At 35.2% G+C, this 115343-nt stretch carries 110 protein-coding genes (1 of these 110 running past the window's edge); 27 read left to right on the forward strand and 83 right to left on the reverse strand.

The window, feature by feature from the left end:
- Positions 1 to 30: 30 nt before the first annotated feature.
- The 17 genes from GYA49_05110 to GYA49_05190 all read left to right on the forward strand — a co-directional run bounded on the left by GYA49_05110 (position 31) and on the right by GYA49_05190 (position 16669).
- The gene (locus GYA49_05110; GenBank protein NMC36392.1) at positions 31 to 1149 is read left to right on the forward strand and encodes a DegT/DnrJ/EryC1/StrS family aminotransferase; all 1119 of its coding nucleotides are present in this window, start codon (positions 31 to 33) and stop codon (positions 1147 to 1149) included.
- Positions 1150 to 1160: 11 nt separating this feature from the next.
- Positions 1161 to 1907: a class I SAM-dependent methyltransferase gene (locus tag GYA49_05115; GenBank protein NMC36393.1), complete on the forward strand. Its 747-nt coding sequence runs from the start codon at positions 1161 to 1163 to the stop codon at positions 1905 to 1907.
- Positions 1908 to 1981: 74 nt separating this feature from the next.
- Complete coding sequence (locus tag GYA49_05120; protein ID NMC36394.1) at positions 1982 to 3529, forward strand: hypothetical protein; 1548 nt, start codon at positions 1982 to 1984, stop codon at positions 3527 to 3529.
- Positions 3526 to 4491 (forward strand): glycosyltransferase family 2 protein, encoded by a 966-nt coding sequence (locus GYA49_05125; GenBank protein NMC36395.1) that lies wholly within the window; start codon positions 3526 to 3528, stop codon positions 4489 to 4491. The genes GYA49_05120 and GYA49_05125 overlap by 4 nt, the downstream gene beginning before the upstream one ends.
- Positions 4492 to 4493: 2 nt before the next feature.
- The gene (locus GYA49_05130; protein ID NMC36396.1) at positions 4494 to 5180 is read left to right on the forward strand and encodes a methyltransferase domain-containing protein; all 687 of its coding nucleotides are present in this window, start codon (positions 4494 to 4496) and stop codon (positions 5178 to 5180) included.
- A gap of 125 nt (positions 5181 to 5305) precedes the next feature.
- Entirely contained in the window at positions 5306 to 6295 is a 990-nt protein-coding gene (locus tag GYA49_05135) for a hypothetical protein (protein ID NMC36397.1), read from the forward strand.
- A gap of 193 nt (positions 6296 to 6488) precedes the next feature.
- On the forward strand, positions 6489 to 7220 hold the full coding sequence (locus GYA49_05140) for a class I SAM-dependent methyltransferase (protein NMC36398.1): 732 nt from the start codon (positions 6489 to 6491) through the stop codon (positions 7218 to 7220).
- A gap of 21 nt (positions 7221 to 7241) precedes the next feature.
- Positions 7242 to 8228 carry a glycosyltransferase gene (locus tag GYA49_05145; GenBank protein ID NMC36399.1) on the forward strand — a complete coding sequence of 329 codons (987 nt, stop codon included), beginning with the start codon at positions 7242 to 7244 and terminating at the stop codon, positions 8226 to 8228.
- A gap of 12 nt (positions 8229 to 8240) precedes the next feature.
- A complete protein-coding gene (locus GYA49_05150; GenBank protein NMC36400.1) occupies positions 8241 to 8990 on the forward strand; it encodes a class I SAM-dependent methyltransferase in 750 nt (249 codons plus the stop codon).
- Positions 8987 to 9988: a glycosyltransferase family 2 protein gene (locus GYA49_05155; protein ID NMC36401.1), complete on the forward strand. Its 1002-nt coding sequence runs from the start codon at positions 8987 to 8989 to the stop codon at positions 9986 to 9988. The genes GYA49_05150 and GYA49_05155 overlap by 4 nt, the downstream gene beginning before the upstream one ends.
- 4 nt (positions 9989 to 9992) lie before the next feature.
- Positions 9993 to 11096 carry an acyltransferase gene (locus GYA49_05160; GenBank protein ID NMC36402.1) on the forward strand — a complete coding sequence of 368 codons (1104 nt, stop codon included), beginning with the start codon at positions 9993 to 9995 and terminating at the stop codon, positions 11094 to 11096.
- Between the two features lie 9 nt (positions 11097 to 11105).
- On the forward strand, positions 11106 to 12281 hold the full coding sequence (locus tag GYA49_05165; GenBank protein ID NMC36403.1) for a glycosyltransferase family 4 protein: 1176 nt from the start codon (positions 11106 to 11108) through the stop codon (positions 12279 to 12281).
- Positions 12278 to 13114 carry an alpha-1,2-fucosyltransferase gene (locus GYA49_05170; protein NMC36404.1) on the forward strand — a complete coding sequence of 279 codons (837 nt, stop codon included), beginning with the start codon at positions 12278 to 12280 and terminating at the stop codon, positions 13112 to 13114. Before GYA49_05165 ends, GYA49_05170 begins: the two co-directional genes overlap by 4 nt.
- A gap of 2 nt (positions 13115 to 13116) precedes the next feature.
- Positions 13117 to 13989: a hypothetical protein gene (locus GYA49_05175; GenBank protein ID NMC36405.1), complete on the forward strand. Its 873-nt coding sequence runs from the start codon at positions 13117 to 13119 to the stop codon at positions 13987 to 13989.
- Entirely contained in the window at positions 13986 to 14783 is a 798-nt protein-coding gene (locus GYA49_05180) for a class I SAM-dependent methyltransferase (GenBank protein NMC36406.1), read from the forward strand. The genes GYA49_05175 and GYA49_05180 overlap by 4 nt, the downstream gene beginning before the upstream one ends.
- Positions 14784 to 14785: 2 nt before the next feature.
- Positions 14786 to 15709, forward strand: coding sequence for a hypothetical protein (locus tag GYA49_05185; GenBank protein NMC36407.1), 924 nt, complete (start codon positions 14786 to 14788; stop codon positions 15707 to 15709).
- A 3-nt stretch (positions 15710 to 15712) separates the two neighbouring features.
- Positions 15713 to 16669 (forward strand): glycosyltransferase, encoded by a 957-nt coding sequence (locus GYA49_05190; GenBank protein NMC36408.1) that lies wholly within the window; start codon positions 15713 to 15715, stop codon positions 16667 to 16669.
- Here GYA49_05190 and GYA49_05195 read toward each other — a convergent pair.
- From GYA49_05195 to GYA49_05270, 16 genes are all read right to left on the reverse strand, one after another.
- Positions 16658 to 17851: a glycosyltransferase family 4 protein gene (locus GYA49_05195; protein NMC36409.1), complete on the reverse strand. Its 1194-nt coding sequence runs from the start codon at positions 17849 to 17851 to the stop codon at positions 16658 to 16660. The two genes, GYA49_05190 and GYA49_05195, sit on opposite strands and share 12 nt — an antisense overlap.
- 1 nt (position 17852) lies before the next feature.
- Positions 17853 to 18917 carry a glycosyltransferase family 4 protein gene (locus GYA49_05200; GenBank protein NMC36410.1) on the reverse strand — a complete coding sequence of 355 codons (1065 nt, stop codon included), beginning with the start codon at positions 18915 to 18917 and terminating at the stop codon, positions 17853 to 17855.
- Positions 18899 to 20038, reverse strand: coding sequence for a glycosyltransferase family 4 protein (locus GYA49_05205; protein NMC36411.1), 1140 nt, complete (start codon positions 20036 to 20038; stop codon positions 18899 to 18901). The genes GYA49_05200 and GYA49_05205 overlap by 19 nt, the downstream gene beginning before the upstream one ends.
- Entirely contained in the window at positions 20035 to 20970 is a 936-nt protein-coding gene (locus tag GYA49_05210; protein ID NMC36412.1) for an NAD-dependent epimerase/dehydratase family protein, read from the reverse strand. The genes GYA49_05205 and GYA49_05210 overlap by 4 nt, the downstream gene beginning before the upstream one ends.
- Position 20971: 1 nt before the next feature.
- Positions 20972 to 21616, reverse strand: coding sequence for a class I SAM-dependent methyltransferase (locus tag GYA49_05215; protein NMC36413.1), 645 nt, complete (start codon positions 21614 to 21616; stop codon positions 20972 to 20974).
- Between the two features lie 134 nt (positions 21617 to 21750).
- Positions 21751 to 22848, reverse strand: coding sequence for a glycosyltransferase (locus GYA49_05220; GenBank protein NMC36414.1), 1098 nt, complete (start codon positions 22846 to 22848; stop codon positions 21751 to 21753).
- Positions 22845 to 23966, reverse strand: a complete 1122-nt coding sequence (locus tag GYA49_05225) for a glycosyltransferase family 4 protein (protein NMC36415.1) — start codon at positions 23964 to 23966, stop codon at positions 22845 to 22847. The genes GYA49_05220 and GYA49_05225 overlap by 4 nt, the downstream gene beginning before the upstream one ends.
- Positions 23963 to 25003 (reverse strand): glycosyltransferase family 4 protein, encoded by a 1041-nt coding sequence (locus GYA49_05230; GenBank protein NMC36416.1) that lies wholly within the window; start codon positions 25001 to 25003, stop codon positions 23963 to 23965. Before GYA49_05230 ends, GYA49_05225 begins: the two co-directional genes overlap by 4 nt.
- Positions 24988 to 26133, reverse strand: coding sequence for a glycosyltransferase family 4 protein (locus GYA49_05235; GenBank protein ID NMC36417.1), 1146 nt, complete (start codon positions 26131 to 26133; stop codon positions 24988 to 24990). The genes GYA49_05230 and GYA49_05235 overlap by 16 nt, the downstream gene beginning before the upstream one ends.
- A gap of 55 nt (positions 26134 to 26188) precedes the next feature.
- A complete protein-coding gene (locus GYA49_05240; GenBank protein ID NMC36418.1) occupies positions 26189 to 26788 on the reverse strand; it encodes a uracil-DNA glycosylase in 600 nt (199 codons plus the stop codon).
- A gap of 4 nt (positions 26789 to 26792) precedes the next feature.
- On the reverse strand, positions 26793 to 27155 hold the full coding sequence (locus GYA49_05245) for an MGMT family protein (GenBank protein ID NMC36419.1): 363 nt from the start codon (positions 27153 to 27155) through the stop codon (positions 26793 to 26795).
- A gap of 3 nt (positions 27156 to 27158) precedes the next feature.
- Positions 27159 to 27446, reverse strand: coding sequence for an acylphosphatase (locus GYA49_05250; protein NMC36420.1), 288 nt, complete (start codon positions 27444 to 27446; stop codon positions 27159 to 27161).
- Positions 27447 to 27554: 108 nt separating this feature from the next.
- Positions 27555 to 27899, reverse strand: a complete 345-nt coding sequence (locus GYA49_05255; GenBank protein NMC36421.1) for a DUF2304 domain-containing protein — start codon at positions 27897 to 27899, stop codon at positions 27555 to 27557.
- A 43-nt stretch (positions 27900 to 27942) separates the two neighbouring features.
- On the reverse strand, positions 27943 to 28638 hold the full coding sequence (locus tag GYA49_05260; GenBank protein NMC36422.1) for a glycosyltransferase family 2 protein: 696 nt from the start codon (positions 28636 to 28638) through the stop codon (positions 27943 to 27945).
- Positions 28635 to 29540 carry an NAD-dependent epimerase/dehydratase family protein gene (locus GYA49_05265; GenBank protein ID NMC36423.1) on the reverse strand — a complete coding sequence of 302 codons (906 nt, stop codon included), beginning with the start codon at positions 29538 to 29540 and terminating at the stop codon, positions 28635 to 28637. The genes GYA49_05260 and GYA49_05265 overlap by 4 nt, the downstream gene beginning before the upstream one ends.
- 17 nt (positions 29541 to 29557) lie before the next feature.
- On the reverse strand, positions 29558 to 30688 hold the full coding sequence (locus GYA49_05270) for a hypothetical protein (protein NMC36424.1): 1131 nt from the start codon (positions 30686 to 30688) through the stop codon (positions 29558 to 29560).
- A 126-nt stretch (positions 30689 to 30814) separates the two neighbouring features.
- Here GYA49_05270 and GYA49_05275 point away from each other — a divergent pair, with 126 nt between their 5' ends.
- Positions 30815 to 31324, forward strand: coding sequence for a hypothetical protein (locus GYA49_05275; protein ID NMC36425.1), 510 nt, complete (start codon positions 30815 to 30817; stop codon positions 31322 to 31324).
- A 23-nt stretch (positions 31325 to 31347) separates the two neighbouring features.
- Complete coding sequence (locus GYA49_05280; GenBank protein ID NMC36426.1) at positions 31348 to 32391, forward strand: hypothetical protein; 1044 nt, start codon at positions 31348 to 31350, stop codon at positions 32389 to 32391.
- 8 nt (positions 32392 to 32399) lie between these two features.
- Here the strand turns inward: GYA49_05280 and GYA49_05285 are convergent, their stop codons facing one another.
- From GYA49_05285 to GYA49_05310, 6 genes are all read right to left on the reverse strand, one after another.
- Complete coding sequence (locus GYA49_05285) at positions 32400 to 34067, reverse strand: hypothetical protein (protein NMC36427.1); 1668 nt, start codon at positions 34065 to 34067, stop codon at positions 32400 to 32402.
- An 18-nt stretch (positions 34068 to 34085) separates the two neighbouring features.
- On the reverse strand, positions 34086 to 35126 hold the full coding sequence (locus GYA49_05290) for a glycosyltransferase family 4 protein (protein NMC36428.1): 1041 nt from the start codon (positions 35124 to 35126) through the stop codon (positions 34086 to 34088).
- 1 nt (position 35127) lies between these two features.
- On the reverse strand, positions 35128 to 35967 hold the full coding sequence (locus GYA49_05295; GenBank protein ID NMC36429.1) for a radical SAM protein: 840 nt from the start codon (positions 35965 to 35967) through the stop codon (positions 35128 to 35130).
- The gene (locus tag GYA49_05300) at positions 35948 to 36748 is read right to left on the reverse strand and encodes a glycosyltransferase family 2 protein (protein NMC36430.1); all 801 of its coding nucleotides are present in this window, start codon (positions 36746 to 36748) and stop codon (positions 35948 to 35950) included. Before GYA49_05300 ends, GYA49_05295 begins: the two co-directional genes overlap by 20 nt.
- A 180-nt stretch (positions 36749 to 36928) precedes the next feature.
- A complete protein-coding gene (locus GYA49_05305; protein ID NMC36431.1) occupies positions 36929 to 38563 on the reverse strand; it encodes a hypothetical protein in 1635 nt (544 codons plus the stop codon).
- 5 nt (positions 38564 to 38568) lie between these two features.
- Positions 38569 to 40170: a hypothetical protein gene (locus tag GYA49_05310; GenBank protein NMC36432.1), complete on the reverse strand. Its 1602-nt coding sequence runs from the start codon at positions 40168 to 40170 to the stop codon at positions 38569 to 38571.
- 34 nt (positions 40171 to 40204) lie between these two features.
- Between GYA49_05310 and GYA49_05315 the strand changes: the two genes are divergently transcribed.
- Positions 40205 to 42001 carry a hypothetical protein gene (locus GYA49_05315; GenBank protein ID NMC36433.1) on the forward strand — a complete coding sequence of 599 codons (1797 nt, stop codon included), beginning with the start codon at positions 40205 to 40207 and terminating at the stop codon, positions 41999 to 42001.
- Here GYA49_05315 and GYA49_05320 read toward each other — a convergent pair.
- From GYA49_05320 to GYA49_05350, 7 genes are all read right to left on the reverse strand, one after another.
- The gene (locus GYA49_05320) at positions 41996 to 43735 is read right to left on the reverse strand and encodes a hypothetical protein (GenBank protein NMC36434.1); all 1740 of its coding nucleotides are present in this window, start codon (positions 43733 to 43735) and stop codon (positions 41996 to 41998) included. The genes GYA49_05315 and GYA49_05320 overlap by 6 nt on opposite strands.
- Before the next feature lie 182 nt (positions 43736 to 43917).
- Positions 43918 to 45525, reverse strand: coding sequence for a phospholipid carrier-dependent glycosyltransferase (locus tag GYA49_05325; GenBank protein NMC36435.1), 1608 nt, complete (start codon positions 45523 to 45525; stop codon positions 43918 to 43920).
- Complete coding sequence (locus GYA49_05330) at positions 45515 to 46807, reverse strand: hypothetical protein (GenBank protein ID NMC36436.1); 1293 nt, start codon at positions 46805 to 46807, stop codon at positions 45515 to 45517. The genes GYA49_05325 and GYA49_05330 overlap by 11 nt, the downstream gene beginning before the upstream one ends.
- Positions 46808 to 46965: 158 nt before the next feature.
- Entirely contained in the window at positions 46966 to 48546 is a 1581-nt protein-coding gene (locus tag GYA49_05335) for a hypothetical protein (GenBank protein NMC36437.1), read from the reverse strand.
- An 8-nt stretch (positions 48547 to 48554) separates the two neighbouring features.
- The gene (locus GYA49_05340; protein ID NMC36438.1) at positions 48555 to 50585 is read right to left on the reverse strand and encodes a phospholipid carrier-dependent glycosyltransferase; all 2031 of its coding nucleotides are present in this window, start codon (positions 50583 to 50585) and stop codon (positions 48555 to 48557) included.
- A gap of 3 nt (positions 50586 to 50588) precedes the next feature.
- The gene (locus GYA49_05345) at positions 50589 to 51428 is read right to left on the reverse strand and encodes a glycosyltransferase family 2 protein (protein ID NMC36439.1); all 840 of its coding nucleotides are present in this window, start codon (positions 51426 to 51428) and stop codon (positions 50589 to 50591) included.
- Between the two features lie 2 nt (positions 51429 to 51430).
- Complete coding sequence (locus GYA49_05350) at positions 51431 to 52507, reverse strand: glycosyltransferase family 4 protein (GenBank protein NMC36440.1); 1077 nt, start codon at positions 52505 to 52507, stop codon at positions 51431 to 51433.
- A gap of 393 nt (positions 52508 to 52900) precedes the next feature.
- Here GYA49_05350 and GYA49_05355 point away from each other — a divergent pair, with 393 nt between their 5' ends.
- Positions 52901 to 54526, forward strand: coding sequence for a DUF4173 domain-containing protein (locus tag GYA49_05355; protein ID NMC36441.1), 1626 nt, complete (start codon positions 52901 to 52903; stop codon positions 54524 to 54526).
- Here GYA49_05355 and GYA49_05360 read toward each other — a convergent pair.
- From GYA49_05360 to GYA49_05370, 3 genes are read right to left on the reverse strand one after another with little or no spacing between them, the layout of a single operon-like run.
- Positions 54520 to 55305, reverse strand: a complete 786-nt coding sequence (locus tag GYA49_05360; protein NMC36442.1) for a glycosyltransferase family 2 protein — start codon at positions 55303 to 55305, stop codon at positions 54520 to 54522. The genes GYA49_05355 and GYA49_05360 overlap by 7 nt on opposite strands.
- A 1-nt stretch (position 55306) precedes the next feature.
- Positions 55307 to 56221, reverse strand: a complete 915-nt coding sequence (locus tag GYA49_05365; GenBank protein ID NMC36443.1) for a glycosyltransferase family 2 protein — start codon at positions 56219 to 56221, stop codon at positions 55307 to 55309.
- Positions 56193 to 57416 (reverse strand): hypothetical protein, encoded by a 1224-nt coding sequence (locus GYA49_05370; protein ID NMC36444.1) that lies wholly within the window; start codon positions 57414 to 57416, stop codon positions 56193 to 56195. The genes GYA49_05365 and GYA49_05370 overlap by 29 nt, the downstream gene beginning before the upstream one ends.
- Before the next feature lie 184 nt (positions 57417 to 57600).
- On the opposite strand from GYA49_05370, the gene GYA49_05375 reads away from it, so the two are divergent.
- Positions 57601 to 59043 carry an oligosaccharide flippase family protein gene (locus tag GYA49_05375; GenBank protein NMC36445.1) on the forward strand — a complete coding sequence of 481 codons (1443 nt, stop codon included), beginning with the start codon at positions 57601 to 57603 and terminating at the stop codon, positions 59041 to 59043.
- Complete coding sequence (locus GYA49_05380) at positions 59030 to 59944, forward strand: glycosyltransferase family 2 protein (GenBank protein NMC36446.1); 915 nt, start codon at positions 59030 to 59032, stop codon at positions 59942 to 59944. Before GYA49_05375 ends, GYA49_05380 begins: the two co-directional genes overlap by 14 nt.
- 406 nt (positions 59945 to 60350) lie before the next feature.
- Here GYA49_05380 and GYA49_05385 read toward each other — a convergent pair whose 3' ends face one another.
- On the reverse strand, positions 60351 to 60614 hold the full coding sequence (locus GYA49_05385) for a hypothetical protein (protein ID NMC36447.1): 264 nt from the start codon (positions 60612 to 60614) through the stop codon (positions 60351 to 60353).
- A 145-nt stretch (positions 60615 to 60759) separates the two neighbouring features.
- Here GYA49_05385 and GYA49_05390 point away from each other — a divergent pair, with 145 nt between their 5' ends.
- Positions 60760 to 61752 (forward strand): methyltransferase domain-containing protein, encoded by a 993-nt coding sequence (locus tag GYA49_05390; GenBank protein ID NMC36448.1) that lies wholly within the window; start codon positions 60760 to 60762, stop codon positions 61750 to 61752.
- Here the strand turns inward: GYA49_05390 and GYA49_05395 are convergent.
- The 10 genes from GYA49_05395 to mscL all read right to left on the reverse strand — a co-directional run bounded on the left by GYA49_05395 (position 61737) and on the right by mscL (position 73305).
- Complete coding sequence (locus tag GYA49_05395) at positions 61737 to 63476, reverse strand: hypothetical protein (protein NMC36449.1); 1740 nt, start codon at positions 63474 to 63476, stop codon at positions 61737 to 61739. The two genes, GYA49_05390 and GYA49_05395, sit on opposite strands and share 16 nt — an antisense overlap.
- Positions 63439 to 64908 (reverse strand): hypothetical protein, encoded by a 1470-nt coding sequence (locus GYA49_05400; GenBank protein ID NMC36450.1) that lies wholly within the window; start codon positions 64906 to 64908, stop codon positions 63439 to 63441. The genes GYA49_05395 and GYA49_05400 overlap by 38 nt, the downstream gene beginning before the upstream one ends.
- Positions 64905 to 66059 (reverse strand): hypothetical protein, encoded by a 1155-nt coding sequence (locus GYA49_05405; GenBank protein NMC36451.1) that lies wholly within the window; start codon positions 66057 to 66059, stop codon positions 64905 to 64907. Before GYA49_05405 ends, GYA49_05400 begins: the two co-directional genes overlap by 4 nt.
- Before the next feature lie 38 nt (positions 66060 to 66097).
- Positions 66098 to 66850 carry a glycosyltransferase family 2 protein gene (locus GYA49_05410; GenBank protein ID NMC36452.1) on the reverse strand — a complete coding sequence of 251 codons (753 nt, stop codon included), beginning with the start codon at positions 66848 to 66850 and terminating at the stop codon, positions 66098 to 66100.
- Positions 66847 to 68352 (reverse strand): hypothetical protein, encoded by a 1506-nt coding sequence (locus tag GYA49_05415; protein ID NMC36453.1) that lies wholly within the window; start codon positions 68350 to 68352, stop codon positions 66847 to 66849. Before GYA49_05415 ends, GYA49_05410 begins: the two co-directional genes overlap by 4 nt.
- A gap of 3 nt (positions 68353 to 68355) precedes the next feature.
- Positions 68356 to 69477, reverse strand: coding sequence for a glycosyltransferase family 2 protein (locus tag GYA49_05420; protein ID NMC36454.1), 1122 nt, complete (start codon positions 69475 to 69477; stop codon positions 68356 to 68358).
- Positions 69474 to 70442, reverse strand: coding sequence for a GDP-mannose 4,6-dehydratase (gene gmd / locus GYA49_05425; GenBank protein NMC36455.1), 969 nt, complete (start codon positions 70440 to 70442; stop codon positions 69474 to 69476). The genes GYA49_05420 and gmd overlap by 4 nt, the downstream gene beginning before the upstream one ends.
- A gap of 12 nt (positions 70443 to 70454) precedes the next feature.
- Positions 70455 to 71417: a GDP-mannose 4,6-dehydratase gene (locus GYA49_05430; GenBank protein NMC36456.1), complete on the reverse strand. Its 963-nt coding sequence runs from the start codon at positions 71415 to 71417 to the stop codon at positions 70455 to 70457.
- Positions 71418 to 71510: 93 nt separating this feature from the next.
- Positions 71511 to 72800 (reverse strand): UDP-glucose/GDP-mannose dehydrogenase family protein, encoded by a 1290-nt coding sequence (locus tag GYA49_05435; GenBank protein NMC36457.1) that lies wholly within the window; start codon positions 72798 to 72800, stop codon positions 71511 to 71513.
- A gap of 55 nt (positions 72801 to 72855) precedes the next feature.
- On the reverse strand, positions 72856 to 73305 hold the full coding sequence (gene mscL / locus GYA49_05440) for a large-conductance mechanosensitive channel protein MscL (protein ID NMC36458.1): 450 nt from the start codon (positions 73303 to 73305) through the stop codon (positions 72856 to 72858).
- 57 nt (positions 73306 to 73362) lie between these two features.
- Here mscL and trmD point away from each other — a divergent pair, with 57 nt between their 5' ends.
- A complete protein-coding gene (gene trmD / locus GYA49_05445) occupies positions 73363 to 74034 on the forward strand; it encodes a tRNA (guanosine(37)-N1)-methyltransferase TrmD (protein NMC36459.1) in 672 nt (223 codons plus the stop codon).
- Here trmD and GYA49_05450 read toward each other — a convergent pair.
- The 4 genes from GYA49_05450 to GYA49_05465 form a co-directional block, all read right to left on the reverse strand.
- Positions 74024 to 74920, reverse strand: a complete 897-nt coding sequence (locus GYA49_05450; protein ID NMC36460.1) for a sugar nucleotide-binding protein — start codon at positions 74918 to 74920, stop codon at positions 74024 to 74026. The two genes, trmD and GYA49_05450, sit on opposite strands and share 11 nt — an antisense overlap.
- Before the next feature lie 5 nt (positions 74921 to 74925).
- Positions 74926 to 75447, reverse strand: coding sequence for a dTDP-4-dehydrorhamnose 3,5-epimerase (locus GYA49_05455; GenBank protein ID NMC36461.1), 522 nt, complete (start codon positions 75445 to 75447; stop codon positions 74926 to 74928).
- Positions 75448 to 75496: 49 nt separating this feature from the next.
- Entirely contained in the window at positions 75497 to 76510 is a 1014-nt protein-coding gene (gene rfbB, locus GYA49_05460; GenBank protein NMC36462.1) for a dTDP-glucose 4,6-dehydratase, read from the reverse strand.
- Positions 76511 to 76586: 76 nt separating this feature from the next.
- Positions 76587 to 77147, reverse strand: coding sequence for an NUDIX hydrolase (locus GYA49_05465; GenBank protein ID NMC36463.1), 561 nt, complete (start codon positions 77145 to 77147; stop codon positions 76587 to 76589).
- A 106-nt stretch (positions 77148 to 77253) separates the two neighbouring features.
- Here GYA49_05465 and GYA49_05470 point away from each other — a divergent pair, with 106 nt between their 5' ends.
- Positions 77254 to 77733, forward strand: coding sequence for a hypothetical protein (locus GYA49_05470; protein ID NMC36464.1), 480 nt, complete (start codon positions 77254 to 77256; stop codon positions 77731 to 77733).
- On the opposite strand, the gene GYA49_05475 is transcribed toward GYA49_05470, so the two are convergent.
- From GYA49_05475 to GYA49_05515, 9 genes are all read right to left on the reverse strand, one after another.
- The gene (locus GYA49_05475) at positions 77723 to 78028 is read right to left on the reverse strand and encodes a hypothetical protein (GenBank protein ID NMC36465.1); all 306 of its coding nucleotides are present in this window, start codon (positions 78026 to 78028) and stop codon (positions 77723 to 77725) included. The genes GYA49_05470 and GYA49_05475 overlap by 11 nt on opposite strands.
- Before the next feature lie 59 nt (positions 78029 to 78087).
- Positions 78088 to 78297 carry a hypothetical protein gene (locus GYA49_05480; protein ID NMC36466.1) on the reverse strand — a complete coding sequence of 70 codons (210 nt, stop codon included), beginning with the start codon at positions 78295 to 78297 and terminating at the stop codon, positions 78088 to 78090.
- 76 nt (positions 78298 to 78373) lie between these two features.
- Complete coding sequence (locus tag GYA49_05485; GenBank protein NMC36467.1) at positions 78374 to 79570, reverse strand: replication-associated recombination protein A; 1197 nt, start codon at positions 79568 to 79570, stop codon at positions 78374 to 78376.
- Between the two features lie 34 nt (positions 79571 to 79604).
- Positions 79605 to 80006, reverse strand: coding sequence for a hypothetical protein (locus GYA49_05490; protein ID NMC36468.1), 402 nt, complete (start codon positions 80004 to 80006; stop codon positions 79605 to 79607).
- A gap of 1 nt (position 80007) precedes the next feature.
- Complete coding sequence (locus tag GYA49_05495; protein ID NMC36469.1) at positions 80008 to 80880, reverse strand: hypothetical protein; 873 nt, start codon at positions 80878 to 80880, stop codon at positions 80008 to 80010.
- A gap of 1 nt (position 80881) precedes the next feature.
- A complete protein-coding gene (locus GYA49_05500; protein NMC36470.1) occupies positions 80882 to 81619 on the reverse strand; it encodes an NTP transferase domain-containing protein in 738 nt (245 codons plus the stop codon).
- A gap of 22 nt (positions 81620 to 81641) precedes the next feature.
- Positions 81642 to 81920, reverse strand: a complete 279-nt coding sequence (locus tag GYA49_05505) for a hypothetical protein (protein ID NMC36471.1) — start codon at positions 81918 to 81920, stop codon at positions 81642 to 81644.
- Between the two features lie 16 nt (positions 81921 to 81936).
- Positions 81937 to 82926: a hypothetical protein gene (locus GYA49_05510; protein ID NMC36472.1), complete on the reverse strand. Its 990-nt coding sequence runs from the start codon at positions 82924 to 82926 to the stop codon at positions 81937 to 81939.
- A gap of 473 nt (positions 82927 to 83399) precedes the next feature.
- Entirely contained in the window at positions 83400 to 83561 is a 162-nt protein-coding gene (locus GYA49_05515) for a hypothetical protein (GenBank protein ID NMC36473.1), read from the reverse strand.
- 1146 nt (positions 83562 to 84707) lie between these two features.
- Here GYA49_05515 and GYA49_05520 point away from each other — a divergent pair.
- Positions 84708 to 85340 (forward strand): hypothetical protein, encoded by a 633-nt coding sequence (locus GYA49_05520; GenBank protein NMC36474.1) that lies wholly within the window; start codon positions 84708 to 84710, stop codon positions 85338 to 85340.
- A 16-nt stretch (positions 85341 to 85356) separates the two neighbouring features.
- On the opposite strand, the gene GYA49_05525 is transcribed toward GYA49_05520, so the two are convergent.
- From GYA49_05525 to GYA49_05655, 27 genes are all read right to left on the reverse strand, one after another.
- Positions 85357 to 85911, reverse strand: a complete 555-nt coding sequence (locus tag GYA49_05525) for a hypothetical protein (GenBank protein NMC36475.1) — start codon at positions 85909 to 85911, stop codon at positions 85357 to 85359.
- Positions 85912 to 86028: 117 nt separating this feature from the next.
- Entirely contained in the window at positions 86029 to 88146 is a 2118-nt protein-coding gene (locus GYA49_05530) for a lamin tail domain-containing protein (protein NMC36476.1), read from the reverse strand.
- A gap of 84 nt (positions 88147 to 88230) precedes the next feature.
- Positions 88231 to 88692, reverse strand: a complete 462-nt coding sequence (locus GYA49_05535) for a hypothetical protein (GenBank protein ID NMC36477.1) — start codon at positions 88690 to 88692, stop codon at positions 88231 to 88233.
- A gap of 52 nt (positions 88693 to 88744) precedes the next feature.
- Positions 88745 to 89308, reverse strand: coding sequence for a signal peptidase I (locus GYA49_05540; GenBank protein ID NMC36478.1), 564 nt, complete (start codon positions 89306 to 89308; stop codon positions 88745 to 88747).
- 122 nt (positions 89309 to 89430) lie between these two features.
- Positions 89431 to 90297 carry a hypothetical protein gene (locus tag GYA49_05545; protein ID NMC36479.1) on the reverse strand — a complete coding sequence of 289 codons (867 nt, stop codon included), beginning with the start codon at positions 90295 to 90297 and terminating at the stop codon, positions 89431 to 89433.
- A gap of 67 nt (positions 90298 to 90364) precedes the next feature.
- Positions 90365 to 91678: a hypothetical protein gene (locus GYA49_05550; GenBank protein NMC36480.1), complete on the reverse strand. Its 1314-nt coding sequence runs from the start codon at positions 91676 to 91678 to the stop codon at positions 90365 to 90367.
- A 296-nt stretch (positions 91679 to 91974) separates the two neighbouring features.
- Positions 91975 to 92532, reverse strand: a complete 558-nt coding sequence (locus GYA49_05555) for a sortase (GenBank protein ID NMC36481.1) — start codon at positions 92530 to 92532, stop codon at positions 91975 to 91977.
- 10 nt (positions 92533 to 92542) lie between these two features.
- On the reverse strand, positions 92543 to 93439 hold the full coding sequence (locus tag GYA49_05560) for a hypothetical protein (GenBank protein NMC36482.1): 897 nt from the start codon (positions 93437 to 93439) through the stop codon (positions 92543 to 92545).
- Positions 93440 to 93545: 106 nt separating this feature from the next.
- Complete coding sequence (locus GYA49_05565; protein ID NMC36483.1) at positions 93546 to 94799, reverse strand: carboxypeptidase regulatory-like domain-containing protein; 1254 nt, start codon at positions 94797 to 94799, stop codon at positions 93546 to 93548.
- A gap of 4 nt (positions 94800 to 94803) precedes the next feature.
- Entirely contained in the window at positions 94804 to 96435 is a 1632-nt protein-coding gene (locus GYA49_05570) for a hypothetical protein (GenBank protein NMC36484.1), read from the reverse strand.
- The gene (locus GYA49_05575; GenBank protein NMC36485.1) at positions 96422 to 97981 is read right to left on the reverse strand and encodes a hypothetical protein; all 1560 of its coding nucleotides are present in this window, start codon (positions 97979 to 97981) and stop codon (positions 96422 to 96424) included. Before GYA49_05575 ends, GYA49_05570 begins: the two co-directional genes overlap by 14 nt.
- Before the next feature lie 26 nt (positions 97982 to 98007).
- Entirely contained in the window at positions 98008 to 98787 is a 780-nt protein-coding gene (locus tag GYA49_05580; GenBank protein NMC36486.1) for a hypothetical protein, read from the reverse strand.
- Positions 98780 to 99889 (reverse strand): glycosyltransferase family 4 protein, encoded by a 1110-nt coding sequence (locus tag GYA49_05585; GenBank protein NMC36487.1) that lies wholly within the window; start codon positions 99887 to 99889, stop codon positions 98780 to 98782. Before GYA49_05585 ends, GYA49_05580 begins: the two co-directional genes overlap by 8 nt.
- A complete protein-coding gene (locus GYA49_05590; GenBank protein ID NMC36488.1) occupies positions 99886 to 100794 on the reverse strand; it encodes a glycosyltransferase family 2 protein in 909 nt (302 codons plus the stop codon). The genes GYA49_05585 and GYA49_05590 overlap by 4 nt, the downstream gene beginning before the upstream one ends.
- Positions 100791 to 101723: a phosphotransferase gene (locus tag GYA49_05595; GenBank protein ID NMC36489.1), complete on the reverse strand. Its 933-nt coding sequence runs from the start codon at positions 101721 to 101723 to the stop codon at positions 100791 to 100793. The genes GYA49_05590 and GYA49_05595 overlap by 4 nt, the downstream gene beginning before the upstream one ends.
- 9 nt (positions 101724 to 101732) lie before the next feature.
- Positions 101733 to 102299, reverse strand: coding sequence for a hypothetical protein (locus GYA49_05600; protein ID NMC36490.1), 567 nt, complete (start codon positions 102297 to 102299; stop codon positions 101733 to 101735).
- Between the two features lie 3 nt (positions 102300 to 102302).
- Positions 102303 to 106913 carry a glycosyltransferase gene (locus GYA49_05605; GenBank protein ID NMC36491.1) on the reverse strand — a complete coding sequence of 1537 codons (4611 nt, stop codon included), beginning with the start codon at positions 106911 to 106913 and terminating at the stop codon, positions 102303 to 102305.
- Between the two features lie 197 nt (positions 106914 to 107110).
- A complete protein-coding gene (gene galE / locus GYA49_05610) occupies positions 107111 to 108073 on the reverse strand; it encodes a UDP-glucose 4-epimerase GalE (protein NMC36492.1) in 963 nt (320 codons plus the stop codon).
- A 1-nt stretch (position 108074) separates the two neighbouring features.
- Positions 108075 to 108533 (reverse strand): VanZ family protein, encoded by a 459-nt coding sequence (gene vanZ, locus GYA49_05615; GenBank protein ID NMC36493.1) that lies wholly within the window; start codon positions 108531 to 108533, stop codon positions 108075 to 108077.
- Between the two features lie 50 nt (positions 108534 to 108583).
- On the reverse strand, positions 108584 to 109819 hold the full coding sequence (locus GYA49_05620; GenBank protein NMC36494.1) for a lamin tail domain-containing protein: 1236 nt from the start codon (positions 109817 to 109819) through the stop codon (positions 108584 to 108586).
- Between the two features lie 27 nt (positions 109820 to 109846).
- Positions 109847 to 110290: a hypothetical protein gene (locus GYA49_05625; protein NMC36495.1), complete on the reverse strand. Its 444-nt coding sequence runs from the start codon at positions 110288 to 110290 to the stop codon at positions 109847 to 109849.
- A gap of 106 nt (positions 110291 to 110396) precedes the next feature.
- Positions 110397 to 111611 carry a hypothetical protein gene (locus GYA49_05630; protein NMC36496.1) on the reverse strand — a complete coding sequence of 405 codons (1215 nt, stop codon included), beginning with the start codon at positions 111609 to 111611 and terminating at the stop codon, positions 110397 to 110399.
- A 37-nt stretch (positions 111612 to 111648) separates the two neighbouring features.
- Positions 111649 to 112527: an FtsX-like permease family protein gene (locus tag GYA49_05635; GenBank protein ID NMC36497.1), complete on the reverse strand. Its 879-nt coding sequence runs from the start codon at positions 112525 to 112527 to the stop codon at positions 111649 to 111651.
- Positions 112528 to 112535: 8 nt separating this feature from the next.
- Positions 112536 to 113234, reverse strand: a complete 699-nt coding sequence (locus GYA49_05640) for an ATP-binding cassette domain-containing protein (GenBank protein ID NMC36498.1) — start codon at positions 113232 to 113234, stop codon at positions 112536 to 112538.
- A gap of 44 nt (positions 113235 to 113278) precedes the next feature.
- Positions 113279 to 113869: a hypothetical protein gene (locus GYA49_05645; protein NMC36499.1), complete on the reverse strand. Its 591-nt coding sequence runs from the start codon at positions 113867 to 113869 to the stop codon at positions 113279 to 113281.
- A 98-nt stretch (positions 113870 to 113967) separates the two neighbouring features.
- Positions 113968 to 115053: a peptide chain release factor 2 gene (locus tag GYA49_05650; protein ID NMC36500.1), complete on the reverse strand. Its 1086-nt coding sequence runs from the start codon at positions 115051 to 115053 to the stop codon at positions 113968 to 113970.
- Between the two features lie 34 nt (positions 115054 to 115087).
- Positions 115088 to 115343: the 3' portion of a hypothetical protein gene (locus tag GYA49_05655; GenBank protein ID NMC36501.1), read on the reverse strand. Its footprint extends 185 nt past the window's final position; only the last 256 of its 441 coding nucleotides appear in the window; its start codon lies beyond the right edge, outside the window; its stop codon occupies positions 115088 to 115090.

The raw sequence follows: 115343 nt of genomic DNA on the forward strand, positions 1-115343 counted from the left end.
AAGTTAAATTTAAAAAAGATAAATAATATCATGACAGATTTTATTCCAGTCAATACTCCCCTTCTTGATGGTAATGAAAAAAAGTATCTCAATGAATGTATTGATACTGGTTGGATCTCTTCTGAAGGACCATTTGTCAAATGCTTCGAAGACGAGTTTGCTCGAAAAGTTGCTTGCAAGTATGGCATAGCAGTCTGTAATGGTAGCGCCGCACTAGATGCTGCCTTAGCCTCGCTGGAACTTAGAAAGGGAGATGAAGTGATTATGCCAAGCTTTACTATCATCTCTTGTGCTACTGCCATTTTGCGGGCAGGAGCAAAGCCTGTGTTGATAGACAGCGATCCCAATACTTGGAATATGGATGTCGCTCAAATTGAAAGCAAAATTAGTAAAAAAACTAAAGCCATTATGGTAGTTCATATTTATGGCCTGCCAGTTGATATGGATCCGATCCTAGTACTAGCAAAAAAATACAAGCTCAAAGTTATTGAAGATGCTGCCGAAGCTCATGGCCAAACATATAAAGGCAAACCATGTGGCAGTTTTGGTGATATAGCTATTTTTAGCTTTTACCCAAACAAACTAATTACCACTGGTGAAGGGGGCATGATTGTAACTAATAACCAGAAACTGGCAGAAAAATGTAGCTCGCTGCGTAATTTGTGTTTTATACCAGAAAAACGCTTTGTCCATGAAAATTTAGGTTGGAATTTCCGTATGACTAACCTTCAAGCTGCTCTTGGTGTAGCTCAACTAGAACAATGGGATAAGGCTATTGCTAAAAAAAGACATATTGGTCAGTTTTATCAAAAACTGCTAAAAAACTTAGAAACCGCGCAACTTCCTTTAGAAAAAACCAGTTATGCCCAAAACATATATTGGGTTTTTGGTTTAGTTTTAAAACCAAAACTTAAATTTGATGCCCAAGAAACTATGCAAAAACTACAAGCTGAAGGAATCGGAACTAGACCATTTTTTTATCCAATGCACCAGCAGCCCATCTTTAAAAAGATGGGGCTTTTCAAAAATGAGAGATATCCTGTTGCTGAAAACTTATACCAACAGGGTTTCTATATTCCTAGTGGTCTAGGTATTACTGATCAAGAGATGGAAACAGTAGCTCAAAAGGTTATCAAAGTTTTATCATAAAAAGGAGTTTTATGTCTGTATTTGGCGCCTATTCAACCTACTATAACTTACTATATCAAGATAAAAACTATCCAGAAGAAGCTAATTACATTAGTGGGCTCATTAAAAAATACCACCCTCAAAGTAAAAGTGTTTTGGATCTAGGTTGCGGTACAGGCAAACACGTTGCTGAGCTAGCAAAACTTGGCTATAAAGTGACCGGACTTGATAGATCTGAAGAAATGCTTAAAGAAGCTAATTCCCAATATCCAAAAATTGATTTTACTTTAGGAGACATTCGAACATTTAATATAGGGCAAAGTTTTGACGTAGTTACCTCATTATTTCATGTTATTTCCTATCTACCTAAAAATAGTGATCAGGAAAACACTTTCAAGTCTATAGCCAAACATGTTAAGAAAGGTGGCTTATTTATTTTTGATGCCTGGTATGGACCAGCCGTACTCAACCTCAAACCAACCGTCAGAATTAAATTATTGGAAGATGAAAAAAATAAAGTAATTCGCACCGTTGAGTCAGAACTAGATAGTATGCGCAATCTTGTAAAAGTAAATTACAAGATTTTAGTTATAGATAAAAAAACCAAAAAAACTCAAGAGTTGCAGGAAACCCATATCATGCGTTATGTATTCACTCCTGAGGTTGAACGACTACTTAACCTATATGGTTTCAAACTCTTAGATAGCCATGAATGGTTGACTCAAAAAAAACCTTCTTTAGAGACATGGGGAGTAACCTTCATAGCTCAGAAATCATGAAATTAAGTAAGTTGCTGTTCTTCCTATCAAGTTCCCCTTTATTTTTATCTTTTATTCTCATGATCATTGTTTTTATGACAATGGTACAAATTCTCCTAAAACCAGAATTTGCTCTGACCGATAATGGAATAGCTTATGTTGGCTCTTCAAAATTACTTCGAACATATAAAACACCACTTAATTCTGCTTACAAAGCTATTATCGGAGAAATCAAAGAGGGAAATGGTAGATATAGGCCATTGTATTATCTTGAAATAACAACTCAAAGATTATTTTTTGATACAAATCCTTTAGGATACTGGCTTTGGCTTTATGTAAAAATTTCAATACTAATAGTCTCTATTTTCCTGTGTTTATTTTTAATTACCAATAAGGCCTTTTTTAGTTTTATTAATTCGTTAATACTGCTAACTTTCCCTTCTTATATAGCTAATGTTAACCGTTATGAAACTCAAGAAACTTTCCAAGCAGCTATTTTTTTTGCTTGGTTGTCTCTTATTCTCTACTGGTTATATAAAAAGAAGAAAAGTCAAACAAGTACTGAGTTATTTTTTAGCCTTATTAGTATCATGCTTTTGTTTTGCCTCTTTTTTTACAAAGAGACAACTCTTGCTTTCTTGCCATTTTTTATCACTATAGGAATTTATTTGGCTTTAATATCCAAAAAAAAATTACTTGGCTCTTCAATTATTGTTTCAAGTATTTTTTATACGCTTTTAATTTTAATCATAAAACCAACTCCTAGTATCAGAAAGGATGATCTATATGTGGCTGGTTTTGGATTTAGTAATTATTTTGGCAATTTGCTTCACAAAATATCTCAATTATTTACTGACAATTTTCTTGTATATAGCTTATTTTGTTTTCTAATTATCATTTTAAGTTGTAACGTATTTTACATAATTAAATATCGAAAATTTAACAAATTTAGAAGTTTGGAATTTTTTTTACCAATTGCATTGGTTTTGGCAATTTTTCCAAACATTGCTTTTCTGGGGTTATGGAAGGCTAACGCTCAACCTAAATATGACCTTATTTTTGAAGCTTTAATGATTTTGTTTTTTAGTTTCTCAGCTTTAGCTTATTTCAAAAATACTCACTTTCACTATCATAAACTAGAAATTTCCAATATTTTCTTTCTACCTTTTTTCAAAAAGAATCAAAGCTATGCTGTGCTCACTTTTTTTTCTGTTTTTTTAATCTTTATTCATCAAGGTTGGCGAAATGGAACAAAGTTGTGGCAAGATTATGTTAATATTCACTTTGATCGAGATATGATTACTTTTCTTAGCACTTCAGCACCCCATAATTCTTCAATTTATCAAAATTTTGCTTCTTGGGAACATAATGTAGAAATGGAAATTCAGATTAAAGAATTCTACAATCGTAAAGATTTGAGCTTTGCAACTTTTATGGGAAAAGATTGGTATCCCTATGGTGGAGCAAGTTATCAAAACGAGGTCAAACTAAACCCACAAAATCCAAAGTTCACATACATTCTTATTGATACTAAGAATAGATTTTCTCGATCCATTGACAATCGGGTTAGCCTATCACCATACTATGAACTGGTATTTCAAAACCCTAATTGGGAAGTCTATAAAGTTAAACAAGGCTTATGAATAAAACCAGTCGAGAACAACCGAGTCTAGCCATTATTATTCCAGTTTACAATGAAGACAAATTGCTAAACGAAACTATTAATAGTCTCCATAATCTTTTATATCAATTGATTAAAGGTGATGTGATTAAAAAAAACAGCTTTCTCTATTTCGTTGATGATGGTAGCGTGGACAACTCTTGGGAATTAATAATAAAAGCTCATAAGAAAAATAGCAATATAAAAGGTCTTAAACTCTCTCGAAATTTTGGACACCAAAATGCTTTATTGGCAGGATTACTAAATTGTAAAGAAAAAGCAGACTGCTTTATTACCATTGATGCTGATTTACAGCAAGATATCAAAACCATACCAAAATTTATTGACAAATATAAACAAGGCGCTGATATTGTTTACGGAGTTCGTCAAAACCGCAGCTCAGACTCTTTTTTAAAAAAATATACAGCTCTTTTTTTCTATCATTTTATGCACTCAATGGGTACTAGGGTCATTAAAAATCATGCTGATTATAGACTTATATCTCAAAAAGCTTTGCTAGCCTTAGCTGAGTTTAGAGAGGTAAATTTATTTTTGCGAGGTTTAGTTACCGAACTCGGTTTTCGGATTGCAACTGTCAGTTTTGTTGTACGCCCTCGTAAGACCGGCCAAACAAAATATTCGTGGAACAAAATGCTCTCTTTCTCTTGGAATGGCATTACCTCTTTTAGCACCACTCCGTTAAGATTAGTTACTATTATTGGTTTTTTAGTTTTTCTTTCTAGCTTAGCTATGACAACCTATATCGTATATCAAACATTAATCATAGGAAAAACAGTAACTGGCTGGCCATCAATAGTATTGCCTATTTACGTGCTTGGTGGTTTGCAAATTATGAGCATTGGTTTAATAGGCGAATATCTTGCCAAAGTTTATCAAGAGGTCAAAGCCAGACCGCGTTTTATTATTGAAACAGAAATATTTTAACTATGAAAGATAAGCAAAAATTTTACAATCAAATTGCTGGTGATTTTGACTCTATTATGAATATGTATGATACCAACAGGAGAATTGAGGTAATTTTTAAAGACTTTCTAGGAAAAACAAATCTAGCTCAAAAAAAATTACTTGATGCTGGATGTGGTACCGGTCTTTTTACTAAAGAAGCTTTAGCTAGAAAAGCCAAAGTAACTTCCATTGACATTGCCAGCAAATTAGTCAAACTCACTAAAAATAAAAACCCAAAAACCACAGCCCTAACAGCTTCTTTGCTAAAATTACCTTTTGAAAATAATCACTTTGATATTGTGATTTGTTCTGATGTTATTGAACATACTAAAGATCCATATCGAGCCACTAAAGAACTGATTCGGGTTTTAAAACCAGGTGGCTATTTAGCTTTGACTGTTCCCAACCGATCTTTCTGGTATTTTTCAGTTATTCTGGCTAATTTACTAGGAATACGTAAATACTCTGGTTATGAAAACTGGGTCTATTACAAACAATACCAAAATTTTTTAATAAAAAATAAGCTCAACATCAATTATTACAAAGGTGTTCATTTATTTCCTTTTGTTTTAGGAAAATATAATTATCTAATTAAAAAACTTGATCAAAAATTTGAAAAAGTTTTAAGTCCATGCATGGTTAATATTGCAGTTTTGGCTCAGAAATAATTTTTATGACCAATTTTCCAAGTAAAAAAATTGCGATTATCGCCTATCGTTACGCTGTAGAAGTATCTCCTTTTGTCAAAAATATATGCACTTTTTTTGGAGAAAAAAAAGATTTTAGCGTTGATTTGTTTATCGAAAAAACTTATCGACAAGATACGCTAGATTTAGCAAACACTACTACATTTAATTTAAGTCACAACAGAACGATTTTTGATTATTTAAAAAAAACAAGCTTTCCGATATCAGACAACAAAATCTTTACAACAAAACTTAAAAAGCATATTGCTAAATATGATTATTTTATAGCTATTGATTTCCTAGCTTTGGACATACTTTCCAAGCTACATATTCAGCCCAAAAAAATCATTTATATTTCCCTGGAAGGCATTGATTACCTGGAAAAGTTTGACAAGCAATATGCCCTACTTCTACTCAAAAAAACAAAAGTCAATATTATTCAAAACAAAGAAAGGGCTATAGATATTTGCAATTATTTGGATGCAAAAATCAACTTCAAGTATATTCCCGTTTCATTAAGACCAACTAACATTAAAAAGAAAATGAATAAGAAAACCAATAAAGTAAAACTTATTTATTCAGGTTATTTTGCTCCTTGGGCATTATTGGGAGAGTTTTTATGTGCATACAAAAAATCAAAAATTGATCAAGACTGTATTTTAAAACTCCAGGGACACGCTTTGGGAACCAGTTCGTATTTGAATAAACTAAAACAGCAAATTAGCGCTTTATCCAGCACAACTATCGACACCTCATATTATAACGATCAAGCTCACATGAATTTGATTTCACAATATGATATCGGCATTGCATTATATGATGAAAATGAAGGCAGTAATTTTAAAAATTTATTAAATTCTTCTGGAAAAATTGCTTCTTATTTGTGGAACGGCCTAGCTGTTATGACAAATATCAAACATGAAATGACTTTAAAACCACCATTTTTATACGTTGAAGATTTAGACAGTTGTAATATATCTACTCTTATTAAGAAATATCAAAATAGTAAGGAGCGTTATATTAGTGCTGCTTATGCGCTGGCTAAAAAATCATATAACTTTGATCATTACTTAAAAACAATCATAAAATATTTTTAATATGGATCATCACATTTGCCTTGCCTGCAAACACTCTCTTGATACAAAGCATAATAATAGTTATGTTTTTTGTAAAAATTGTTTAAGCGCCAATTATATTTCTTCCAAGAGTGCGCTTTATGACAATAAAAAATATTTTAATCAGGTATATCAAAAATATAGTCAAAAGAAATTAATTAAATCTAGAGTTTTTTTGTTTAACATTTTTAATAAAATTGATATTTTTTTAAATAAACAAGCTCTCAGAGAATTTAATAATATTTTGCAATATAGCCAACAACTAATCATAAACTCTTCAAAAGTCACAGAAATTGGTTTTGGGAGTGGCGCAGAACTAATTAGATATTTGAAACAAGGAGTAAACATGTTTGGGATCGATATCTCTAATCAGGCTGTACACAATTTTAAAAAACAATACCCTAAATATAAAAATAAAGTTGTTTGCACAGATACTTTACAAACAAAAACAGAAGCTATTTATGCCAATGCTTTATTTGAGCATTTAGATAATCCGGATAGTTTTTTAAAAAATAGCAAACAATTTTTATACGGTAAATCATACCTTATTTTGCGTATACCACTATTAACAAGCAAATATCAATATAGCTTAAATAATAATTTTTCTGATATTAATTTTTGGAAGCCTTGTCATCGTATGCTTTACACTCAAAAAGGTATGAAAATTTTACTGGAAAAACATGGTTTTAAAATAGTCAAAAAAGCTTCTTTGCCATATTTTGGTTACAAAGTTATGAATACTATGCTCAAACACGGTTGTGAGGACATAATGGAACTTAGAAATCCAATGTATGAAATCAAAGGTGTTAATTCTATGTATCACTATATTCTAATTCTTTTTCAAAGCCTATTTGTTAACCTTGATTGTAGTGATACCATAGTCATAGCCCAGAAAAAACGACTTTAAAAATCTACGAACAAAAATCCTATATCTTCACCACTAGTTAGTGTTATTTTACCTGCGTACAACGGCGAGCAATATCTCAAATCTTCAATAGACAGTATTTTGGATCAAACATTCAAGGATTTTGAATTTATTATCATTAATGATAAACCGCAATCTAAAAATGAAACAATTATAAAATCATTTCATGATTCTAGAATCAGATATGTTCGCAACAAGCATAACTTAGGACTTGCCAAAACCCTTAATAAGGGTATTCGGCTCTCTAGAGGAACATATGTTGCTAGACAAGACGATGATGATTTTGCCTTACCAGCTAGAATCAAACGTCAATTTGATTTTTTAGAAAAATATAAAACCATAGATATGGTTGGTACTTGGACAGAAATATATAGCAATAAACAAAGCAAAGGGAAATTTCATAAACATCCTAGTCAAAATTACATACTTCAATTTGATTTATTATTTAACAATCCTTTTGTCCATAGCTCAATGATGTTAAGAAAAAAAATTTTTAATGAAGTGGGTTTATATACTACAAACCCCAAACGGCAACCACCTGAAGATTATGAGCTTTGGTCAAGAATCGCTAAGTCACATAAGATCGCCAATATTCCTGAAATACTGCAAATTTACCGGGAAATTGAAGGTAGCATGTCTAGAAAAAATAAGAATCCGTTTGTAGAAAATGTAAGTCTTTTTAGTAAGGAAAATATTTGTTCACTCTTAAATCTTGATCACAAAAATCGAGTGGTTCATAATCTGGTTTGTCTAGCCAATCAGCAATATAATACAATGAACAAACATCTTAATTTTAATGAAATAAGAGAACTTTTATTAGAAATTGTCAGTGTAATTAGTCAAAAAGAAGGTTTAACTAGATACAAAAAACAAAAACTTGAAGAAAGAGCTATGTTTTTCTTCAGAAAAATATATCAAAATTATATGATCACTAAACGACCCTATACACCCTTACGTTTATGGAAAAGGATTCAGCAGTGTTTTTACTAAATTTTACTCATTATGTTTTTTATTAAAAGAATAAGAAATTTTTTAAAACAAAAAGAACAGGATTTGTTAAAAATACCTGATGAATATGTTAACGTAGCCTATTCCTATCGAAAAGACTGGGTTGAAAAAAAAGCTAAAACCCTAAAAAGAGGAGCTAACATCCTTGATGTAGGTGCTGGCCCTTGCCAATACAAGCCACTCTTCAAACATTGTCATTACACTTCACAAGACTTTATGCAATATAGGGGAAATAAAAAAGGATTGCTTGCTGACAAATGGAATTACGGCAAAATCGATATTATCAGCGATATCGCCAAAATTCCGGTTAAAGATAAAAGTTATGATGCTATTTTATGCACCGAAGTGCTAGAGCATGTCCCTTATCCGATTGAGGCAATTAAAGAGATGGCTAGAATTTTAAAACCTGGGGGTAAGCTTTGGATTACTGCTCCGTTTGCGTCGGGACTACATCAAGAACCATATCATTTCTATGGAGGATATTCGCCATATTTTTATAAACTTTTCTCCCAAAAATTTGATTTAAAAATAAAGGAGATACAGCCTACGGGTGGGTTTTTTAAGCATCTAGCTCAAGAGCTTTGGCGAGCCGGCGATATTTTAGAAAAAAGAAAAAAAATACACATAGTTAGTAAAATATTATTTAAGAAAACTTTACCACTTTTTTTTGCTAAATTAGATAAAACTATATATATTAAAGAGTTCACTATAGGTTACTTAATTGAAGCTGAAAAATTAAAATGAGTAGTCGCCAGCCGTTAGTCAGCGTTGTACTTCCTGTTTACAACTGTGAGACTTATCTTTACCAATCTATTACCAGCATTTTAGAGCAAAGCTATCATAACTTTGAACTAATTATAATTAATGATCAGTCTGAAGATAAAAGTAAAAATATAATCAAATCTTTTAAAGACAAAAGAATTAAGTATATTGAGAATAAGAAAAACCTGGGCATTGCAAAAAGTCTTAATATTGGCATCAAACAAGCTAAAGGCATGTATATTGCCAGACACGATGGAGATGATTGGTCAAAGAGGACTCTTTTTAAAAAACAGGTTGACTTTTTAGAAAAAAATCAAGAGTACGGGCTTCTTGGTACCTGGGCTGAAATTTGGGCTGAAAATACAAAAACAGATAGATTTCATAAACATCCTTTAAACAGCTTAGCTCTTAAAACAGCTCTTCTTTTTGATAACCCTTTTGTGCACAGTAGTGTCATGATCAGAAAGAAAATTTTAGATGTAGTTGGTTTATACGATGAATCTTTGAGCTGCGCACAAGATTATGAACTTTGGTCTCGAATTGCTCGAGTATCTCAAATAGCCAACTTACCCGAAATACTCCAAATTTACCGGGAAATCTCTACAGGTGTCTCTCAAACCAAAAAAGATGAAGTTGCTAAAAACGTTATTAAGCAAAATATTGTCAATATAGATTATTTCTATCGAGCTCAAAATCATAAACAAGCAATCAGGACTTTTGCCAATTTTTTACATAATAACTGTAAAACAGTTAAATCACCCCTAGATTTTAATACGTATAAAAAAATTATAAATACTAGTATTTCCAATATCATAAGTCAAAATCCTGGCATTCAATTTGAACAGAAAGAAATACAAAATATTGTTAAACAAAATTTTAAGCAAGCAAAATATTATTATTTTAGACACAAATATTATTACTTAGCCCGATGTTATGAAATAGTAATTCGTGATAGTTTTTTATCAAAAATGTTTAATTAACAAAATGCAAGAAAGCCATAAACTTAAATATATTGATGGTTTGAAAGGAATTGCTATCTTGGGAGTTATGGCTGTCCATAATGCCCAGCTTAATCTTGAAGATCTACCTGATTGGTTTGTAAAAATTGTCGCCAAAGGAGCTCATGGAGTTCAGCTTTTTTATATTATTACCGGGATATTAATTTTTTTGTCTTTACAATCAAGACTTGGAAAAACGTATAAAAAAGAATCTGTTTTTAAATTTTACAAAGATCGAATTATCCGAATTGCTCCACTCTATTATTTAGCTATAGTTTATTATTTAGCTCAAAAAGGGTTGGGACCAAGATATTGGCTGGGTGATGCTGAGTCGATCACTACGTTTAATATTTTAAGTAATATTTTATTTATTAATAATCTTTTTCCCTATTTCATAAATAGTATTGTTTCCGGAGGTTCATTTGTCTCCACAGTTATGATTTTTTATGTTGTCTCGCCTATTTTATTTAAAAAAATTAAGAACTTGCAAGCTGCTGTACTACTAGCCTTATATAGCTCGCTCATTATGTTACTTATTTTTCCAGGTCTTTTTCATTTTATTCTCATACCTTCGGCCTATTTATGGATAGAGTATGTCAATATATTTTTTCCTGCTCAATTCCCGTTTATGACATTTGGGATAGTTTTATACTTTTTGATTTTTAAACATAAACCTTTATATAAAAAAGAGGCTCAGCTTCATTTCCTATTTTTATCAATTTTATTTATTCTTGCTACATTTTATTTTAGTAAAAACAATCTTTATCTACCTGGCGTAGCACTAGCTATGTTTGTTTATGTAATATCTCAAAATCCATATCAATTTTTTATCAATAAACTTACCGTATTTCTAGGAAAACATAGCTATCCTATCTTTTTATTTCATTATGGAGTACTTTATTGGTTGCATAAATATAGTTTTATAAAATACATTCCTAGTTCAATTCCTTTTTTTGGTATTTTTGACTATTTGCTTAGATATACTATTTTAGTGGTAATCATATCAGCAATTGCAGTTATACTAACTAAGATTCAAGATAAAGCTTTAGGCAAAATAAAGCTTTTATTTGCAAAAAATCCGATCAAATAACTATTGATTATGAACATATTATTAAGCTGTCAGTATTACTATCCTTCTATCGGAGGTGCTCAGGAAGCAATCAAGCAGATTGGGGAAGGCTTGGTAAACTTAGGTCATAGCGTAACTATTGCCACTTCCTTTGATCCACAAAGAAAAACTAAAACAGTCAATGGAGTCCAAATTAAAGATTTTGCTATTTCTGGGAGTGAAGTTAAAGGATGTACCGGAGATACTAAAGCATACCAAGATTTTTTGATACATAGCGATTTTGATATTATGCTTAATTATGCTGCCCAACAATGGTCAACTGACCTAGTTTTTCCTATTATTGACAAAATCAAAGCCAAAAAAGTTTTAGTACCTTGTGGATATTCTGGTCTGCATAATAATAATTATAAAGCTTATTTTCAAAAACTTCCTGAGATTTTGAAAAAATATGACGCTACAGTTTATTTATCAAATACTTACCAAGATATTATTTTTGCCAGAATTCACAAACTAAAAAATATACACTTAATTCCCAATGGTGCGTCAAAAACAGAATTTTTAAATCATAAAAAGTTATTCATTAGAAAAAAACTTAAAATTCCCAGCAACCATTTTTTGATATGCCATATTGGTTCCCATACTCGCCTAAAGGGACATAATGAGCTTTTAACAATTTTCAATAAAGCAAAGCTTAAAAATACAACTTTACTTGTGATTGGTAATACGGTGTTAAATGGTTGCCAAAACAGTTGCTATTTTAGAAAAACAATAAGCAACATTACTCCTCAAAATATCATCAATAAAAAAAGAGTTGTCATGGCTTCTTTAAGCAGAGAAGAAACAATTTCAGTCTTGGAAGAATCAGATCTTTTCCTATTTCCTTCAAATGTAGAGTGTTCGCCAATAGTGCTTTTTGAGTGCTTGGCTGCTAAGGTACCTTTTTTAGCAACTGATGTTGGCAACATCAAAGAAATTATTGCTTGGAGTGGCTCTGGTGATCTTCTTCCCACAAAATCACGACAAGATACATACAAAGAAGCCAAGATAATACCTTCTGCAAAATTATTGGAAAAACTACATAATAATAAAAAACTTAGAAATAAGATGGTTAAAAGTGGGTACGATGCTTGGCTTAAGAAATTTACCTGGGAGAAAATAGCTAAGCAATATGAAAAATTATTTTTATCTCTTGGGCAGAAAATATGATTATTACTAAATTAACCGGCGGACTAGGCAATCAAATGTTTCAATATGCAGCTGGAAAAGCTTTGGCCGAAAGACTTCAAAGCCCCTTCAAACTAGATATTGAACAATACAGCCTTAGCTTGCCAGATACAGCTAGACAATATGAATTAGAGGCTTTTGAACTCAACGCTGAATTTGCTACTAGTACAGACTTATTGTTATTTAAAATGCTCAGCAAACTATCAAGTAAGTACAACTATTTTAAGGATAAAAATAATGATTTTAATAAGGATTTTTTAAAACTTAAAAATCATGTTTTTTTGATTGGCCACTGGCAAAGTTATAAATATTTTGAGCATATTGCTGCTAAGCTAAGATCTGATTTTACTCTTAAAAAAGAGTTGGAAAATCAGCTTTTTAAGAAAACAAAGCGTAAAATTGAAAATAATCAATCTGTATCAATTCATGTTCGTCGCACTGATTATCTTACCTATGGAGTAGCTTTTCATACCCATGGCCTATGCGGAATGGATTACTACCAAAAAGCTATACGTAAAATTATCAAAAAAGTAAAAAAACCTTATTTTTTCATATTCTCAGACGATCTAGCTTGGTGTAAAAAAAACTTTCAATTACCGTTTCCAACTGAATTTGTTCAGGGGCAAAATCCTGCTCAAGACATGTCTTTAATGAGTTATTGTAAACATAATATTATAGCCAATAGTACTTTTAGCTGGTGGGCCGCTTGGTTAAATATCTATCAAAATAAGCAAGTCATTGCCCCCAAACAATGGTTTAAAACTTTGCAGTACAATGTTAGCGATCGCTTCCCAAACAATTGGACTTTAATCTAGTTATGTTTTATCCCTTTGCTAAAACTATTTATGAAATTAGAAAACTATCTGATTTTGATCAATATATCAACTATTTAGCAAATGATTATAATTACGCTAAAAGAAGGTTTAAAAAAACATTTGGCTATGATTTAAACCTCAGAAAACCAAAAACTTTCAATGAAAAAATTCAATATCTAAAACTACATTACCGAAAACCGATCTTAACAAGGTTGGCAGATAAATATACAGTTAGAAGTTTCGTCAAAAAAAGAATCGGAGCAAAGTACCTTAATACTTGTCTTGGAGTTTATAGTAGTGTTTTAGAAATCAATCCCAGCACATTACCAAGCCAGTTTGTATTAAAAGCCACACATGGCTCTAGTTGGAATATAATTTGCTCAAATAAAGATCAACTCGATTGGGGGGAAACTATCAAAACACTCAAGTCCTGGTTAAAACAAAATTACTTTAAACTTGGCCGGGAATGGTGCTATAAAAATATTCCACCCCAAATTATATGCGAGAAATATTTGGGGCCAAATTTACCAGATTATAAATTTTTCTGCTTTCATGGTAAGCCTTATTATATTCAGGTTGATCTTGACCGATTTGGCTCTCACAAAAGAAACTTCTATAATTTAAGATGGGAAAAACTAACAATCAGGCTAATATATCCAAACAGCAATAAAGACATTAAAAAGCCTAAAAAACTAACTGAGATGATTACAGTTGCTCAAAAGTTATCAAAAGATTTTCCATTTGTACGCATAGATCTGTACGAACATGAAAACAGTATCATATTTGGAGAAATGACTTTTTATCCAGAAAATGGCTTTGGCACATTTAGGCCTCAAAAGTATGATTATCAATTTGGAACTTTATTAAAACTATGAACAAAGATTTTAAATTTATAGAATTTGTTTCATCTACTCTTTATAAGACTAGAACAGATTTGCCCATGCATCTTCGAAAGATATGCAGTGCTCCAAGCTATGGTGAAATTGGTTTCTTTTCTAAAAATGATTTTTATTCTCGCAAATATCAAGCTGCTAACTGGGGCAGCCGAAAATGGGAATATTATTATGCAGAATATTTACTCAACAAACTTGGTGTTAAAAATAAAAAAATCATTGACATTGGCCTAGGGCTTCTATCTCAGTATAGTTTTTACAAATTCTATCTTAAATCAGGTTGTTTTTTAACAGCTTATGATCCTGACCCTAGATTAAAATCGATTACTGCCTTATCAAACCGCTGTAAACTTGTTTGCCAATCAGCCGAAAAGTTGGACCACAAAGATAATAGTATTGATATTGTCGTTGCAATTTCAGCCTTAGAACACTTTCCGATTGCAGCTTTTAAAAAAACTGTCAAGGAAACTGCTCGGGTTTTAAAATCGAATGGACATTTTGTTGTAACTTTAGACATAACATATGATCATCTAAAATCAGCTCCTTGGGCTATTCTGGAAAAAACAATCAATAAACTACCAGCTGGTGAAAATAATCTAAAACTTAAAAAGGCAAGTACATTTTTGACACCTCAGCATTTTATAAAATTATTATCTCCTTATTTTTATGCAAAAAATTATGATATAAAAAATTCTGATTTACCTGTAGACAAACTTGTGTATTCCCCAAAGTGGAATAGTTATATTGCCTATTTCCATTTTTATAAAAAAAACTGAGTATGTTAAAGCAAATTCAAACCTTACAAAAAGCTTTAAAGCCATATCGAAAAGTTATTATTTGGGGATTGAGAAACAAAAAATCAAATCACCGCTATATTCATGAACATTTTTACACTACCTTGCAAAAATGTTATATCCCCTCACTTTGGCTTGAAGACGAACAAAAAAATCAATCAATTGTAAAAAGTAATGATCTAGTGATTTCCGTTGGCTTTGCCGCCAAAAACTTGCCAATTGTAAACAATGCCTATTATTGTTTACATAATTTTGAAGAAAATTTTCATAAAAAAATTAATGCTAAAAACCAAATTTGCTTACAAGTTTATATTCAAGGAGTTGAGCAAGTTGCTAAGAAATGGAATGAGGTAACTTATTTTAATAATAAAACTAGAACTTTATACCAACCCTGGGCAACTAATCTCCTTCCTCAAGAATTTGTAAATCCAGTTTCTGTTTCGAGCTTACATAAATTAGTTTTTTGGATTGGTTCGGTTTGGAACAATAAGCAAAATCAAGGTAATTTAAAAGAGATCGCTATACTAAAAAAAGTATTGCAAAAAAATGGCTTACTATTTTTACCAATCAAAGGTGTTTCTAATAATTTAAATACTTTGCTGATTAGAATTTCCAGATTAGCACCAGCTATTTCTGGAGCTTGGCAAGTTGAACATAACTACTTAAATTGCCGGATGTGGAAAAATATTTCCTATGGCCAAATGGGTTTTTCTAATGTTAAAAAATATCAGGAAATTTTTAAAGGTAGTCATGTCGAAGGGAAAAATATTGAAGAACTGGTAGAAAATGCTCTAAGTCTATCTAAATCAAAATACCAAGAAATTATAAAAAGACAACAAGAAATTGTAAAAACTAAACACACTTATCTTAACCGTTTATTAACGATTGCTCAAGCTATGCAAAGCTAAAATATGACTCCTATTGTCTCAGTCATCATGCCAGCCTTTAATGCACAAGATTATATTAAAGAAGCTATTGAAAGTATTTTGTCACAAACTTTTACCAATTTTGAATTTATTATTATTGATGATTGTTCAAATGATAAAACTTCCCAAATAATTAAATCATTTCATGATTCTCGAATTATATATTTGAAAAATCCTTCACAACTTGGTTTAGCTAAATCATTAAATAAAGGGCTTCACCTAGCTAAAGGTATCTACATCGCCCGCATGGATGCAGATGATATTTCTGACTCTAAAAGATTTGAACTGCAAGTAAAAAAAATGGAAGAAGATAAACAACTGGCACTTCTCGGCACCTGGTTTAAAATGATTGATCATTCCGGAAAAACAATAACAATTTGCCAAACTCCAACAGACTACAAGCAAATTGTAACTAGTCTAAAAACTAGCAATCAATTTGCTCATGGTTCAGTCATGATAAGAAAAAAATGTCTGAAAAAAGTTGGTTTTTATCAAACTAATCTTTTAGCTGAAGATTACGAGCTTTGGTTGAGAATAAGCAAGGCCTATAAAGTAGCTAATCTTCCAAAAACTCTTTATTCTTGGAGACTTATTCCTTCCCTTGAATTTGTTCAAAAACAATATAAACGCAAGCTTGATGTTAGACGTAGTTTTTTAAAACAACAATCAAGTGACAAAAAGGCTGAAATAAAAAGACTTGACGATAAAATCAAGGCTAAGATTACTCGCCAAGATTTTACAAAGGAGCTAAATATCCTGTTATTTGATCTCTTAGTTTATAGTTCTTATAAGCACGCTCTTGACCTGGGATTTAAGGGAATAAAAAAAAGTAAAGCCAATACTAAAACTTTTTTTCTAACTTTTTTAGCTGCTATATTAGTTGTAACACCTCGTTTTATTACTAAATCTCTTTTGAAAATCAAAAGACAACTAGTTTTCTAAAATTATTTTTTGACGCTTCTCCCAGGTAAAATTTTGCACCTGTTTTCTGGCTTTTTTAGCTTTTTCAATCGCCTGATTATAATGCTGATATATTTTCAAAATCATTGCTTCAAGTTTTTTTTGATCTCCTGGTTTGACTAAATAAGCTAATTCTGATGATAAAATTTGTCTAATAGATGGCAAATCACTTGCTAAAATTGGCCGATCCATCGCCATGTATTCAATAGCTTTTTGAGGCGACATTTTATCTCTAAAATGATGCGTATCGGGATAAAGCATGCAGGCTATGTCAAAAGTAGCAATGTAAATAGGTACTTCACTGGGTTTTACACTTGATCGGATAATAGCCTCATCTTTGTTTAACTTAAGTTTTTTAGCTAAATTTTGGTAATATTTTTTATATTTTTCCGGCCCACCGATTAAAAAGACTGAAATAGGGATTTGGTGTTTTAAGATTGATACGACTCTAATCATCTCTTCTAAACCTTTTTCGCAACCTAATATCTCAAAACGACCAATAAAGCCAATTATAAAACGATGTGAAGGGATACTTAGTTTTTGTCTTACTTTTTGCTTTGGTATGGGTTTAAAGATATTAGGATCAAACCCCATGGGAAGATAAGTAAATTTCTTATCTTTTTTAACTTTATTATGGTAATAATTTTTGTAAAAATTAGTATTAACTACAAAACTATCGACTCTTGGCAACATAAGATAATCAAGCAATTTTTCATACCAAACCCTTGGCTCCACATGAACATCATAAATTACTGTTGGCTGATATGATTTACTAAAACGAAGCAAGAAAATAAGTTCTCTACTGACAGTTTGTATAACTTCAATCTGCTCTTTTTTTAATATTTTTATAGCTTTTATTACAAAACTCCAGGTTCGAACTTGCCATTGCAGTCTTTTAGTAATAAAGCTAAAAATTTGAGGGATATTTTCCAGCTGATAAACCGATAACTTAATCTGTTTGAAATAATTGCTTTTGATTTGATAATAATCCCATAAATTGGTATACAAAAATTCTTTATGAGGTTTGATGTCGGGATGAATCAAAAAGGTTTGATAGCCATTTCGGGTAGCAGCTTCACAACTCTTAACTACATAAATCCCAAATGCAAATTCATTGGGCATTCGTTGATTATGGACAAAAGCAAAGCTTGTTTTTTTAGACATCTTAATCTTTAAATATGTTTACAAAATTTTTCACAGCTAGTTTTAGAGAGTATTGTTTTGATTGCTTTTTCAATATTGGTTCAAGTTTTTGAGTCTCTTTTTTTTGATTATCAAGAAAATTTATTATTTTTTGATAAAAAAGTTTTATATTTTTGTTGTCAATAATATATTTGCTTTCAGCCATCGGACTAATTTCGGCAACACAACCCACATCAAAAGCTACATAAGGTAAGCCGAAAGATTGGGCTTCTAAAATAACTCTCGGAAATCCTTCAGAAAGTGACGGCATAATCAGTAAATCTGCTTTTTCAAATTCATGGTTAACCTGAGATCTAGGTAAGTTGCCTTTTATGATAACTTGGCCATTTTCAATATATGGAGCTAATTTTTGCTTGAGCCAAGCTTTGTCTGGACCATCACCAACTATAGTAAATTTAGTTTTTTTACTTTGAGCCAAAACTTTATTAATAATTTCCGGGAGTAATCTCGAACCTTTTCTGGGACTTAGATGATGCACAAAAAGAATGTTTCTTAGTTTATTAGTTTGTAGTTTTTTAGTCTCTGGTTTTTCTTCCACCCAATTTGGAACTATTTTTATATCTTTATTTTTTAGCTCAAGAATTTTCCTGTATTGTTTGGCAATTTTTTCATGACCAGTAACCAAGCTATCGCAGGTTTTGATAGCCCAAATTAGAAATACGTTACTTGGTTTCTGGCTGTAATACTCACAATCCCAAAGATAAACTTTGCCGCCCAAAATCCAAGTTACAAGCCTAGCTAATAAAAACCCAAATAAAGAATAGTGCACATAAAAAACTTTATAACCTTGTAAGCGCAAAGAAACTAGGTAATACAATCGTTCTAATAAATTGATTGGTTTATTTTGCCAATTTTGAATTTTAGATTTGGCATTGGCAATTTTGGCTTGTTTTTTTCCAGATTCAAATAAAATAAACAGGTCCAATTTTTTGCTAGCGAGGGCAAATACTTTATACCAGTATGGAAAATGAGTATGACCGTCTGGATTATATTCTGGAAAAATAATAGCTATTTTAGGTTTTGCCATGATGAAATTATTGTATTTACAGTTTTTTCAAAGTCTAATTTTTTAAGTGTTTCTTTTTTAGCTGCTTGCCCTAATTTTAAAGCTAATTTTTGATCTTGTAATATTTTTATAATAGCTTTGGCTAATTGATCTTTATTTCTTTTTTCAACAATTAAAGCGCTTTTTTGATGGTCAAAAAGATCATAAGCTCCGGGAATATCGGTTGTTACGATAGGTAGACTGGAAAGTCCCGCATACATCAAAACTCTTGGCAACCCCTCTTTATATGAAGATAAAACAAAAAGATCAACATTGGCAAAAAGCTCAAGTAATTTGCTATGTGATAATGATCCCAATAGTTGAATATTTTGTTTTAAATTAAGTTTTTTAATTTCAATTTCTAACTGTTTTTTTAAAGGACCATCACCAACAAGAAGCAACTTGGTTTTAGGAATTTTTCCTATAACTTGAGCAAGGGCTAAAAGTAGTAGGGAAAAATCCTTTTCCGGCACTAGTCGGCCAACCGCTAAGACCAAAAACTCTTTTCCTTGCAATAAATTTTTTCTGAATTTTTGATTGCTTTTTTGGCTAATTAAAGTATGCATAGTTTGCTGGTTAGGCACTACCGGTAAAACAAATACTTTCTCGGATAAAATATGAAGTTTTTCAATTAAATAGTCACGTTCAAATGAAGTGTCGGTTCGAATACTGTTTGCATGGGTTAAAGCCCAAATCTGGATTTGTTTTAAAATTTTGTCATAAAGACTCAAATCTTTTTGCTTTTTGTATAAAAAATTAAGTCCGAAAATATTAATTTGCACTTTGGTAGCTGAGAAGGCTGAAGCCAGCAAAGCTATACTACCTAAAACTGCATCATTAGTAACCACAATATCAGCTTGTTTTTGTAAACAAAAAATGGCCGTTAGATAAAAGGTTTTTAAATATGCAAAAAGTTTATTTGCACCATAAGCCGGAATAATAGCAACTAAACCATGCCGTTTTCTATAAGCTTTTTGAGTAGTAGGCACTATAATTTGAAAGCGTTTACAATTTTTAGCATATGCCTGAAATCTGACTAAACTATCACCTTCCCCTTGCGTGCAAAGTAAGGCCTGATCAAGACTAAGCATTACAATATTCATGATTTGGGATGATAATTTTTTAAAAACCAAGTCCAAGTTTTTTGCAGGCCTTCATCCAAATTTATTTCCGGTCTCCAATCTGTATCTTTTAAAAATCTTCGATAACTTAAAATATTCTTAGAAACATCAAAGGGTCTGGGTAAAATGATATTAATCTTTGGCAAAGAAAAGCCATCTCTAATTGCTAATGCTTTAATTTTTTCAACGATTATCTGATTTGAAGCACCTTGACCAGTACCAATATTGTATATTTTTCCTATTTTTCCCTTTTTTAGACCTGCAATAATTGCTCTGACGATATCTTCAATAAAAACATAGTCTCGAATGTTTTTTTGACCATGAATAGTAATCTCTTTTTTATCTAAAATAGAAGCCATAACAGTTGCTATCAATCCTTGGCCTTTATAAGCTATTTGGCCTGGACCATACGCATTACTGGGTCGTAATACTACCACTGGTAATTGGTAAAGCTGGTAAAAAAAATGGGCATAACTATCAATAGTTTGTTTGGAAATACCATATGGAGAAATTGGCCTACAAACTGTTTGTTCGATAATAGGAAAGTGTTTTTGCTCCCCATATACTGCCCCACCTGAAGACAGGTGAATTATTTTTTTAATTTTCTTAGCCGCACAAACTGAAAAAAGCTTGACTGCAAAAGGAAGGTTTTTTTCAACATCATCAATCGGATTTTCAAAACTGGTTTTAGGGACAGTAGCGTAGCTCAAATTAATTACTTCATCATCTTTTTCAATAATATTTTCTAAATCTTCAATTTTTTTTAATTGAATATACTGGCAATTTGAGTTATTTGGTCCTTGCTTAGAAATTCCAACTACAACTAGTTTTTTCTCGCTTTTGCCAATATCAGCTAACAAATTATTGCCGATAAAACCACCGCCGCCGAAGATAACACATCGTTGTTTTTTCATATTATTTTTGGGCTACAACTATATGCCTGCGAGTTGAACAAGGCACTTGTTTTTTCATGAGTTTATTAACCAGAGATTGCATGAGTTTTGAATTTAATATAGGAATTATACTTCCAGGAAAAACATCATACACAAAATAAGCTAAGGTATTAGTTACAGGGATGATTTTAACTTTTTTAAATTTATGAAAAAGCTGCTCTAAACCTTGGTGAGTAAAGCGCCAAAAATCAGGATATGAATCATGAGAAAAATTCTGCTTTGCCAAACTTTTACCATGATAGGGAGCTAGAAAAGGCACTGATAGCAAAATTTGACCTTTTGGCTTTAAAATCCGATACATTTCATCAACCGCTTTAAACGGATTTACTACATGCTCTAAAACTTCCAGGCAAATAATTCCATCTACACAGGTGTTTTTAATTGGTAACTTAGTAATATCTCCATCAATATCACAATCAGAATCAGATTCGCAAATTTTTGGATCATATCCCAAAGCAAAGTAGTTATCTTTAAAATAAGACTTAAAATCAGCAAGTTCTTTAGCAAAACGACTTGAAGTTCCTAAGTCTAAAACTAAATCTAGCTTAGCTATTTTTTCAAGCTCATCTTTAAAAAAGTCATAACTTGGGTTATTTTTTGTCAACATAGTTCGGCAACATATGAATTGTGTTGTGAGTAATCTCAAAGACACGACCACAACTTTCACAACAATACGTATTTTTATGTATAGTGATTTTTTCCCGACAATCAGGACAAACTAAAATTTTTAATAATTTTTTCTTAATCATATAATTTCAATACGCTATCTATTTTTTTAATATGATTCTGCCAGGAATATTCATGGTTAATTTTTTCAAAAGCTTTTTCAAGTTTACCTGAACCATAAGGTTTTATAAATGCTTGCCACAAACTATCTGCCTTAGTTAAGCTATGCAAAGTTCCCAGTTTCCCATTTTCTAGCACATCACTATTGGCTTTAATATCACTAGCTATAATTTTAGTTTTAGCTGCCATAGCTTCCAGCAAAGTGTGAGATAAACCTTCATAAGTTGAGTACAAAACCAGATATTGTGACTGACTAATTTTTTTAAAAGTTTCTTGCTTATCTAAATTGCCAGTAAATAAAACTTGTTTTTCAAGATTAAATTTTTTGACTAAAGTCTCCAGCTTCTGTCTTTCGCTGCCCTCACCAACAATAGTCAGTTGCCAATTTTTCTGAGTTTTTTTAGTTAAAGTTACTAATGATTTAATTATTATATCCACCTGTTTCCAGGGTACAAGTCTACCTACAAAAATAATTGAATTAGGTTTTTTGGAGGTTTTGATAGGGTTATAAGTAATAGCATTGGGAATACTGATCACATTTTTCAGACCATATTGTTTTTGTAAAACTAGCTGCAAATAACTGCCAGGAACTATGACTTTTTGAGCGTGATGTAAAATTTGTTTTTGTAAATAAATTTTTATTCTATTAGCTAAACCTGGTTTTGCTGCTAAAAATTCTTCCAGGGTTAATGATCCTCCATTACTCTGATAAGCTTCCCAAGCTTCATCACCCACATACTTTACAAAATAGGTTTTATGTTTAAAAAGACAAACTAATGCAGCACTAAGTCCAATAGTCAGAGTGCCTTGTATATAAATCCTGTCTGCCCAATTAGTTTCCTGCCAAATTGCTTTAAAAAGCTGTTGTTGCCGCTGCAAAAAAGATTGTTTGTAAGAAATAGCAAATATGTTCCTCTCTTGTTTTGCATTTTTAGCAAAGGTGATAACTTTAGCATCTACGTTTTTAGGTAGATTAATAAGCAAATTACTCACATAGGTAGCTGGCCCACCTATATCAGGTGGGAAAATAGGAGTAATAATCAGAAGCTTCATATGATCTTTTTATATAGTTGATCCATTTGAGTTAAAACTTTTGACCAGGCAAATTTTTCTGTAACTGTGTTGCGGCCGTTACGGCTGATAGCCGGCCAGTTTTTACGATCTTTAATAATACTTATGAATTGCTTGGAAATATTTTTATTAAGATCAATAAGATAAGCATTTTCCCTATCAGTAATAATATCAGTAATTCCTCCGACTGGTGTGCCAATAGTAAGAAGTCCACAAGCCATGGCTTCAATAAAAGAAATTCCAAAACCTTCCTGGGTTGAAAGCCTTACAAACACATCATAGTTTGGTAAAACTATACTTAACTTACTTTGTTTTACATACCCCTTAAGCTTCACGATTTTTTCTAATCTTAGAGTTTTAATTTCAGTCTTTAATGCTTGTTCTAAACTACCAGTACCATAGATATCTAAAGTTATATCATAATCTTTATGCGTAAGATCAGAAACCACCTTGACTAGTTGAGTCAAATTATTTTTCGTCTCAAGCCTGGAGCTTGTTACTAGTTTTATTTTGTTATTATTTTTGGGTTTTGGGTTTTGGGTTGTGAACTTGTTAACATCAACACCATTAGGAACTACTGTAATTTTTTTGTTATCTAATTCCATTTTTACCAATTCTTTTTTTAAATAAGAACTAACGGCATGAACTAAATCAGCTTTTTGCAAAGCTTTGCCAATAATTTTTTTAAAGGTAGTGCCAAGTGGCCCAAATGATTCTTTGTAATCACCAATATCACCACCTTGAATAGTTGCTAGCCAAGGTAATGCAAATTCTTTTTTAAGCTTTGCTCCCACTAACATGCCGGGATAAATATGTGAGTGGATCACTTCAATATTTTTGCTTTGGATAATTTGTCGAGCTTTTCTGGTTAATGGCCAAATACTCAAAATGGTCTGAATATAACGGGTTTTATTGACTTCTACTCGATATATTTTCACCTTATGAAGAGTTTCTTCACTGGGCCAACTATCTTGCCATCTTCCGGTTACTACATAAACCTCATGTCCTTGCTTTGCTTGATGCTGCGCCAAATGCATGGCAAAGTTTTCGGCTCCATAAACGTGAGGATAGTAATGAGTAATAATATGGAGAATTTTCATACCAGCTTTTTATATTCTGCTAATGTTTTTTCAGCAATTTGTGGCCATTGATAATACTTAGATACTTGCTCATATCCAGCTTGACCTATTTCTTTGATTTTCTGATTATGAGTTAGTAGCCAGGTTAATTTTTCTGCCAGATCGCTGCTGTTTTTAGCTTTAATCAATAAACCATTTTGACCATGTTTTATCATACTAGGATTTGCTCCCACTCGACTAACTACGGCCACTAGTTTGTGCGACCAAGCCTCAAGCAAAGTAATTGGCTGGCCTTCAGCTAGTGAAGGCAAGACAAAAACCTGAGCTTTTTGATAAATTTCACTTAATTTTTCACCTATTATTCTACCTAAAAACTTTATTTTAGAATCTAGTTGATACGATTGAACTAAATGCTTTGCTTTTTCCATCTCTGGACCTTCACCTACGATTTCTAATTCCCAATTGTCAAATTTTTTACTAAGTTGGTCTAAGGCTTTAATTAAATAAACTACTCCTTTTTGCTCAACTAATCTTCCTACAAATAATAATTTTATTTTGCCAGAATCAGCTATTTTGCTTATGTTTTCTTTTACAACTACACCGTTGGAAATAACTACTGTTTTTTTACTTAAATTTTTATAATCTAAAAAATTAGGGCTAACAGTAATAATCAAGTCATAAGGAATATAGAGTAAAAACAGTTTCTCAAGCCAAGCCTGTAAACCTTTTTGTTTAAGATCTAAAAGATGGGAGCCATGCACAGTCAAGACTACTGGTTTTTTCCAAAGTTTGGCCAAAATCCAGGCTGGTGGCCCCATACTATGACCTTGAGCATGAATAATATTAAAATCTTTAATTTTTAGAAAAAGAACCGGTACCGCCCAAACTGACCACCAAAATCGTTGCCATAAACTATCATTTTTTTGAGAAAAAATAATTACTTCACAGCCTTGTTTTTGCAGTTCTTGAGTCAGATATTTAGTATGGATTTGGCCACCACCAATAAAACTACCTCCATAGCAATCAACCAGCATGGCAATTTTTATTTTTTTAGGCATAGTTGATATAAGTTTTCTGTTTCATTTGCAATCTTTTCCCAATTATACACAGCAACCTTTTTTAAACCATTATCTCGCAGCTGCCTAATCTTTTCTTGATTTTTTAGCAAACTTTGGGCTTTGCTAATAAAATCTGCAAAATTATCTTTTTCAAAAAGCTCAACTGAGCCTAATGTTTTGACAAATGTTTGAGAAGTAGGAATATCTGCAACCAAAGCTGGAGCCCCTAAAGCCGCTGCTTCGACCAGCACAATACCAAAACCTTCAATGAGCGAAGGGTGAATTAGCAATTGGGCTTTAGCCATAGTTGTATATAAAGTTTTCTGATCCAAGTTTTTTTTAAACCAAACTCGATTAGTTAATTTCATACGCTTAACCATTTGCTTGAGTGTATTTTCCTGAGGACCAGAACCAATAATTCCCAGTTTTACCTGCTGGTCAGAGATTTTGCTCATCAATTTAATAGCCCAATCAACCCGCTTATATGCAGTTAAGCGACTTACTACTAGCAATAATTTCTTATCTTTTTTGACTTGACAGTAAGGCCTTATCTTAGAAATATCAACTCCGCAGGGAATAAGGGCAATTTTGTTTTTAACTATTCCAGCCTTTTCAAGTTTTTTCAAAACCGAAACATCTGTCACAATAAAGCGAGTCCATGGTAATAGTAGTGAAATCCTCTCGCTAATTTCCCCAATTAACCCTAAGAAAAAACCAAACTGTTTTTGCCAAACTCCCAATAAAACATCAGGATAAAAAGCTAAGGTTGGAACCTTTTTTATAATACCCAGCAATGATGCCGGAATATAGGTCACAAAATTGGCAGCTTCAATAATATCAATTTGTTTTAAATCAAAGCCTTGCCAAACCACCCAAAAAACATAGCAAAGTCTGGAAAAAAGTGAAGTTATTGAGGCTTTGGTGTCAGAAATTTCTGAACCAAACCGTTTTATAGTTATATTGCCATTTTGTTCTAGTGCTAATTCACCACTTTTTTTCCTGGCTAAAACTATGACAGTATGTTTTTTAGCTAAATTGGTAGCTATGTAGTAGCTTCGAGCTTCCACTCCACCAGAAAAAATAGGCTTGGTAAGGCTAGGAAAAAATTCGCTTATAAAAAGGATGTGCATTGATCTAGTATACAATGAAGCAGTAATTTTTGAGGCGTTATTTAAAATAAACTACTTATAAGTATTCTTTTAAAACCTGAAAGTTTTTAAGTAATTCTTCTTTTTGTGAAGCTCTGTATAAAGCCACAGCCGGATGATACAGTGGCACAATATTGACAACCCCATAATCAGCCCAAGCTTCATAAGCTTTTCCGTGCATAGCGCTAATGCCGCTGACTCTATTTCCTAATCCGAATTTTTCCATAATATAGACCATAGAAAAACGACCTAAAGTCGCAATTACATCAGGCTGAATGATACTAATTTGTTTGTCTAAAAAAGGTGCATAAATAGCAATTTCCGCTGGGTTTGGGTCACGGTTTCCTGGAGGTCGATCTTTAACAATATTAGTCACATAAACATCTTTGCGGCTTAAATCAATAGAGGCACATAGCTCATCTAAAACCCGACCAGCTGCGCCACAAAAAGGCCGACCTTGTTTGGCCTCATTTTCCCCAGGCGCCTCACCAATAAACATGATTTTGGCATCATGGCTACCTTCCCCTAAAACCGGGTAATATTTATTTTTAGTCCGGTATTCGTAAAGTGGTGACTCTTTCAGCTGCCAAACTTCATCACGAATTTGCTTGAGCTGCTGGGTTTTAGAACTAGTCATACTTTTATTTATAACTTGTAATGTAATCTTTTCCAAATTCTTTTTCCCATCTTTTTTGTACTTCTTTACTAGGCCACCATAAAAATTCTCCTAAATCAATCTTGTCTTTTTTAAAAACAACTCCTTCAGCTTCCAGTTTTTCTTGCTGAACTTTTAGACCTCCAAAAGCATAGGTTTGAGCACACTTGCCCTGACTATTTACTACCCGATGGCAAGGAACATTAACAGGATCTTCATTATTGTGCATATAATTACCAACCAAACGAGGATTGGTTACCCCTGCCCAATGAGCCACCATTTTATAAGTTAAGACTTTACCTTTAGGAATTTGAGAAACCACTTGATATGTTCGATCTCGACCATTCATAACTTAACTATTGCAATTAATAATTTCAAAATCTGAGTAATTCTGAATTTTATTTTCAAAAACTTCTACCTGCTTTATTTTTGCTAGTCTTGGTCCTTGGTGACACCAGGCTACAAAAGTTTCTAAACTATCTTGGTCACCTTCGACTTCAATTAAAACCGAACCATCATTTTGATTACAAACAGTTCCTGCTAGGCCTAGTTTTTTAGCATAAGATACCGCACTAAAACGAAACCCAATTCCTTGAACCCTACCTTGGATAATTATCCTGAGATGTTTTTTGTTTTTCATGAACTATTTTTGGTTGTAATTTTTGTTTTAGATTTTGCAAAGGACTTTGTTTTAAAAACCAACGGGGTGTCCGATATGCCAAACTATGAAATTGTTTTTTGAAGTTGGTCATTTCCCTTTTTTATTGAGTAGCGCAATTTCTCGGATTAATTGAGCTACATCACTGCGTAAATTTTCTAAAGCCACGCTCAACCTGAAAATTAGATAAAAAGCTACAATTAAAGCAAAATACATAACCATATCACTACCTCGACCAATACCTAAAACACCTGCCACAAAACTTAAAAAGCCCGGGAAAAAGATCGCAAAAACTCCCGCTATCCAAAGGGCCGTCCAAAACAAAAAGGTGCCAAACTTGACGCTATTATCTTTAAATCGCAACCAAACTCTGGAAATCGGCCATAATAAAATAGTAAAGATAATTAGCTTGACTGGTAATAAATCAAAATTCATAGTTCAAATTTACTATTAAGATAAGCAAACATATCTTACTAATTTAACGAAATAAACGCAAAAGCAGCTTCAGCCCTACATTAACACTATTTAGATTACTCTGACCTTTAGCTCTGGAATACTTTGTGTAAATGACTCTAATAGGAACTTCTTTTAGTTTTAAATTATGACGTTTAATCTCAGCAAAAAACTCTGATGAAACTTCCATCCCTTGAGTTTTGAGTCTAATTATTTGCAAGGCTTTTTTGCTAAAAACTCTAAAACCAGATTGGGAATCAGTAGTCCACACTCCAAAAAACAGCCAAGTCAGCAAACTGCCAGTATGCATAATAAACTGACGGTCAATAGGAACTTTCTTAAGATCATGATACCTGGTCCCAATCACCACATCAGCTTGGTTTTTTACAATTGGTTTAATAGCTTTTTCAATATCTCTTGGATCATGCTGACCATCACTATCCATAGTTAGAGCAATATCAAAATTGTGTAATTTGGCATAGCTAAGCCCGGTAGCTAAAGCTGCTCCCAATCCCCTATTTAAGATATGCGACAAAACGGTAACTTGGCTTTTTTGAGCCAATTTAGCGGTTTGGTCTTTACTGCCATCATTAACCACTACAATTTCAATTACATATTGCTTTAACGTTTGGCAATATTTTTTCAAACTGTTGAGAACTTGGACAATAACAGGAGCTTCATTATAAGCAGGCAGAATAATACAAAGAGAAGGTTTTTTCATGCGTTAGAAAAGAAGGCAATTGTTTCCTGTAGGCCTGTTTTTAGATTGTAGTTTGGTTGCCAGCCTAACAGTTTTTTGGCCTTTTTGTTTGCTAAAACACTTCGATTAATATCTCCTTCTTTTCGGGGAGCTTTAGTAATAGCTATTTCTACCTTAGCTTCTTTTTGCATCAGCTCCGCCAATGCAGCAATAGTAGTTTCTTTGCAAGTAGAAATATGCATTGTCTCAGAAACCTGTTTTTGAGCTGCTAGAACATTAGCTCTAGCTACATCTTTAACATATACAAAATCGCGGCTTTGTTTACCATTACCATAAATTGTTACAGGTCTCCGACCAGCTATATTTTGAGCAAAAATCGCTACTACTCCACCTTCACCAGAGCTATCCTGAGCTGGACCATAGACATTAGCGTAACGAAAAACAGTAGTGGCAAAATTACATTGATAAAGCTTAATATAAGCTTCAGCACTATATTTGTCCAAACCATAAAAGGATAGAGGTTGACAGATAGTTTTTTCTTTAATCGGAAAGTTTTTAGGATCACCGTAGACAGCTACCGTTGAGGCAAAAATGAATTGTTCGACTTTAAATTTTTTACAAAGTTCTAGAGTGTTAAGAGTTCCTAAGACATTATTGCTGGCATATTTGGTGGGAATTTTCAAAGACTGCGGCACATGAATCAAGGCCGCATGATGACTCACAATTTGAGGCCTAAAATCAGCAAAGGCCACTTCCAATTCTGGGCTGGAAACATCTAAGCGATATTGTTTAACTTTTTTGGAGCGCAATTTTCCTGGCACATTCAAATCAACCACCGCAACCTCAAAACCAGCTTCTAAATAGGCTTCGACTAAATGTGAGCCAATAAAACCAGCCCCTCCAGTAATTAAAACTTTATTCATACAATATTATTACTTTACTACGCTACCCAATATCCCCTGGTAAATAAAGCTGTACAAAGCAGCAACAAAACTGCAAAAAGTCCTAAAAGACCATATTTTATTGCTTTGTTTTTTACCATACCTAGGACGATAAATCCAGGGAAAAGCATCAGTACATAACGAGGCATTGAAGAAAAAGTCCCAGTTAGGGTCGGTAAAAGCAAAGACAGACTAGCAAAAATCAGATAGCTTAGCCTGATTTTTTTGATATAACCCCAGATTAGTAAGCCAATAAAACTAAGGCTGCTCAAAAATTCCAACCAAATCGTAAAGTAAAGCCAACTGTGTTTTTCTACCGTAAAAATCATCCGAATATAGCGCCATAACACTTGGTACAAAAGTACAAACTTATCTGTTTCCCGACCAGCTCCAAAGCCTTCTTGAACATGGGCAAAGAGCAAGGCATCCCCAAATTTACTTTGTAAAAAGTACATATAAGCCAAAAGTCCTAAGCTCGGAACCAATGTCCAGACCAAAATCAATTTTTGGCTTAAAGATTTGCTTTTCACCTTTTCCCAAAGTTCATAGAAAAAAGCTGGCACAATAAAAATGCCGGTAATTCTAGTCAAAGTTACTGCTATTCCGCCAATCCCCATCTTTGCATAATCTTTGGTTCTTAAAAAATAAAATGAACTTAACAGTAATAATAAAAATAATGATTCTGTGTAGGCACTGAGGAAATAAAAACTAGTTGGGAAATAGATCAAAAATACCAAACTCCATTTGGCTATTTTTTTTGAATAATCAAGCCGCAGTAGCTTGTAAAACATCCCTAAAGCCAAGACAAAACAAATATGTGAAATGAGTAGAGCGACAAATAATTTATTGACCAAAATATAAGAAAACAATCTAATAAGTAGCATATAAAGAGGGAAAAAAGCTTGGGTCAGACCGTAAATATAGCCATCTTGAGCTAGCCGTAAATAGTGTACCCCATCAAAATTGGCCCATGACCAGAAAAGCGACGAACCATATGGCTCCAAGGCTACGTCTGCGTAGGGAAAACTAGGTTTAAAAGGCAAAGCGTATAACCCAACAATTGCAGCCACTAAAGTCAGCGCTCGTAAAACCAAGACATGAGTTAAGATAAATTTCCAAGGGATCTTCATATTGGTGTTTCTTATTATAAAACATATATACCAAATAGCTCATCACAAAATCATAATTTTAAAATTGTTAACTATAAGTAAGTATGATATGTTTTAAATAACAAGATTTATCAATATAAATTATTTATGCTTTCCAAAAGAATAGTAGTCAATGACAAAATGCAAAGTAATTTTGTCTATTATTTAACTGAGCCTATTGGTAAACATTTTGATCCTGATTTTCAGCCGCAACTAACTCCCAAGCAAATGTTGGAACTTGGAGTTTTTGGCGGGAAATATATGACTGACACTCAAAATGAATTCCCTAAAGATTGGTTTAGCAAAGCTAAACTTAGCCCAAAATTCTCTAATCCTGCTTGTAATTACTTTAAAATCTCTGCTTCAAAACCACTTTCTTATTGGCAAGAAAAAGGCTGGATTCATCCCGCTGACCCCAGAGGTTGGTTTCAGTGGTATTGTCGTTATTTTATGGGTCGCAGAATTCCTGAAGAAGATGAGAGACAAATTAAGCGCTGGAAAGCTATGAAGCGTCATATTGCCCAAATTCAAAAAAATTGTTTACCAAGAGATTTGAACTGTCGTAAAAAACAGCGTCAGGCTTTACTTCATTGGGCTTACGATAGTAGGAAATTGTAAAATGTGATTAAATGTTGCTAAATATGAAGAAACAAATTCTACTACTACTTTTAGTATTTTTATCGGCTTGTTCTTTACCCCAAAACATAAGTACTAAATTAATAGAAACTAAAGGAAAAATATCATCAGACAACTATTTAGGTAGTTATTATAAAGACAATTATGTTTGGGGCGGAGCTATGAATTTAGCTTGGAATGATCTTAATGAAAATATTTTACATGAGAAAATACAACTAGACACCAAGGATAAAACAGCTTTAGAAATGGTAACAAAATTAAACGAAAGTCCTTTTAATAAAAATGATCTTGATGAAGCTAGTTATTACATTAAGAGCGGTTACGGGCAAGAGACTGTAAATATTATCAATCAAGAATCCAGGCAAAAATTCCCTTCCAAAAGCTTAAAAGATTTAGATATAGGGCTTGGACCAGAAGATATTATAGCTTATGCATATTTTTTAAAAGAAGTAGAGTATCAGAATCAATTTGAAGAAAAAAATGTTACTTTTCAAAATGATTCAGTAAAAGGTTTCTATGCTATAAATTATAAACAAAGAAATAATATTAAAATTTTAAAATATTGGGATGATGATAAATTTATTATCTCTCTTCAACTTAAAAATGACGACGATCAACTTTTTTTAGCTAAAGGTTTTTCTGATACATCTCCAAAAACTGTTATCGACCTAATCAATAGTTTAAATAACTCTGAAAATTTATCGGAGATAAATAGTGAAGATTTATTTGAAATGCCCAAAATTCATTTAGATTATCAAAGAAAATACAACGAGCTGACTAACAAATCTTTGGCTAATAAAGATTTTACTGATTATTATATTGGAGAAATATATGAAAATATTAAATTTGATATGGATCATAAAGGAGCAAGAGTGGAAAATGAAGCTGCGATTACTGTCATAGCAGGTGCAATTAATCCACAAAAAAAGCCAAAGGTTAGAAAATTTATTCTTGATAAGCCTTTTTGGGTAATTATGAAAAGAGCAAATAGCACTAACCCATATTTTATTTTAGGCATTAATAATACAGCTTTATTGGAAACACAATAAAATAAAACTTAACTTTCTTTAATTTTTCTACCCAAAATCCACCCACTTACTCCTATTAAAATTACCAAAGAAGTTAAGCTAATTATATCTCCAATTTTTCTGGCTGAAGTGTGTTCAGTTAGAACAGTTTTAACCTGATGTGTTCCTTTATTAACTTGATAAGTAATCATCCCTGGATATTCAGAGTTATTGGAAACAATAGAAACCGGCTGTCCATCTATCCAAACTTCCCAACCTGGAAAATAAGCCGTATGTTCTATTACTGTAGTATTTTCACTTGAGTCAATTTGATACTCATGAGCTTGGGTTTTCCATTTTTTAACATTAAAACTAGCTTTACTCTTAGTATCGGTTAGTTGAGTTTTATACTCGGCGTTTTTATCCATATTAAAACCAAGTGGCATATTTTCATGATTCACTGATGAGGTAAAAGGAAACATGATGTACATAAAATCATCTTGATGGAGATACGATTGGGGCTTTGCCAAGAAAAAGCCGTAAACAATTACCATCCCTAAAACTACGTAAACGAAAACCTTAGGTAATTTTTCAGCTATAAATCCTCCTAAAATACTGAGACTAAGAGTAGTCAAAACCAGTAAACGCCAGGGAAACTGGATTTGCTGTAAAAACGGAAAAGTTTTCCAAAAAAACGAGCTGACTGGCAACATCAAAAATACTGAGATCAAAAAAATGCCAATGAAAAAAATTATTATTAAATTTAATTTATTAAATTTGATCTTTTGAAATTTAAAGATTAGTAGTCCCAATCCTATTATTAGCAATAATAGATGTATGGGTCCTAACTGAAAAGACATGGTATCAGCTGAACCTACTTCAGAATAACCATAACCCCAAGGTGAATATAAAAGTTGACTCAAATTGGGAAAATGGCCTAAAAACTGTTTTGACAAAGCTACCTGTGGTAAGGTAATGAATTTAGTTTCTAAAATTGCTGGAATCAAAAAATAAGCTCCAAAACCTAAGCCTAATAGTAAAGCACTAATAAAAGGAATTAATTGAATTTTTTTACTTAAACCAATCATCAACCCATAAGCCAATAAAACAGGCAGTCCTAACAAAAAAACTACATTGTGTGACAAAAGTAACAGTAAAACTGAAAAGCTGCTTGCCAACCACCAAAGCAAGTTGAATTTCTTGGCAATAATTAACTTGTGAATAGATAGCAAACCAATGGGCAACATCGCCCATCCAGCTGCCTCACCAATATTACCTCGCACAAAAATTTGCAACAGTTGTGGTGGCGCAGTCAGATATAAAATAGCTCCAGCCAAAGCAGCTTCTTTAGACAAATGTTCTTTTAAAAAAAAGTACAGCCCTATTCCACCAGCTAGTAAAAAAATAAAATAACTACACTTAAGACTAGTCTCCAAACTAAATCCCAACACAAAAAAAGGCAAGGCTGGCACATATGGCAGATAGTAATTATAGTTAAAAACCGGATACCCAAATTGGTAATTGAGATTTGGCGCCCACCTAGGTGGAAAATGACCATCTTTCAAGGCTTTGTAAAAATTGGCCATTCGAGCCAAATGGTTGTTATTATCATGAGTAGCTGGCACCCCTGGATAGACAAAAGTCCGTAACATCAAAGCAGTCACGAGTAAAATAATTACTAACGGCCAATATGATTTTAAAGTTTTAATTTGGAACATAGTTTTGATCAAAATCACTCAGTTTACTTGTCGATAAATAGAAACCATTTCTTGAGCTGTTTTTTCCCAAGAAAATTTTTGGGCTTGAACTAAACCTTTTTTGCTCAGTTTGCTTCTTAATTTTTTATCTTGCCAAAGAGTTTGCAGGCCTTTCTTTAGGCTTTCTTTTTTGAATGGATCAATGTAGTAGACAGCGTCTCCGCCCACTTCTGGCAAACTTGAAACTGAGCTGGTTAAAACTGGACAGCCGCATACCATGGCATCTAAAACCGGTAAGCCAAATCCTTCAGCTTTGGATGGGAAAACCAGCATAGTTGCTAAATTATACAAAGCCACTAAATCCTGGTTTTCTACATATCCTAAACATCTAACTAAGTTATGATACTGACCAGCCAATTTTTGGAAAGCTAGAGCAACTTGATCTTCAACGTGATTGGGATCAAAATTCTTAGCAAGCGCTTGTTTACCAACGACAACCAAGGGTATGCTCAAATCAATACAGCTTTGAGCTAATGCTATTACATTTTTATTCCAATTGAGGTCTCCAACATAAAGCACAAATTCTCTTGGTAGAGAAAATTTTTTAACTATTTTAGTCAATTGCTTTTGATCGTTTATAATTTTGCAATCTGGATTTACACCTAAATAAACTACGGAAATTTTATTTTGATTAATTGAAGTGTGTTTTAAAATAGATTGTTTAGAAGCTTTTGAATCAGTAATGATATGTTTGGCTTGTGGCAGCAATAAACGCTGTATTTGCCACCGCAATTGGCCTTTTATTCCAGATGGATAAGCTTCCGGAAAATCTAGCGGAATCAAATCATGAATCGTAATCACTGATTTAGCAACCAGCTGTAAAGGAAAGTTGAAGAAAAAAGGTGTAAATGCCGGAAAATGATACAGATCAGCTTTGGGAATTTGCTCGCTAAAAGTTACTAGTTCAAAATCTTTATCTGCTATCTTTTCCAAAGACGTTGCTAAATATTTTGTATAAAAACCAATCCCTCGAAATTGGTGATCTGATTTGGTAGCAGATATTTGCAGTGCAACTTTCATATTAATGAGTAATAGTTTGATTAAGCCTCAAATGTAAATCGTATTTTTTAACTAAATTTTTAACTAAACTGTCGAGTTGTTTTTGATAGTTTTTTGACCGGCTTTGATAAAATTCCTGCCAAATGTTGGGGTCTAAATCTTTCATTTCTTTTTTAAGTCTTTCTAAAATATAGGGTTTTAAATTGATCTGTTCAACATAAACATCTTGATTGCCTGTTTCAGCAATACGTTTAAATAAATGTTCTAACACCTGAGGTTTTCCTACAAAATGAGGTAAAACTGGACCCACAAAGACATAGGTTTTTAAGCCAGCCTCTTGCAAGGATTTAATAGCTTGTAAACGTTTAGAAGCGGCAGGGGCATTAGTTTCAAAGTACCGTGAAATACCATCGTCTGTGGATGTAATAGTCAAACCAATTTCAACATTTTTTAATTTTTTAAAAACATCTATGTCCCGCAGTACTAAATCTGATTTACTTAAAATAGAAACTAGTCCGACAAATTGAAAATCAGCTAAAACTTCTAAACACTGCCTTGTTAGCTGATGTTTGGCTTCTACACCCTGGTAAGGATCTGTTACTGAGCTAAAAAAAATACTTACACCTTTGCCTTTTTGTTTAAGCTTGCCAAGTTCACTTGCTAAAAGCTTGGGAGCATTAGTTTTAACGTAAACAAATTTACCCCAATCCTGGATATCTCTATCCACAAACCGGCACATAAAACTGGCATAGCAATATTTACAAGCAAAACCACAACCGGTATAAGGATTGACCACATAGTCACAATCCGGCAATTTGCTTTTTGTCAAAACCGATTTAGCTTCAATTTCCTGAATTTCCATAAGTTCCAATTTTAAGATAGATAACCGGATAATGTAGGGCTGAAAATAGCGCAAACAAAAAACCTTGCCAACCATCAACATAACCTCGATGTCTGACAAAGCGCATCAAAAACCAGTAACAAGGTTTTAAAAACATATAGTTTAGTAGTGAAAACATATTTTTCTTAAATCCTAGTTGAAGTAAATTTTCGGCCTCAATTGAAGTATACCGGTTGAACCGCTTTAGATATTTGCCCAGCTCTGGATCACCGTTATGGATTAAGTCATGTTTGAGAGTGTCAACTTTACCATCAATTTCTATTTGGGCATGCACACTGGAAGTGGTCATGGTATTAACAACCATTTTTTGCTTGCTAAATTTGGCTTTACTATTTTTAAAAAGCCTAAGCACTGGATCGGGATAAGCTCCACCTTTTTGCAAGAATTTGCCTAAAAACCAATTCTTTCTGGGGATAAAGTAGCCATCACAGTCATTTTTTTTATTGATAGTCTCTTTAATCTCCTTAGCTAAAGCTGGGGATACAAACTCATCTGCATCAAGCTGAAGAACCCAATCTCCACGACAATGCTCTAGAGCTTTTTGTTTCATACTATGAAAATTATTAGGATCGTTTGGTACCAAAAAAACCTGAGCTCCCATTTGCTTGGCAATTTTCTTAGTCTGATCATGAGACATCCCGTCAACCACAATAATTTCATCTGCAATGTTTTTTACAGATTCAAGGCAGCGAGGTAAATTTACCTCTTCATTAAATGTGGCTAAGGCAACTGAAAGCTTCATAAATGGACCTATTAAGAAATAATAAATGTTCTAATAATGTAGAATTTTTGTCAATTTTCAAGGCAGTTAATTCCGTAGCACTAGCTGTACTTGAGGAATTAAATAACGCAGAAAATTGGCAAAAAGACAAATTAGTAAATATTTACTTATTTTTTAATAGGTCCATTATATTGTATCAATTTAGGACCGACAAACTGACCATATTTTCTCTGATCTTGAATCAGTAAATGATTTTTCTAAGTTTAAGCCTTGGCAATCTGTTCCCTGAACCACACTATAGTAAGGCTCTAAACTCCTGATTTCACCATCAACAAATCGATATTGGCCAATTGCCTCAATATTTGCTAAGCCAACCGTATCAGCCTTAGTCCATACTGCCGTTTCCTGGACAAGTCGTGGATTGATTTTGCCATAAAACAAAATGTCTAAATAAATTGAGCTATTAAGCCCTTGAACATAAACTAAGCGTTCATCTTGTTTTTGAGAAATATAGGTAATAGCTGGCTTAATTCCGGCAAAAAGTTCGGGTGCATATTTTTTAGGAAACAGGTAAATATATTGATATCCAGCGTATATACTTTGGCTAAAATACAAAGCCAAAAATAATCCATAAGGAAGCCATTTTGTCTTGGTTTTTTGGTTTAAAAAATCAACAACTTTTATAAAACCAATCGCAATAGTTATGATTAAAACCGGAATTAAATACAAAGACCGCGTAGCATGAGGTGCATCAGTAGTTATAGCTGAAGCCGCAGGAGACAAAAATAGCCACAGCCAAACAAGTAAAATATTTTTTATATTTGTTTTAGATTTAATAAGGAAAAACAAAAGAGTTAAGAGTCCAATCGGCAAAAACAGCAAATCAAGAATATAAAAATAGCTCTGTCCAGGAATGACATGCCATGGATGATTGTATTTATTTTGCCATAAAAATCCGAGGCTAAAAGTCATCACATAATTTTTAAAAAGCATTCGACCAAAATAAAATGGCTTATTGAGCCAGAGTTTAGCTAGTAGTGGATTCTTTTGAGCTAGAGCAAAACGGGCATGATTAAAAGTATCTATGACTCCTGGATCAGAAAAAATAGTAATGCCTTGCTTGGCTTGGGAAACAGATAAAACACTTCTAAAAGCCAATAAGCTGCCTAAGCCTAATATGATCACACTAATAATTAAAATAATTTTAGGTCTTGCCAGCAGCTTTTTCCAAAATAAAATTATTAATCCCGCCATAAATAGGGGTAGAAAAACAAAACTGCTACTGTAGGTAAACTGCATAGCAACTAGCAAAACCGAGCTTAAAAGCAAAAACCAGGGTTTTTTAAAGCTTTGTAAAAATCCCCACAGCGCCCACAAAAACAAAGCTAAATTAAGATTGGCTTCAAACCCAAGTCTGGAAAAATGGATATGCCAAGGGTTAATTGTCAGTAAAAAAGCTGCCAGCAAAGCTATTGCCTCATTTTTCTTACCATCTTTATAGAGGGCTAAATTTTTTGCTAGTAAATAAAGAGCTAAGACTAAACTTACTCCGGCTAGAGCTGACCAAAACCGCACTGCAAAAACGTTCAAGCCAAAGACTTTAATTGGTATCACGGAAGCATAAATATAGCCTGGCATTTTATAATCTCCAATTGATTTAAAAGCTAGTGGCCAACTTTGGCCATGTTCATCTTTGCCAGTTTGCAAGAGTGAATAAGCATTATAGCCAATAGCTGCTTCATCACGATTTAGGGGTGGCGACAATGATTCCAAGCCCACAAACCGCACTGTCAAAGCAATGACAATGATAATAAGTAAATATATTCTAAAGTTCATAATTTCTAACGGCTAATGGCATATAAAGCCTCAGAGCCATCAGGAAAAACATAGTTTTGTATTATTTTCCCAGACAGTTTTTTACTACTAAGATACAAGCTATGATCCTCAGGTTGTTTTGTCTCATCAAGCCCAAAACTAATCTTGCCAATTTGTTTAACCCAATCATTATTATTTCCGTGTTCTTGAATATCGACAATCAGCTTGGGATTGTAAAAAACTACCGCCAAGGCTGGCTGCCAATAAGCGCTATCTACAAAAATATGATCATAGTCATTTTTATACTCAGCTACTGCCTGACCAATATAGGTATTACCTAATTGCCAAGCCTGAGCACTTCGTGCAGGATAATGTATAAAATAATCTTCAAGATAAAGTAGACTATTTAAAGCAATAGCAAGTAACAATAAAAGAAAAGCCAGATTGCTAAGTCGGTTTGGCAATTGTGCTAAAAGTTGGCCAAATCCCAAGGCTGCAATCCCCATGAGTGGCAAAAGCATATAAATCGATCGCGAAGCATGGTAAGGCTCATAAGGAAGAGCGGCAGTAATAGGAGCAACTAACAAGCAAATTATTAAGATAATCGTTGTTTTGCTTTTCCAGTTTTTAAAAAGCCAATATAAACCAAAGAGCAAGGGAATAGCGGTAATTGCTAGTAATTGCCCTCCCCAACCACTGTGATGACGCAAATTCGGATCGCCTTGTAAAAATAAGAAGTCAATACTAAAGTATGGCAGATAATTATTGAGCAGTTCCCGAGCTATAAAAAAGTAGCGATGGTAAAAAAGTCTTGCCGCTAAACTATTGCCACTTTGCTCAATTAAATTAGCTGATTCACTCAGAGCTTGATTGCTATTTAAAATACTGGGCGTACTTAAACGATACTGCTGACTAGCTTGATAATAAGGAGATAAGTAAAGCGGTAGTAAACCCAAAACAAAGATAAATACAGCCAATAATAAGTAGATTTTTTTCTGCCAAAGCTGCTTCCAATAAACTAAAATAATAATCCCTAAAAATACAGGTACTACATATCTGGCACTAAAATAGCTATAAACACTAATTAATCCAAACAAAGAAGCTGGAATAAGCCAAAAACTTTTTTTAGAAAATCCCCAAAAAGTAAATAGAACTGCCCACAGCAAAAAGCAAAATGATAGTCCTGATTCAAAACCAATGCGAGCAAAGTGGAAATGCCAGGGTGTAGCTAAAAATAAAACCAATGACAAGTTTAAAACTAAAGTATTGATCTTATTTTTAGGCAAAAGTTGTTTTAGCAGTAAATAAAAAACTGGAACACTACTTAGCCAAACCAAAGCAAAGGGTAAGCGTACGGCAAAAGGCGTCAAACTAAATAGTCTGACACTTAAGCTCACCAGCCAAATTGCTACCGGAGCTTTATAATCACCGTACGACAAAAAAATAGCCTGTAACCAATTATGGCCATGAATATCTAGACCAATCTTAGCCAGACTATAAGCATCAATACCAATCGCTAGCTCATCCCAGTAAAGCGATACGGGATTTTGGCCAAGATTGATTATGCGTACAAAAAGCAGGAACCCAACAATCAATCCAAAAAACAAATATGATAAACTTATTTTCATATAGACAATACTTATTATAGTTGATTATCTCTCAATGAAAAAACGTTTCAATACAATAATATTGATTTCGATTTTACTTTTTGCTTTTTTTATCAGAATTCTTAAACTTTCGATTATTCCCGTAGGTATCACCCATGACCAGCTTGATTACATTATTAACGCAAAAGCTATTTTCCTAACAGGTAGCGATCTGACTCAAACCTGGAATTTTTTTAGTTTAACTGGCATTAAAACCGCCGAGACCGTCATTTCAGAATTATTACCAACTATATTGGCGCTTTTTATAGGGCCATTTAAATTTTCGCTATTTTCAGCTCGCCTGCCTTTTGTACTAGCTAATATCTGCTTAATATATGTGGTTTATCTAATTAGTAAAAAATTAATAAACAGAAATACAGCTTTAGTTACTGCTCTGTTTTTAGCAATAAACCCCTGGGCTATTCATTTCAGCAGATCTCCTTTTGAAAGTCTGGTGGCACTAACTTTTTATTTAACTGGAGTGTATTTAATTCTAAAATTATCTTCTTGGAAAATGCTATATGCTTTTCCTTTATTTATTCTAGGATTTTTTTCTTACCATGCTCTTAAAATTATTTTTCTTCCGCTTTTACTAGTAACTTTAGTTTATAAATTTTTACAAAAAAAGCAGGATAAAAAACCTTTTATTGCTTTATTCTCTTTAGGAATTTTAGTTATAGTGTTTTTCATTGTAAGCCTGAAATTTCAAGCTGCAGCTAGTAGAATTGGTGAAGTTTCTTTTCTTTCCCCTGAAATATACCAAAAAGCCCAAGAATCGGTCTATCAGGAAAGAAGTCTGGCCTTGCCTTCGCAACTAAACACTCTTTTTTCCAACAAAGCTACATATTATTTAAAAGATTCAATTATCAAATACTTAAATGCTTTCTCGCCTTCCCTCTTATTTCTCACAGGCGAAAATAGCGGCATTGGAGCTTACACAAATTGGCACCATGGTTTATTTTATTATATTGATTTTGTATTCTTAGTGCTTGGCTTACTAACTCTTTATCATAAACATAAAAAGTCTGGAATTTTCTTATTTGCCCTCGCGCTAATTTCTCCCCTACCAACAGCAGTTAGCAATAATAATCTGTATACACTCAGATCAGCTTTGCTTTTTCCTATCTTAACTGTTTTTATTGCTTATGGAATTTTATTTTTCATCCAATCTGCAAAAAATAAATTAAAGCCAGTTTTAATAGTAGGCTTAACCTTGATTTATCTTTTATCTTTTATCAATTTTTATCACATTTATTTCATAGCTTACCCTGTGTATGGTAGTGAAGGCTTTTTGCTTTCTAAAAGAATCTTATCTAGTTATCTTATTCGATCGAAAACTAAAGCAAAAAATATTTTTATTAGCGATACACCTATCAGACCTCTTTTTGAACAATATTTGTTTTATGACAACGCATTAAATTCTAAAGATGCAGTTAGAAAAGTTGCCAAATCAATAAATAATAATCAATTTATTCCGTTTGAAAATATGCATTTTTCAAACAATTGCCTAAATAAAGACATCATTTACAACAAAGATAATCTTGTTATTCAACGCTCTTTAAAAAACTGTAAACAAAGCGGTCAGCTGGACACAGATGAAAAAATAGTTATAAATAAAATTCCTTTAAAACCACTAAGTATTTCTAGTTTGGAAGATGCTGGCCAAATTTATAAAATATACAATGATACGCTTTGCTCCAAATATAAACTGAATCCATATCCAAGAGTTTACAGCTATAAAGATTTTGAGATTGAAACCATGGATGATGAAACTTTTTGCAAAACTTGGATCTCAGACCTTAATGACTTATAATTTTTTAACTGCTTTATAAATTTTATATTTTTTATTAGTAAAAAGCAGTTTTTTCTGAGATAAATCAAAACCCAAACAATACCTTCCTTCTACTCCTTCTTCTAATAAAAGATAGTCTGTTGAAAAATTTTCTTTCAAAGAACAATCATTTCTTTTAATATATTCTAAAAACTGCCATCTTTTTTGAATATCAACTTTCAAAACTTCTAACTGCCATAGGTCTAACAGATAACTGTTTTTGCGACCAATGGAACCAACGATATTATGCTCCTTTTCACTACTTCTCGTAAAATTATACAAATTGAAAACATTCCCTTGCGGCAAAGTGCTTAAAACATCAAGAGCTTCCATAAGCTGCTTATCATACGTACGATTATCTTTTTTAAGGTTGTATTTGCCTAATTCATGCCATGTCACCGGCAAACTTAAAAGCAAAATCAAAGCTATGAAAAAAACTAGCAGGTTCTTCTTTTTAATTTGAGCTAAAAAACCACCTAGTAAAATAGTGCTGGCAGTCAATAAGTATGGCCCAAATTGAATAATATTGTAAGCTGAGCCGCTCTGATTTCCAATAAATAAAACCAGTAATGAGATGAGAGAAGCAATAAGTAAGAGAATCTCTATTTTTTTGATCTTTTTTTTAAAAATTACCAATAATCCCACAATTCTTACCCCTAAACTACCTATTACAAAGATTGCACCAAAAATAATTTGTAAAATTAAAAATTTTAAATACTTACCCTGAAGCTGATAGATTACATAATAAGAAGCAATTTTTGTCTGTTTAAAATATGGATTGAGCATTTTTTCATAAAAAGCTTGAATAATCCAACCAGGATTATAATCAATAAAACTTTTTCCAAAGGTGAACATATTAAAAGCAATTATCAAAACAACTATTCCAGCAATTAAACCAATCAAGACAAATTTGAAACATTTTTTAAATGACCGACTTCTAAAAGATCTAATAAAAACATAGAGAGTAAAAAATCCTAATGTCATAATTCCCACAATAAACGCGTAAATTTTTAGACCAGCTAACAATCCTAAAATCAAACCAGCTAAGACTATTGAACCTTTATTTTTGAAGCTTTGCTTTAGAAATATTAAAAAATAAAAGAAAAAAACTATTGAAAGCACTGCTGGTTGGTTAAACAAAAAGATTAAAGGCTGATCCAAAAAAAAGACGCTTTGCCACCATTGACCAAGCCTAAGTAAAACCAAAATGTATTGTAAATTGTTAGCAAAATATGCCAAAAAAACTGTAGTAATTTGGATTAAATAGTTTTTAGTAATCAAGCTAATAGTTCTAAAAACACTGATTCCAAACAAAATCGAAATAATAACTGGATAAATAACTTCTATATACAAAGCTACACTTCCACCGAACAATTGATATTGAGCACTAATTAGTAAATCATAAAAATAATGATAATTTTTTAGACTCTGACCAGCAAAACCTGGTATTTGTGGCGGAAAATGATTTGAAAGCTCGTATATCAAAGCTGCATGCCAACTTTGATCGTGACTAAAAGCTAGGCTAAGCTTTACCTGTTCCATTCCTAAAAATACTGATTTAACAACTGGAAAAGACTGAGCTGCTACACCCAGTGCAATAAGTAAAAAAACCCCAAATAAAAACTTAAAACCAGAAATTTTAAAATTTATTTTAAAAAAAAGAGCAAATAACAGCCAAAATAGTATATAAATTCCAGCTAGAATTTGCGTAGACAAAAACCACCGCCCCAAAAAAATATAAAGAATCAATATCGCAAGGCCTGTCACGAGTTTTAGGTCGAACCACTTTGATATTTTAAATTTTTGACAAATAATGTGTCCTGGAAAAAATATAAAAATTAAATAAAACAGCAGTGTTGCACCAATAGACCAAATAAGATTTAACCACATAAATATACCTAATAAATATAAAAAACCGGTTTACCTTCAAGGTTAACAATACTTTTTAATATGTTTTGTTTTCCCATTTTGGTGCTACTAATAACAAGCTGTTTTCCTTGTTCTTGAGGCTTGATACCAAAATATATATTCTCAAACTGTAAAAATTCCCCCTGATCTTTGGGAGTTTTATTTTCCCAAGCTTGAACTAGTTTGGGATCAGTTTTGGTATAAAACCAGTAATACATAGCTGGTCGACCTTGATCTCTAGTTACAATAATTTGATCATATTCATTTTGATGCTCTTTAATAAATTGAACCATTTCTTTATATCCATACTGCCAATCCTGGCTAGACTTAATTGGATAGACAGTAGTGTAATAGTACCAAAATTGACCTAGCTCAAAAGCAAATCCACCAACAAGTAAAATTAGTGAGCCAATTAGTATATATTTTGGCATTGCTTTTCTTATAGCTGTAACAAAATTAATCAGTCCATAAGCACATAAGGTAGCCAGTGGGATAACCATAAGCAGAGCCCGTAAAGCATGGGGCGTAGCTTTAGTAGCTCCAGCAGCTACTGGCGCTACTACTAACCACCACAGCATCAACATCATGTTTTTTTCTTTTTTGGCAAAAAGGTAATAGATCCCCAAAAACAGCAGCGGTAACTGTAACCAATATAATTGACCTACCAAACCTACACTATGGCGAATATTACTATCACCACTAATAAATAAAAATTGAGGATTAAAATGACTAAAATAATGATCTAAATAAAGTTTGGCATAGTACCAAAAACGGTGATGTAAAAGTTTGGCCCAAACTGTATCACCATGTCTGGCAATAGCTTGGTTTGATTCTAAGATTGGTTCAAGCTGCGTAAAAACACTAGTTTCTGCCAGACGGTGATTGAGTTGCGGATTGGAAAAATTAAGAATAATTGGCAATACAAATAAAAAAGCTAAAACAATACTGATTACTGTCCATATTTTTTGCTGCCACAATTTTTTAACAAAAAGGATTCCTAATCCCAAAACCAGTAAAGGCGTGACCACTCTATTGCTATGATAGGTATACATAGAAAGAATTAAAGGTAAAACTGAAACTGGCAGAAGGTAAATCTTTTTTGACTTAAGAGCAAACAGTAAAAAATAGATTCCTAAACATGTCCAGAACAAAGCTAGGTTTGTTTCAAAAGCTACCCGAGAAACTAAAATGTGCCATGGCATAATAACTAGTATCAAGGCCGAGGCTAAAGCTATGTATTCTTTTTGTTTATGTTTTTGTAATAAAAGCTTAACTAGTAGATATATCAGTAAAACTGTGCCAACTCCTGCTAGAGCCGAAGGAAGTCTTACTGCCCAAATATTTAAACCAAACAGAGCAATACTAGGAACAGTGACATAAAAATAGCCACTGGGTTTCCAATCACCAAAGGATTCAAAAGCTAAAATTGGTAAAGCTTGACCATGATGATCACGGCCTGTTTGCAAGATTGAATAGGCATCATAACCCAAAGCTACTTCTTCCCAATATGGGCTGGGTGGCAAAGTATCTAAATGATACAATCGTAAAAAGGCTGAAAGAATAATAATAAAAATCAGTACTAAAATATTAAGCTTCATAAGTTTTTTCAGGTAGCTCAAAACTTAGCCACAACAAATAAAACATAAGACCTATGCGAATATAATCTTTACACAGATCATACCCTGCCCCTAAAAATGGCAGGATTATTTTAGGTATTTGAGGAATTGAAGAACTTAAAAGCAGCATAAATAGTAAACCAGCTATCAAGACGGTTTTCTTTTGTTTTAAACTCTTAAATCCTGTCACAGCTAATAAAGGTAATAACCAAATAGAAAAAGGTTGGGAAAATACCTTGCCAGTAATAAAGAGAGTTAGGATATAGACTAAGCTAATTTTTAAAAGCAGTTGGAATATTTGAACATTAGAGATTGTAATTGGTTTTTTCAAAAGCTCCCAAAATCCCTCTAAAATATTTTTATGTTTCTGGATTTTAATTAGTTTCCATAAACCATAACTCAAGACCCCTAAAATACTTACGGGAAATATAATCCCAAAGACTCGATTCATGGTATTTGAAACCGGACCAGCCATTTGAAAATCAGGAGGTTCTTCGACCCGATGTTCCGAATGGGTAAATAGATTAATTCCTTCAATCAAATTTGAACCAATCGAACTGTATTTTAACGGTCTACCCATATGAAAAACCACACTTACAGATAAGGAAGATCGATACATAAATAAAGGTCCTCCCCAGATTAAAATACCTCCAATCAGCAAAGCCAGTAGTTCTTTTTTAAAAGATAATTTTTTACTAAGAAAAAATAAAGGCAGTAAAGGCAAGCTCATAAATTTAATAGCTCCGGAAAAGAAAAAAATTGTCCAAAAAGAAATTCTGTTTCTGATTTTAGCTTGATCATACAGCAAAATAGAAATCAAACTTATGGCTAAAAGTCCAGCAAAAAGCAAGTCGATTCCTTCGTATAAAAAATCTTTAACAATCAGGCCGCCTACAATATAAAACAGCAAGGAAATACGCTGAGAAAATTCTGAAAGCTTTAGTTTTTTAAAAGCCTTAACAATAAAAACAAAAAGTAGACAATCAAAAGCAAAGATCCCTAAACGGTAATTAAGGTAATACTTACCAACACCTAATTGATCTAGAAGTAGCGGAAAAATTAGGAAAGGAATAGTAGCAGGTGGGTATTCGAAGTAGTGTTCAAGATACGGCGGCATCCCATACCACCACATATTAGCATAACGCTCATAATCATGAGTCACATCAGAATAATGAGCCGGTGGAAAAAGCAATATTATAATTCGACTCAATAAAAATAGAATCGTTAAGATGGTAGCTTTTGATAATTTTTTAGGTAGTTTCATAAACTAATTGCATAATAAGAAATATTTCAATAACGCAGAAATTTTGCACTTTTTCGAGGCATTAGTTGTCGATAGTACTAAACGTACTTGAGACAAATAATAACGAAGAAAAAATGTAAAAGATCAAGTTAGTAAAGATTAGTTATTATGCATTTAGTTTATAACGTTTTTACAATTCTAAAAGCAACTTGATTATCAGGAAACCTAATTTCATCAATTAAAGTAACTTTATCAGCTGGTAACTGCCTTGGAATTTCTTCTGGTGGCCCGATAAGTAATATATTTTTTTGAAATTGATCACCATTCCAATCAACCGGCCGATATTGATATTTACTCATTTCCCCCCAAAGCACATAAAGCGGAACCTTATTTTGGTAAACCTGTATAAAAATATGCGGCTGCCCATAATATGGCGAAATGACAATTTTATCAACTTTATCTTCGTAAGTCTTGGCAACTTGCGCTACTTGCTCATACCCATACTGCCAATCGGCAGCTGCATAAACTGGGAATTTGTAAAAATAATCATCAATAAATTTGATAAAACTAAAACTGAGCCAAGCCATAAAGATAATGAGTAAAATTTTCTGCTTGGACTTATTTAATAGTTTGGGGCCAAGAGAAGTGTAGGCAGTTACTAATCCATAGCTGGCAATCAAAATGAGAGCTGGCATAGCATTTAAAGTCCGAATTGGGTGAGGCACCTCTTCTCCTCGACTAATTATTCCCGGAACTAAACCAAACAAAAACCAAATTAATAACAACTGACTGATTTTTTTGTTTCGATTTTGATACAAAGCATAAAGACCAAATAAAAATCCTAAATATACTACTGGATAAATCAAACCCGTATATTTCAACCCATTGCGATAGTTAGCCTTAACGCCAAGTAAGTAAAACTCTGGATTGATTTGCTTCCAAGCATTGACAGCTAAATCTTGTAATAACCCTGGGTCAAGTAATCTGAGTTGTTGCTGCTGATTAAAGAAAATGCTGGTTCCAAATCGATCGGCTCCTTTGCCATAAAGATTTTCTTTAGCTAGTGGCAAAAAAGCAGCCAAACAAATAAGGATAATAACAAACAATCCTACTGTTTTTTGTTTTACTAAAACCCATATCTTATTTTTATAAATAATAAGTAAAACCAAAATCATTAGTGGCACAAATAATTTGGCACTATGATAGGTATACATTGAAGCTACAAAAGCCAGTCCAGATAAAAGCAGTAGATACCATTTTTCAAAACTTTTTAAAAACAGCCAAAAACCAAAGAGAATAAAGGCCAAAGCTACATTCGCTTCATAGGCCCCACGGCTAAACATAATTTCCCAAGGAGAAATCGCAAAACATAAGGTTGCTAAAATAATAAATATTTCATTAAAAGTTTTATTTTTTTTAAAAGAAGAGGCTGTTATTTGAGCAAGTAAGTAAAAAATGATTACACTAATGATTCCAGCTAGAGCTGAAGGTAAACGAACCGCCCATGGTTTTAAACCCAAAAGACCAACAAAAGGGGCAGTAGCATAAATTAGCAATGGAGCTTTAAAATCCCCAAAAGACCGGAATGAAAGCGGTAATCTAGTCCCATATTCATCAATACGGGCATTCCAGATTGATAAACTATTCCAGGCAATAGCGGCCTCATCCCAATTGAGTGAAGCTGGAATATGACCCAACTGGTAAAGTCGTAAGCCAGCAGCTAGTAAAAGTAAAATTATGAATAGTAAGTATTTTTTCATAACAACTACTATGGTACATCAGCTAAGCGAACAGATAAAATCGCATCTTCACCATCTACAGGCAATTTTGAAAGCAATATTTTTTCTTGATTATTAGGGTTTCTAATGATAATTTCACCTCCATCTCGCCCTCTAATTTGTTTATAATCCTCTTCCAAATTGCCTGATTGATAAAATTTTTCGACATCAAAAAAACGCTCATGATACCATCTACCTAAACGGTCCTCAATGACAACAGCTGGGTCTTGTTTTAATTCCTGGAACAATGTTTCATCATAATTTTTTTCCAAAAAACCAATTTCGATTTTGCTGACTCCCTGATTTTGCACAAACAGATAGTTTTCAAGTTCTGTATATGCAAAATGATTAGTCAGATTATTCATCTGCCTTATCAATAGGTCTTTATTTTGAATTTTGTCAGGATTAATCCAGATATATGGTAATAAAGCTGGTTTTGTCAAAGCAATATAATCAGCTGTATATAAAATCCCTTGTTTAGCAGGCTTTGGCACAAAAACTACTTGATCAAAATCATGAAGATCAGGGAGTACATTATCCCAATTCCATAGTATTTTCCAGACATTATTTTCCCTGGTTACTTGTAGTGTATATGCATGATCCAAATTTCCTAATTCTGATTTAAAGTTATTTTTTCCTAGAGCATAGGCCGTATTTTGCCATGGCATCACTTTGCTTTGAGCAGTAGTAATTTTTTTTGATAGTAAATGAAGGTTGTTTTCTATTACTTTATTTTTGATTAAAAACTCCTGTCTGGTAATTTTATTTTTACTATCTTGATTCAGGTGTTGATATAAATCTTGAAAATTACCGTTTTGCCAATCCTGATTTGCAAAATATAGCATTTCATTGGGATCTGGCCGCATAAAGAAAATCAGTTGTAGTAGCGAAATACCTACAAGCAAGCCTAGAATTTTTATATTTTGCTCAAAGTAATGTAGTAAAAGCAAAATTCCTAATGGTAGAAAAAGCAAGAAGTAATGGGGATAAAATGATAAGGTAATAAATGATACCAAAAGTAGGCCACAAATAATTAAAATGTAGTTTTCTGTTTCATTGTCTTTTATTTTCTTCAGAACCAGTAAAACTCCTTGCCAAATAACCATAACAGCTGTAACAGGCCAAACTAAAGACCAATTTCTTACCGACTGCCAACCTTGACTTCCCCAAATATTTAAATATCGACCAACCATGACAGTACTTATAGTAATAAATACATCAGCTTTTTTTTGAGATTTAGCATAGAAATCTACAGTCCATTTCTCATTTTTAAGCCAGTTAATCAAATTGGGGTTTTGTAAAAAATATGGTAAGAAAGTGGCTATATATGAAATTAAGGCAATGCCCAACAAAGGTATTATGTAAGCAATTTTCTTTCTTTTGAAAAGTAAAAATCCATCAGCTAATACCAAAATTGGGGTGTAAATTGGAAATTTACTAGCAGCAAAACCACCCAAACTTATTCCTGTTACTAATAACCAAATATATGTATAAGAAGATTTTTCTTTACTTAATTTAAGAATAGCCAATATATGTAAAAGCAGCCAAAAAAGTTGAGGTAAATCCAGCATGGTACGACCCAACTGCATTGCATAAAGTGGTGAAGTCAGGAGTAGTAAAACTCCAATTAGCTGTATTTTTTTAGAATTTGTAAATTCTTTGGTTAAAACATAAAAAATGATAGTAGTTGTTAAAAATAACAATGCTGCTGCCCAATAAGGATTAGTCAAATAAGTAGCAGCTAGTCCATAAAAATATTTACCCAATGGCGGTACTTCGGGATTGATAGAAAAAAGGTCAGCACCTTGAATATATCGATAGCCAGCCAATTGATACAGCTCATTATCAGACATTACCCGATTACTTTGAGGAATCATCCATTGGCTATGACCATATAAATCTTCAAGATAACTAAGGTCAAAAGGAGTCAAAAATACCCATCGAAGGCTATAGAAAATTACAATCAGTAAGCCAGTAATACAAAATGGTAAAAACCTAAGTAATAAATCCTGCTTTTTCATATTTTAAGGGAAACTACACCATCGTTTTAAGGCTAGTAAAAATGCCAAATCAAACTTTCCACCTGATCTTAAACCCGTAAATAGTAAATGGTAAGGTAACCATAAAAAGTGGTTTATAAGCTGCATTCCCTTGGCATTTTTCCACATAAATAAAATTTGGTTGCGAAATGACATGATCTCAATTTTTCTCAAACCATAAACAGTTTTATTAGTAGTTTCGTGCTGGTGGTAAACAATCGCATCTTTTTCAAATAAAATTTGCCAGCCTTTTTGTTTAGCTCGCCAAGCTAAATCAATATCCTCTCCATAAGCCGGAGCAAACAAAGGATCAAGCCCGCCAAGCTCTAAATATTTTTGTTTTGAAACTGCCATACTCCCAGCCACACTCCACCATGTGTCCAAACTTTCTTGATCTTTTGGTGTCCAATGGACAAAAAACCCTCGCTTAAAAGCTCCTGCAGTTCGGCCTGAAAAAACTTGCTTACCATCTTTTTTTTCAATTTCACGGCAACCTACACTAAAAACTTCTGGATTTTTAAAATGTTTTAGAAGTGGCTGTAAAAATCCTTTTTGAGGAATCACATCAGAATTTAATAAGATAACTATTTCACCCTTAGCTGCAGCAACGCCACTATTACAAGCTTTAGCAAATTGTTGATTAGTTTCATGAATCACTAGTTTGATTTTGGGAAAATTTTTTTTAAGGAAACTAACTGAACCATCTGTCGAGCCGTCATCAACCACGATAATTTCACAATTAGGGCAAGCATCTATTACTTTTGGCAAATTTTTAGCCAGTAGCTTTTGGCCATTGTAGTTTGGAATAACAACCGAAACATCCATATTTAATATAGTCTTTTTTTAAACTCTTCAAAAAACGCCTCTTTACTGAATTTTAAAGCATCCTTGCGGGCTTTTTTAATAAGGCTTATTTTCTTAGCTGGATTGGAAATGAGATTTTGAGTCAGTTGTAATAGCTGTTTTTTTTCATGCCACAAATAGCCATTTTTTTTATCAGTTATAATTTCTGGAATTCCCCCACTATTATGAGCTATCACAATACAACCTGCTGCCATAGCTTCCACAATTGATATACCAAAATGTTCGACTTTACTTGGCTCAGCAGTTTGCTCAACTTCAAAACCTGTGGCATGCCAATAAATATCAGCCTTTTGATAAAGAGCAATCAAATCTTCATAGCTAGCATTGACGGCAAACTCGATTGGGTAGTTTAGAGCTTGCTCTCGCAGTTTAAGCAGCTCTTCTTCATTGTGCTGCATCCCGCCAGCTAAAACTAGTTTCCAACCGTTTAAACCCTGATCAACCATTTGCTTAAAAACTTCAATCAGCACATCCTGGCGCTTGGCATTCATGATTTGGTCAAAACGGCCTACTGACAGAATAATATTTTCTTTTTCTGTCTTGGCTTCAAAATCATGAACTGCTACTGGCGGATAAATGACTTCACTCTCAACTCCAAAACTTTGATCAATATATGTTTTGGTAAATTGTGAATTACAAATTATTCTGTGAACATGGGTTAATTTCTTTTGGCTCCAATCATCTTTACCATTCAACTGAAACGGTACTTGAAAATGCAGCCAGTTTTGTTTGGCTCTTAAATACGGAATACTTCCATCAGACAACCAAAAAATCAGATCATAAGTAGGTAAACTTAACCATTTTTGTAGTTTCTGGGCATAAGAAGGACTTTGACTAAAACGGGCATACATACTGGGGTTAAGCTTGAGACCATCCAACCAAAGCTGGAAGCGGTCTTGGGCTTTTTTGACATCATCAAAATTTGGCCAAAAAAGCTCTACCTTCCAGTTGTGCTGCAGGCAAAATTCAGCAAAGGTCAGTATGTAGCGTTCACCTCCACCAAGCGTATCTAAATATGGTGAGTAAATCCCGATTTTCATATCATTATTGTATAATATTTGCTACAACTTGCTCATTCATAAATTTTTCATTTTTATTTCTTATACTGTACATTCCTTATGCTAAAAAGCTATTTGCTTCCGATAGTTCTTTTTATTGGACTTATAAATATTTTCTTCTTTCACCAGCTTGGTTCAATGGCTACTAGTTTGGTTCTTCTAGTCTTATTTTTTCTAGTTCTTAGTTTGTCTTATATACGTCATAAGTTCAAATATAATCTCAAGTTCATTGCTACAACTGCGGCAGTTTTTCTTTTTTGTCTTTATCCTATTATCGCATCTGGGAATAGACTAATCCAGGTCGTTGATACACTATTTGCCTTAATTTTATTACTCTTTTTGTACTATCTTAGTAATAGTCCTCAAACCTTCAGTATGACTTTGTCAGAAACTATTTTGGCACCTTTTATAAGCAGTTTTAATTACACTGTTAGTGCTCTTACTTACTATGTATCACTTTTTCTAAAAATCCCCAAAAGAGGGAAAGCTGATGGTTTTTGGGGACAAATTGTTGCTGGCTTAGTTCTTAGCTTGCCGATTTTACTCATTGTTATTTCTCTTTTAAGTAGTGCCGATCCTTTTTATGGCCAGTTTATGAAGCAGCTTTTTAATCTCGATCTTTCTTCTCACTTTATCCAACGCTTGCTATTTAGTGCAATATTATTGCTAATTCTGTTACCACTAACGGCTTATCGAAATATAAGTCAATATCCACAATTAATGAAGCTAGGTAAAAATATTAAAGACGGCTTGACGGTTTTAGTTCCAGTGGTTTTACTGATTGTAGCTCTAGGTTTATTTCTAACCGTGCAATGGTCGTATATTTTTGCTTCTGTTCCTAAGGAAACTGAGCTGATTACATTTGGTATCAAAACCTATTCAGAATATGTTCGTCGAGGTTTTGTAGAGCTTTTGCTTGTAGCCACTATCATTTATTTTGTCAGTTGGTTAGGTTTAATTGTCAGCCGCAATATCCCTAAGGCTAAATACTTAAAACTGGCTCAAACAATCCTCTTAGGAGAAATTCTTCTTTTTATCATCTCTATTTATCGCCGAGTCTGGCTTTATCAAAGCTTACATGGTTGGAGTCTGGGCCGATTATATGGCTGTATGTTTCTTTTTTGGCTAACTGGTATGGTGATTACACTCGGTTTTCGCTACTTAACTAAACTCAGACTGTTTCCAGCTGAGGCTTTACTAACAATCCTAGTATTGGCTTCTTTTAGCTTATTTCCAGCCGAAGATTTTATTGCCAACAACCATCCTCCAACAGTTAATAATCGCATTGATTACACTTACTTATCCCGATTTTCGCCTGATGGTGTTAACGGTTGGCTAATGTCATATAAGCAGGTTGATCAAACTCTTAGCAATACTTCGTTGCTTAATAAAGCTTTTTATGAAGCAGACGAACGTCTCGCAATTATCAATGCCGGTATGGTGCTTGATAATCTGACCAGCCACTATTTATTTTTAGCGCAAAAATACGGCAGTACTCAAGAAAAAAAGCAAATCGTCCTTTCTATTTTGGCATTTCAGAAACAACTTTATCTTAATAAGATCCAACAGCTTGAACAAGACGAATCGACCAATTCAGCTATTTTGGAAAAGTTACACATGCAAAGTAAACAATTGGCGACTTTTGAAACTCAAGTTACACAAAAAAATTCGGTAGAAATTAGGGATTATATAGCCTCAATGACCAATTGTATTTCCGCTTATTACGAACCTGTTGATGGGTATATCACTAGTCCGTTTAGTATTAGTCAATCAGTATCACCTCAAAAACCCAATGCTTTAGACAGTATTTTCACTTGGAATTTAGCTGAATATAAAGCATACCAAATCCTAAAAGCTCAACTGCCTTTTAAAACCTTACTGGCTTCACAAAGCAATTATCTTTATGTCTATAACAAAATTTTAAAACAAGCTGAAAAAGATAGAGAAGTAGCTCAAGATTTGTCTTTTGACACTATATTTTTAACTTCGGTCTATTATTGAGACTTGTCAATTTTAAAATACTTCCCTTCCAAACTGGGATTTTGCTGCATTTCCCAAATTTGCTCATAGACCATGAAACGGTTCCAAGCTTGTACTGCTGATTCGACAAATCCAGCGGTGCCAGCTTTATAGCCACCTTGAACAAGGTATTTTTTCAAAAATGCTGAAAGGGTAACTTTGGCTAGTCGCCACCAGGTAATGGGTGGGTGTTTAGCTTTAACGAAAAGCTGCGCTTCCATTTTGGTCCACTCATAGCTTTTTTTAAGTCCTGATTCTAAATCCCGGTGGGTTAAATGTATGAGGGGATTTTGCAAAGTCCCGATTTCACCAATAATAATCGGAGATTCATGAATAATTCCTTGCCAATCTTGCAAAGCTTCTTTTTTAATGAGATGTGTCACGTAGTCGGGCCAGGCTCCACAAACTTTAAATTCTTCTCCCCACCAGTAATTTTTGCGTGCTAACTGATAAGCTGCAAACTCATCATTCTTAATGGCTTCTAAAATTTCTTGCTTTAATTCCGACGTGATCCGCTCGTCAGGATCAAGGTACAAAACCCATTCACCACTAGCATGTTTTAAGGCTTCATTGCGCCATTTATCAAAATGCTCGCCAGTAAAATGACAAATTTTAGCTTTAGTTTTTTTAGCAATAGCCAAAGTGCTGTCAGTTGATTTTTTATCACAAACAATAATTTCATCAGCCCAAGCCACTGATTCCAAACACTTTGGCAGCATTTGTTCTTCATTATGGGTGGTAATAATAACTGATAATTTCATATTATTTTCCTTTCCAGCTACCTTGTTTCATATTTCCTAAATAAAAATCTTTCACTCCCTGCTTGGTCCAATAATTACTTTTGACTAATTGTAACAATGATTGTTTGCATAAAGCGAATTTAGTTCGCCAAGGCGCGTAGACAAACCCAAACCATAATCTATTGCGGGTTATAAAGTAATCCTGCAAGCTAGAACCAACCCCTGAACCACCTGCGTTTTTATGCCAGATATGAGCTTTGGGATAATATTTTAGCTTCCAACCAGCTTTCTTAACTCGCTGTGACCAATCAGTATCTTCAAAGTATAAAAACAATTTTTCATTTAAATCTCCAACTTGTTCTAATACTTCTTTTCGAATTAAACTGCAACAACCAGAAATAAAATCGGTTTCTAAGATTTTGTCAAATTGACCATGATCAACTTCATCAACTCCCCGGTGAAAAGCCAGCATATTGGCCCAATCAATTTGGCCGCCAGCATACCATATTACTTTTCCTAAATCTGATTTTGCATATTTTTCTTTGTGAAATTCAAAACCTTTGGCAAAATAAATTTTGGGCGAAACTGCTCCAACTTGATGGTTTTTTTTAAGATATATAAACAGTTTTTGTAAAAAATCAGAGCTTACTATCGTATCGCTATTAAGCAGCAAAACATAATCTGCTCCCCATTTCAAAGCTTCGGCAATACCAACATTATTACCTTTAGCAAACCCTAAATTACTTTCTTTTCTAATTAGTTTGATTTGATAAAATTGTTTTTTAATTTGTTCTGACTCCTTAACGTCTTTACTATAATCCACTACAAAAATACTAGTTGAAAAACCAGTTTGTTTAATCTTTGCTAAAGATTGTAAACAGTCTAAGGTGTCAGCCAAGCCGTTATAGTTAAGTAAGATAATCCCGATTTTTTTCATATTTTTTTGCAACAAGCAGATAAAAACCTAATAAAATCCATAACCATACTATTATACCGATCATGTCGAGAATCTGCACTGAAAATACGGATTTTGCAGCTGAGAGATTTAAATAATTGGCAAACACCAAAATCGAGCTTAAAAATAAATAACTATAAGTCCAGGGTTTAGAAATTTGCGAAAAACTTAAAAATAAAAACGGCAACACCCAAAAACTGTATTGAATTCCCCAGTTGGGAATAACTAAATATAAACCCAACACAAATCCCAATAGGCTGATGGTTAAAGGAAGTTTTTTCCAAACAAGAATCGCAAAAACCACACCAAGCAACAAAATAAAAAGATAGAATTTGTAATTTGTAATCACGGAAATGGGAATAATAAAGCTGACCAATAAAGGCCATCCCCAATGGCCAATTGGACCACCGGCTGCTAAAACTGCTGGCAAAACCGTCCGGACACTTGAACCAAAGACCAAGCGGGTATAGATAAATACATCACCTAATAAAAATAAAACTATAAGTAAACCAGTCAAGATAACTTTAAACATATTCTTCTGAAACCAAGCAATTAAAGGTAAAAAGACTATTGACCAGGTTTTAGTTGCAATTGAAGCTGCCAACAATAATGCTCCAAGTACAACGGTTTGTAATTTTTGAGCCAATAAAAATTGCAAACTGGCTAATAAAAATGCCAACAAGATTACATCAATCTGGCCATGATATAAAACAACTGCAAAAGTAATCGGACAAAGTAAAAACTGCAGTTGTAGAATTTGGCTCTTGGTTTTTTTGTAAATAAAAAAACCAAGATATTGTAGAGCCGCAATCAGTAAAAGTTTGAGATAAAAAACAAACGGAAATAGTTTGATGGTTTCGGTTAGGTAGTTAAAAACAGCGTGAGCAAAAATTAAGAATGGGAAAAAGGGGTACTGACCATGATCCGAATCGATAAAGTAAAAATCAATGCCGTGACGCAAATGCCAACCGGCTCCGGAAAACAACATCACATCAGTAATCTCTTTTTTAATCAGAGCAATAGTTAGTAACTGTAATCCCAACACTCCCCAAAATAAATATTGGTAATTAAGTTTTTTTAATCGTTTGCTAATCTTGGGAATAAATAGCAAACTAAATAAAATAGTATATAAAGCAAAGAAGATTACAAATTCCTGGGTAAAGTTGGCAAATAGCATAATTTATTTCATTGTAGCTTAATTAGTATTCTTTTCTAAACATTAGTACAATATAACAATTACAAATTATTAACTTTGTCATCCTGAACTTGTTTCAGGATCCATGTATATAAGCTGTTTTGAGACATAGATTCCTGCCTTCGCAGGAATGACAAAGATGAAAGATTCTGCAATTAAAGCACATATGGCAAAAAACATCGCTACCCGCGCCACTAGATCTGTTATTGCTTTGACTTCCAGAACCTTTTTTCTTAATGTTGTCAATTTTTTAGGCGCCTTTGCCCTGACTATTTTTCTATCTCCTAAAGATTTTGGTATTTTTATTATCACTTCAACTATTGTTGATATTTTGACTTATTTTTCCGATATTGGCTTGGCCGGAGCTTTAATCCAGAAAAAGAAAAAGCTTAAAAAATCTGAGATTAGTGCTACTTTCACGATTCAAATGGGTTTAGTGTTGTTTTTAATTGTTGTAGCTTTTATCTTTCGCTATCAAATCAAAGATTTTTACGAATTGGATCAAATTGGGCTGGTGCTTTTATATGCCCTACTGCTGTCTTTTTTCTTATCTTCTCTAAAAACGATTCCTTCGGTACTTTCCGAGCGAAAATTACGGTTTAATAATATTGTCATTCCTCAAGTTATTGAAGCCTTAGCTTTTAACAGTATTATTGTCGTTTTAGCTTGGCAGGGTTTTGGGGTTAAAAGCTATATTTGGGCTGTGTTAGCTAGAGCCCTTTCCGGAACCATTGCCATTTATATTTTAGTGCCCTGGAAACCCAGCCTAAGTTTTAATTTTAAAGCTGTAAAGGGTTTGCTTAATTTCGGTATTCCTTTTCAGGCTAATAGTTTGATTGCAGTTTTTAAAGACCGGGTTTCTTTATTAATTCTGGCTAAGATTATTGGCGTTGGTGGGATGGGTATCTTAGGTTGGGCTGAAAAATGGGCCAATTTGCCTTTGCGCTACTTTTTGGATTCTATGGTCAAAGTTTCCTTCCCACTCTTTTCCAGATTGCAGCATGATTTAGAAAAAGCCAAACAAGCTTTGGAACAATCGGTTCACTTTATTACTGTCATGGTTTTTCCTTCTTTAGCCGGTGCTTACCTGCTGATGCCCCAAATTATTGATATTATTCCCAAGTATTCTAAATGGGAACCGGGTTTATCTACTTTTAATTTATTTTTGATCTCAGCTGCCATTGCTTCAGTCTCAACCTTTTTGACCAATTTCTTGACCGCTATTGGCAAAGTCAAAACTACCATGGGCTTGATGTTTATGTGGGCTACCTTGACTCTAACGCTCTATCCTCTTTTTGCTTATAAATTCGGTTACCACGGAGTTGCTATCGCTTCAATTACTGTTGCTCTTACTTCTATCGTTCCCTACCTTATGGTCCGAAAAATAGTCAAGGTTGATTTATTCCGACCCATTGCTATTCCGCTACTGGCTTCGCTAGTTATGCTGGCAGTTTTAAGCCCAATTTTACCCAATTTTAAACCTGGTCTTGTCAAACTTATTGGTACCATTATTTCCGGCGGCGTGATCTATGGCGCAATTTTATATATACTAGATGGCAAAAGATTAAGTCTACAAATTCGTAAATTTATAGCCTATGCCAAACAATAAACTTTCAATCTGTTTACTCGCCCGCAATGAAGCAGCCAATATTGCCCGAGCTTTAGAATCTGTTAAAAACCTAGCCGATGAAATTGTAGTAGTAGTTGATCAAACTACTACCGACAATACCGCTCAAATTGCTAAAAAATATACTAAAAAAGTCTTCGTCAAAACTCATCAGGAGCAATTTCATGTCAACAAACAAATCGCTATCAATCTGGCTAAAAATGAGTGGGTTTTATGGCTAGATGCTGATGAAAAAGTCAGTCCGGCCTTGGCAAAAGAAATTAAAAGAGTCTTAGAAAATCCTGCTTATGATGGCTATGAAATTCCTCGGAAAAATCTGCTCTTTGGTAAATGGATGAAGTACTCTAATTGGTATCCGGACTATCAGCTCCGGCTTTTCAAAAAAAGCCAAATCACTTTTCCTTGCGAGCATATTCACGAACATCCGGAAATAGATGGTCAAAAAGCCAAGCTTAATCATCATCTCTATCACTACAACTACCAAACCATTAGCCAGTTTATTGATAAACTTAACCGCTATACTAGCGCTGATGCTACATATTTTGCCAAACAAATTCATCCACCCTTTACTTCCCAACTGATCAAACGTCCTTTTGATGAGTTTCTGCGCCGCTTCTTTGCTTTCCATGGTTATAAAGATGGCATTCATGGTTTAGCCTTAGCTCTGCTCCAAGCTTTTTACGAACTGGTTGTTGTTTTAAAAGTCTGGGAACTGAAGAAATTTGATACGACCTATGAAAAGAAAACCTTAGCTACCGTTCAAACCCAAACTACCACTATAGCTAAAGATTTTTACTGGTGGATCAAAGAAGTTGCTATAAATAAAGCCGCTAACCCCTTGCAAAAATTAAACTTGAAAGTGAAGAGAAAAATCGGTTTATAACTATATGGAAATTAAGAATATTTTAGAGATAATTGAAAAAAAGCCTTTACCTATTGTAATTATTTTTTCAATTCTAATTCTTCCTTTTGCAATAAATCAGTAGGTTAATTTATTTCCTAACCACTGGATATTAACATTAATTCTTGTCTTTATTTGGGGGATTTCATTATATTTTCAGTCAAACGAAGTAAGGGATTGGAAAAGAAAAACAAGGCTTGTTAGTTACTTAAAAAGACATGGTCCATGGAGAAGCATAAAACATTTGACAACAGAGTGGTATACAAAAGATGATTACTCCGAAAAAATAATTCAAAAACTAATTAAGAAATACCCTGAAGAATTAAATGATGTTCCTATGAAAAAATATGGGCCTGGGGTTGGAATAAATAAAAAATAAATTATACGACTAATTCTTATTCTCTTCTCGCATCCTATCAGCAACTTCCCACATAAACCCTATGTGTTTCATTGCAATTTCTTCATCTACTAAACCTAATACTGCAACCTCTGTCCAAAGAAGTGCTAATTGATCAAATACGGCTGCTGATGGAGGAATTTGAGATAGTGCAACAGCTCGATCTAAAATAGATTGATAAGTACCGCTACCATCAGAACTTATGGCTTGAGAAAAATCATTCAAAAGTTGGTCATTTTCAGAATTACCTTTCATATTATTGGATAATTTATAGGATTAAGTATTAAAAGTCAATATTTTGTTTATTTGAAAAACTTACTATTTAAACCAATTTTTCCAATTTTCATAATTTCAAAAACTAGCATCCTTTGACTAGAAAGAAGAAATATAATCCTATAATATGTTGATTATTATATTTTTTTATACTATAATTCAACTCTCTAAAAATATGCACGGCAGAGAATTTCAAGTACTACTATCGCCAGAAGAATTGATGGGTTATGCTGCTGCTCAAATTGCTAGGATAAATCATCTTAAAGCTAATGAAGTTCAGACTATCGAAGTTGCTGCTTTAGCCTCCATACTAACTGGTAATACTGATTTTCTTGGTTCAACACAAGCAAAGGATTTGCTTCTTTCATGTTCTTATTATCCTGATCTAATAAATTTTTTATTTCGAAAATACCTTGGATTAGATAAGCTTGAAAGAGGAAGAGAGATGCAAGAGAAAGGAACTTGTTTGATATTGGGTGCCGAATTGCTTTTAAATACTCCAGTTTTAAGTACAACATATGGGTTGTTTTTTCCTTCTTATTCAGAATTATTACAAAGATATCGAGAAGAGAACCCTGTTTTACCTGAGGGTTATTCATCGCTCTTAGTTGGAGCCATGAGCACCAATACAATATTTGAGTTCCAAGCGTTAAATAAGGCTTTCTTTCCTAATGGACATACGTATGTAATTGACTTAGAAGGGGTAACACTTGGAGCAACTGATAATTTTGTTTTAGGGGACGGTTACCATTTACCATACGGAGTTGATTCTTTTAGTACAATTCAAACCAACTATTTACTACATTCGTTAAGAGAACCAAAAAATCCTGAGCAACACATAAAACTTTTTGCTGAATTTTATCGTGTTCTTAAACCAGGCGGTTGCGTTTTATCGGTAGAAGGACGTCTTAATAAGATTTCCGATGGTACAACTGTTGAGCAAATTAGACAAGAGCTACAATCTGAATTAAGGGAAGCAGGCTTTCAAAATCTTAATATAGGTTATGGTTATGCTTTTGCTTCAAGATCGGGGGTTATTAAGTCACTTTGTGGCTCACCAATATATGATCAACCAGTTGAACCAGAAGCCTCTGCTTTGCAAATTTATGCAAAAAAATAAGAGTTATGTAAAAATTTTTGCTTACTATTTTTACTAAAAAGTATTATCCCTCCTAAGCTCATCGCCGCAATTATCGAAACCAAATCACTCCACAGATTTATCCCCTGCTCACTCCAAAACATCTTAATCTCACTTTGGCCTTGAGCAACAGGGCAAACATAAAGATTATCTTCAATTTTACAATCTAACTTTTGCCCATTGCTAGTAAATTGCCAGCTGGGAAAGTAAAAGCGGTTAATTTTGATTTCACCAGCTTTACTAAAGTTAGCTTTCAGGACAATTTGATTTGCATTATTAGTCACAACATCAATAGTGCCTTCACCTTTAACTAGTTCGGTTAAGGCTTTAGCTGGTTGCATATGTTCCCAATCAGTCCCAGATGGTACATAGTCAGGCAAAATTCCACTCATCCGCCAGGCAATAAAACTGGCAGTGGGCTCAAAAATACTACCGGATTCAATTAGGTCTTTAGGCCGAAAATACTGACTATTCAAAGCAATAGTGACAATAAGGAAAATAGTAATAAGAGGAGCTGCCTTTTTGAAGCTCGCAACATAAGCCGTCAAAAGCGCTAAGAAAAACGAAGCCACCCCCAAAAACCGCCAAGGAAACTGGATAAAACTAACTAACGGCAAACGCTCCCACAAGCGTTGAGATTTAAAGTTAGTCAAAGCTATAGCCAGTAGCAGAGCCAATCCAAATAAAACTAAAGTCTGTAGTTCCTGCTTTTTTTCTTGTGTTTTTTTAGCAACGTAAAAATAAATTATCAAAACTGTAGCTAGTACAGCCATAATGACGATATCATTACCCAGATAAAAAGACATATCATCTTCAATCCCTAAGACTGAACCGCCATATTTCCAATTAGGAACAAATAGTTGCCGAAAATACAGAAAGTGTAATTTAAAATAGCTAAACCCCTCAGTCAGACTGCTGGCCCGCGTATAGCCTTTTTGCACAAAAGCCGGAATCAAGAAAAAAGCTGATACCGCCACTGATTGCACTACTGATAATGCCAGTAAATACCATAGTTTTAGTTTTTTTGATAACAGTAAAATCCCCAAACTTACTCCTCCCCAAAACGGCATAAAAGTCACGATACTGACATTGTGTGACAACAAAATAGCAAGCAAAGTCAAAGTTAAACCTATATAAGGCTTCAGTTTTTTTTCTGAGTTAATTAGTGTGACTACAAAATAAAAACTCCAGGGGATCAGAGCAACAGCCAAATATTCAGCCCAAGCGCCCCGCACATAAAGATTGACCGCATGATAAGGTGCGAGCGTAAATGTGGTAGCAGCCAGCAACCCTCCCCAATGGTTCGTCAGTTTTTTAGCTAGAAGATACATGCCATAAAAGCCAAATAAAGTAATGAGAACTAAGATAATTTTCAGAGAAGTCATCAAAGAAAAACCAAGCAGGTATGGAATTTCTGCCAGATAAAAAAATAAGGGGGCATAAAACTGAAACAGTGGCATTCCAAAACCAAAGCCAAAATTTTGCGACCAACGGGGTGGAAATTGCTCTGCTTTAAATGTTTGATCCAGCTCAAAGAGCCGTGACGGTGAAGTAAAATCATGAACCGTAAAAACCTTATCAGTCAGCAAAGGTTTAGCAACTAAAATATTGACAACAGCCAAAACAATAATAAAACTAATGGTTTTGACTTGATGTTTATCAAGCCAGTTATTGAGCTTGCCAATTTGTGCGATTATTGATTTCATAAACTTGCAACGGTGCTCCGTCATTTAGTTTTGGATAATTTTTAATAAGTTTCATTTTCTCACGACTGGCTAAATCAATCCGGTTTTCATTCCCCACATAGTAAATTTGTTCAGCCTTTGCTTGCAAAATCGTATCTACAAAATTCTCAGAAGCCGGCCCTCCAATTCCCACAACTTCCATATTATGCCAGTTGGAATTACCTTCCAGCAAGACAAATAGACCATCCGGCAGTGTTCCAAAGTAACCTTCAGTCAAGATTAAAATCTTTTTGTTTTGAGCTTCCTTAGCTAAAAACTGCGAAGCTTCGCGCAAGCCAATCCCGCTTGACCATTCCCATAAATATTGCTGTTGATCAGCTTTTGCCAAATGAGCTGTCAAGGGATTGCTTAAGGTCTTATAATCAGCTGAGACTGCAAATAAGATAATCAAAAGTAAAGCTATAGCTTTAGGAATTTTGCCAATAGTTTGTAGGCAAAACGCAGCTAGGAACGGAATTGTAAATCCTAAAAATAGATAGTATCTGGGTGTAACTACCTTGCCTAAAATAAGAAACGGAGCCGCAAACATCACTGAAACTAAAATCAAATTGATAATTAATTTATTCTTTTTAACAATACCCAAAACAATCCCAGCAATAGCTAAAATAATAACGACCCAACCTTCATAAAATACCAACCAAGATCCTAAATGCCCAAAATTGCCAGCAATCTGATCACGTTGTCCAGCCAAAACTTCAGTCACTTGAAAGCTAAAATCCTCAGACCGGTTCATGAGATATGGAAACCAAACACTGACTTTGAGACTCAAAATTACTAAACAAGCTAAAACGGTGGTAATTAAAGCAGCTATGAATGTTTTTTTATTTCGTTCAAATATAAGTGTGCTTAGTAAAGGAAAGGGAACCAAAAACAGCGCTGGAGTTTTAGTCCAAAAAGCCAGACCCAATAACAAACCAGTTGCGATAATTCGAGAATAGTTTTTCAGCTGAGTCCAGGCCAAAACAGCTCCTAAAAGCAAGGCTGCCAGCAAGGTATCCATCAGCGCCATTCGCCCATGAAAGAAAACAAATGGAGAAATAATAATTAGTAAAAATCCGGTTTTTAACCAAAGCAGTTCTTTTTTGGTCTTTGCTAAAAAATATATTCCTATTCCTAGTGCAAAAAGAGCTAGCACTGAAACTAGCCGGCCTGAGAAAAATAAATTACCAATCAATTTAAATAGTAATCCTGTGAGCCAGATAAATAGTGGCGGTTTGCCATCAAACATGGAAATAAACGGGTTTTCTTGACCGGTTATGACCCGATTAGCCCAGTTGAGATAAATCGCTTCATCAGCAAAAATGGGAAAGCTAGTTAGTTTATACATATAAACTCCCAAGCCCAACAGTAATGGTCCTAAAAACAAGTAATCTTTTTTACCTAAAAATTTCATAGTTTTTTAAATAACTCTTGTACTGGTTTAAAAAGCAAAAGTAAAAGCGGCAATCCTAAAATTATATACCGCTGCAGTGGTACCGGCGCATCCCAGTTACCATAATAAATAAAAGGAGCATAACGCAGTAATCCACCAATAGAAAGCAGCAGGGCTAAAGCAACCGCCCACCATTTTTTAGAAAGTAGTAATAATACAATTCCCCAATGCAAATACCAGGAATGCAGTTGCCCTGGCCGACTCAGCAAAACAATCAAAAGCGCTAAGCCTCCCCAGGTAAAAATATCAATTTTTTGTTTTAAAAAATAAAAAGGCAGTAAAACCACTGTAGCATATTTGATTGATACTGAAGCTAACCACGCTAAAAGTGCCAAAGGATACCGCTTGATACTTGGCAAAGAATCTGAGTAAAGAATTAGTAAAGACAATAAAGTGAAAGCCATCATGACACTATCGTTATGCCCCACAATAATTGTTTCAACTAAAAGCAGTGGATTTAAAACCATTATGGCTGTACGAAATAGAGCTTTTTTAGGAAAGAGTTTTAGACTCAATTTGTAAAATAAAAAGACTTCTAAAAGGTAAAAACCTGCAACCCAAGCTTTCATCAAAAATAAACTAATAGTAAATCGAGGTAACCCTAACCACACTGGCAAGAGGGAAATAGCCGTCCAACCATAACCGTATGGCGCGGCTGTGTGAACATTGTGCATAAACCTGACCCAAGGATCCGAAGCAAAATCCAAAGCTGTTTGTGTATGAGGATTAGCCCCATAGACCAATACCATCTTGGCATTAAATAAATAGTTAAATATATCATGAGAAAATATGGGGTATGCCAACAAGCCCAATCCTACCAGTAACCCAATAGCAGCTAGGAGTTGAGATTTGTTCAGCGTCAGTTTACCAAGCACAATTTTGCAATAAAGACCAATCAGAAGTAGCGACAAAATCAGGAATAGTAAAGTTGCCATTGGTCGCTGATAGTAGCCCAACTCAATAAGACTATTTTGAATTTGCTGCAAAAAAGGAGTGTTAAAAATAGTCAGATTTAGATCTCGCTGGGTATAAGAATAAAGACTGACAAAAAACCAGACCAAAGCAAACAAAGCTACCCATAACCACGATTTTTTCTGAATTTGAGAATCCATAGGTTTAGTATACAAGAGAAAGACTAAAAAGAAGAAATTTATGAGTAACGACCCATCCAGGCGTACAGCCTGATTTTGACCACATCAAAAGCCATGTGTAGCGAATCCCGCAATGGACTAACTCGATTGGTTTCTACATGTTTCCAGTGGATAGGTACCTCAGCAATTCGAAGTCCCATTTTGCGGGCGATAAATAATAGTTCAACATCAAACGCTCCAGTAAAGGCATGATCAATTTCTCGAGGTTTATAAACCTGAAGTTTGGAAAAAAGTTTTTTAGCTGATTTAGCCTCAAAAGCTTTAAAACCACATTGGGTATCAGCAATGCCGCCTACCGCTAAAAGCTTAACTCCAAAGTTAAAACCTTTACCCATCATATGACGATACCACGGTTCTTTTTCCCGTTTACTCCCAGCTACTTCTCGAGAACCAATTACTACCTCTGAACCATTTTTAAGATAGGGTAAAAGTTTCTCCCATTCTTCAATAGGTGTAGCCTGGTCAAAATCAGTAAAAAGTAAGTAATTGCCCTTAGCTTCGGTTACTCCTCTAGCTACTGTCCCGGCTTTACCCATGTGTTTATTTTGAATTAAGTAAAAACCGTTATGTTTTTGGCAAAAATCTTTGATAAGAGTTGGGGAACCATCAGTACTACCATCATCAACAATTAAGACTTCCCAGCTAAATTTTTTACCAGATAAATAAGAGGCCACAGATTCCAAGGCCTGTTTTTTAAAATTAGCAAGCTCGTTATAAGCCGGAATGATAACTGATAAAAATGGTTCTTTCATGGTTTAAGTAATTTATACACAGTTGGACCACCTTCAAAATGCCAGGTATTTTTGATCAAACTGGCAGTTTCAGTAGAGTCGTTGTTCAAAAACTGTTCTACCTCCCAGGTATTAGTCTCAATAGCGTTTTCAAAACTACTATCAGTAATTAGATAGAGCAATTTAATAGTACCATACTCATATACGTCTTCAAGATTAGCTGAGTCAGTTTCTAAAAAATACCGATAATTCATTCCTCTGTAATCTTTTGTACTATCAATAAGCGCAATATTAAATCTTTGTCCTCCGGCATCAGCTGCAATTTGAGCAGCAACTTGTTTGACATCATCAATCTGCCATCCAAGTGGTTTAAAATAACGGTAATTTTTTAGATTCCAAAAGGCAATCAAAGTAATAGTTACTACTACAAAAAATTTACCAAGTAGTTTCTGTTTGTGGAGAAAGCTTAGCAAAATTCCCAATAGTAAAAATGGTAGTGGGAAAATAATCCCCATGTAATGTTCGAAGACATCTCCAGAATATAAAGTAAATCCAATTAGACTGGTAATAAAGTAAATAAAAATAAGTTGAACACTTTTTTGTTTCCTGTGAAAGTAAGCATAAATAGTAAAAACAATAGCCAGCAGCCAAGATAAATTATCACGAACAATCCGAAGTTTTTCAAAACCCAAAACTTGACCCAGAATTTGTTGCAAGCGCCCTTCACTCTCTTTGATAGTTGTCCAAATATTATGTGGCGAGTGATGTCCTTTTTGGAAAAATTCTAAAAACCCCTGATAGTTGATAAAATTATGCCGAAAATCAAAAATTATCAGCGGCAAGGCTAAAATTATAAAAACTAAAAATCCCAGCCATATATATAAACTCATTTTTTTAACATCTTTTTTATTCTGCCACACGGTCAAAGCAAAAATAATAAATAGGACTGGAGCTAAAAGCAAGGCCATGTAATGTAGCTGCAAAGCTACTCCCCAAGATAAAGCAACGAGTATAAAGTAGGCATATTTCTTGCGTTGATATATTTGATAAAGAGCCCATAGTAAGATAATTGTAGCCAAAGGCATTGGATTTGGATTCCAAGAACCTCTAGTATTAGCAATAATCACATCAGAAACTGAATAAAGAAAAGTTGCTATTATCGCTACCTGTTTACTAAATAAATCTTTGGTAAAAAAGTAAAAAACCGGAATTGTGATAATTCCCAATAATGCCACGGCTAAAGCCGGACCAATCGGATCATAGCCAGTTAGCCACAACCATGGCGCCATAAAATAGTAATATAGAGGACCAAGTTGAATTTTCCCTACTGATGTAGTGGGGCCGACTAAAATGAGATCGCTATGAATTAAAAGGTTGCGGACAATACTGGCATCCCGACCCTGATCACCTAAAAAAATTAAAGTACTTCGTAGGTGATACAAACGTAAAAATGCTCCGATAATAGTTGTTAGTACCAGCAGGTAATTTTGCTTGGCAAATTCGATCAATTGAAGTTTTTTCATGTCTCATTTCTTCCAAATAAATTTGGTATAAATCATATAATTGAGACCAGTACCTATTGCAACAGCAATCAAAAAGTATAGCCGATACAAACTATCGCCAAATAGTTGCATACCTATCCAAACCGTTACTTTTTGGATGATAATAGCTCCCAAAGAAGCCACATTAAATTGGACAAATTTAGCCGCAATTTGTTTTGGCTTGGTGATTTTCTGAGCCTTAAAAGTCCAGATATTATTGAGCGTAAAATTAGAAATAATAGCCAGCTCTGCTCCTAAAGCTGCTGCATTATCAGGAGATATGCCAAAAGCCTGGTGAAAAACTTCCAAAGCCGTGAAGTTGATAATAAAACCAACTAAACCAACAATACCAAATTTAATGATCTGTTTGAGCTCCTGAATCCTAATGGTAAAAATATAAAACAAAGTATTTTTAATATATTCGGTTCCTAATTTTGATTTGCCATATTCCCGATCTACAAAATGAATTGGCACTTCAGCTACTTTAAAACCTTTTCTAACTGTTTTATGTAAAAAACCAATTTGCCAGGTGTAGCCGGAGAATTCTCTTTTTTTCATTTCAGCTCTCAAAGCTTCAAATAGTTCTGTCCGTAAAGCTCGGTAGCCTGTCGTCCAATCACGAATAGCAAAATGAGTCAAAACCACTTGGATAATAATATTACCTAAAATAGAAAACAATTTACGATGAAATCCCCAATTTTTAGGAATAGAGCCACCTTTGATATAACGAGAGCCTAAAACTAAATCATTACCTTCTTTAATTTTTTGTAAAAATTGTGGAATCACATCAGGGTCATGAGAAAAATCAGCGTCCATTTCAAACATAACATCAGCCTTAAGCTTATCGGTAGCATAACTCATTCCTTTTAAATAAGCTCCACCTAGTCCTGATTTTTTCTTGTTTAAAAAAAGGTGAATATTTTTATATTTTTTTTGTAAAGTTCTCACAATATCAGCCGTACCATCAGGTGAAGAGTCATCAACAATTAAAATATGAGGATCAAATTCTTTTTTAAGCTTAGGGAAAATTTTAGTTTCCAGATAGCTTGCTAACTTACCAATATTGTCCTTTTCATTGTAAGTGGGGATAACAATAACGACTTTCATGCTGTTTGTTCTGCCTCCAGATCAGCTTCTACCATAATTTTAACAAGCTCGGGAAAAGAGGTTTTACTTTTCCAGCCTAAAACTTTTTGAGCCTTGGCTGGATTGGCAATCAAAAGATCAACTTCAGCTGGCCGAACATGATCAGGATGATTGGATTTTACATATGATGACCAATCATCAATACCAATAACCTTAAATGCTTCATTTAAAAAGTCGCGCACGCTATGAGTTTCTCCAGTTCCAACCACATAATCCTGGGCTTTATCCTGTTGCAACATTAGCCACATGGCTTCTACATAGTCTTTGGCATAGCCCCAATCCCGTTGAGAATCAAGATTACCAAGTTCAATTACTTTCTGTTTGCCTAGTTTAATTCGGGCTACAGCGTTGGAAATTTTGCGAGTCACAAATTCAAGTCCCCGTCGTGGTGATTCATGGTTAAATAAAATTCCAGAACAAGCAAAAATATTGTAAGACTCCCGGTAATTGACAGTGATCCAGTGACCATATACTTTAGCTACCCCATAAGGACTACGGGGATAAAATGGGGTTGTTTCTGATTGGGGTGTTTCCTGAACTTTGCCAAACATTTCTGAAGAAGAAGCTTGATAAAACCTGGCTGTAGGACAGGCAATACGAATAGCTTCCAACATTCGCGTTACCCCAATACCTGTAAAATCGCCGGTAAGAATTGGTTGATCCCAAGAGGTTTTGACAAAAGATTGAGCAGCTAAGTTATAGACCTCATCCGGCTGAACTGATTGAACTGCTTGAGTTAGAGAGTGCTGGTCAAATAGATCTCCAGAAATAAGATGGATTTTATCAATGCAATTTGTGAGTCGGCCATAATTAGGCATACTACTACGCCGCACCAGACCATGAACTTCATAGCCTTTTTCCAGTAAAAACTCGGCCAGATAAGACCCATCTTGTCCAGTAATACCGGTAATAAGAGCTTTTTTCATAAAAACACCTTTCTACTGTTTGTTTAATAATTGCATGTCATAATCAACCATCATTTCAATCATTTTTTGAAAATTCAGGCTTCTTTTCCACCCTAGAGTTTTTTCGGCCTTTTCAGGATTACCATAGTAGTTTTTCTTGGGAGTTTCCCGATAAAATTCAGGAGCCATTGTAACAAATTCCTCCCAGTTTAGTCCAAGTTTGCCAAAAGCTATAGTAACGATATCTTTGACCGTATGTAATTCTCCGGTTGCCAAAATATAGTCATCAGCCTTATCCTGTTGCAACATCAGCCACATAGCTTGTACATAATCAAGTGCATACCCCCAATCTTGTTTAGCCTCTAAATTCCCTAAAGCCAATTGTTTTTCCAAACCTAATTTGATTTTAACTGCTCCCTGGGTAATTTTGCGAGTCACAAATTCACTTCCCCGTCTTGGAGATTCGTGATTATATAAAATCCCGGAACAAGCAAAAGTATCAAAATGTTGCCTAAAAAGCTGGCAAGAAAGATGTGCACAAAGCTTAGCTACACTATATGGATCTGGTGGATTGTAAGCTGTTTTTTCACTCTGTTTTTCTTCATCACTTTGGCCAAAGATCCGAGCTGAAGTAGCCTGGAAAAATCTAGTTTGGGGCGAAAAATCTCGAATTGCCTCTAAAATACGCAGCACTCCTAAGCCGTTAACATCATAGTTCAAAACTGGCTTGTCCCAAGAAACCGGCACAAAAGAGATTCCGCCCAAGTTATAAACTTCATCAAACTGGTATTTTCGTATCAAATTCTCAATTGAAGCTTTATCCAACAAATCGCCTTCTTCTAAAATTAATTTATCCTTAATGTGAGTAATATTTTGTCCGCCAATGTCATTTTTGCCGCTCACCATTCCCACAACTTGATAGTCTCTCTCCAAAAGAAATTCTGATAAGTAAGACCCATCTTGGCCAGTAATACCGGTGATAAGAGCTGTTTTCATAAAATAAAAATACAAAACTTAGAACATAAGAATATTCTAACATTTAATTGAGTTTTATATGAATTTGGGAATTCTGATACTTTATCTTTTTAATTAATCTCGACCCACTCCCACATAGCTAAAGCCAAGTTTTTTAAGCTCCTGTGGATCATACATATTTCGCCCATCAACGAGTAAGTCGCCTTTCATATCTTTTTTAATTTGGGCAAAATCGACTTCTTTAAACTCATTCCATTCGGTTACTAGAAAAATCGCGTCAGCTTCCTTAGCTGCTTCAGCAGGCGAATCAGCAAAGCTGATTTTGTCTCCAAAAATAGTTTTTGATATGGCAGTAGCAATTGGATCATAAGCTGAGACTTTAGCTCCTTTTTGTAATAAAAGGTTTATTAGAGTAACTGATCTAGCCTCTCTCATATCATCAGTATCTGGTTTAAAGGCCAAGCCCCAAATAGCAATTTGTTTGCCTTGCAAAGAGCCGTATTTTTTCTCAATTTTAGAAATTACATAAGCCACTTGGCTGTCATTGATTTGATCAACAGTTTTTAAAAGTTCAAAATCATAGCCAGCGTCTTTAGCCAGATAGTAAAGACCTTTAATATCTTTAGGAAAGCAAGATCCACCAAAACCTAAACCTGGACTTAAAAATTGGTTACCAATCCGTGGATCAGTCCCTACTCCCTTCATGACATCAGTTACATCTGCTCCTAGTAGATCGCAAATCCGGGCAATGCCATTGACAAAAGAGATTTTGGTAGCCAGCAAACTATTGGCTGCATATTTAATCATTTGAGCCGAAACTACATCAGTTACAATCCGTTCACCAGGCAAAGATTTATGGATATCCAACAAATCATCTTTGGCCTTTTGACTGGCTACTCCAATCACAATTCGCGAAGGATGAACAGTATCGGTAATAGCTGAACCTTCGCGCAAAAATTCCGGAGCTGAGGCAAATTCATAAGCTACTTTAGTATGCTGGTCCAATATTTTGGTTAGGTGTTTGTGAATCCCAGGCGGCACTGTGCTTTTTAACACAATCGTAGTTGGCTGTTTCAAAGCTTTGGCAATGGACTCTACCGCTGTCTCTACATAACGCAAATCCACTTTGCCACTGTCAGACTGGGGTGTTCCTACACAAATAAAGACAATTTGACAATTATCCAAAGCTTCTTGATATGAACTAGTAAAATGAAGTCGTTTAGCTTTAAGACCCCGTTGCAAAAATTCATCGAGTCTGGGCTCGTGAATAGGAGGAATGCCTTTTTTTAAAGTTTCAACCCGTTTAGGATCAATATCCACTCCCCAGACTTGGTTACCAAAATCGGCATAGACAACTGCCGAAACAATACCAACATAACCAGTTCCAATAACAGCAATATTCATACTCAGAAAATATAACACAAGTTAAAGGATCTGTCATTCCTGTGAAGACAGTAATCTATCCTTTTAAACTGGAAGTACAATTGGGGCAACGAGTTGCTTTAGCTGGAATTTTAGTAAAGCAAAAGGGACACGTTTTATTTTTTTCTTTCTTTTCTTTTTCTTCTTTGCGTTGCAACTGATTAATTCCCTTAACCAATAAAAAGACAGCAAACGCTACGATAGTAAAATCAATAACATTATTTAAAAATATGCCATAACTAATAACTGGAGCCCCAGCTTCAGAAGCTGCAGCCAAACTGGAATAATGTTTACCTGACAAATTAATGTATAAATCAGCAAAATCAACCTTAGCCAATAAAAGTCCTAATGGCGGCATGATAATATCGCCAACTAATGAAGAGATGATTTCTTTAAAAGCTCCGCCAATAATAATACCAACTGCCAAATCAATAACATTACCCCGCATGGCAAATTTTTTAAACTCATTGAAAAATTTTTGTAGCATAGCCATATTTTAACAAATAATTTAATATTCTGCACTTTCTAGGGTAAAATATACGTAATGAAAATTGATGTTCTCACTATTTTTCCGAATATGTTTGGCAGCCCTTTTGCTGAGTCGATTATTAAACGGGCTCAAGATCAAAAATTGCTTGAATTAAGTATTCATAACCTAAGGGATTGGTCAACTGATAAGTATAAAAGCGTTGATGATCGGCCTTTTGGCGGTGGAGCCGGTATGATTATGCGAGTCGATATTGTAGACAAAGCTGTCACTGCCTTTAAATCTCAAAATGCTAAGCTAAAAACTAAAGTAGTCCTTCTCGATACTAAAGGCCAGTTTTATACTCAAAAAAATGCTCAGCAATTGGCCAATCATGAACATCTCATCATTATTGCTCCGCATTTTGAAGGTATCGATCATCGGGTACATGAACATATTGCTGATGAAGTTTTTTCAATTGGCCCCTATGTACTAACTGGTGGAGAATTACCAGCCATGGTGGTGATTGACTCAGTGACACGACTTATTCCTGGAGTCATCAATCCCGATTCTCTACTTGAGGAGTCTTATGCAAATTTTGAATTTGACAATGTCAAATTTGATCATTGCCAAGAATATCCCCAATACACTAGGCCAGCACAATATAAAGACTGGAAAGTACCTGAAGCACTGCTTTCCGGCAACCATGCCCAAATTGATACCTGGAGAAAAGAACAAGTTAATAAGTAAGACCAACTGATTTTAGTCTTAAAATTTCTTCATCATGGCTAGGGTGAGTCATGGTCAGAATTTTTTCAGTTTCTTGACTGCTAAGGCTTAAATTTTTAGCACCATTGTCTTCTATGCTAGTAGCTGTAATATTACAGTTTTTTTCAAAAATTTGAGCTGCGGCTGCTCCGAATGCATAAGGAGTAGTAGCTGGACCAACCACATGTAAAATTTGCCCTGAAGAAAGCAGCTTAGTTTCTAGAAGCTGGCTAATTTTCATACAAGTCTGACTAATAAAATCTATTGAAGTAGGACAGATTTTTTGATCAGCATACAAATTAACTGTCTGATTTTTATCCATCCAGGAAAGCATTTTGCGTAGTAATCCCATTTTGGGGTGAATCAGATTTCCATAAGGAAAAGCGATTCGCATAATTACTACTTGCTGATTTTTAGCTACTTCTAAAACTGCTTCTTCGGCTGCTGCCTTTGTTTGAGAATAAACTGTATCATCGGGCAATATTGCATCAGTTTCAAGATATGGATCTTCTTTTGTCCCACCAGCAAAAACATAATCAGTACTAATATGAACAACCGGAATATCCAGTTTTTTACCAACTTCTAGAATATTTTTAGTACCCTGAACATTAAGCCGCCAGGAAAGAGATTCTTGCTCCGAGCTCAAATTTTTACCTGTGAAGGTAATAGCGGCAAAGTGAAATAAGACTGGTTTTATTCCTTCACGCAGCTTTCCTTCTATCGCCTGAAACACGTTGTCTTTATCTAAAATATCAACGCTCTGATTCTCACCATGTAAATCAAGACCAATAAAATCCAAGCCCTGATTTATGCAGTCTTGTTTAAATTGACTAGCTACTAAACCTGATGATCCGGTACAAAAAATCATATTAGCTATCCATTGAGTGGTTCCCAAATTTCTTCGAGCACACTATTCCAAGTAAATTTGTATTCATCACTGGGATCATATGGCTCTGATTGGAAATTGGTCACAATTACTTCTGGTGGCGTTAGAGCTTTCCAACCATGCATAATCCCAAAAGGAATTTTGATAAATTTAGGATGTTGGGTGCTAATAATAATTTTATTGGCATGCAAAAAAGTCGGACTATCTTCCCGAAGATCAATCAAAGAAACCTGAAGTTTACCACGAGTGACTGTAAATTGATCAATATGCTTTTCATGCAAATGCCAACATTTAACCACTCCATAATCAGTAGCTGATTGATAGACATGTTTAGGCGCTACAATTGGTTCTTTCTCTGTCCAAGGTAAGCTCCACAGCTCGGTAATACTTCCTCGTCCATCTACAATGGTGTTAAGCTCTTTTACATAGACTCCATCAATGGTGACTTCTTTTTGGATCGTAAAGGTTTGGCTTTTCAGCCAATCTTGGTTAATTTGTGAAATTTGCATATTACTCCTTATTTTTTATTTTAAATATATCCTTTTAATCTTTACCTTCTTACTTCTCTTCCCCATACTGTTTCTTATAATACTCCTGATACTCTCCCGATTTAACTCTTTGCCACCATTCTTGGTTTTGCTGATACCAGTCAATTGTTTGCTGTAAGTAATCAGTAAAATCATGTTGTGGAAAATAGCCCAGCTCATTCTTAGCCTTAGTCCAATCAATAGCATAACGCACATCATGACCTGGCCGGTCCGTTACATGCTCAATTAAAGACTCATCTTTCTCCATTAGCTTTAAGATCATTTTTACTACTTGTAAATTGGAAATGTCTCCTGTCATTCCACCAAAACAGTATGTTTCCCCAATTTTGCCTTTTTTAAGAACAAGCTCAATTCCAAAGCAATGATCATCGACATACAGCCAATCTCGAACTTGATTACCTTCACCATAGACCGGAATTTTTTTACCTTCAATAATATTGCTAATAGTCAGTGGGATAAATTTTTCCGGAAACTGGTAGGGGCCAAAATTATTACTACAATTGGAAATGGTAACAGGCAAGCCATAGGTATGGTAATAAGCTCTCACTAGATGATCAGAAGCCGCCTTAGAGGCACTATAAGGACTACTGGGATCATAAGCTGTGTTTTCACTAAACTTATCTTCACTGCCTAGTTCTAGGCTGCCAAAAACCTCATCAGTGGAAACATGATGGAAACGGATGTTTTTGGTCCGAGCTGCTTCCAGCAACACATATGTTCCTTCAATGTTGGTTTTGATAAATGCTCCTGGTCCGGAAATTGACCGGTCTACATGAGTTTCAGCCGCAAAGTGCACAATTGCTTCACAACCTTCAAGAGCTTTTTTAACTACAGCAGAATCACAGATATCACCTTTGACAAACTGGTAATTGGGATTTTTCTCGACTATTTTCAAGTTTTCTAAATTACCGGCATAAGTTAAAGAGTCTAAGTTGACAATTTGATCAGTTGGATATTTGCTAAGCCAGTAACGGATAAAATTACTGCCAATAAAACCAGCTCCACCAGTTACAAGTAGTTTCATAGTTTCAATACAGTCATTCCGAACTTGTTTCGGAATCCCCTATATTAATTAAAATTAAGAGGATCCTGAATCAAGTTCAGGATGACATTTTTTTAATCTTACTTTTATATAGCATGTAAGCCCCAATTGTGGAAAGGTCCATAATTTTTCCACTAGCAATCATGTTCTCAAAAGTAGCTAAACTAAGCAACTTTGTCTCAATTAATTCGTATTCGGCTTCTTCTTTTGATTGAGTTTTCATTTCTTTTTCAAAATCATCAACCAAAAATACATTACCTAGTTGATTACTGTAACCAGGAGCTAGCCAGTAAGATCCAAGGTGTGTAATTTGTTTAGCTTTATAGCCAGTTTCCTCCTGTAGTTCTCGCTTGGCTGCCTGTGCCGGTGTTTCGCTACTATTTCTTGCTCCCATTGGTATTTCCCAAATCCATTGTCGCAAAGGAGCTCGCCACTGTTTTTCCAGAATAATCTTGCCATCTTTTATAGCTAAAATCACTACATAATCATTATCCCGTTCTAGTGTATAGTAATCTTTTACTTTGCCATCAGGATAGCGAATTTTCTCTTTAAAAACCTTCAACCACTTACAGTCAAAGACTTTTTTTGAAGAAACTACAGCTTTATCATCTAAACTCATAGTTTCTTATTGTAGCAAAATCATTGGCAATATCTTGACTAGGCTTGTCAGATATTTACAGAACCGCTATATTAGGAGCGTAAATAAAAATATATAAGGAGTAACTATGGCCGACGATCAAACCACACCTCAAACTACCACTGAGGAAACTACCTATGAACTAAGCGAAGAAACCCAAAGCACTGACACTTTTAACCAGGAAGAATTTGAAGCGGTTAAAAATTTGGTCTCTCGCAAAACTTCGCAAGCCGATGAGCTCAAAGAAAAAATCCGCGAATTAGCTGAATCTTTAAAAAACATGCTGACCAATGATAGTACGCTAGCTGATGCTGAAGAAACCCTCAAAGAAACTCGTAAAGCCGTCACCAAACGTAAAAATGAAATTGCCAATTCCGAGGAAGCCCAGTCGATCAAAGCTAAGCTGCGAGAACTCAAAGAAGAAATGGCTGATATTGAAGACAGTCTCAGTACCCAGCTACTTAATCTCTATCAGATTACAGGAGTTAAAGAGTTTGAGACTAATACTGGGGAAGTTAGAGAGTTTGTCATTAAAGCCAAAGTTAAAGCCAAGAAGATTAAAGCTTAACAGTCTTAATCTGTACTCCCACCAAATCAATATAGGGAAAGTAGCTTCTTACTTCTTCCCAGAATTTATCAGCCAGTTTACTAGAAAAAACTGCATTTTCGCCTTTTTCCATATGGCCACAGAGTTTGCTTTCCCACTCTTTAATAATAGCTACTACTTGTCCACCTATCTCATCAAATTCAGCTTTGTATTTTTGACGGTCTTTCCCGTAATCATCATTGAGTAGCTTGAATCGAAAGAAAAGTTCTTGATGTTCCTTAAACATCTGATTAAAGTAGTCTTTAAATTTTGGCATATTATTATCCTGAGCAAGCCTGAGCATATCGAAGGCGAGTCGAAGGATTGTTCAATTTATTATTTGACTTCGTATACTGCCCCTTTAGTTTCACCCCTTTTAATAACAAAGCCTTTCTTAGCCAGTTGTTCCAAATCATAACGCAATGTCCGCTCAGGGACTGCAAAAAAGCGCCGTTTAATAAAGCTAAGGCTTACCTGCTTATGATCCCTGATAATTTGCAGGATTTCAAAACGCCTAGGTAAAAGTTGGCGCTCACGAAGATCCATATTTAAACAGTAACATATCTTGCCGATTGTTGCCAATATCTATTGAATAGGAGATTTTATTTTTACGTTACATCTTTTATTTATCATAATATTTTTTCCCTTTTAATTTTTCTGGTAAAAGACTCTCTTTAGTATATTTTTGATAGCCTTTGCCATAACCTAGTTCTTTCATAAGATTAGTGGGAGCATTACGAATTGATAAAGGAATGGATAAATTACCATAGTTTTTAACATCTTTTAAAGCTGCCATATAAGCATCATAGGCTCGGCGATCTTTAGGTGCTTGAGCCAGATAGGCTACTCCAGCTGCTAGATTTTCTTGACATTCTGGATAGCCCACTGTTTCACAAGCCCGAAACACAGCATTGGCAACCACCAAAGCTGTTGGTGTAGCTACATCTTCTGAAGCAAAAACCACCATCCGTCTAGCAATAAACTTAGGGTCTTCTCCAGCCTCAATCATGCGAGCCAAATAATAAAGCGCTGCATCAACATCAGAAGCTCTCATGCTTTTAATAAAAGCCGAAATAGTGTCGTAGTGCTGGTCAGCATGTTTATCATAAAGTAAGGTTTTCTTTTGCAGGATATCTTTAATTAATTGAAGTGTAATTTTTGACTGGCTTGAAGTCTCTTTAGCAATCTGGACTACCCCTAAAGCAATCCGAGCATCGCCATTAGCAAAACTACTTAAGAAATCTAGGGCTTTTTTTTCAACACTAAGATTAACTGTTTTCAAAGCTCGCTTGGTTAAAATAGCTATTTTTTCACTTGTTAAAGGTTTAAGTACATAAACCCGGCTTCGTGATAGTAAAGCGCTAATCACTTCAAAAGAAGGGTTTTCGGTAGTAGCACCAATCAAAGTAATTGTTCCATCTTCAACATATGGTAAAAGATAATCTTGCTGGGCTTTATTAAAGCGGTGAATTTCATCTAAAAATAAAACTGTTTTAGTGTTTTCACTTTTCTTTTCACTAGCTAACTCAAGTTGTTCATTTTCTAATTTTTTACTTTTTTTAACAATATTTTGAATATCTTTTTTTCCAGCTGAAACAGCTGATAGATAATAAAATTGAGCATTAACTGCCTTGGCAATAAGTTTTGCCAAGGTAGTTTTACCACAACCCGGTGGCCCCCAAAAAATCATGGAGTATAAAGTTCCATGTTCAACCATGGTCCGGATTGGTTTACCTTTACCCACAAGATGTTCTTGACCAACAAATTCTGATAAGTTTTGGGGACGTAATTGTTCTGCTAGAGGAACCGAAAAATCCATGAATTTAGAATAGCAACTAAGCCTAAAAAGTCAACTAAAAGCGAATATCCCAATCCAACTGAGGATAACTCAAGTTTAGTTCTTGAAGATCAACATTTTTAGTATCTTCTTCAAGTGCTTTAACCCGATCAGTTAATTCCTGTGGTAAAACCGGGGCGGGTGTAGCCGTTGCCTGAGCAGTTGGAGTCGGGGTTGTAACTACTACTGATCCATTTTTTTGCGCCAAAAGTGCCAAAATTACCAGTAGAATAATAATGATAAATCCTAGTGCAACAGCTAGTCCAATAATATACATCTTTAAGGTCTTGGTTTTTTTATCAACTTCACTAATCGCTTCTTGCTTAGTATCTTTAGTCACTGGCTCTACTTCAGCCTCTAAATCTTTATATGGCACATTGCCACTCATTGGTGGGGTTGTAAAAGGGTCTTCTTGCATATTAATTGTTGCTAGAAGAAGCAGTAGCTTCTTTTTCTATATTTTCCCGATTAACACTATTTAAAGCTGGTAATCGCTTATTCAGATCATCGATAATTTCATTCTGAAAACCAATACCCTTAGTGAGTGCTAGTTTTGCTGACTCACTATCTGTTTTAATTTGAGTAAAAGCTTTGATTACCTGTTCCGATGAACTACTTTTTCGCACCAACTCATCTACCATAGTCTCAGCGCTTTTTAAACTTTGCAAAGCCTCAAAAGCACTGTTTTGAGCTTCATTAAGCCAGTTGCTAAGATAGCCTACTCCAGTCTCTTCAACATATGGTTTTAACTGCGATGAAATTGCAATATATTCTTGATTTAAAGTATAGACTTTACCAATAATTACTCTTGACATAGTTTCATACCCTAAAACCCGAAAATCGGTTTCTTTTTTTTCAAAACGTTTAGAGATTTCAAACAAATCTCCCAAGGTTGGGTTAGAAGCATTATTGATATCATCCATATGATTTTGTAGCCAACCCACTTCATCATCAATACTAGCACTTAATTTTTCTTTATCATCCTTAGAAATACCCAGATTTGATTGCAGTTTAAATTTAAGGGCCAATAAATAGGTTCGCATAACTTGTGCTCTTTGAGCCAGTAATGTCCTAGTTTTTTCAATAGCTATATTTTGTGAAGCTAAACTATTGGTTTGTAAAAATTCATCTCTAGCAGTTTCATATTCAGGATACAGTTGCCGATATTTTTCATATTGGTATTCAAAATCAGAAATCAACCGATCCTCAGCAAAAATAGGCGAAACAATTAATAATTGAACACTTATAAGTAGTAAAAATAAGATAGTGATTTTTTGCCAGACAAATTTCATATTATTTTGCACTTTGGGCTTTTTCTGCCCAGTAGTTATTAGCTCGAAGCAAAGAGTCAAATGTCCCAGCATCTTCCCAAAACCCATTTATTATTTTAGCTGTTAATTCACCTTTTTCAAAATAGGTGTTATTGATTGCTGGAGATCCAAGATAGCTAGTCATTTCTATCTCACCTCTCTGAGAAGGCGTTAACGATTTAGCAATATCACAAACTCGATTATCAAAAACATAAAAACCAACAGAGGCATAATTGCTTTTAGGGTTTTGAGGCTTTTCTTCAATAGATAAAACTTTTCCCGTATTATCAAATTCAATAATTCCATATCTCTCAGGATCAGGTACTTCTTTTACAAAGTTCAGTCCTCCATTCTTAAAGCTTTGTATTTCTTTAGAAAAATCATAATCAAAAATATTATCACCTAAAATTAGAGCTACGCTGTCATCGCCAACAAAGCGTTCACCAACAATAAAAGCATCGGCTAAACCTCGAGCTTCTTCCTGAATTTCATAGCTAAACCTACAATTAAATTCTTTTCCTGATCCTAAGAGGTGCAAAAAATGCCCAGCATAATCAGGAGCAATGATAATTAAAATATCTTTAATGCCTGCTTTCAAAAGAGTTTCTAAGGGATAATAGATCATGGGTTTGTCGTAAACAGGAAGTAATTGTTTGGAAGTAACCAGCGTCAAAGGTCGAAGTCTTGTTGCTTTGCCTCCGGCTAAAATAATGCCTTTCATAGGTTAAAAATAAGTGGCAGCCTTATGTCCGTAAAATAAGAGTTAATAATAGTGCCATTGCTAGACTGGCTACTAAAGTATATTCTAATACAATTTTAGGATGAAAATCACCCTCATGTGCATGATGAAGCGTTCCCCAGAGAATATAAAATAAACCAGTCCCAATAATGATAGCTACTTGCAAAGCCAATTGACCCATGCATAAAAAATAAAAACCAGCCCCACCGGCTAACCCTAAACACAAAATAAAGTAATGACTATGCAAAATATCTGACTTAGGCTTTTTATGTAAAATATTCATAGGCAGTTGCTTTTACTTATAATATCCTACCACTTCCAGTTAAGATAATAATTAAAGCTACCATTACAAATAAAGATAAGTGCACAAAACTTTTTCCGGTTCTTCGGATGGTGCCCCGATGCCAAATCAAAATTCCATCAATTACCAAAACAACGATAATAATGAGTGTCAGAGCCAGATTAACGCTTTTAGTCAGATCAAATGAGGAAAACGCAGGAATATGATCTAAACTAACTGATTCAAGTAATGTTTCCGGGAACAAAGTTTTGATTTGCGTATTTGCTGGTTCTTGTTGTTTGACTTCTTTGATATCTTCTACCACTTCATCAACTGGTTCCGCCACAGCAACAACCGGTTCTTCAGTAATGGGTTTAACTTGAGGTTCAATTTGTACCCCCTGTACAGATTCAGCAGCTGCCTGTTCAGGGATAGCAGCAACTGCTGTTGATGGTGCTCCAAAGTGCTGAACCACTAAAGTCGTTTCCTGGCCATTTAAGAGTCCATTAACTACTGCTACTCCAATTTGGGTATAACGACCAGACATAATATTATCTTTATGGGTTTGAGATTCCATCCAAGCTGCCACCACAGCTCCGGAGTCATTAAAATCTCGGGCTAAGTTTTCTCCAGCATACAGATAGGTATAGCCAGCTTGCTTAAAAAAAGACCAAGGACTAGTTCCATCAGGGGCTGTGTGGGCCCAATAATTATTGGCAAACATATGAGCTGCTTTATACCTGGCCGAAGTAGCTAATGTTTCATTAAATTCTAGGGCTGGCAAACCAGCTTCAGCTCGTTTCTGATTGGTCATTGAAACAATATCACCCACAGAAATATTTGAGGCATATCCTAAAACCCCAGGTTTAACTTGAGAAATCCCAGAAATTAAAAGCTGGAAAAAAAGAATCAGTAAAACTAGTTTAGAAAGCGATTTATGGTGAAGAATTTTAGCACGATGATTATTGCCGTGATGAGGAAAAAACAAATTATGTAGATGCCGCTTCATATCAAACCATTATGAAACTATCAGATTATTTCGTCAATTAGAAAAGTGTGAAAATAAGAAAGTAAAGAAAATATATGTCGGACCGTCGTATTGTATTGCTTCTCTTTTTTTGTGTTGTTGCTTAAAAAAGAGTCGACGGCCCGACTAAGGTAAACAATCAGCCCGATGTTTTGGGCTGATTGAGAATTATCTTTCTAGAACACACTCAGGGAGTATGCTCTAGTTTTCACAACTGGGGTTTGGGTCCCAGTTGAGAATTGTTTTACTCGGGGTGTGAAAGGGCCGAACTTCCCCGAGTTTTTTCAACAGCTGGGTTGAGTGGACAACCCAACTGAAAATTGTTGGAGCCCGCCATTGGGCTCCGGAACGCACGACTCTGTGCGTTCAAATAACCTCCCCTTTTTCGGGCATTGTAGTTGGCAACTTCGCCAACCAAAACCCTAAGAGGTAGGTCATTTTCTTTTTTTTATTTTTTATTGCTGTTGTTTTTCAAAAACCATCATAGCCCCTACGGCTAGGTTTTTGTTAACAACTCTGCCCCCATCGGACAGCCCAAAAATTCTCAAGAAGAATTCCGGGATTTTACTATCCAAAAAAATCAATAGCAAAATCCCAGAATCCTTACTGTTTACCATATTGTAAAGAGCCAATTACCACTTTCTAAACTAAAGCTAGTTTTCAGTTGAAAATGATAAATTTGGAAAAGTGAATTTTACTACTTAAAAAGCAAAAAATCAAGACATTAAAAGAAGAAGGTGAAACTAAAAGAAGTAAATAATATGCCCCAAAACGCGAAACAAGACACCTTCATCTACCTTTCTACTTAACGTAGAAACAACAGGATAGAATTGGGTGTCTTGTAAAAGACAATGAAACGAAGTCCACGAGGGCTGCAGGGTGTTGCAAAATCTGGTCAATAAGACCTGCAGCCCTCAGCGGACACTTAGGAAAAGGAGAAGGGTTTCGTCGCGATATTCTGCGACGGGGGTCCAAAGTCAGCCAAGAGACAGCTGACCCGAAAACCCTTCCCTCAAAGGACGGGGTGGTTCTTCCGGGCGACAGTACAGCAATGATTTCGGGGACCCCTCCCGAAATCCAGAAAATGAACGAAAATACCTTGAGGCGAGCCAGCCTCTCCAGTAACAAGCTCGCCTCGCCGAGATCTACTTTCCCTCTCCCCAGGGAAATGCAAGCAGGTCTCGGTATTAAAGACCTTTTTCGACCCAACCCAATCGCACTGGGTTGAGTTGTCCAGATCACCCCCATGTGGGCACATCTCTAAGGGGGGTTCCCTGGACACAACAGGTGCCCAATCATTGAAGGCTAAGTTTCTAGCCATCGATTGGGCGTTTTTACCGAACTTTTCCTTTCCGGGAGAATTGTCTCCCAGACTTTCAATAAGCTCAGGCAAGCCTATTCTTGCCTGAGTACGACTAAAATAATTCCACCCGGCAACCTGTGGGACGTCTTGGGTTGCCGGGCTGCGGTGCGCCTGTTGAGGGTGGCGAGGAATGTGAAAGTTTACCATCTAATAATTACATGGCACACTATCACACTCCTCTTATTTTTCATTCATATTCATATTTCTCCTTTTCCTTATTTCATTGTTAAAGGGCATTAGTCATAAAAAATAAAAAAACCGCTCTTGGTTTATTATTTTTAACTGACTAATATTATGAGCTATATTATTCAATAAATTATTATTTTGTCAAGAAACATCTTGTATATTAGAGATCTTTATACTTGTCAAAGGGAATTAAATCTGCAAAGATAATTATGAGATGAATGAATCAGTTAATCCCCAAACTCAAGCCAATACCAATAAAGAGGATAATCTTGTCTACAACCCCTATACTCACAAAATGTTTACTAAAAATGCCGCTGCCATGGCTGGGTTTGAGGTTTCTTTGGATAAAGCCGCAGATTTGAAATTACCACTTTTTTGGGATAATGGCGTAATTTTTGGCTCTAAAGAAATGGTTGAGCAAAGAAAAGTCGCCACTTTACCAGGAACGGTAAATAAAGGAGCCTGTATTCACTATGAAGATATAGCCGGAAAAACAACTTATGCTGCTATTACTGAACCCTGGCTTTTTGCTAAATATAAGGGTATTTATTTGCGACCGGTTTCAGCTTTAGAAGTACCCATTCTTTTTGGTAAACATTCTGTTTTTAAAACCTACGAAATTCGTGATAGCAATTTTATACCTTTAGATAAAGCTATTATTAAAGATAAAATTGATATTCCAAAACAGTTTAAAAATCCGGTTTTACAGAAAATTTTTGCTGGTTATACCAAAATAAAAACTAAAGGTAAAAATTCAAAATTCTTTACTGCTGACACTATCTTGTGGGTTTATTTTGTGCTGATTATGTCGCTTTTGACAGCTTTAATTATTCGGTTTTACAAATAATTGCGTATTAATTCCTCTACCTGTGATTTTTCTTAAACCAGTTACTTATAATATTGTTTGTCCTAAACCCATCCCACCAATGCTTGAAAAAGTTTTTATAGTGGTCAAAGTGATGTCCAAATGTTGGCTTAGGAGTTGGCGTTGGTGTGTGATGGTGATCAGGGTTACCACAACTAAAATTGATGTCAAAATCAAACTTGATACTGCTTTGCTGATACTCATTACCCACTGATGAATCAATAGACACGATCCAGTCATAATCTCTTGACTGGCCGTTGCTAAGTGTGCCTAAGTTAATTCTCTCAGTTGCCAGCAGATCGGCTAAAGTTTTATCGCTACCAGCCCACCCACTAACTAGAAAATTTCCAAAATAATCAGTGCCATTAGCTCTGATAACGGTAAATAAAACTTCGTCCAAACTTTTAGGCTCAGTTGCATCTTTTGGCCGGACTAGAAGCGTCAGCTGGCAATCTTTACCAGTAGTGTTTTTGACTGAAATAGTTTTTTGATACGTATCACCTGGTTTAACATCTAGTTCCTGAAACAAGGTTTTTTTATCAATAGTCGTCATACTACAACGGCTCTTATCGCATTTGACAGTGCAATCGCTATGAGCAGACACAGGCTGTATAAAAATTCCTAAACAAAATAGTGAAAACAGAATTGCTATAAAATATTTAGTCATAGTTTATTTTTCCTGCCAAGGAAATGTAATAGTACTTGTCCCAATTGATGTATCACCATCTTTATATAGTAAATCAATGCTTACAGTTCCGATACCCGTGTGGGCTACACAAGTCAAAAGCTCATCAGAACACGTTCCTAAAAAGATCGGATCCAAAATGAGTTGGTTTTGATTGAGTGGCTTATAGGCTTTTCCTTTAATTGTTTCTTCTACTGGTTCATTGCTATACAGATGGTGATAGGAAATTGCATAGTCAAGTTCATCAAATCCCCAAGCATTACTAAAGCCAATTAGTAAATAGCTATCCTCTTGGTCTACGGAAACTGAGATATGGCTATGAGGGTTGGTCCCGGGATTAGGTGTTGCTAATTCTATCCAATCTGAAGGACTATCGGTATCAAAACCTAATGGACTTCTAGCTATTGAATGGCCTTCGGCCACTGCTAAAGTCCAATCAGGATACAAATGCGGAAAATTATTTGAACATGTTCCGCCATCACAAGAACCTTGTTCCCAGGCTACAAAATCAACAATTTGATCATCACTGTTTCTAAGTGTTAGCTGGTCACCGTCATTATTAAGCCAAGCTGCAGCACCAGCAAGTTGCACTATCACTGCCCCATTATCGCTAAAGCAATGAATCCAGGTCCCATTATCATGAGATAAAAGTGCAAAACCATAGGCTGGTATCTCAGGATTACCAGTGATTGTGACCGAACCGGCGTTATCGCTTAAGCTCCAATTTTTAATATTGACTGCAAAATTATTGGGATTATATAGCTCAATCCACTCACTACTGGCTTCATCGCAGTGAGTAGTATTGGCTACATCATAGTACACCTCATTGATTACGATTTTAGTAAACTCAGGTCCTGCTGGTATTTTGTGATTACCAAAATCAATATCTTCATAAAGATCTGGACCTGGGAATACGTAGTATTTACTACTTGGCATAGTTTGCTGCCAACCGGTTTGGTTTTCTTCAGCCACTACGATTTCGCCATCAACATTGCTCAAGTCTAGTTCATACAGACCATCGGTATCAGTAATATCAGAACTTACTACTTTAAAGATAGTGACATTTAAATTACCTGTGTTGTTTGTATACAGAATGTCATATATTTTGAAGTTGACCGAAGCCCCAGTTCCAACCAAACTAGTCCAGTATTCGTGATCACTAGCATAAGGCCCCCAATCAGGAGATGCGCCATCAATTTGTAAATCAAGCAATTCGTATCCATAAGATTCCAAACCATTAACTGTATCTGTCCAGTTGGTATCTGGGTTGCGGACTGAGTATTTGGCATCTGCCGTCAAATCGGTATCAGCTTGGTAAGTCCCGGTAACCCTCACTAGATATGTAGCTCCATTTTCCAAAACTTCAGAATCTATGCCTGTATTATCATCGGCTGGAACACTAAGTTCCTCAACTTCCTGAGCCGCAAAAATGTTCCAACCTTCCAAACCTGGTTCAGCTTCATCTTTATCACCATTGCCATCCAAATCATTAAATTTCATGCCAGTTACTTTAGCCCATGACCCGGTTGAAACACTATTTGCTAAGATTTCTTCATCCCAAAAAGCCTGCCCATAGCTATGCTGCTGCATCCAGGCTTTCGCAACGTATGAAAAATTACAGCTTAAATTTCCTAGATTCGGATTCGGATCATCAGGTAAAGAGACCTGATATTCAAACCAATGTTGAGCTAAACCATAATCCGGATTTGGGTAGTAATCAGCAGTAGGAAAAGATAAATCACCATCTAAACCATTTGTATTAATACTAAAGTCAACCAAAGAACCAGAGTATTTGTTTGTAATTTGTAAAATCCCATGCAAATCATAGTATTTTAGAAGAACTTCCAAATGCAGGTTTTGGCAAAGCGTTTCGTCACCACTATCAAACTGGTATTTTTGACTGTAAATAAACGGTAAAGCTCCAATTTGATTAATTAAAGCGCTGCGGGAAGATTCCTTATCAGGCATAAGCAGAGCTGGTTCAAAACCAGTTTGGACTGAATTAAAACCTAAATCTAAATTAGTAGTTCTAAAAAAATTATCTGAAGATTTTTCTTGATCACTAAATAGCGCTCCAGAAACCGGTAGGAGATACAGATTCAACAAAATGCTTATCAAACACGCTCTAGTTAAGAAGCTCAAAAGTCTCATCTACGTCTTTAACCTAACTTTTTAATTATTACTAGATTAATTTTCGTCAAAAACAACTAATTCAGCAGGAAACCCTAGGGTTGTCGAAATACCGCCTACTGCAATTCTAAATCTATTAACTAAATTACTATCTTCAAAAAAACCTAAATAACCTAAGGCTTCCATTGCTGCACTTACTGCTGGTCTAAATTTCTTATCTAGGTTAGCTAGACCATCTAATCCTTCACTACAATTAAACTTATTTATTTGTCTCTTACTCGCTCTAGACTCATGAGCTAAATTACAGAGAATCCAGGCTGATAATAATTGACGTGCTTTTTGTCTTTGGATTTCTTCCATAGCTCCTACAGGGATTTCATCAAGCCCTGCAGCTGAAGCTGCTGATTCCTGTACATCAAACGACCTTGCCAAAGGTAATCCCACTGTCCCTTCTCTTCCACCTGCTTCCATAGCAGCTTCTTCAACATGCGATGGAACTAACTCAGTTCTTTCTCTCATATAATTCCTTTCTTTATTTCTTTTTAACTTTAAATAATTTTCTTCACTATTTTCATTTTTTTTCTTCAGCTTTTTGCCTTTTCTTTTCTTTATGTTTTAAAGCCATCTGGCCAAGTTCGGTTTTAATATTGACCAACTCGGCGTAAACAATGATAGTTATTGGCACTACAATTAGAACAATAAAACCCATTTGGGTTTGGGCAAAAGCAATCGGATAGCCAAGATAAGGAAGGTAGACAGTAGCTTTACCTACTACCCGATCAGATCTGACCAACTCTAAATCAGGTGTATTATTAGCATCCCCTTTGGTGCGGTAACTAGTTAACCCTAAATCTTTATCTTGACTGATATCTACAATCCGATGAGTCACTGTTTCTTTAGGATTGATTTCTCCCCGAAACGTAATTACGTCATTAACTTGGTAATTTTTTTGCGGTGCAACAATTACTAAACTTCCCATGGGAATAGCTGGCTCCATCGAACCTGATTGCACCATAAAAAGTTTATAGTCGATTGGAGTATTGAGCCGGGTCAGCATTAAACTTCCAGCTATAAGCACTATCAACAAAATCACCAAGGTATAAAAAATAGTTTGAATGATTTTAAAAATCTTCATATTTTCTTAGCTCGTTTTTAAAAGCAAAAATTGGCTTCTCAAAAACCAACTAAAATATTTCTCTAGCTAAGGAGAGAGGGGCAAATACCCCTCCCTCCCCGCTAACGAAAAAACAAATTAATCTATTGCTCATGCTCTGGACATACATAGTCCATATTGTTCCGTGATTGAATGGCGGTAAACTTGAGATCGGCAGTCAAAGTATCTGTTTGAGCTGCGTTATTTACCTCTACTCCATTACAAGTAAACCCAGTTCCTCTGACTAAAGGACCAGTTGTATCTTCAGGTAAAGGAGTCAGTGTCATTTCACCAAAGCACCAACCCTTACCAATATAATAGGTTTGCAAGCCTTTTAGAGGCAATACGGTGTCACCTTGATCCAATCTGGTTCTATCAAAAAAGTTAAGATACTTATCAGCTAAGGTTAATTGAATTGTATTATCAGTACCTAAAAGATTTGCAATAGTTTCAGGCCCAAGATAGTACTTAGAGGCTTCTTCATTTTCTTCCAAAACATTGTCACCATCATCAGCCCACCAAACAAATTCAATACCTTGAGCTAGCTCACCATCCATAAGTTCAGCTGATTCTGTTGCGCAACTTGGATCATCATCTAATTCTGGTTCACTACAGCCATTATCAGCATTGCTGGTTAAAGTTAATTCGGCACAAGCCCAAGCATCGTTATTATCAACAGTTAAATCAATGGTATCCTCACCAATATCGCCTGGCTTTATATCCGTAAAATCAAAAAACTTATTTACTGTAGTTAAGTCAGCACTAATCCATGACGTATTTGGGCTTGCAACTAACGCACCAGTAATTTGATCTGAAACATAGCTATCATTACTTACTTTCAAATCAATTGATCCAGCAGTAAAAACATTATTAGTTGAGGTTTCGGTATCAGAAAAATATGCTTGAGTAGCATAGACGCCAATTGCCCCAACTGTAGCAATAGTTAAAACACTTAGTAAAATTTTATTCATATTTTTTCACCTCCTTAAAGTGAAATTTATTATTTTTCTAACAAAGCAAAAGTAATGCGTCAACCGCTTACCTATCTGACTCTAAACAGGTATTAACTTGTACAGCATCTACTGCATCCAAATCATAGCCATCAGCATCACTTTGGCTAAAATCAGCCGGATTACTAGTATCAACAATCCGGACAAATTTGACCCAATCAAAACCTGATCCAGAGATATCAACATAAGATACTCCAGAACTACTATCATGATTGCTAATCGTGCCAATATAGACGAAACTATTCCCATCCTGACTTACAAAAATATCAGCTGTTTCATTGGGGTAACTAGATCGGCCATTGGTCACCTCATGGAAAGAAATGTCTCCGGCACTTACATTCGCAGTATCGTCAACAATCGGATTAGCAAAAGACACAGTAATTTGGCCGCCAAAACCAAGGCTGACAAAATTGCCATCCAGTGCTCCCTCAACTGAAGCTGGATTGCTTCTATTAGCTAAAACCGGTGTTCCATTTTTACGTAAACCCTGCACTAGGGTAAAAGCCTGATCAGCATAAACCGAATCTTCAATACAAGTCGGACAAACAAAGCTGTCATTATGCCTGGCTTGGAAAATATTAAAAACCACGTCTGCCATAACTCTGTCTGTCTGAGCTAAATTAAGATCAGCTGTGCCATCACAAATCACCCCTGGGTTAACTGTGGGATCTTGGCCAACTGCTACTGGTGCTTTTGTTAGTGTCCCAAAGCACCAGGCTTTACCGATAAAATAATCTTGATTACCAGCTTGCAATGGTCCGCTACCATCCCAAAGATTGTGACTTGCATCAGCTAAAGTCCATTTGCCATTGTTTATCAAAGTATAAGCCGATCCTTCAAACAATATTTTATCTAGTTCGTTATTTTCCAAAACATTGTCACCATCATCAGCCCAGAAAATCATATTGAGATTTTGAGCCAGTTCTCCATCCCAAAGATCCTCTGTATCCTCGCTGTCTCCAGCCGTCAGTTCTGGTTCATTTGCTGTGTTTTCATCATTTTGAGTTAGTGTGATATCCATACACGCCCAAGCTGGATTGTCTGCTACATGCAAGCTAATAGTATCCTCACCTAAATCCCCTGGTTTAAGATCATGAAAATCAAAAAAGAGTTGGTTGGTAAGATTAGTTAGTTCCCAAGTAGTGCTCTCCATAAGTTCTAATCCACCATCTACTGAAAAACCATTGTAGTAACTATGATTATCAACTTTTAAGTCAATTGTCCCAGCTGTCAGTGAGTTGCCAGTTGAAGTTTCAGTGTCTGAAAAATAAGCAGATGTAGCTACTACTCCAACGATTGCTACAAAACTTAGCGTTAACAGGCTTAAAAAAATTTTTTTCATGTTCTCTTCACCACCTTTCTTTTATCTTATAGTTTATTAAAACTATCCTTTAATATTTGAAATCTTAAGCAACAAAAAACCAGCACGTGTGCTGGCTTATGATGTAAGACCTTTGTGGCCAAGATTGTATCTGGTAGTGTAGCTATTTTGCATGCTTTAGCAGTATTTTTTTGTACTGCATAAAAAGATTTCCACAGCTTTTAGCAATTTTAAAGTAACGATTTTCTATACACTTGTCAATATGCATTTTGAAAATTATAGCTAACTCAATTATAGTTATAGGTTGCGAATAAGAATTATAGGGAAGATTGTGGTTTAGCTACCACCACTAAGCGCTTTTGGTCCCAGAAACCAGTACAGGTATATAACGTCAATCGTTGATCTTTACTTTGATCCAGCACTTCAGCTTGATTAGAAGAAACTACTCTAATACTTTGAATAGTAAAATTTTGTACTGACTTATCGGAAAATTGGATAGTTATAGTCTGACCAACTTTAGCTTTATTAAGATTGCCAAGCAGACTATTCCAGTTGTGACCATACAAAACACTATTACCCATTTGTCCAGGTAGTGGTGTATCCAAAAGGTAGACAATTCCTTGGCTAGGCGCACTCCAATGGCTATCAGCAAAGCTCATTGCTTGTACAGCAACATCTATATCCAAAGCTGAGATTTGCAGTCTAACGGGAAGTTTGGAGGTATTTTGAGTAGTAGTTGTATTTTGAACTAGCTGAGTATTAGTAAAACTTAGTTTGGCCGGCACATACTTTTGCCACAGCAAATAGCCCGCTGTCATTAGAAAACAAAAGCCAATGATTAAAAAAACTTGAGAAGGTTTTACAAAACTGCTCACAAGCTAAACCTTAACGGACTGATTTTTTATGCAAGACCCAGCTGCCAGCAAAACTTAATCCCGCTAAACCTAAGAGCATAGCAATTTCATCAGTTGTTCCAGTATCAGCTAAGCCTAAAATAGCTCCACCAATACCGGTTGAATTGTCGTACCAGGAGCTGCTGGTTCCTAAAATTGAACCGCCACCAATACCGCTATCGCAAATTAGCGTATCAATGTAAACAGCTTGATTAGGGAAATTGTCTTCTGCTTCAGCTTCGATTGAGCCTTCACCACTATGGCTATAAGAAACACTGGCTCGACCGTCTTTATTGGTATGGGCAATTTGCCGCATACCACGGTAAATAAAGGTAACCTTAACTCCTTCAACTTTATTGCCGTTTTCTCTGGCATCATAAGTCACTTCAATAGCACTATCTTCACAAGTCGGCCCGTTTTTACCCATACTAGAGTGTTTACCACCATCTGGATTAGGCGTACTAGTTGGGGTTGGTTTGGGACCACTGCCACAATCATAGTACTGGTTTTGGGCCAGATATGGAGCTTGGGATAATCCCCAAACTTCCCCATTGGGCACATAATACCAACCTTGTTTTCTAAAAGCGTTAATATCATCTTGAGAAAGATCACCAATTTGCCACCAATTAGTTTGAGTGCCATTGCCACCTTCTGGACAAAAGCATTGAATCAGTAGATCCGAACTAACTTGATAGACCTGATCAGAACCATGGTTATCAGTAATAACTCCCACAATGCCGTGCAAACCATCACTATAATTTGCAATAATTTCTCCTCTAGGACTAGCACATGATGGAAAATCTGGAGCAGAAACTGCTAAGGCTTTTTGAGCAAAAAAGGTAAATAGAAGAATAAAAAAACTGCCCAAAGTAATAATTTTTTTCAACATAGCTATCAGGGCAGCTATTTAAAAACTTATAAGATAAATAGGATTATATCACAATTACGAATAATTTCCGAAGTAAAAGTAAAAATAGATTTTAAGTAGAGTATTTTTAGAAGTTATACTCTTTTTTAAAAAGACTGCTAATAAATTCTGTAATGCTTTTTTTGAGACGAAACAACCAATCTTCGCGATGTTTTCGCAGGATTATGGTCATGGGCTGGCTGCGGTAAGCTAAATTAACCGTTTGACTATCATAACCATCAGCAGAAATAGTCAGCGTAGGATTGCTCTCTAAAAACGGCAGGATAAATTGACCGTCACGACCAGTTACTATATGAAAGTACGGGCTGGTCACAGCTACACTATCTAACTTATCACCTGTTATATCTTTAACTACACCACTGGCGACTTGCGGCTGAAAGTATTTTGTCAAAACAGTAACTGCAGACCTAGGTCTACCATCTTCATACCAAAGTTGGGTTGAACTGCCAGTATTGGCCCAGTAATTTACACCAATAAGTTCTGGAGTTTCAGCTAAAGCTAACATGGCAGTATCCAGCCATTCCGCCTGTTCCTGCTCAGACATATCACCATGCAAATCAGGAATAGGAGCACCAAATTCTCCTAAAACGATTTTTCCACCCGTAGCTTGGGCATACCTGCGAATATCATCAGCTAAACGCTTCGGGCTTTCCACATAGTGGTCAATCACCACAACTCCATCTAAGGCTTTAGTAGTTTCAGGATCCATAATCAGCATGGCCACATCTCCATTCATGGAAAAGTAGTTGGTCTTAACATCTTTACCGATACTCTCAAAAGCTGTCTGGCTAATCTTATATTCATTAATAAGAAAATTGCGGAAGCCTTCAACATCTCCGGTTTTTCTGGGATCACCCGGTCCACCATTCTCACATTCTGGACAAGAGCTAAAAATATCACCATCTTTAAACAGCCCTGGGTTGTCTTCAATAAATTGCTTGGTTTTAGCTAAGTGTTCTTCCCGGCTAATGCTAGGGTATTCAAACCAGCCCTCCCAACCGGCCCAATTACCCCGAAACCAAACGTTCAATTGGTACTTTCGCGCAGCTGTCACCCAACGTTTTAAAATAGGTAAAAATTCCACATCATAGGGGGTAGCAATAGCTACATGAGTAGCTCCGGTTTTGGCAATATTGCTGATCTGGACATCAATAACCATATCAAAATCCCGATCACCTAATTTTTCCCGAGCTTTATCACGGGAGTATTTCATGGTATCAACCGACTGCACCTGCCACCAGGGAACTTCATTATCAGCGTAAACTGGTTGGGGAAACAGTAAAAATAGACAGATGATTAAGCTAATTAGAATCTTTTTCATAGCTTTACAATTGATTGGCCTCCGGATTACCCAACAGGCGGGGCACATATTCAGGCTTGAGTTCGTAAATATCGGCAAATGGATACTTAGCCATCAGCTTATATTTTTTAAAACCACTGGTCTTACTGACTAGCTTATAGGTTAAATCATTATCATCATAGGTGCGCAAAATAATCCAACGAACCCAACGATCCGGATAAGCTGTAGCATCCAGCCAGTAATCACCCGTCCCTTCATGGATAAAGCGCCGCATCGGTAAACCAGAAGAAAAGATGATAGCATCATGAGAAGCAGCCGAAATCAGAATCAAACCTGGATTATCATAAGTTCTGGATTTGAGCCAACCAGATACCTCGCTGACATTTTTCTGAGAAGAACCAACCCTGGCATCATCTATAGTCACTGCATCATGATTGACTATAGCAAAGAAACTAACCATAAGTAGTAAGCCAATATAAACCCATTTCAGCTGTTTAGCCCGGTCAACTAAATAGCCAAGATAAATTGCAATAGAAGGCATCAGCATGACTCCATACCGGACATTAAACCAGGTATTGCCGGAAATACCTTGGATAAAAAGAACTGAGTGGCCAAAAAATAAAGCAATGATATTGAAAAAAAGTGGAGCCAGTAAAGCAATACTTGCAATCTTGACTTCGCTTTTAAGCTTTTTATCAAACCAAAACCATATTGCTCCCACAAAACCTAACAGCGCCGGAATAGTGTATGAATTGTAAAAAAGGGCATAGAGATACACTTTTACAGATAAAAGTAGATTATGTTGGGTGGGTAAATTCCCGGCTGCTTCCAGCTGCTTTTGCTGAGCTCGGGCTGAGAAAGGCCCAAAAGCAAAGTAAAGGGCGTCTTTAAAAATCAATTGGTTCCAGAGTAGCCATAAAAAAATCCCAAAAGCAGCCAGAGTACAAAACATAATCACGATACCTTCTGTGGTTTTATAGCCTTTTTTCCGGTATACCTGAAAGGCAATTAAAATGGTCGAAACAAACAGTAAAAACCAGCCGTCGTAACGAATTAACGTTGATAGCATTATCCAAAATGAGGCTTTTATCAGTTCCAGCAATCGATTAGTTTGGAACCAACGTAGCAGATAGTAGGCACCACCTGTCATGGTTCCTAAAAGCAGAAGCTCGGTCATAGCAGTTGACTGCAAATATAAAACATTTAAATTAGCCGCCCAAATAAAAACTGCCACCAACCTACCCAATAAACCAACTTTTATTTTTTGCAAAAACAGATAGATGATAATTCCGGTGGCCACATAGGCAATCATAGATTGCAAAGCTCCAGCTAACCCTGAGTGCCACATAAAATCACTCCAGACGGTGGGCACCATCAGCAAATGTGGCAACGGTAACCAAACCGAACCCAGTTGAGCTAATCCTGGTTTAAGACCTTCAACTACCCTTCGCCCAATATCCAGATGAGACCGAGCGTCATTGTAAGCAATACCAAGACCGTTATAGTAGTATGTCCAAAAAGTAACTATAGCTGTAATCGTTAAAGCTAAGGCTATAACCACTAAAGCATACTTATTCACTATCAGTTCGGCTTTTTTAAGCCAGGATTTTGGTAATGAAAAGCTAATGGTTTCTGGTATAAGCTTATTTTTTTTCATGGTATGCCTGCCAATATAGTAACCCTGCTAAACCACCACTAATCCAAACTAAACATGTTGCAATAAGTAAATAGTACTGAGTTGCACTAAGATAAGTATGGCCCCAAGTTTGATATACAAAAGATTTTGATTGGTTACTTTGCAAAAATTCCCAACTACGTAAAAAGTTGTAGTGTTCAACTCGGCCCGAAAGTTTTTCTAAAGCGAGCACTTCAACCTTGGGAGGAATAGCACTGCTGGTGATAGCTCCCAATGTATTGATATAAATTGAGTATGCCATTACTGGCAAAAAGATGATTAAAAACCAAGGTTTATGTTTAAAATAATCAACTAGATAAGCAATGCCAATAGCTAAAATGGCATAGCCTGGCACCAGATAACGCGAACCAAAAGCCCAACCACCCCAGGGATCACCCCAAAGTGAATACAGAGTTAGATTAACCCCAACTATAGCAATCAATACAGCTGCTATATATGGTTTTTTCAAAAAAAGCAGCCAAAGCCCCAAAGCCCCAAAAAACATAATAGGGGTAAACCATAAGATACTGCGATCAGAACCAATAAGGTGGGTATAGAGTCCATTTACTAAATTTCTGGTTTTGAAAAAACCAACTGCTGATTTTTTTTGCAGTTCGGGATTAAGGTACGTTTGCATATCTAAAGTCCCAATTTCAGTTGGCGTGGTTGGCTTCCCTTGCTCATCAATAGCATTAACACTGGAAACCGTCCCGGAAAACTGGAAGGGATTGCCATAGGATTGCTGATTGAACCACATAAAAAAATATAGTGGCAATACAACAGTAGCAATAGATAAAATACCGGGTAACCATAGAGAAATTTTGACTTTAGCTCTCCCTGGACTAATTATTAACAATCTTCCAGCTGCAAATAGAGCAATCGGAAACATCAAGAATAAATTTGGGTAATCAATAGGAATGGCGGCGGCGGCCAAAAACCAAATCAAGCCTAGCGACCACCAGGTTTTAAATTTGATGAGCAAATAGAGACTGGCTAATATTAGAAACGTTGAAATATGGTGTTGGAAAAACGAAACTCCATACACAAAGGCTGGAGTAGCAAAGAGGAAAATCAAACCTCCCAATAAAGCAGCCAGCTTTGGCACACCTAAAAGTCGGGCAATAGCTTGGATTAAAATCAGGTTTAAAAGTGCAAAAAGCGCCACAATCGCATAGGTACCAATTTGAGCAGCTCCAAACAACTTTCCTACCATATAACCAGGAGCTGTCATAAAAGAAACCCCGGGAGCAAACATGGAAACGTAGTGTCCATTTTTATAGCCTAAATCAGGCGTAGCAAACCGGGCCACCGGCAGGGAAAAATAAAATGATTTGTCTTCAACCAGCGAGTAAAGCAAGGCAAAGCGACCTCGCTCTGGTGAAAGCTCCAATGGTCCTTTATCTGTCCAGTAAGCACTGGTCAACTCCTGAGCGACTGGATTACCAAGCCTGCCTCGCAAGGCTAAAACAATAGTTAAACATGCTAGGGCTAAAACGAAAATGGTAATAAAATCAATTTTTTTAAACATAAGTAAAGTATAGCAAGTGAATAAGGTCACCGGTGGGTAAAGTAATATTCGGGCAAATCTGGCACAAGTCCTTTTGGAAATAACCCAAAAATTTGAGTTTTATAGCCTTTGATCATGGTTTTCTTTTGATCTCCACATTTAGAAAATCTGGTTTTGATCAATTGATTTGTTTTAATAAATTCTGTGTCCAAATCTTCCTTTAACCCATAAGGAAAATCCAACCAGTAGACTACGTTTCTTGCCAACTTACTACAAACTTTTCTGATAATAATGTGGTCAACATGCTTACCAACTCCCAGTGGAGCAAAGACTACAGCTTTTTTTGGTATTTGTCTTGCTAGCTGGTCACTAATTTGATTAATCAAAGTATTTTCTTCTTTGGCTACTTGACCCAATAACACATGCCATCGATACGTAGGGTAGACGTGTAAAAATTCCGGTAACAGTTTGCCCAAAAATTGTAAAAATTGTTTATTGCTTTGTTTTTTACGGAAAGAGGCATCAGTATATGGTAAATGTTCAACTTTGACATTGTGGAGCTTAAACACTTCCCTATCCTCTACTCTTCTATCTGCAAAAAGTTTTTGTAAATCTTGGTAACCGTTGACTTTTAAATGCTGTCTCCCTGACAACGTATATGGCCCTTCTGAGCCTTTGGTAAAAACAGTTATGACAGTCACTTTGGTTTTTGAGCTTAGGTATGCAATCAAATCCCCAGCCGACAAAGCCGCATCATCCAAGTGGGGCGAGATAAAAAAGCAGGGAATTTTTTCTTTGACAATGGTTGCTAGTAATGTTTTAAACATAATTTTTATTTACTAGAACATCTTTAATTATTTGTTTGTATTTTTCTACTACTAAATCCCAACTAAATATTTTTACTCCTTCTTCGCAAGCATGGGAAATAGCGGTTCTCAGTTTTTCATCTTGGCCCATTGTTTTAATAGCTTGAGATAATGCTTCTTTATCAAAGTCTTTTACGAGATAGCAGCAATCTTTAGGAATCCAACTAAGGCCATCAATAGTAAAACCAACTATGGGTAACCGATAGGCTAAAGCTTCCAAAGCTACTACTGAAAAAGTTTCAAACCTAGAAGGAATCACAATAAAAGAAGCTTGGCGGAGCAATTTCCTTTTTTCTTTGCCAACAACTTTACCGAGCAATATAACTCTATCTTGCAATTCTAGTTTGTGTATCATTTTTCTCAACCGATTTTCTTCAGTTTTAGTTCCACTCCCAGCAATAATCAAGTTCTGCTTAACTTGATCCTCAGTTTGTTTATACGATTCAAGTAAGATATCTAATCCCTTTTGGTCAATTTCCAATCTTCCTAAAAACAGAATAAAATTTTTATGAGTTTTGGTGGTTGGCAAAGCATACACATCAACTCCATTGCTGACTACATACATTTGAGCTTTAGGATTGACGGCTGAAATTCTGTTTTTAATCTTTTGAGTTAAAACAATAAAATGCTGATAACTACGAAGTCCAAGGTTTTCAAAAAAAATAAACGGTAGCTTGTACTTGCGCTGCATATCTTCCCCTGCCAGCATGTGCACTAAACCTATCACCGGTTTTTTAGTAAACAGTGGTAAACAGGTAGTAGAAAATGGTGGGGTAAAGCTTTCAATCCATAAATCATATTGTTCACTGATGGCTTTGTAGATTAAAGCAATTTGAAATGCCAACTGACTCAGTTTTGGTCCCAACCAAGTTATTCCAATATGGCAATACTGTATTCTATTGATTTTTTTATCATGACAACCCGGATATTTGCCTGTAAAAATAGTAACGTTATAGTTTTTAGTTAACGCCTTAGCTACTTTATGTACTGCTAAAGCTCCACCTCCTGCATAGTAAGGATTTTTTAGACTGTCGTAGCTGGAAAAAACTATACGTGCTTTCATAAGGTATCTTTAGTAGAACTAATGACAGTCCAATTGGCACTAACTTCCTTTTTATCAAAAAATGCCACCAAGTGAACTAAGGGTACTACCCCTATATAAATTAAAGTCCATCCAGGGCTTTGCGTCATACTTTGCCACAGTCCCCTCAATTTATGACTCATTGTAATGGTGTATGATTTGCTGATTAAATCTTTGTCAAAGTTTTTTTCTTGCACATTCTGTGAATGAAGGTAGCGGATATTTTGTTTGAAGTAGTCTCGTAATGTGGCCGGCAAAACAAACTGAGCATAGGCTTCAGGTTTATAGTAATATTTTAAACTGTGCGTTTGGCAATATAGGTATGGATAAACATCATCTGCACTAAAGCTAGGAAAAACTAATTGCTTATAAAGCGGTTTAGCAAAAGCTCTGATAGCGCCTTCGCAAAAATACATTGGCTGATTGGCAATTTTTTTAGTTAAATCCCAAACATGCCATGACATATACGCAATATGTTGAGCAAAAGTTTGTGGTGATATCGGCTTCACATATCCTGAAACTAGTTTAACCTCAGAATCTGTAATCATAGGGGTTAATAATGTTTGCAAAACTTTTTGGTCAGGAAGTTTAATATCAGCATCAAAAATAACTACGATATCCGCACGACTTTTTGCAAAGATTTGATTAATACAAGCTGACTTTCCACTTCTATTTGGATTTTCAAATATTTGGATTTTTTGATTTTTTAAAGACTTAACTTGGCTAACCGTTGTATCACTACTAGCATCAGAAATCACAATAATATTTTTGATTTCAAAATCTCTTTGTACTTGATTAAGAATAGTTAATAACAAGGCTTTAATGTTTTTACCCTCATTGTGAGCTGGAATACCGATGGTAACGGATGGTCTTATAGTTTTGATCATATAGTTAAGATGTGATGTAAAAATTTTAGTGACGAGTTTTGGTTGGCATCAACAACTGCAGTCAGCTCCAAAAATATGGCATAAATAGCTAAGGCTTTAAAAATTTGTTTTTGTTTTGGGGTTTTCAAAATAGTCTGTATAGTTTGGCTTTGCCAAAATAGTTTGAACAAATCCTGATCTTCCCACAGATCGGTCAAAAAATCGATAATCTCAAACAAAGGATGAGTCAAAACTGTTAACTGGAAATCAATAATATAGACTTTATTGCCTGGCGCTACGAGTAAATTATAATCACCAATATCCCGATGCGCTAAAGCCAGTTCATTGTGGGTTAGCAGCAAGGGTGTGCTTGCAAAAAAAATGCTAATAGCCGACCAAAGTTCACTTATTTTTTTTGGGTACTGCAGTAAAGCTTTGACAGCAAAAGCTACAAAAGTGCCAATATTGTAATTCATGCCCCGTTTTTTCAATTTACTAAAAACAGCTTTGTTTTGGACTTGTCCAAGATGGTGCAAATAAGCAAACACGTTTTCATACAAGCTAATTTTTTGCTTGGCTGATAAGTTACTTTTATTAACGGTTACACAGTCAATCTTTTCAAATAGAATTACAATTCGTGTAGGCTTAACAATAAAATGGAGTAATTTGGGAATTAAAATATTTGGATACTTTTTTTGTAAATTAAGTCTTTCTTGCCTGCTTAGCTGGTTAAATAATTGATGGAACAGCAAGTCATTTGCTATCCAGTAACGATCAAGATTTGGAATGTTGCCACTCCACATTTTAGCTATCGCTTGTCTACCTTGATTATTTTCATACCAGGCATAACGATAACTAGTTTGATGATTACAGCTTTGCGCAATAGCTTTAAAACGGTACTTACCCACTGTTTTAGGAAAATGATTTTGTTTACTTGGATTTTTAGACATAGGAGTAACTTATGAGCTCAATAATCTATTAAAAAACTCCATTTTTCTAAGTTGATAGTTTCGCACCGAAAGATGGTTGGCAGATGTTTTGAGGTTTTTATACTCAGCTAAAATTTTAGAATTGCTTTGTAATTTTTCAAAAATTTCCAATTGCATTTTGAGAAAACTTGACTGTGGGTCAATGATGGTAAATTCAAGCTCAACCTGTTTATAATCAATTTTCCATTCAACATAACTAGGTCTGGTTTTAGTGGGCAACCCAAATTTCGCTTCGATAATTGGGACTATATTGTTGAAATTTTTAGGCTCACAAGGCATAAACAAATCTACATCACCAATACCTTCTATACCTAAATTAGTTGAGCCAACAAAGTAAACAGTAGTACCGGGAAATGTACTTTCAGCCCAAGCAATGATTTCACAGGCTACTTTTCGGGCATGGCCGGAAAATGGTTTAATAGCAATTTTTCTTTTTCCAGAATAAGTAAATGAGTATAAGTAATCTTTCGGTGTCTGCCAAAACAAGGTCAGGTGAAATCTTAATGTATCTAGTAGTTTTTTTATCGTCAGTTTCATAGTTTAGGCTTTTATAATCTCAATAAGTTTTTGACTGCTTTTATCCCAACTAAACTGCCCAGCCCATTTCTGAGCTTCTTGCTCCATTCTGGTCCTCAGTTTTTTCTTAGTCAAAAGCTGGGTAATTTTCTGAGCAAAAGCACCGCTATCACCATGAGGAACTAAGTAACCGGTATGGGGATTAGAAACGGAATCCCGCAAGCCAGGGACATTGGCCGCCACTACTGGGGTACCACAAGCATTGGCTTCAATGACCGAGATACCCCACCCCTCCATTGAAGACGGATAAGCAAAAACCCAAGACTCTGTTAGGAGTTTGTATTTAGCTTCTTCACTAACTTTACCTACAAAAGAAACAGTGTCTTGCAAATGAAGTTTTTTAACCAGTTTTTTGAGCTGTTTTTTATGCTCTCCAAAACCGGCAATAGTTAGCTTTGCTTTAGGCTGTTTTTGTTTAATCTCTACCATCGCTTCAATAAGTGTATCTATTGATTTATATGCTTTTAATCGGCCCAAATACAGGATTGATGGGTAGGAAGTTTTTTTGCTATTTTTGGGACTGCAAACTGTCACCCCTGGATTGATAATGGCAATTTGATGTTTTTTGCCCAGACCAATTTTGATCATGTCTTTTTTAGAAGACTCGGACACCGTGATCATTTCCACATTACGATACACCCAAGGCATCAGTTGGCTTTCTAAAAAGGTAGCTAGCATGGCTGAAAAGGGGTTGAGGTTTTTACGAAAAACTTCTTGATGCACATGATGAACTAAGCCAACAATCGGTTCTTTGGCATACAGTGGCGTAAAAAAGGGAATGCCATTTTCACCGTCAATAATCACATCATATTTACCTTTAAACCGAAATAGGTAGTAAAAGAATGCCCAAATGTAGACAGTATAAAAACCACCCCGCCTGACAATATGGACACCGTCAATGGTTTCAAACTTAGGATTGTGGTGATCATTACCACAAAAAACTGTCACTGTGTGGCCTTTTTCCACCAACTGTTTGGCAATTTCATGGACATAAACCTCAGCTCCCCCAGCCCAAATATGCTTGGTATCACGCCAGTTAAAAATCAAAATCTTATAGCTATCAAGCTTCTTTTTTTCTGGAGCAGGAACAGATAAAAACAGCCCTAAAAAATCAGTGATATTTCCCCAAATAGTCGGCAAGGCATCAGCAAAAATATGCAGAAAAGCCATGGCTGACAAATTGGCCAATCCCACAATAGCCATTACCCAAACAATTTGACTCACACTACTATGAAACAAAACAATGCCAAAAATTTGCACCAAGGCAAACATAAAATTGACAGTTGGGAAAAGGTGCTTATTCCTAGCCTGATGGAAGGTGGCAATAATATTGGCCACCGTGAAGTAAAAGATAGCAATGCCGTAAATTGGCAAAAGTCCAACTACCGGAACTATTTTACTACCCAAGAGTAATGGTGTGGTGTATTTACCCAACAGACCAACAAATAGGTAGGCTAATAAACTTACTCCACTGGAAAGATAAAAAAGCTTATAAAAAATTGGTTTACTGGCTTTACTCTCCCCCTCAGCTTTACTCACAATCGGTAAAACAAACTGGCTAAACAGGCTGCCAATCATGTAAATCATTTTGCCCACCAAAGCTACTAGGGCATAGTGACCAGCGTCACTAGGTGAAAGATAATGTTTGGCTAAAATTACGTCAAAGCTCAAAAAAGCTACAGATGAAAATTTCAATAAAACTGAACTTGAGAAAAATTTAACTGGAAATTTGTATAAAGCCGGGCTTTGTTCAATGTGCTTCTCCTTAGTTTTTTTGGCTGCATACCACCCAACTAGAAACGAAACAGCCATAGATAAGGGAATCGCCATATAAACCCAATGCTCAAAACCAAGTTGAACTAATAACACGGTGAAGACTAATTTACTGGTAGCTTCAGCTGCAACCATAAAAGCTAAAGTTTTAAATTGTAAAATTCCAGACAAATAACCACTATCAACTGCTGCTACCGTGCCAATAAACCAAATTGGGGTAAATAGTATAAACGGGATGACACTTGAGGAATTAAAGTAATGACTGAGAAAAGGCGTAGTTAATAACCACAGAGCCGTCAAAGCTAAACCGATATAAACTACCTTGCTACGAATGTGAGCCCAGTAGCTTTTGATAGCCGTTTGATACTTACCAAAATAGTAGGCACTTTTATTGGTAATAGTCCGGGATAAACCGCTTAGAGGAATAGCAGATAAAAACAGGAAGTTGCCCATCAGGCTCACTAAACCAAAACTTTCCAAAGAAATAGTTCTAGATAGATAGGCGTTATAGAGAAAATTCAGCACATTACCCAACATGGAGGCAGCCACTAAAATCCCACCCGATACCGCATCAGTGCTTATTAAAAATCCAAATCTGCGGCCAATAAAACTTTGCCTATCAACTGATTCAACTTGCTGTTCCGCTTGAGCCTCGGCCTGTTCCTGTTGCTGTCCTAAATGCAAACCGTGAATGGTTTTTTCCCAGTAGTACGGTTTGACTATAAACTGCCATAGGGCTTTTACTGCCGCTAGGCTTACCATCAACCAGTACACAGGAATCAAAAAGACAAATTTGACCAGTTGCCACTGTTCTCGCTTGGCACAGCCAATCATGTAATAGTAGATAAATAAGAAATTACCAAAAATCAGTGAAGTCATAGCCATGTAAAAAATTGAGGCCGGATAGAGGGATTCGATAGTCGGACCAACGATGGCGTAGAGCGAAAAGTAAGCAATTGTTGCTAACCATAAAATCGGATTAATGAGCATGAAAGCAATTTTGCCCCCCACTACCAATTGAAAAATAAAAGCATGCCAACTCTGATTTTTGACAAACTGAACCGGGTGACGCATGTGAACAAAGTAAGTTTGGATATAGCCTTTAATCCATCGGGATCGTTGCCTAAACCAATTGCCTACTTTACTATTAGCCTCCTCAAGAGTTGTCGAATCAATCATGGCAGTTTTAAAACCTTCTTTAAAAAGCCTTACGCCCAAGTCACAATCTTCAGTCACATTGAAAGCATCCCAACCCTGCAGCTTTTGCAATTCTTGAGTACGGAAATGGTTGCTGGTACCGCCAAGGGGAATAGTGGTATCTATTGACTGCAAACCGGACAAGGTAATATCAAACCAAAGCGAATATTCGGCTGTAAACAGCCTGGTGAGAATATTTTGCTCAGGATTGTAGTAGTTAAGTTTGGCCTGCAAACACTTGACGTCATCCGAAGCTTTATTAAAAGCAAGATAGGCTTTTTTAAGCTGCAATGGATCAGGTTGGTCTTCTGCATCATAGATAACCAAAAATTCACCAATAGCCTGCTTAAGACCATAATTACAAGCTTTGGGTTTTGTTTTAGGTTGGGAATGAGGGACAACAATAATTCTGACATAATCAGGCAAATTTAGTTTCTCGGCAGCTTCAATCGTAACCCTGTCATCCTCTTCCAAAAGCAACTGGACATCAAGTTTATCCTTGGGCCAATCAAGCTTAGCAATTGATTTCAAAAAGTGTGGCAAAACATGAGCTTCTTTGTATAGCGGACAAAGAATGGTGTAGATGGGTAAAAGCTCTGGTTTTAAAGCTTGAATTTCTGCTTGGCTAACTGAAATTTCTGGCGGGAAATGGAGACTTTTTAAAATTAAATAGAGATTAAATAAAACATCAATAAAATAGATTGAGCTTAAAATCGCAACCACTACTTTTAATGTCTGAATAGGATTTAGGCATATGCCCACAGCCACTGAAGCCAAAATTAGAAATATAGTCAATTTTTGCCAATGCTTCAAGCTTGTAATAGCTGATTGATGTAATTCTAACTGTGTATGAGTAGTAAACCGTCTCCGTTTATAGCCAATTACACCCTCTTTATTTTGATCAATATACAAAGGCTTGACGTGATGAAGACGCTGCCAAATCGACAAGCTTAGTAGTTCAAAACTGGCTGAAAATAACTTTGATTTCCGGTTACCGTGTTGGCGTCCATGATAAGGTACTTCCACAGTTCCAATACTAAAACCTGCCTCAACGCTCCTACGGACAAATTCTAGATCAAAGCTCCAATTCCCTGGCTTAATTTCAATATGATCAATAATTTTCTTTTTAAAAACTTTAATACCGGATTGAATATCAACCTGTAGATTAAATAGTAATGTACCAAAAATAAATTTATACAAAGAAGCTAGTAGCTTTTTACCAACCCGCTGTTTGTTTTGATATTTCCTACTACCTATAACTAAATCATATTGCTTTATGCTTTCAGCTAGTTCTGGAATTATTTCGGGAGGATACGCTAAATCAGCGTCAATAAAACCAATAGTCTGGTATTTGGCAGCCTTAATTCCCACCCAAACAGCTTTACCTTTCCCAGAAGATTCTTTCCTAGTTATTATTTTAAAAGGATATTCCTTATTAAGATTTTTCAAAACTTTTAAACTTTTATCGGTTGAATGATCATTGACAACAATAATTTCGAAATGCCTAAAATTTTTTTGAAGAGTTTCCAACAACCTGGGGATTAAAACAGGAAGACTTTCCTGCTCATTTTTTACTGGAATGATAATACTAATCGAAGCTAGCATAATAATATAGAAACCAGGCTTGAATCATTGTAAGTACTTTAAATTAAGACCTATATAATTCGATAATTAATTATAAATGAATTTTATATAAGTATTATACCTAATATTACAGATATAGCAATATTTTCCTATATTATTAATATAAATGACATTAAGTTATGAAAATTGGGAGGGGTTGAAAAAAACTTAAGGAAAAATTAGCGGTTATGCCATTTCCAGGCAGAAGTCACGATTGTTTCCAGATCTGAATATTGAGGTTTCCAGCCCAAATCCTGCTGCAGCTTTGTGCTATCCGCAATAAGCTCATTAGCATCACCTGGTCGGCGTTGTGAAATGTTTACTCGAACTGACTGACCTGTAACTTTTTCAACCATCTCAATAATTTGTTTATTCGAGTAACCTTGACCAGTTCCGGCATTATAAACATTAGTAGCATGACCTTCGCTTAATACCTGCAAAGCCATAATATGTGCTGAAGCCAAATCTAATACATGAATATAATCGCGAACGCAGGTGCCATCAAAAGTCTCATAATCATCACCAAATAGAGTAAATTCCCGTTTTTCCTGCACAGCTTTGATAATATTGGGGATAAGATGACTTTCTGGCTCATGAGCTTCACCTAAACTACCATCCAATAAAGCTCCAGCTGCATTGAAATAACGAATGGTAATAGAGCGTAAATGGTGAATTTGATCAAACCAACGCAACATCCGCTCAACCATTAATTTGCTTTCGCCATAAGGGTTAACTGGGGTTTTAGGATCGTCTTCTTTGATCGGAATCTGAACCGGATTACCATAGACTCCGGCAGTAGAAGAAAAAATCAGTTTGTCGACTTTGACATCAACCATAGCTCGCAGCAACTGTAAAGCCCCATTAACATTGTTATGAAAATATTTTCCCGGATCAACCATGGACTCGCCCATCTCAATCCAAGCGGCAAAATGCATGACTGCTTCGATTTTGTGCTGAGCAAGAGTTTTTTTGACAAATTCAAAATCCGTAGTTTCGCCAATCACCAGCTCATAATCTTTGACTCGCTCCCGGTCACCATGTTGCAAACTATCAAAAATTACTACTTCATGGCCAGCTTTTTTAAGCTCATGAGCACAAATCGAACCAATATATCCCGCTCCACCAGTAACTAAAATTTTCATATTATGTTTTATTGTAAATAAAGTGAACAATTTTTACTAATTTGCCTTTTTTATTTTTAATCCAACCAACTAAGTATAGTGCTAGCAAAATCCCTCCAACATCAATTAACACATCTCTTATTGTCGAAGTCCGACCATAGGTAAAGCGTTGGTGGTATTCATCAGACATAGCATAGAGAGTACCTAAGACAGCCGTCACTATTTTGTAATTTTTAATAGCATATGTATCTAAAAATGTCTGCTTTAAAGCTCTAAAAAGTAAGGTAAATAAAATAGCGTACTCGGTCACATGAGCTGTTTTTTTGATAACTACATCCCACCAAATAAGATAGGGAGTTTTGGTTGAAGGCAAGGAAGAGAAGAAAAAGATTACCCCACACCATAGTAACACTGGCAACCATAACCTGATCATCTTGATTTTTCGAAATGGACAAGAATTAAACATAGTACTTAGTGCCATAGAGTACTATTGTACCGCAAGAAGGTGTTTCGAAGTAGGTTTATATAAATCTAATTTTTCTTAACTTTTTGTAAAAACTTATTAAGTTTTGGCTTCATCACTGGCACACTAGCCCCTCCAATCATTGCTAATCCCAAACCAGCAATCCCAAAAGGCAGTAGTGGTTTTTTAGTTCCAGATCTAGAACTAACTTGCTCACCTAAAACTGAAGATATTGGCGTAGCAGAGGATGTGCTTAGTAACTCTGGTAGTTTTCTTTTGGCTTCTGCTGAATTAGTGCTATTTTTAATAGTTGATTTAGGAGTAGTAGTTTTTGTACCTAAAACTTGGGGGCTAGGCGTTGGCGTTGGGTTTTCACTTTCATCTTCCTCTTCATCACTTTCTTCTTCAATACAGCTACTATTTGCGCTGTTTTGACTTGGCTCAGCCAGACACCAGTTATCATTTACCAAAGCCCATGATATGCCTTTGCTAATTTCTGGATATTCCAAACTGAATTTTTCTTCCAAAGCAGCATTGAATAATTTGAGTAAATCTCCACTATTATTTAGAGCAATATCGTTAACCTCATAAGCTTTATATGATTTACTAGCTATTTCCAGATCGGCAATGATTTCTCCATCTTTATTACTCTCTAAAGCATTGCGGTCTTTCAAGTACCAACCTTCTAAGTTAACGGAGTTGTCATTGCCATTATAAAACTCCACCCACTCAGCTCCAGTTTCTGGAGAAGGAAAAACTTCAGTAATTTTGATATTGTCGTAGTTTTGGTAAGTTTTAGTTTCAGAGGTTGGAGTCGGAGTTGAAGTTGGTGATAGCTCAGAGGTAGAAGTTGTTTCTGAGACTATAATCTTAATCTCTTTTTCATCGCTATCAATATTGTTAGTAGTCTCAACTTTTTGAACTCTAATAACCAAGTTATTTTTACCTAACTCAGCAGTATCCTTTACTCTAAATATTGCTGATTGTTCTGGATTGATTTGTCCAGTTTCTGTAGTTATTAATACTGGAAAACTAACCCAAGAACTATTATCACCCAACCACTTATTACTTTGAGGATTAAAGGTTTCAGCTTTATTAAGGGTATTATCTACACCAATTCTGATTTTATAGTAGTATTCTGAGTTTGAATCTAAATCACCCGTAAAACTTAAGCTACTTTCCTGATTAATTTCAATTTGTTGCGGATAAGAATTAATATTGGGAATTGCCCAAACAAACCGTGGAAACGAAATAAGAAAAAATAAAACTACTAAAAAAACTATGCTACGAAGCAAAGTAGACATAGTTTAATAGTAACAAAAAACTACATACTAATCTTTTTTGAAAGGAACAATTGTACCAATACCTTGATTTCCAAGTCTTCGAATCCTCTCTCTAAAAGTTTTTTCTGGTTTTTGAAATAACTCTTCTTTATCAAGTCCCTCTTCTGTTAAAGTAATATCCTGTGAATAAACTTCAATTGCTAGTTCCCATAAATCCATTGGTGATAATTCAAGAGCTGGATCAATTGTCTGCAATTCGTCTAAAATAGCAATCAATTTAGCCCTGATTTGTAAATCAGTTTGTTTTAAAGATCCATCATTAACTATTAGTTTGGAAATTCTATTTATTATTGATGTCATTCTTTCAACGCCATTCTTATCACCAATTGAAGAACTTTCATTCAACATACCCGTTGCAATCCAATATAAGCCAGCGCCAATATTTATTGAAGTGATTGAATTAAACCTGAGTATGTTTTGTTCTTGCATCATTAGAAGCTATATTATAAAGCAAAAATTTTCATTCTGAACTTGTTTTGCAAATTCAATATCTTAAGATTTTGCAGCAGGATTCTAAAGTGATTTTGACTGACAATACCTAATAGTTCACATGCAAATAATACGTCTCCAAATCCCCATCCTTATGATCGACTCGGACATAACGTAGGCGACAGCCACCAGAACCACCATAACTACCACGATAAAGCGTCCCATCTTGGACTGCTCGAACCTCAGTTGAACCACCTAAAATATCAATTCCATTATGAAATGAGTAGATCTGACCGACCCAGGTGTTTTGGACTGCCCAAGTACTACCATACCCTTGATTCATTCTAATTTTAGGAGATAGTGGCCAAGACCAGTTCCCACTAGGATTAAAGGGATCACCTTCATTACAATCTCCTCCCCCAGAACAGTTATCGTGATCAATGCCTGATAAATAAGAAAAGGGATTATAGGTATTACCATTACCATCAGCTACCGTAAAATGTAAATGGGTCCCACTGGAATTACATGATGAACCAGTAATAACCGAAGCAATCTTATCACCAGCCTTAACTTCACCTACTTCTTCCTCATCTCCCCGACCAGCAATAATAGCCTGAATCGCTTCAAACTCAGATCTAGCTTGAGACAGCAATGATTGGAAACGTGCCTCATCATTTTTAGTAGCTACCAATAAATCTTGCTTAACTGCTTTTTGTGAAGCCAAAACTGTCTGCTGATTTTGTAAAAAAGTTTGCAGCTCTTCCAGTTCTTTTTGTTTTTCTTCTTTTAAAGCTTTTTGTTTATCAAAGTTTTGCTTAGTCTCTTCCAAGGCGTACATCACCTCTTTATCGTGCATTTGAGCAGCCTGCAGATACTTAACTCTTGAAAGTAGATCACTAAAATCATTAGAGGCAAATAGTAAATAGACTGAAGGCATAAACGAGCGTTTATAGGTTTCTTCGATTCTATTTGTAAGAAGAACTGTAATTTCATCCAAGCTTTGATCAAGCTGGTTGATTTTGACAGCTAAATCCTCAATTTCGCTTGTAAGTACGGCAATTTCTTGCTCTGTTTTAGTAATCCGAGCAGAAGTTAAGTAAATTTGGTTATCCAAAACTGCAATTGTGGAGGCCAGTGTACGCTGTTGGGATTTAGCTTCTTCAATCTTTTGTTCATATTCTTTAATTTTTTCTTCCAGTTCATGCAGTTTATCTCCCTGCTCATCAGCCAATGAACTGGTCGGCAATACTAAAAGCAATAATAGTAAACCAATAAAGCTTAAAAGAATACTAAGAATGATGTTTTGTTTGCGGAAAAGCTTCATAGCGTATCTGTCAACTATTAGCTACTAACTACTTGTGTTATACCCGAAGAAAGCGCCTGACTGCAAGCAAGCTACTAATAGCTCCAACTACCATGCCACCCAAAACCATAACTCCAAGCATAATCAGAAGCAAAGTAATATTAATTGGTAAGGCAATAATATCCTTGAGCCAGTCAATTAAAACTGGAGTAGCATACTGTAAAGCCGTAAACATACCCAGCCAGCCAAAAAACGCTCCTAAAGCCCCATAAAACATCCCTTCAAGTAAAAACGGACTATGAACATACCAGGCTGAAGCCCCTAGTAAGCGCATAATTTCTATTTCCTTCCGTTTATCTTTGACCTTTAAGCCAATAATGACAATCAAAATTAGAATGGATAAAAAGAGCAAAAAGCCAATCATTCCGAGTCCGGTATAACGGACATTTTTAAACCAGCGTGACATTTGGGAAACCACGTCTTCATGATACGCAATGTCAGTAACTTGCGGCTCGGATTCCAAAACATCTTTAAGCTGACCTAGCGAATCAATGTCAGTAGCCGAAATTTCGATAGATGGTGGCAAAATTTTGTAGTCAACCAATTCATTTAAAAGCGGATCATTTTCATTTTTTTCCTTGTAAATTTTTTCAGCTTCCTTGGTTGAAACATAAGTAAAACTACCTAATTTGCCTGTTGCTTCCAGTTTTTGTTTAATTCGATCAATATCTTGATCAGGTAAATCTTTGCCTCGCTCAAAAAAAACAATTACTTGTGGAGCGGCTTCAAAATATTTGAGAATAAGGTGCGAACCAGCTGAAATTAAGACAAAAACTGCTACCGCAAAAAAAGATAGGGCCAAAATCAGCACGGCTATTAAAGCCTGATAAGGCGTACGTCTAACTTGCTTAAACATGGTCGAAATTGAGCTTGCCATAAATATAGTTACGCATCCTTTTTGCGTTTATACTTTTTAGCTTTTTTATCTTCAGCTAACTTACCTTTATCAAGAATCATAACCCGTTCTCCCATAGAGTTGACCATGTCTAAATTGTGTGTAGCTACAATCACGGTTTTACCGCTCCGATTAATCTCTTTTAAAAGTGAGGCAATTTTCCAGGCCGATTCATCGTCCAAATTAGCCGTTGGTTCATCGGCAAAAATCAGAACTGGATCTCCAACCACCGCTCGAGCAATCCCAATCCGCTGAATTTCTCCCCCAGATAACTGAACTGGAAATTTATCAGCTTTATCAGTCAAATCAACCAAATCCAAAACTGCTTCAACTGCTTCTTTAATTTCCTGTGGTTTTTTACCCACGATTTCCATAGCCATGGCAATATTTTCAAAAATAGTCCGGTCCATCAACAGTTTTACATCTTGAAAAGAAGCGCCGATTTGGCGACGAAGCTTGGGTACACAAATCCCTTTTTTATTGCTAATTTCAATATTATCAAGCATGATTTTCCCCTGAGTGGGTCGAAGTTCTCTTAGTAGCAACCGCAAAAAAGTAGTTTTACCAGAACCAGAGGGGCCTACTAAAAACACCATCTCTCCTGGTTCAATTTCGCAGGATACGTTATCTAAAGCCAATGTTTCATCGCCAAATTTATGACTGACTTGATCAAAAACAATAAATGCCATACATATATGGTCATTCCAAACGGGGTCCAGAATGACAAAAGAAGCTATTTCACTACTTCTAATTTACCCACATCCATAAGCCATCCGGCTTTTTGAGCGCTAAAGGTTTCTCCCCAAACTTTGACAGTCCGACCAACAAATTGATCTAAATCAATAACAGAGGAAGTCATATAGATGGTTTGGGAATCACCTCCCGGCCGGACTAGATGATGAGAACCCTCACCGTCTACCCCACCTTTTTCCAAAGTTCCTTCAGCTGTATCTTTAAAAGTTCGTTCATCAGCTACTCCAACTTTAGTTCCAACTGTAATTTCGTCTTTACTAACTTCACGTTGTAAACCTGGCTCATTTCTTAAACCACTAGAACCAACACTACCTCCAGTAAAAACTGCCAGACCATAACCCGTTCCTGCTCCTAATAGTAAAACCACCAATACTAAAACAATAATGGGAAACGGTTTTTTCATATTTGTTCCTTTCGAAGCTCCTTGTGGATCAAGTGGTTTTAAAACTGGATTTGCTGCAACTATTGGAGTAGTAGCTGGCTTGACTGCTTGATTAGTCGGGGTTGTTTGAGTTCTGGGCAAAGTACTTGGAGCTTGATTAGTAACTGGTGTAGGTTGAGCAGTTGGCATAGATTTTTGAAAATGTTTTTTACCAGTTTACTATATCACAATTCATAAACACAGTAACAGAACTGAAGAGCTTAAATTTCATTCTGAGAAAGCTTTTACTACAAACTCACTTCGGCTTGGATAAATTGATCCAGATTACCATCCAAAACACCATCTGGATCAGAAGTTTCAACTCTGGTCCGTAAATCTTTAACCATTTTATACGGATGAAGTACATAAGACCGGATTTGATTACCCCAACCATGCGTTTTATGCTCACCTTTAACAGCTGCTACTTGTTGTTGTTGTTGTTGCTCCTCCAAATCCCACAACTTGGCTTGCAAAAGTTGCATCGCTATTTTGCGGTTTTGGGTCTGGGTTCGCTGAGTCTGACATTCCACGGTAATCCCAGTCGGAAGATGTTTAAGCCGAACTGCGGTAGAAACTTTGTTAACATTTTGGCCACCATGACCGCCAGACCGAAAAGCTTCAAAGCTAATATCTTCCGGCTTGATATCAAGCTGCGTTGTTTCTTCCATAATAGGCAGTATCTCTACGCCAGCAAAAGAAGTTTGACGCAAGTTATCAGCATTAAAAGGGGACAAGCGGACTAGTCGATGCACTCCTTGCTCGTGTTTTAGGTAGCCATAAGCAAATCTGGCTTCAATTAAATAGGTGACACTTTTAATACCGGTTTCCTCACCTGGTCGCAGATCTATCAAGATAGCTTTCCATTCTTTTTTTTCAAAATAGCGCATATACATGCGCTGGAGCATGGCTGCCCAATCACAAGCTTCAGTTCCTCCCTGGCCAGCATGAATCGACAAAAAAGCAGCTCCTTTATCATATGTTCCAGAAAAATACGTTTGGATTTCCAGCTTTTTGAGAATGGTTTCAGCTTTGACTAAATCTGTTTCTAACAGTTTTTGATCATCTTGGGAAAGATCGTCTCCCACCATTTCCAGATTTTCTAAACCTTCAACAAGCAATTTTTTGACTAAATCAATTTGCTCTATATCTTCCCTAAGCTGATCCAGGTTTTGCATTTTTTGTTGGGCAGCTTGGGAATCCTGCCAAAAATCAGGAGCACTAGCTTCTGCTTCCAATTTTGCAAGCTCCAGTTTCATAGCTGACAAATCAAGCTTGTCGATTAAAATATTGGCTTTTTGATTAAGATCTTGGAATTTATCTGATAATTCACTCATGAAGCTATTTTAACATCATCCTGCTTACGCGTCTTTAATCTTCCTCCAGCCAGTCTTTACAAATTTGTTGGTACATTTCTTTCCGTAGCTCTTTTTTGATCTCCTCTACTTTCTCAGCTGGTAGGTCTTTTACATCCTGTAATTTTTCATTAACTTTTTTCTCAACTGCATCTGAAGCAGCTTGTGATGGGTCATCACTTTTTGCTAAATCAGTAATAGTTTCAGAAATTGGTAAGTCGGCTTGTTCGACTTGATTGGCAAAATCAATCGTGGTTTGAGTAATAGCTGGT

Source organism: Candidatus Beckwithbacteria bacterium, assembly GCA_012797845.1.
Lineage (GTDB): Bacteria > Patescibacteriota > Microgenomatia > UBA1400 > UBA1449 > JAAZOH01.

What these genes read in the sequence shown, in the direction of transcription:
- GYA49_05110 (NMC36392.1), top strand. Translation starts at nt 31, where the DNA reads ATGACAGATTTTATTCCAGTCAATACTCCCCTTCTTGATGGTAATGAA.
- GYA49_05115 (NMC36393.1), top strand. Translation starts at nt 1,161, where the DNA reads ATGTCTGTATTTGGCGCCTATTCAACCTACTATAACTTACTATATCAA.
- GYA49_05120 (NMC36394.1), top strand. Translation starts at nt 1,982, where the DNA reads ATGACAATGGTACAAATTCTCCTAAAACCAGAATTTGCTCTGACCGAT.
- GYA49_05125 (NMC36395.1), top strand. Translation starts at nt 3,526, where the DNA reads ATGAATAAAACCAGTCGAGAACAACCGAGTCTAGCCATTATTATTCCA.
- GYA49_05130 (NMC36396.1), top strand. Translation starts at nt 4,494, where the DNA reads ATGAAAGATAAGCAAAAATTTTACAATCAAATTGCTGGTGATTTTGAC.
- GYA49_05150 (NMC36400.1), top strand. Translation starts at nt 8,241, where the DNA reads ATGTTTTTTATTAAAAGAATAAGAAATTTTTTAAAACAAAAAGAACAG.
- GYA49_05155 (NMC36401.1), top strand. Translation starts at nt 8,987, where the DNA reads ATGAGTAGTCGCCAGCCGTTAGTCAGCGTTGTACTTCCTGTTTACAAC.
- GYA49_05160 (NMC36402.1), top strand. Translation starts at nt 9,993, where the DNA reads ATGCAAGAAAGCCATAAACTTAAATATATTGATGGTTTGAAAGGAATT.
- GYA49_05165 (NMC36403.1), top strand. Translation starts at nt 11,106, where the DNA reads ATGAACATATTATTAAGCTGTCAGTATTACTATCCTTCTATCGGAGGT.
- GYA49_05170 (NMC36404.1), top strand. Translation starts at nt 12,278, where the DNA reads ATGATTATTACTAAATTAACCGGCGGACTAGGCAATCAAATGTTTCAA.
- GYA49_05175 (NMC36405.1), top strand. Translation starts at nt 13,117, where the DNA reads ATGTTTTATCCCTTTGCTAAAACTATTTATGAAATTAGAAAACTATCT.
- GYA49_05180 (NMC36406.1), top strand. Translation starts at nt 13,986, where the DNA reads ATGAACAAAGATTTTAAATTTATAGAATTTGTTTCATCTACTCTTTAT.
- GYA49_05185 (NMC36407.1), top strand. Translation starts at nt 14,786, where the DNA reads ATGTTAAAGCAAATTCAAACCTTACAAAAAGCTTTAAAGCCATATCGA.
- GYA49_05190 (NMC36408.1), top strand. Translation starts at nt 15,713, where the DNA reads ATGACTCCTATTGTCTCAGTCATCATGCCAGCCTTTAATGCACAAGAT.
- GYA49_05195 (NMC36409.1), bottom strand. Translation starts at nt 17,851, where the DNA reads ATGTCTAAAAAAACAAGCTTTGCTTTTGTCCATAATCAACGAATGCCC.
- GYA49_05200 (NMC36410.1), bottom strand. Translation starts at nt 18,917, where the DNA reads ATGGCAAAACCTAAAATAGCTATTATTTTTCCAGAATATAATCCAGAC.
- GYA49_05205 (NMC36411.1), bottom strand. Translation starts at nt 20,038, where the DNA reads ATGAATATTGTAATGCTTAGTCTTGATCAGGCCTTACTTTGCACGCAA.
- GYA49_05210 (NMC36412.1), bottom strand. Translation starts at nt 20,970, where the DNA reads ATGAAAAAACAACGATGTGTTATCTTCGGCGGCGGTGGTTTTATCGGC.
- GYA49_05215 (NMC36413.1), bottom strand. Translation starts at nt 21,616, where the DNA reads ATGTTGACAAAAAATAACCCAAGTTATGACTTTTTTAAAGATGAGCTT.
- GYA49_05220 (NMC36414.1), bottom strand. Translation starts at nt 22,848, where the DNA reads ATGAAGCTTCTGATTATTACTCCTATTTTCCCACCTGATATAGGTGGG.
- GYA49_05225 (NMC36415.1), bottom strand. Translation starts at nt 23,966, where the DNA reads ATGAAAATTCTCCATATTATTACTCATTACTATCCTCACGTTTATGGA.
- GYA49_05230 (NMC36416.1), bottom strand. Translation starts at nt 25,003, where the DNA reads ATGCCTAAAAAAATAAAAATTGCCATGCTGGTTGATTGCTATGGAGGT.
- GYA49_05235 (NMC36417.1), bottom strand. Translation starts at nt 26,133, where the DNA reads ATGCACATCCTTTTTATAAGCGAATTTTTTCCTAGCCTTACCAAGCCT.
- GYA49_05240 (NMC36418.1), bottom strand. Translation starts at nt 26,788, where the DNA reads ATGACTAGTTCTAAAACCCAGCAGCTCAAGCAAATTCGTGATGAAGTT.
- GYA49_05245 (NMC36419.1), bottom strand. Translation starts at nt 27,155, where the DNA reads ATGAATGGTCGAGATCGAACATATCAAGTGGTTTCTCAAATTCCTAAA.
- GYA49_05250 (NMC36420.1), bottom strand. Translation starts at nt 27,446, where the DNA reads ATGAAAAACAAAAAACATCTCAGGATAATTATCCAAGGTAGGGTTCAA.
- GYA49_05255 (NMC36421.1), bottom strand. Translation starts at nt 27,899, where the DNA reads ATGAATTTTGATTTATTACCAGTCAAGCTAATTATCTTTACTATTTTA.
- GYA49_05260 (NMC36422.1), bottom strand. Translation starts at nt 28,638, where the DNA reads ATGAAAAAACCTTCTCTTTGTATTATTCTGCCTGCTTATAATGAAGCT.
- GYA49_05265 (NMC36423.1), bottom strand. Translation starts at nt 29,540, where the DNA reads ATGAATAAAGTTTTAATTACTGGAGGGGCTGGTTTTATTGGCTCACAT.
- GYA49_05270 (NMC36424.1), bottom strand. Translation starts at nt 30,688, where the DNA reads ATGAAGATCCCTTGGAAATTTATCTTAACTCATGTCTTGGTTTTACGA.
- GYA49_05275 (NMC36425.1), top strand. Translation starts at nt 30,815, where the DNA reads ATGCTTTCCAAAAGAATAGTAGTCAATGACAAAATGCAAAGTAATTTT.
- GYA49_05280 (NMC36426.1), top strand. Translation starts at nt 31,348, where the DNA reads ATGAAGAAACAAATTCTACTACTACTTTTAGTATTTTTATCGGCTTGT.
- GYA49_05285 (NMC36427.1), bottom strand. Translation starts at nt 34,067, where the DNA reads ATGTTCCAAATTAAAACTTTAAAATCATATTGGCCGTTAGTAATTATT.
- GYA49_05290 (NMC36428.1), bottom strand. Translation starts at nt 35,126, where the DNA reads ATGAAAGTTGCACTGCAAATATCTGCTACCAAATCAGATCACCAATTT.
- GYA49_05295 (NMC36429.1), bottom strand. Translation starts at nt 35,967, where the DNA reads ATGGAAATTCAGGAAATTGAAGCTAAATCGGTTTTGACAAAAAGCAAA.
- GYA49_05300 (NMC36430.1), bottom strand. Translation starts at nt 36,748, where the DNA reads ATGAAGCTTTCAGTTGCCTTAGCCACATTTAATGAAGAGGTAAATTTA.
- GYA49_05305 (NMC36431.1), bottom strand. Translation starts at nt 38,563, where the DNA reads ATGAACTTTAGAATATATTTACTTATTATCATTGTCATTGCTTTGACA.
- GYA49_05310 (NMC36432.1), bottom strand. Translation starts at nt 40,170, where the DNA reads ATGAAAATAAGTTTATCATATTTGTTTTTTGGATTGATTGTTGGGTTC.
- GYA49_05315 (NMC36433.1), top strand. Translation starts at nt 40,205, where the DNA reads ATGAAAAAACGTTTCAATACAATAATATTGATTTCGATTTTACTTTTT.
- GYA49_05325 (NMC36435.1), bottom strand. Translation starts at nt 45,525, where the DNA reads ATGAAGCTTAATATTTTAGTACTGATTTTTATTATTATTCTTTCAGCC.
- GYA49_05330 (NMC36436.1), bottom strand. Translation starts at nt 46,807, where the DNA reads ATGAAACTACCTAAAAAATTATCAAAAGCTACCATCTTAACGATTCTA.
- GYA49_05335 (NMC36437.1), bottom strand. Translation starts at nt 48,546, where the DNA reads ATGAAAAAATACTTACTATTCATAATTTTACTTTTACTAGCTGCTGGC.
- GYA49_05340 (NMC36438.1), bottom strand. Translation starts at nt 50,585, where the DNA reads ATGAAAAAGCAGGATTTATTACTTAGGTTTTTACCATTTTGTATTACT.
- GYA49_05345 (NMC36439.1), bottom strand. Translation starts at nt 51,428, where the DNA reads ATGGATGTTTCGGTTGTTATTCCAAACTACAATGGCCAAAAGCTACTG.
- GYA49_05350 (NMC36440.1), bottom strand. Translation starts at nt 52,507, where the DNA reads ATGAAAATCGGGATTTACTCACCATATTTAGATACGCTTGGTGGAGGT.
- GYA49_05355 (NMC36441.1), top strand. Translation starts at nt 52,901, where the DNA reads ATGACTTTGTCAGAAACTATTTTGGCACCTTTTATAAGCAGTTTTAAT.
- GYA49_05360 (NMC36442.1), bottom strand. Translation starts at nt 55,305, where the DNA reads ATGAAATTATCAGTTATTATTACCACCCATAATGAAGAACAAATGCTG.
- GYA49_05365 (NMC36443.1), bottom strand. Translation starts at nt 56,221, where the DNA reads ATGAAAAAAATCGGGATTATCTTACTTAACTATAACGGCTTGGCTGAC.
- GYA49_05370 (NMC36444.1), bottom strand. Translation starts at nt 57,416, where the DNA reads ATGCTATTTGCCAACTTTACCCAGGAATTTGTAATCTTCTTTGCTTTA.
- GYA49_05375 (NMC36445.1), top strand. Translation starts at nt 57,601, where the DNA reads ATGGCAAAAAACATCGCTACCCGCGCCACTAGATCTGTTATTGCTTTG.
- GYA49_05380 (NMC36446.1), top strand. Translation starts at nt 59,030, where the DNA reads ATGCCAAACAATAAACTTTCAATCTGTTTACTCGCCCGCAATGAAGCA.
- GYA49_05385 (NMC36447.1), bottom strand. Translation starts at nt 60,614, where the DNA reads ATGAAAGGTAATTCTGAAAATGACCAACTTTTGAATGATTTTTCTCAA.
- GYA49_05390 (NMC36448.1), top strand. Translation starts at nt 60,760, where the DNA reads ATGTTGATTATTATATTTTTTTATACTATAATTCAACTCTCTAAAAAT.
- GYA49_05395 (NMC36449.1), bottom strand. Translation starts at nt 63,476, where the DNA reads ATGAAATCAATAATCGCACAAATTGGCAAGCTCAATAACTGGCTTGAT.
- GYA49_05400 (NMC36450.1), bottom strand. Translation starts at nt 64,908, where the DNA reads ATGAAATTTTTAGGTAAAAAAGATTACTTGTTTTTAGGACCATTACTG.
- GYA49_05405 (NMC36451.1), bottom strand. Translation starts at nt 66,059, where the DNA reads ATGGATTCTCAAATTCAGAAAAAATCGTGGTTATGGGTAGCTTTGTTT.
- GYA49_05410 (NMC36452.1), bottom strand. Translation starts at nt 66,850, where the DNA reads ATGAAAGAACCATTTTTATCAGTTATCATTCCGGCTTATAACGAGCTT.
- GYA49_05415 (NMC36453.1), bottom strand. Translation starts at nt 68,352, where the DNA reads ATGAAAAAACTTCAATTGATCGAATTTGCCAAGCAAAATTACCTGCTG.
- GYA49_05420 (NMC36454.1), bottom strand. Translation starts at nt 69,477, where the DNA reads ATGAAAGTCGTTATTGTTATCCCCACTTACAATGAAAAGGACAATATT.
- gmd (NMC36455.1), bottom strand. Translation starts at nt 70,442, where the DNA reads ATGAAAAAAGCTCTTATTACCGGTATTACTGGACAAGATGGGTCTTAT.
- GYA49_05430 (NMC36456.1), bottom strand. Translation starts at nt 71,417, where the DNA reads ATGAAAACAGCTCTTATCACCGGTATTACTGGCCAAGATGGGTCTTAC.
- GYA49_05435 (NMC36457.1), bottom strand. Translation starts at nt 72,800, where the DNA reads ATGAATATTGCTGTTATTGGAACTGGTTATGTTGGTATTGTTTCGGCA.
- mscL (NMC36458.1), bottom strand. Translation starts at nt 73,305, where the DNA reads ATGCTACAAAAATTTTTCAATGAGTTTAAAAAATTTGCCATGCGGGGT.
- trmD (NMC36459.1), top strand. Translation starts at nt 73,363, where the DNA reads ATGAAAATTGATGTTCTCACTATTTTTCCGAATATGTTTGGCAGCCCT.
- GYA49_05450 (NMC36460.1), bottom strand. Translation starts at nt 74,920, where the DNA reads ATGATTTTTTGTACCGGATCATCAGGTTTAGTAGCTAGTCAATTTAAA.
- GYA49_05455 (NMC36461.1), bottom strand. Translation starts at nt 75,447, where the DNA reads ATGCAAATTTCACAAATTAACCAAGATTGGCTGAAAAGCCAAACCTTT.
- rfbB (NMC36462.1), bottom strand. Translation starts at nt 76,510, where the DNA reads ATGAAACTACTTGTAACTGGTGGAGCTGGTTTTATTGGCAGTAATTTT.
- GYA49_05465 (NMC36463.1), bottom strand. Translation starts at nt 77,147, where the DNA reads ATGAGTTTAGATGATAAAGCTGTAGTTTCTTCAAAAAAAGTCTTTGAC.
- GYA49_05470 (NMC36464.1), top strand. Translation starts at nt 77,254, where the DNA reads ATGGCCGACGATCAAACCACACCTCAAACTACCACTGAGGAAACTACC.
- GYA49_05475 (NMC36465.1), bottom strand. Translation starts at nt 78,028, where the DNA reads ATGCCAAAATTTAAAGACTACTTTAATCAGATGTTTAAGGAACATCAA.
- GYA49_05480 (NMC36466.1), bottom strand. Translation starts at nt 78,297, where the DNA reads ATGGATCTTCGTGAGCGCCAACTTTTACCTAGGCGTTTTGAAATCCTG.
- GYA49_05485 (NMC36467.1), bottom strand. Translation starts at nt 79,570, where the DNA reads ATGGATTTTTCGGTTCCTCTAGCAGAACAATTACGTCCCCAAAACTTA.
- GYA49_05490 (NMC36468.1), bottom strand. Translation starts at nt 80,006, where the DNA reads ATGCAAGAAGACCCTTTTACAACCCCACCAATGAGTGGCAATGTGCCA.
- GYA49_05495 (NMC36469.1), bottom strand. Translation starts at nt 80,880, where the DNA reads ATGAAATTTGTCTGGCAAAAAATCACTATCTTATTTTTACTACTTATA.
- GYA49_05500 (NMC36470.1), bottom strand. Translation starts at nt 81,619, where the DNA reads ATGAAAGGCATTATTTTAGCCGGAGGCAAAGCAACAAGACTTCGACCT.
- GYA49_05505 (NMC36471.1), bottom strand. Translation starts at nt 81,920, where the DNA reads ATGAATATTTTACATAAAAAGCCTAAGTCAGATATTTTGCATAGTCAT.
- GYA49_05510 (NMC36472.1), bottom strand. Translation starts at nt 82,926, where the DNA reads ATGAAGCGGCATCTACATAATTTGTTTTTTCCTCATCACGGCAATAAT.
- GYA49_05515 (NMC36473.1), bottom strand. Translation starts at nt 83,561, where the DNA reads ATGGTAAACAGTAAGGATTCTGGGATTTTGCTATTGATTTTTTTGGAT.
- GYA49_05520 (NMC36474.1), top strand. Translation starts at nt 84,708, where the DNA reads ATGAATGAATCAGTTAATCCCCAAACTCAAGCCAATACCAATAAAGAG.
- GYA49_05525 (NMC36475.1), bottom strand. Translation starts at nt 85,911, where the DNA reads ATGACGACTATTGATAAAAAAACCTTGTTTCAGGAACTAGATGTTAAA.
- GYA49_05535 (NMC36477.1), bottom strand. Translation starts at nt 88,692, where the DNA reads ATGAGAGAAAGAACTGAGTTAGTTCCATCGCATGTTGAAGAAGCTGCT.
- GYA49_05540 (NMC36478.1), bottom strand. Translation starts at nt 89,308, where the DNA reads ATGAAGATTTTTAAAATCATTCAAACTATTTTTTATACCTTGGTGATT.
- GYA49_05545 (NMC36479.1), bottom strand. Translation starts at nt 90,297, where the DNA reads ATGAATAAAATTTTACTAAGTGTTTTAACTATTGCTACAGTTGGGGCA.
- GYA49_05550 (NMC36480.1), bottom strand. Translation starts at nt 91,678, where the DNA reads ATGAAAAAAATTTTTTTAAGCCTGTTAACGCTAAGTTTTGTAGCAATC.
- GYA49_05560 (NMC36482.1), bottom strand. Translation starts at nt 93,439, where the DNA reads ATGTTGAAAAAAATTATTACTTTGGGCAGTTTTTTTATTCTTCTATTT.
- GYA49_05565 (NMC36483.1), bottom strand. Translation starts at nt 94,799, where the DNA reads ATGAAAAAGATTCTAATTAGCTTAATCATCTGTCTATTTTTACTGTTT.
- GYA49_05570 (NMC36484.1), bottom strand. Translation starts at nt 96,435, where the DNA reads ATGAAAAAAAATAAGCTTATACCAGAAACCATTAGCTTTTCATTACCA.
- GYA49_05575 (NMC36485.1), bottom strand. Translation starts at nt 97,981, where the DNA reads ATGTTTAAAAAAATTGATTTTATTACCATTTTCGTTTTAGCCCTAGCA.
- GYA49_05580 (NMC36486.1), bottom strand. Translation starts at nt 98,787, where the DNA reads ATGTTTAAAACATTACTAGCAACCATTGTCAAAGAAAAAATTCCCTGC.
- GYA49_05585 (NMC36487.1), bottom strand. Translation starts at nt 99,889, where the DNA reads ATGAAAGCACGTATAGTTTTTTCCAGCTACGACAGTCTAAAAAATCCT.
- GYA49_05590 (NMC36488.1), bottom strand. Translation starts at nt 100,794, where the DNA reads ATGATCAAAACTATAAGACCATCCGTTACCATCGGTATTCCAGCTCAC.
- GYA49_05595 (NMC36489.1), bottom strand. Translation starts at nt 101,723, where the DNA reads ATGTCTAAAAATCCAAGTAAACAAAATCATTTTCCTAAAACAGTGGGT.
- GYA49_05600 (NMC36490.1), bottom strand. Translation starts at nt 102,299, where the DNA reads ATGAAACTGACGATAAAAAAACTACTAGATACATTAAGATTTCACCTG.
- GYA49_05605 (NMC36491.1), bottom strand. Translation starts at nt 106,913, where the DNA reads ATGCTAGCTTCGATTAGTATTATCATTCCAGTAAAAAATGAGCAGGAA.
- galE (NMC36492.1), bottom strand. Translation starts at nt 108,073, where the DNA reads ATGAAAATTTTAGTTACTGGTGGAGCGGGATATATTGGTTCGATTTGT.
- vanZ (NMC36493.1), bottom strand. Translation starts at nt 108,533, where the DNA reads ATGGCACTAAGTACTATGTTTAATTCTTGTCCATTTCGAAAAATCAAG.
- GYA49_05620 (NMC36494.1), bottom strand. Translation starts at nt 109,819, where the DNA reads ATGTCTACTTTGCTTCGTAGCATAGTTTTTTTAGTAGTTTTATTTTTT.
- GYA49_05625 (NMC36495.1), bottom strand. Translation starts at nt 110,290, where the DNA reads ATGATGCAAGAACAAAACATACTCAGGTTTAATTCAATCACTTCAATA.
- GYA49_05630 (NMC36496.1), bottom strand. Translation starts at nt 111,611, where the DNA reads ATGAAGCTTTTCCGCAAACAAAACATCATTCTTAGTATTCTTTTAAGC.
- GYA49_05635 (NMC36497.1), bottom strand. Translation starts at nt 112,527, where the DNA reads ATGGCAAGCTCAATTTCGACCATGTTTAAGCAAGTTAGACGTACGCCT.
- GYA49_05640 (NMC36498.1), bottom strand. Translation starts at nt 113,234, where the DNA reads ATGGCATTTATTGTTTTTGATCAAGTCAGTCATAAATTTGGCGATGAA.
- GYA49_05645 (NMC36499.1), bottom strand. Translation starts at nt 113,869, where the DNA reads ATGCCAACTGCTCAACCTACACCAGTTACTAATCAAGCTCCAAGTACT.
- GYA49_05650 (NMC36500.1), bottom strand. Translation starts at nt 115,053, where the DNA reads ATGAGTGAATTATCAGATAAATTCCAAGATCTTAATCAAAAAGCCAAT.